This is a genomic window from Pedobacter sp., from assembly GCF_965249885.1.
Classification (GTDB): Bacteria; Bacteroidota; Bacteroidia; order Sphingobacteriales; family Sphingobacteriaceae; genus Pedobacter.
This window is the reverse complement of sequence record NZ_OZ252254.1, coordinates 980,414-1,095,756: the sequence shown is the minus strand read 5'-3', so window position 1 is coordinate 1,095,756 and position 115,343 is coordinate 980,414. Positions and strand designations below refer to the sequence as shown.

Below are 115,343 nucleotides of genomic sequence, written 5' to 3'. Positions count from 1 at the left end.
TAGAAGCCTGGCTTATGTGGAAAATAAATTAAAGGCAGAAAACAGACAGCAGGCTGTAACGCAAATTAATAAGGTGGCGTCCAAGAAAAGTCCTAACGTACAGAGTGCCCTGATCCTAAAGGATGATTATGTAGATCGAAAAATTCAAAACTTAGCGATAGATCAGCAGGTGAAGTACAGCACCATTACATTGAGTTTCTATCAGGATAACACCGTAAAATCAATGATTGTGGCTAACGATAACATCTATGATTATAAACCAAGTTTCTTTAGAAGACTAGGATTAAATTTAACTGATGGGTGGTCCTATTTTAAAGAGCTCGTTTTATTTGTCGCAAGATTTTGGATGTTTTTTTTAATAGGATTGACAGCCTTTTTTACCATCAGGTATTATACAAAAAAGCAACAAGCTAAGGCAATCATTCCGCCATCAGCGAACTAACAGTTAGGTAACAATAGCTAATGTTAGGTGCGCCACACCACTTCTTTTTGTATAAGTCCAATTGTAAAATTTAAACGATACGTGGTGCATCTTCTGGCAAATTGCTAACTTCAACCTAGCTAAACTATATCAATTAATGAAGAAACTTATTTTTTCAGTTGCAATTGCTTCCCTGACGTGGAATGCAAAGGCTCAAGACAATTTCTCTCCCGTTTTTAAACAGATTAATACTGAAGTTCAAACCAACTCACAGGCTTATCAAAATTTAAAAGATGCTACCGAAAAAATCGGCCATCGTTTAACTGGTTCTGCTAACGGAGCAAAAGCGGAGGAGTATGCTTACAACTTATTTAAGTCTTACGGTTTAGAGGTTCGTTATCAGCCATTCGAGGTCGAAAGTTGGGACCGTAAAACACTGTCAGTTAAAATAGGTGCTTCACAAAGTGATTTAGCTAATGTTAAAGCGGTAACTTTGGCACATTCGCCGGTTAAGGCAAATGTAACTGGCGAAATTGTAGACGCAGGCAACGGTCTAGAAGCCGATTACCAGTCGATTAAGGACAGAGTTAAAGGTAAAATCGCATTGATTTATATTGGTGTGCTTCCTGGCTCTCCTGCTGGTACTACGTCCTTACACCGATCAGAAAAAACTGCTATTGCAACCAAATATGGCGCCATTGGTGTCATCATCATTAATCAAGTGAAAGGTGGAGTGCTTTTAACTGGAACAGCTTCTGTGACTGGAAAATTAATTCCTATTCCTGCAGTTTGTATCGGTTTGGAAGATGGAATGGCATTAAAAGAAAAACTAAGAGCGTCGCCGCAATATGCTCAAATTGATATGACAAATTTTTCGGGTTTGATCAAAGCTCGGAATGTAATTGCTACGATTAAAGGAAGTACGTTACCAAATGAGAAAATTGTGGTTGGTGGGCATTTGGATAGCTGGGATTTAGCTACGGGAGCCATTGACAACGGCATTGGTTCTTTTTCTGTGATCGATATGGCAAGAACTTTTAAGAAACTCAATTTGCAACCTAAACGTACTGTTGAATTTGTGATGTTTATGGGCGAGGAGCAAGGCTTGTTAGGCTCAAAGGCTTACGTAGCGCAGAGTTTAAAAGATAAAACATTAGATCAGGTTCGGTTTATGTTGAACTATGATATGACCAACGATCCAAAAGGATTTGCGACCAGTAGAAAGGAAATGGAAAGCTTGTTTAAAACGTGGGGCGAGCAGGTAGTTAAAATTGATACAGGATTTAAAAATATGTTCCAGGCAGGTGCTGGTTTGCATTCAGATCACCAACCATTCATGCTAGAAGGTGTGCCAACTGGCGGAGGTGCGGGTGGGAAACTACCAAATAATGCTGGTCCATTTTATCATTCGGATGGAGATGGTTTTCATTTGGTTGATCAGCAAGGGATGAAAAATACAGTGCGTTACGCAGCCATGCTTACCTATGCTTTGGCAAGCACACCAACAATCCCTGTGAAAAGATTTTCGGATGCTGAATTGAAAGCTTTTTTGGAAAGTCAGAAATTAAAAGAGCCACTTAAAATAGCTGGTGAATGGAAATGGGAAGATTAAGCATCTTCCCGTTTTTTAATTTTTAATTCTTGCTAAAGCATAAGCATCTTCATCAAAGTCTTCGTCAATTTTAATCCTACTGATTTTCCATTGCGAATTAGCTTCAAAGACATATAGCTTAAATCTTAGGGGACGCTCGCTGTAAATAATAGCATAGCTATAGATGAAAAATTTGTCAGCTAATTTTAGTTTGTTGATTAGCTGTGCTCCGCTATATTTTCCGATCATGTCAAGAGAGATGTCTACAATCTCTTTATTATAGTTCCTAAGAAGTAGCGGCTTAGCCCAATCAAAATTATTTTTAATCTGTTGAATGGAGCTAACTGGTTGGTTTGCCTCTTTCGCAAATTCTTTAAAAAACAAATTTACAAGCTCGTCAGCATTTGATTGTGCCATTGATTTATTGCTGATCATAATGACCGACAATAAGAGTGTTAATAGAAATTTCATAATATAGGGGTTATTTGTGTACAGTTAAGTTAGCAAATAAAAATCACTTATCGTTGTAATAATATTGAGGTAATCCCTTAATAGGCATCATCACTTTCCATGGTGAAATTCAATCTCAAATCACTTCTAACTGGAAAGTGATCGGATAGTTTTTCTTTAGAAATGTGGTGATTGATGATATCGAAATTTTTGGTGGTAGCGATGTAGTCGATTTGGAAATTAGGGAAGTCACCATTGTAAGTTTTGCCGAAACCGCTGCCTTTTTCCTTAAAAGCATTTTTAAGGGAACCGGTAATTTGAGTAACACAAAAAGAAGCTGGGGTGTCATTAAAATCACCGGCAATGATATAAGGGAGTTTGCATTGCTGCATTTCCGATTTCATTAATTTCACTTGCTCACTTCTTCTTAAAAAGGCAGATTTCAACATGCTGGCAATTCTTCTCGATGATTTGTACTCAGGATCCATTTTCGCCACTTTTCCAATGTAATCATAGTCTTCTTTTTGAAATGAGATGGACTGGAAGTGCACGTTATAAATTCTGAATTCCTGTCCTTCAATTTTCAGGTCAACGTAGATACTGCTATTTCCGGCAAACTCACCAAAAGAAATTTCACCTTTATTTTGAATAGGAAAGCGGGAAAATATAGCCAAGCCTGCCGCTTCGTAATTATTATCTACCGACGGGACGAAATAATAGTGCTTTAATTTCAAACGTTTTTTTACACTGTCAACCAAATCAAATTCGCCTTTTTTCCGGCTGAAAAATTCTTGAAAACATACCACGTCTGGATGCTGTTCTTCAATTAGGTTAATAATTTGATCTTTGGTAGAAACGTCGTTATTCTCTCCGTATTTCTTAAATTGATGTACATTATACGTCATTAAACGTAGGTAATGTTCACTGTCTTTCTTGCTAGAACCCTCTTCTCCACTAAATTGATAAGTTGCTGTAAGTGTTTTCCAACCGAGAAGAATGATGGCCAAAGTAACCAAAGCAAACAGTAATTGACGCCTAAACAGCCAAAAGATGACGAAAATCACATTAGCGATTAAAGCGAAGGTATAACCCAATCCGGCAAAAGCAATCCAGATATTACTTTTAGGATCAGTTTGTCCGGCCAACATGCCCATGGCTAAAAATATCAGCAGAATTACCGCCAACACTAGCATTAATTTATCAAATAAAGGAAGCTTTGCTTTTTGGCTCATTAGTTTTTGCTTGCGTCGAATAAGGTTTGTTTTTCTTTGGCTGTTAGGTTTTCGTAGCCACTCTTTGAAATTTTATCTAAAATGGCGTCAATTTCAGCTTGGTTTGTGGCAGCACTTTTTTGCTTAGGTTTTTCATTTTTTATAACTTTTAGCTTAGGTTTTTTAACAAGAAAGCTGCTAAGATCGGTTCCTTTTTGAAGTAATTTAATGTAGAAGAAGCCAAATAATGCACCACCTAAATGGGCTAAATTGCCACCAATATTCATCGATTTTGGAGCCACACCCACTACATCAATGAGTACGTACACTAACAATAGATATTTTAGTCTCACATCGCCAAACAGCAATAAGCGAACGCTGTAATTTGGAACTAGCGTTGCAATTGCGCTAAAAATAGCCATTACAGCGGCCGAAGCTCCAATAAGTGTCGCGTTTTTACTGTCTAACTGCGGACTTAAGTTGAATATCAACGCAAATGCCAAGGCACCTACAATTGCACCGCCCCAATACACTACCTGAAATTGACGAGGCTTTAAAAAATCTAAAAATAAGTTGCCCATCCAATACAACCAAAGTAGGTTGAAGAAAATGTGTAATAATCCGCCATGTAAAAACGCATAGCTAATTATGGTGTAAAATCGAAAAGGCCATTGCGCAATATCTGCTGGAAAAGCCAGATATTCATTAACGTAGTACTCTCCCAAGTTTGCTGGTAAGAACAAACTACCCACTCCAACTACTATAAATACAATAACATTAATTGCAATGTATAGCATAGCAGGGTTGCCCGATTTAAAAAATCGATACCGAAAATCTCCAAAGTTGTTATTCATAGTAATTGTAAAATCTGTCTTTATCCTTCCAAATTTTAGCTAAAATAAATCCTATTAGTGCACCGCCTAAATGGGCGAAATGCGCAATAGAATCTCCTGGAATGCGGGCTACACCTAAAAACAATTCTATAACGATGTAAATGGGAATAAAATATTTTGCTTTAACTGGGAATGGAATAAACAAAAGCATCAGCTCCATGTTTGGGTACATTACCGCAAAGGCAGTCATTACGCCAAAAACAGCGCCCGAAGCGCCAACCATTGGGCCAAAATATACAGAACGTAATGTTTCTAAATCCTTTGGTGAGCTTACAGTTAGTGTCTGAAGATCATTAGTGAAACTTCCAGTGACTTGATAAGCTTCAAAACCTTGTACCAACCACTGCAATGCCAACGCCCCGAGTCCGGTAATTAGATAAAAGTTGAGGAATTTTTTCGGTCCCCACTTATGCTCAAGTATGCCGCCAAACATGAACAAACCAAACATATTGAAAAACAAGTGAGAGATATCAGCATGCATGAACATATAAGTGATTGGCTGCCAAATGCTAAAAAATGGAGAGTCAAAATAAAATGCAGCTAAATATTTCTCTAATGTAATGCCTTGCTGTTCAAAAACCCATGAAGCCAGCAACATGATGCCGTTGATGATCAAAAGGTTTTTTACTACTGGAGGTATTTGTATGTTATTCATTTTGTAATGCTACTTCTATTTTTCAAATTTTTGTGCCAGCTCCGCCAAAGTAATGGTTTGTATAGCGGGCTTTCCACTAATGCTAAAGTTAGGTGTTTTGCAGGCAAAAAGTTCATCAATTAAGTTGTTCATCTCTTGCTGACTTAATGCTGTGCCGGCTTTTATTGCGCTGTTTTTGGCCATGCTTCTTGCCAGTGCATCGCGTTTATTTAACTTCAATTCTTGCTGAGAGTTTTTGAATCCCTCAATTAAATCTTCAAAAAGTTGCGTTTCGTTAATATTAATGCTACCTAAATCAACCGGAATACCATCGATAATTAACGTGTTTTTGCCAAATTCTCGTACATCAAAACCTAAACTTTTGATGTCATCTAACAAGCTTTTCGCCAGTTCAAAATCGCTAGCGCTTAAGTTTACAGTTTGTGGAAAAAGGCTTTGCTGTGAAGCGCCTTTCCGATCTTCCAAATGCAGTAAAAAACGTTCGTACAAAATCCGCTCATGAGCCGCCTGTTGATCAATTACCATCACCCCCGATTTAATTTGCGACACAATATAACGGTTGTGAATTTGCATGTACTGCTTGTTGGTAGTAGCAATAAGCTCATCATTTTTATCGTCGTTCAGTGCAATAGTGGTCTGCTCAGGTTGGCTGTAACTGGTTATCTCGTATAACGAACTCCAGTTTTGGCTCACCTCTTTTGGTTGATATTGTTCTTTAAAATACGTAGTTTTTGGACTAGCAGTTTTCGGTGTTCCAAAAGGGTTAAAGTCGGGATTGAATGAAATGCTAGGCGGAACAATATCTTCTGGCGCTTTTGGCGTAATCATATTGCTAAAGGCCGTTTCCTGATTAAAATCTAATGTTGGACTAATGTTGAACCTGCCAAGCGAGCGTTTTATGGCAGAATGTATAATGGCGTAAATAGATTTTTCATCTAAATACTTAATTTCAGTTTTAGTAGGGTGAACGTTGACATCAATTTTCGCAGGATCGATATCAATAAACAACACGTACAGAGGAAAATTATCATCTGGTAGCAATTCCTGATAAGCTTTATTTACGGCATGGTTCAGGTAATTATCCTTGATAAATCTGTCATTAACAAAGAAAAACTGCTCTCCACGAGTTTTCTTAGCAAATTCCGGCTTGCCAATGTAGCCTTTCAAATTTATAATTGTGGTTTCTTCTTCAACAGGAATTAAACGTTCGTTATAATTATTGCCAAACAAATGTACAATGCGCTGCTTGATGGTAGCGGCTGGCAAGCGGTAAATTTCGTTACCATCATGGTGTAAACTAAAAGCGATGTGTGGCTTTGCCAATGCTACCCGCTGAAACTCATCAATAATGTAGCGCATTTCAGTTGGGTTGCTTTTAAGGAAATTACGACGGGCAGGCGTATTGTAAAATAAGTTTTTAACACAAATGCTGGTTCCGTTAGCTGTTGCTATGGGTTCTTGCTTGGTAATCGAAGAACCTTCAATTTCAACCAATGTTCCTACTTCATCTTCGTGGCGCTTGGTTTTCATCTCCACTTGCGCAATTGCAGCAATAGAAGCCATGGCCTCGCCTCTAAAACCCATGGTGCGGATCGCAAATAAATCATCCGCTTTTCGCACTTTAGAGGTGGCGTGGCGTTCAAAGCACATACGGGCATCGGTAACGCTCATGCCGCAACCGTTATCAATAACTTGGATTAAAGCTTTTCCCGCATCTTTGATGATTAACTGTATTTTATCTGCACCGGCATCAAGAGCGTTTTCAAGCAATTCTTTTACTGCCGAGGCAGGCCTTTGCACTACTTCTCCTGCTGCTATCTGATTGGCTACACTATCGGGTAAAAGTTGAATGATATCGGACATTTATTTCGCTTTCTAAATGCCGCTAATTTACAAAAATAAGCCTTAACCAAGAGTCATGTTTTCATGTGGTTGATACTAAAGGAGATGAGTGGGGTGTAATGGTTAATAGTTAATGGTTAATGGTTAATGATCAATGAACCAATAATCAATCCTACTAATGACAAATGAACTAATGACCAATGAACCAATGACCAATGACCAATGACCAATGAACCAATAACCAATAATCAATAACCACGGAGTTGATAATAGCGATAAACCGCAGTTAACTAAAAAACCAAACAAACCAACCAACCAACCAACCAACCAACAACCAACCAAACACAAAATTGTAAAATCTTAACATAGGTCAATACGAAGTGAATGGAAATTAAATACATTTGCTTCCATTAAACTATTCATCAATATGAAACTAAAAATCACTTCTATTTTAATGTTAGCTGTAGTGGCTAGCTTTTCTTTTTTGGCATTTGCGCCAAAGGCTGATGTTTACACTGTAGATGCGGCTAAATCAACTGTTACTTGGGAAGGTAAAAAATTCTCAGGATCACACAACGGTACTGTAGCATTAACTTCAGGTACTTTACAATTTGCAGGTAAAAAATTAGTTGGCGGTGGCTTTGTAGCTAACATGACTACCATTAAAGATGCTGACGGAAGTGCTGGCTTAGAAAAACACTTGAAAAATGACGATTTTTTCGGCGTTGAAAAATTTCCTGCTGCAAACTTCGTAATTAAAAAAGTAGAAGGATCAGGTGCTGATGTTAAAATCACTGGTGATTTAACCATTAAAGGTAAAACTAACTCGGTGAGTTTCCCAGCTAAAGTTACTTGGAATGCAGACAAATCGGTGAGTGCTGTTGCTGAAAAAATTGTAGTTGATAGAACTAAATATGGTATCGAATACAAATCGAAATCTATCTTCAGCAGCATTGGCGATAACTTTATTTACGATGATTTCACTATTAGTGTAAACCTAGTTGCAAAAAAATAATCTCCTATTAAATAGGTGTTTAGAAAATCCGAGTTTTGCTCGGATTTTTTTTTGAAATAAATAATGTATCTTTATTGAAATCCAATTATGAAATAACATACCTTAGTATAAAACAGCCGTATTTCATAAACTAAGATGCAACCTATACACTCTTCGCAAATTAACCTTCTCGTTATCGATGATGACGACATCAACATTTTCATCATCAGTAAAATTGTGGAGAAAACAGGGTATAACGTGCAAATCTGTGCTAAGCATAACGGTCAACTTGCTATAGATTATATTAAAGAACTTGTTGCAACCAACCAAGCATTACCCCATTTAGTTTTGATAGATATCAATATGCCAATACTTAATGGATGGGAATTTATTGAAGCTTATGAGGCGCTTAACTTGAACGTTGATAATGATATGTACATGCTATCATCATCGGTTTATGAAAATGACATCGAAAAGGCCAAAAGTTACAAATCTGTAAAAGGCTTTATTTCTAAGCCTTTATCTATCGATAGATTAAAAGAACTGTTAGGAGCTATACATTAAACGATATTAAATTTATCGTCGTTCAATTCAACAAAGGCCTGCGTTTTAGATTTGGAATGATAAAATAAACATTTCCATTTTTCCGCTGCTGCTCTGTGGCCAAATTTGTCCCTAAGCTCCATCGCTTTGCGACCATCGTAATCGTACTTAGCTACAAATTTTCTGATCAATTCTTCCGGTTCTGGAAGCACATCGCCGCCAAAAAATACTTTATCCTCCCCATCTTCAATTAAAAAAACCTGATGGTATGGACAATGTGCTCCTGTGAATTCATAACTGATTTCGTTAGTTAGCTTGCCGCTATCTTCAATTAAATGTATCTGAGCATTGCGCTGTATGAAATCAAAAATTTCGGTGTGATAGGAAGATGATTTGCTTGAAAACGCAGTTTCCCATTCGCCACGTTGCATTACGTAGGTAGCATTTGGAAAGCTCAGCTCCATTTTGCCATCGTAGTGATGCACCATACCGCCCGAGTGATCAAAGTGTAAGTGCGACATTAATACCAGCTCTACATCATCTGGGTCGAACCCGGCCTTACGGATGTTTTCATGCAGATGTAATTTCCCTTCGGCGTTGCTGTAGCCTAATCCAGTATCTAAAAGGACCAAGCTGTTTTCCAGTTTCACTAAAAATGGCTGTACATGGATAAACAAAGATGCAGGTCGGTCTTTAGGATTATCTTTCTGAGGATCAAAAGGAATAAATTTCTTACTTGCATCAACCGAATATGAACCTTCTGATAGGGTGAAAACTTGTATAGCCATCTTTTTTTACGAAAGAAAATTAATGATATATTTACAGGTTGCAAATATACGTACAGCCTTTGACAATAGGCCCACAACGAAAAAAAATGCCATAACTATGAATAAACGATGGGTAATTAGCGAATGTAAAGATGAAGTGAGCGTAGATGAACTAGCCCAGCAATTGAATATTGACCGTAGTTTGGCTTCTATTTTAGTACAACGTGGGATCTGTTCGTTCGAGGATGCCCGCCATTTTTTTAGGCCTCAGTTAGCCCATTTACATGATCCTTTTTTAATGAAGGATATGGAAGTAGCTATTTTACGAATACAAAGTGCCATTGCTAGCAGCGAAAAAATATTAGTGTATGGTGATTATGATGTAGACGGTACAACTGCAGTCGCCCTATGTTATCAGTTTTTCAGTCAATTCACTGCCAATATTGAATTTTACATTCCAGATAGGCACGCTGAAGGTTACGGCATATCCACGCAGGGGATAGATTTTGCGAAGGCTAACGGTTTTTCTTTAATTATTGCATTGGATTGCGGCATACGTTCCGTTGATAAAATAGCCTATGCCAATGGCTTGGGTATCGATTTTATCATTTGTGACCACCATTTGCCGGGCGAAGAGCTGCCCAATGCTGTGGCTGTGCTGGATCCAAAACGTAACGATTGTGACTATCCTTTTAAGGAACTTGCTGGATGCGGCATTGGTTTGAAGTTGGCACAAGCTTATTGCATGGCCAATGATTTGCCCGACGAACTTTACGAACAATACCTCGATTTGTGCATGGTGAGTATTGCTGCGGATATTGTTCCAATTGTGGATGAAAATAGGGTAATGGCCTATTATGGTTTGCTAAAGTTGAACCATCAGCCATCAATGGGACTAAAGGCATTAATGCAAATAGCGGGTAAAACCGAAAATTATAGCATTTCGGATGTGGTGTTTATGCTAGCGCCCCGCATTAACGCTGCAGGTAGAATGGGACATGCCAGTGAGGCTGTAAAAATGTTATTAAGTAATGAAGCTTTTATCGCTGACGAGCAAAGCGCATTGATTAATCTGCAAAACTCGGAAAGAAAGAGTTTTGATCAGGATATTACCGCAGAAGCGTTGGCTATTATTGAACAGGATGAAGTATTAATTAACAGAAAAACAACGGTTGTTTTCCAAGACAGTTGGAATAAGGGGGTAATCGGAATTGTAGCATCAAGATTAACGGAGAAATACTACAGGCCTACCATTGTATTAACGCATTCCAACGGAAATTATACGGGTTCGGCAAGGTCGGTAGTGGGTTACGATTTGTACGAAGCCTTGGTAGAATGTAGCGATTTGCTCATCCAGTTTGGAGGGCACAAATATGCCGCTGGATTAACCATTGCAGCAGAAAACTTGCCATTGTTTGCTGAACGTTTTGAACAGGTGGTAGCTAACAGCATCCATCCATCTTTATTAATTCCAGAAATTAACATCGACGCATGTATCGAGCTGCAACAAATTGATGGTAAGTTCTTCAGGATTTTATCTCAAATGGCGCCGTTTGGCCCACAAAATTTAGCACCTGTGTTTATCAGCCATCAGGTAAGCTTGGTAGGATTTCCACAAGTAGTAGGTGCAAAACATTTAAAAATAAGTATAAAACAACAAAATTCAGCTATTTTTGACGCTATTGGTTTTAACTTGGGCGAATTTGAGAATTTGTTAAAACCAAACCAGCTTTTTTCCATTTGTTATACGATAGAAGAAAACATTTGGAAAGATAAAAGGCGTTTACAACTGAATATAAAAGGAATTAAAATTTAGGTGGGAAGTATACATTTTAAGTTAGTAAAGACTAGAGAGCCATACGTCAACCATCTAAACAATCAAAATTAAATGATTTTAAGAGCAGAACATCTCATTAAAAAATATAAGCAACGTACCGTTGTTAACGATGTATCTTTTGAAGTAAGTCAGGGTGAAATTGTAGGTTTGTTGGGCCCTAATGGCGCTGGTAAAACTACATCGTTCTACATGATTGTAGGCTTGATTAAGCCAAATGAGGGAAATATTTTTTTGGAAGGAGAAGATATTACCAAAGATCCAATGTACCGTAGAGCGCAAAAAGGAATTGGTTATTTGGCACAAGAAGCCAGTGTTTTCCGTAAGCTATCGGTGGAGGATAATATCATGGCAATTTTGGAGATGACGAAGCTGAATAAGGAAGAGCGTAAAGATAAATTGGAGGAATTGCTCACGGAGTTCAGTTTACACAAAGTACGCAAAAACCGCGGCGATTTGCTTTCTGGGGGTGAACGCCGCCGAACTGAAATTGCTAGGGCATTGGCAGCCAACCCGAACTTTATTTTGTTGGATGAACCTTTTGCTGGTGTGGATCCCATTGCTGTGGAAGAAATTCAAAGCATTGTAGCTAAACTAAAGCAAAAAAATATAGGTATTTTAATTACCGACCATAACGTACAGGAAACGCTTTCCATTACGGATAGGGCTTACTTACTTTTTGAGGGGAAAATCCTTGAATCGGGTACGCCGGAAGTACTTGCCTCCAATGAAATGGTGCGTAAAGTATATTTAGGATCTAACTTCGTTCTTCGTAAAAAAAACCTATAATTACACATGGCAATAGTAAATTCTATTTTTACGTGGTACATGAAAAAGCGCATTCATCAAATTGAGCTTTTTATGAAGTACCCGTTAGATGTACAGGATGAATGGTTGCACACCTTAATTGCCAGTGCCGAAAATACCGAATGGGGAAAGTTGTACGACTATAAATCGATTTTAACTTTACAACAGTTTAAAGAACGAGTTCCCATCCAAAATTATGATACGCTGAAGCCTTACATCGAACGAATGTTGCAAGGCGAACAAAACATACTTTGGCCTTCTGAAATCAAATGGTTTGCTAAATCATCGGGAACTACAAGCGATCGTAGCAAGTTTATTCCGGTATCTGAAGAAGCTTTAGAAGAGTGCCATTTCCGCGGTGGAAAAGACATGCTTTCTATTTATTGCAACAACCGGCCTAATGCGCAAATTTTTACTGGTAAAGGTTTGGTTTTAGGCGGCAGCCATCAAATAAACGAGCTGTGTGAGGATATTCATTACGGGGATTTATCTGCTGTGCTGATTAAAAATTTGCCAGTTTGGGCAGAGTATTACCGCACTCCGGACATGTCCATAGCGCTGATGGATAACTATGAGCAAAAGATGGATAAGATGGCAGAAGCAACCATCAAAGAAAACGTAACCAGTATTTCTGGTGTTCCAACTTGGACCATCGTTTTGGCTAAAAAAGCCATGGAAATAACTGGTGCTAAAAACTTGCTGGAAATTTGGCCTAATTTGGAGGCTTATTTTCATGGGGCAGTTAACTTTACGCCCTACCGAGAGCAATTCAAAGAGCTGATTCCTACTTCGGAAATGTATTATCTGGAAACTTACAATGCTTCCGAAGGTTTTTTTGGAATTCAAGACCAGGCTAACTCCGAGGAATTATTGCTAATGTTAGACTATGGCATTTACTATGAATTTTTGCCGTTAGAAAACATTGATGATGAAAACCCCAAAACGCTTTCGCTTGATCAGGTAGAGTTACATAAAAATTATGCAATCATTATAAGTACTAATGGCGGTTTATGGCGCTATATGATCGGCGATACGGTGAGTTTTACTTCCCTTTATCCTTTCCGCATTAAAATAACTGGCCGTACCAAGCATTTTATTAACGCTTTTGGTGAAGAAGTGATTATCGATAATGCAGAAAATGCGTTGACTAAAGCTTGTTCTACCACTCAAGCGAAGGTGAAAGATTATACGGCCTGTCCGATTTATTTTAGTGGCGAGCAAGCTGGAGGGCACGAGTGGATCATTGAATTTGAAAAACAACCTGACGACTTTGAACAGTTTGTTGATGTATTAGATCAAACGCTTCGTGAAGTGAATTCTGATTATGATGCCAAGCGCTTTAAAGATATGGCTTTGCGCAGACCAAAAGTGCATAACGCACCTCCAGACACGTTCTACAATTGGATGAAAAACAGAGGGAAGTTGGGAGGACAGCACAAAGTTCCACGTTTAGCCAACAATAGGGATTACGTGGACGATATCCTAAAGTTGTTGTAAGTCCCATGGCTTTTTTGCGCAAATTAACAAGCAATTATTGGTACTTAGCTTGGCTATTGTTGTTCCTCTTCTTGTTTTTTTTAATGCTGCGAATCACCTTAAAGTACTTTCCTTTCAATAGTGATGTCGCATTTTTACAAATCAAGCAAACCGAAGTTAACAATGTTTCATTTTACCTGCCAACTTTTTACGTTCATGTGTACAGTTCTATCTTGGTACTTGTTGCGGGTTTTACACAATTCAATAATTCCCTCCTAAAAAGCTACCGAAATTTACATCGGGTGATAGGTTATCTATATGTAATCGTAGTGCTGTTTTTCTCGGCGCCATCGGGACTGGTAATAGGTTTATTTGCTAACGGAGGATTAAGCTCAAAAGTTGCTTTTGTTATCCTCGCTATTTTATGGTTTATTTTTACCCTAAATGCTACGTTGAGCGCAAAAGGCAGGGATTTTAAACGACATCAAGAATTTATGCTTCGCAGTTTTGCGCTAGCTTTTTCGGCAGTAACATTGCGCTTATGGAAAGTAATTCTTGTATATTTATTTCAACCCGCACCTATGGATGTTTATCAAATTATTGCATGGTTGGGCTGGGTGCCTAATTTACTTTTTGTTGAATGGCTGATTAAAAATAATACTAATAAAAAAATACAAACCTTATGAAAAAACTATTGATCACTATCGTCGCTATAGTGGCATTTTACGCTTGCACAAGCAAGCCCGTTGAAAAAAATACAGAAAAAGTTGTTGAAGATACGATAGCTGTTTCGGGCTTAAGCCGAGATAGCTTACTCGGTTCATGGGTGGGGAATTTCACTGCATCGGAATCAAAAGATAACATTGAAAGCTCCAACAAAATCACGCTGATAATAAAAAATATTCAAAAGGACGTAGTTACCGGTCGCAGTATAGTTGCTGGCAACGACAGGCCTTTTTATGGAAAATTGATTGAAAAGGATGGGGAGTTCCATTTGACGTTAGAAGAACCTGGTGATGATAAATACGACGGAAAATTTGATGTTATTTTCAAAGGTGAATTATTTGAAGGTAGTTGGGAAACCTTCAATAAGAATATCAATGTTACGAAGAGGAATTTTAAGCTGACGAAAAAAGCTTTTGTTTATGATGCTACAGCTATGTTGACCGATAAAGATGATTTGACAGATTGGCACAATGAAAAGTTAAAGAAAGATACTGCTACGGTGGACGGTAAAGTAGAAATTTATGAAAATCAATACTATCGGAGTGCTTCTGATGCTGTATATAAAATCAACTCGTCAACACAGGAGCTTAAAGAAAGTGATTTGAAGAATTTACGCAAGTTAGATCTTCAAATCTTAAGAAACACCATTTTCGCAAGACATGGCTACTCCTTTAAGAAAGAAACTTATCGACAGTTTTTTGATTATGTAGATTGGTACGTGCCAATTAGCAATAATGTAGAAAAGGAACTTACTTCCTTGGAGAAAAAGAATATCAAATTATTGGAAAAATTTGAGAAATATGCCGAAGATAACTATGATACATTTGGTAGATAGCTTTTTAAATTTAGACAAAAGGTTAACATCTTTTCAGCGGTAAAAATTTTACATTTGCAGCTATGATACAGAAGTTACAGTTATACAACACACTTACCCGTAAAAAGGAAGTTTTTGAGCCCATCAATGCGCCACATGTAGGCATGTATGTGTGCGGTCCAACCGTTTACAGCGATGTGCACTTGGGTAACTGTCGTACTTTTATTTCGTTTGATCTTATTTTTCGTTACTTAAAATACAGTGGTTATAAAGTGCGTTATGTGCGTAATATTACCGATGCGGGCCATTTAGAGGGCGATAGGGATGAGGGAGACGATAAATTCGCAAAGCGTGCTAAGCTAGAGCAATTGGAGCCGATGGAGATTGTACAAAAGTACACCCTGGGTTTCCATGAGGTTTTAGCCATGTTCAACACGTTGCCGCCTAGCATTGAGCCTACCGCTACCGGACACATTATCGAGCAAATTGAGATGGTAAAGAAAATCATTGCCAACGGATTTGCTTACGAAATTGATGGTACGATTTATTTCGATGTAGAAAAGTATAGCAAAGAATATAATTATACCATATTAACCAACAGAAAGTTAGAAGACTTGTTGGAAAACACCCGTGAACTTAGCGGTCAGGATGATAAAAAAGGCCGTTTAGATTTTGCCCTTTGGATCAAAGCCAAACCAGAAACACTGATGCAATGGCAATCTCCATGGGGCATGGGATTTCCGGGTTGGCATATCGAGTGCTCGGCGATGAGTGCTAAATATTTAGGTGCCGAGTTTGATATTCACGGTGGGGGAATGGATTTAGCGGCTACGCACCACACCAATGAAATTGCACAGTCGGAAGCTTGCTCCAACCATCAGCCTGCTAAATACTGGATGCACACCAATATGCTTACAGTTAACGGTACCCGTATGTCAAAATCTGCTGGTAACGGATTTTTGCCGCATGAACTTTTTACGGGCAGTCATCCACTATTGCGAAAAGGATATAGCCCAATGACGGTGAAGTTTTTTATGCTTCAGGCGCATTACCGTAGCACCTTGGATTTCAGTAATGATGCCTTGGATGCTTCAGAAAAAGGCTTTAGAAGATTGATGAATGCAGTAGCATTGTTGCCTAAATTATCGCCTTCGGCAGATGGAAATATTGATATTGCCCCAATTAGAGAAAAGTGTGTAAATGCCATGAACGACGATTTTAACAGTCCGGTAGCTATTGCCGAACTATTTGAAGCGGCTCGTATCATCAACTCTGTTTATGATGGCAGTGCAAAAATTAACGTTGAACAATTGGAGGGCCTAAAACAATTAATCAATGATTTTGTAGTTGATATTTTTGGGTTGAAGGACGAAGAAAGTGGCAGCGGTGATTTAAACGAAGTGCTGGGAATGATCATCGCTTTGCGTAGAGAAGCCAAAGAAAATAAAGATTATGCCACTTCTGATTCGATTAGGATTGGGCTACAAAAAATCGGAATTCAATTAAAAGATAGCAAAGAGGGGACCACTTGGAGTAAAATCTAAGTGCGCTATTTGCTACGTAAAAGATATTTCAATGAATAGAAAATACATTTTTATAGGCCTGTTGGCTGCTGCGGTTTTTCAATCTTGTCAGCAAAACAAACCTGCAGATGATGAAACGGCAGCAGAAGTTAAGCTACAATCGCCAAGTTTTGATGCCGATAGTGCTTTTGCCTATACCAAAGCGCAGGTGGATTTTGGTCCGAGAATTCCGTCGACAACAGCTCATGCAAAATGTGCCGCCTATTTGGAATCTAAGTTAAAGTCGTTTGGTGGTGAGGTTTTTATTCAGCAAACCACTGCCAAAACTTACGATGGCAAATCACATCAGCTAAAAAATATCATAGCCGCATTTTATCCAGAGAAAAAACAGCGTGTTTTAATTACTGCACATTGGGACGCTCGCCCATTTTCAGACGAAGATCCAAACATGGGCATGAGGGATAAACCATTTGATGCTGCTAACGATGGCGCAAGTGGTGTAGCTGTAATTTTGGAAATGGCCCGTCAAATTAAGGAGAAGCAGCCTGAGGTCGGTGTGGATTTTATTTTATGGGATATTGAAGATTATGGCAGTGCCAATGACGAAACCCCGCATGAAACTACTTGGTGCCTAGGTTCGCAGTATTGGTATAAAAATCCGCCAGTAAAAGGTTATAAGCCTATTTATGCTATCAATTTAGATATGGTTGGCGGCAGTAATGCACAATTTACGCAAGATGAAGTTTCCAGAAAATATGCCCCAACTGTTGTAAGCAAAGTATGGAGTATTGCTGCTGAAATTGGATATGGCAACTACTTCATCAACGTGGCTTCGGGCAATTTGATAGATGATCATTACTGGATTAACCAAGCTGGTATCCCTGCAATAGATGTGATTCATTATTCGGATGCAAGTGGTTTTTACAGCAATTGGCACACACAATTGGATAATTTAAATAACATTGATCGCAATACCTTGAAAGCAGTGGGTCAAACCATGCTGGAAACCATTTACAGGGAAAAATCGGCGTTGTAATAAGTGAAAGAACTTGTCTTGAGGTTGCGTTTAAATTGGCGTAATGTTCAATTGTTGATTACTTTTTTGGCGCTCGCCTAGCTAAAACACTAAATTCGTAAACACATTAAAGAAAAATGAATAAATTATATCTATCAGTACTTGCCTTGGCCCTTTCGTCAAGTATTTATGCTCAAAAATCAGATGGTACAGTAAAGTCATTAGTTGCAGCTGAGAAGGCATTTGCTCAAAAGGCGGCTAAAGATGGTGTAAACGCAGCATTCATTGAGTTTTCAGCACCTGATGGTATTGTATTCCGTCCTAACGCTGTAAATGCGAAAAAATATTTTGCTACTGCTGCTGATACCAAGGAATTAACTTGGCAACCAAATTATGCTCGCTTATCTAGAAGCAGAGATTGGGGAGTTACTTCTGGTTCTTATGTTGCAGGCAGTGATAAAAAATCGTTTGGTCATTACCTTTCGGTATGGAGAGGAAAGGATGGCGAATGGCAGTTGGTAATTGACTTAGGCGCCGAAGCAGTGAAACCAATCAAAGGCAAAGAGCCAAAAGATATGTTTGTAGAACCTAGCGGTACCTATAGTCCAAAGTTTGCTTCTGCTAAAGACATCAAAGCTGCTACCGAAATTATTTATGGTACAGAAAAAACATTGAATACAATGCTTAAAACTCATGGCGTAAATGCTTTTTCTGGGTTTTTAAATCCTGATGCTCGTTTAATGTTCCCGGGTACTGAAACTATTTTAGGAAAAGATGCTATCTTAGCATTCAACAATCGGATGATTGATAAAATTAATCTTAAAACAACACAGGCGGATAAGGCTTTAGGAGGAGACTTAGCTTATACTTATGGCTTAGCTACGATTGATTATAAAGCCGATTTGCGTGAGAGCTTTAATTACGTTTTCATTTGGGAACGCCAAAATGACGGCAATTGGAATATCATTTCACAGATATTTACTTTGGCTGAACGCTAAACAACGCTTAAACCAACATCAATATAAACTAGGATTTTGACCGGGTGTCAAGGTCCTTTTTTGTTTTATACGTGCCAAATTATTTTATTATTTTGCCAATATTTGATACTTCTGACGTTATCATTAAAATTGATAGATATGAGATTTACCTTTGCCGTTGCTTTATTATTTTGCGTTACTCATCACCTTTTTGCGCAAAAAAAGGTGCCTTTTGAAGTTCAGGGAAACCGCGGTGCAAGAGGCTTAATGCCTGAAAACACCATTCCGGGTATGATAAAAGCATTGGAAGTTGGTGCAACTACGCTAAAGATGGAAGTGGTAATATCAAAAGATAAACAAGTAGTGGTTTCTCAGGAACCGTATTTCAATCACGTTATTAGCATAGCGCCAACGGGTGAAGAAATTACCTTAAAGAACGAAAAGAAGTTCAATATCTATCAAATGAACTATCAGGAAGTTAAACAGTTTGATGTAGGTTCTAAGCCTAATCCGAGGTTTCCACAACAAGAAAAATTTAGAGTAGAAAAACCTTTGTTAAGTGATTTGATTGATAAAGTGGAGTTCTTTGTGGCCAAGAAAAAGAAAACAAAGCCACATTATAACATCGAAACTAAGTTGATCCGTAAAGGCGATGGCGAATTTCAGCCCAGTCCCGAAGAATATGTCGAGCTGATAATGGCCGTGATTAAAGCCAAGAAGTTAGAAAAAAGAGTAACAATTCATTCTTTTGATATCCGAAGTCTACAATATTTGCATCAGAAATATCCTGAAATACCTACTTCTTTGGGTATCGATGAAAAAGAAGATTTCGAAAATAATATTAAAGCGTTAGGTTTTACGCCAACTATTTATAGTCCTTACATGCCGCTAGTAGGTAAGGGTTTGGTAGATAAATGCCACGCTGCGGGCATCAAAATTATACCTTGGACGGTAAACACGGTGAAGGATATCATTTACCTTAAAAACTTGGGTGTTGACGGTATCGTTACGGATTATCCCAATTTAATGGCAGAGGTCAAATAAAGCTGACTGCCATTCGAATTTACGAGGAATCCATGTCGACTAGATTCCTCGACACTGTCAGATAACAGCGTATTCCTAAATCTTTTCAGCTTTATAGCCAATTCTCGATAAAGATTGTACCAATTCCGCCTCGTCAATATTTTCTCCTTCAACGGTTAATATCTTCTGAGGATTTGCGGTATCTACCGACCAGTTCTTTACGCTCTCTTGTTCGTTAAGTATCGGTGTTACTTTGGCGACACATGCGCCACAGTTTATTGTTGTTTTAAATTTTAATGTATCCATTTGTTAAGTAAAGTTTAAAGTGAAAATTATAATGATTATTAATTTAAAATGATAGCCTTGCTAGCTTAAGATATTTTAGTGAGAGTTTGAACCAGGGAAATGGGCTATTTGCTAGCGATAGCCTCTCAAATCTCCGTTCTGCCAATTTCGGTCTTCTATTTTTCGGGTCGCACCGATAAGCCAATGCACTTCCTTTGAAAGAAAAATAGGCAACCTAGAGTTTTTGCTACTTTTTGCGGTCAAAAAGTAGGAGCCCAGCGGCGATTAGCTAAGAAAGCGATATAAATGTGAAATACACAAAGTTATCGCTTAGTCCAAATTCAAGCTGGCGCTATTCCAAGCTTACCATTAACCATTAATCATTAACAAGTTAAGTCCCATATTTCAACCTCAAGCTATTGCTCACTACGCTAACCGAGCTTAGCGCCATCGCAGCGCCAGCCCACATCGGATCAAGCAGAAATCCGTTAATTGGATAAAGTAAACCAGCTGCTATGGGAATACCAATTACATTATAAACGAAAGCCCAAAATAAGTTTTGCTTTATTGTACTCACCGTTTTTTTTGATAACGCTATAGCCTCAGGAATTTTCAATAAATCTGATGAAATGATCGTCATCTTAGCGACATCTATAGCAATGTCGCTCCCTTTTCCCATAGCAATGCCCACATCCGCTTGTGCTAAAGCGGCGCTGTCGTTAATGCCATCACCTACCATCGCTACCACTTTATTTTGTAGCTGTAAACTTTGTATAAATGCGGCTTTGTCAGCAGGTAATACATTCGCTTTATAATTGCTAATTCCTATTTCATCAGCCACAGCTTTGGCAGTTTGTTCGTTATCGCCAGTTAGCATGTAAACAGCAATGTTGCTTTTTTGAAGTTCATGGATCGCTTTTTTGCTACTCACCTTAATCTGATCTGCAATGGCGATTGCCGCCAATAACGAAGTGCTGCTGCAAAATAATACTACAGTTTGAGCGGCTTCAAGTTGTTCGTTAATCCAGCTTTTTGCAGTTTCATTGAACTCTATATGGTTTTCCTTAGCCAGCAGTTCATTGCCAATGATAAAAGTTTCGTTATCATATGTGCCTTTTATGCCCTGTCCGCTGATATTCTCAATGTCAATGCCTTGTATAAATTGCACATTTGGAGCTAAAAATTCGGTAATGGCATCTGCCAATGGATGCTCCGACGACTTCTCAATGCTATAGAGAATATTTGTTAACTGCTGGTTTTGAGCAACAAACCACTCCAAGCCTTTAACTTTAGGCTTGCCTTCGGTAATGGTGCCGGTTTTGTCCAATACAACTGCATTAATTTTTTTAGCTAGCTCCAAGCTTTCCGCATCTTTAATAAGAATCCCTTTTTCCGCACCCTTTCCCACGCCAACCATAATTGCGGTAGGCGTTGCCAACCCCAAAGCACAGGGACAAGCGATAACCAATACGGTAACAAATGCCACAATGCCTTGACTTAATCCGTTCTCTCCGCCTAAAATTACCCAAAGCAGCAAGCTTAAAACTGCAATGCCCATCACAATAGGTACAAAAACTGCGGCTATCTTGTCCACTAATTTCTGCACCGGAGCTTTACTTCCCTGGGCGTTTTCTACCATTTTTATAATTTGAGCTAACAGGGTATCGCTCCCAACTTTTTGGGCCTTAAACTGTAAGCTTCCCTTTTGATTAATGGTGCCTGCAAATACATCGGAGCCTTCCGTTTTAGGAATAGGAATCGGTTCTCCGCTAATTATACTTTCATCGACATAGGAACTGCCGCTGACTACCGAGCCATCAACGGCGATGCGTTCGCCAGGTTTTACTAAAAGCGTGTCGCCCACTTTTACGTTTTGAATAGGCACTTGCTTTTGGTGGCCATCTGAATGCACCAAAGTAACATCTTTGGGCTGCAAACCAATCAATTTTTTTATGGCTGATGAGGTGTTATCTTTAGCCTTTTCTTCCAAAAGCTTTCCTAAAAGGATAAAAGCGATTACAATTCCAGCCGCTTCAAAATAAACATGCGAATGAATTCCCAATCGATGCATGGTATCTGGAAAAAGCGTAATCAGTGCGCTGTAAATGTATGCTGTTCCTGTACTTATAGCAACCAAGGTGTCCATGTTCGCAGAGCGATGTTTGGCCTGTTTCCAAGCGCCAACAAAAAAACGTTTACCAAAAATGAAAACCAACGGCGTAGCCAATGCCCACATGATATAGTTGGCAAATGGCATCTCCATAAAGAACATTCCTATAATGAATAAGGGTAGCGCTATAATTGTAGCGCTAGCGGTGCTTTTTCTTAAAGTTTCATACTGCTCATTTTTTATTTCCTCAACAGTAGATTTTGCCTTTTCGTTGATCAGCAAATCGTAACCTGAAGCTTGTACCGCTTGCTTCAAAGTTTCAGAGCTAACCAAACTTGGAATGTATTCTACTTTTGCGGACGTATTGGCATAGTTAACCTCAGCGTTGATCACTCCAGCTTGGTGATTTAAAATGGCTTCAGTATTAGCGGCACAAGAGGCACAAGAAAGATTCACTACTGGAAATATCTGTTTTACCGTTGGTACATCGTAGCCTAAGCTTCGTATCTGTTTTACTGCAGCCTGTATCGCATCTTCAGGTAATTTTTTTGCGCTAATTACCGCCCTAGTGTTATTCAATTCAACCTTGTGATTTTCAATTTCCACAACTTCGTTCAATCCTTTATCCACAATGAGTGCGCAATGTTCGCTATCAACATCTATTAAGGGAATATATATAGGTTGTTCTATTTTCATTTTGATTTTTTGATCATACAAAGTTAGCTCCCGGTACCCTTATTGTTTTACATCATTCTTTCAATTGTTTATATGTTTTCTTTAAAGATGATGAAACCTTAACATAAAAATAACACTATACCAATTTGGTATTTGGTTCATAATGTTTAGATTTGTGCTTATAGTGTTATAACCATGAGTCAAGAAGTATTAGAAATTTCAGTAATGGTTGATGAGCAATTCGACGTCAAGTTTAACTTGCCTGATAATGTTTTTGGTCTAATCTTAAGCATTTTTGAGGATTAGTCGATATAGCTGATCGCATTCGTTCGCAGGCCTTGAGTTGTCTGTATGTTATGCTAGTGTCTAAATTTTCTTGCAATTCATCATTTACTCATTTCATCATTTCATCATTTACTCATTTACTCCTTCACTCATTTACTCCTTCACTCATTTACTCCTTAACTCCTTCTATCATTCACTCATTCAAAACTTAATCATTAAATAATCGTCGTATATTTGCGGCAATGAGCAGAAAAAGAAAAAATACTGAGCCAATTAGAATTTCAGGCTTAAGTATTATAGACATTGCCGAGGAAGGCAAAGGCGTGGGCAAGGCCGATGAATTGGTGGTGTTTGTGGATAAAGCCGTGCCTGGCGATGTGGTAGATGTACGTGTAGTAAAAAAGAAAAAGAATTTTGCTGAGGCAGTAATTGAAACATTGCATACCCCGTCTGAGTTAAGACAGCAGCCATTTTGTATCCATTTTGGAACGTGCGGTGGCTGCAAATGGCAGCACATGCAGTACAGTGCACAGCTTACCTACAAACAAAAAAGTGTAGAATCTGCATTGCAGCGTTTAGGTAAAATCGATACCACTGGCATTGAGCCAATTTTGGGTTCGGCACAAAATCAGTATTATCGTAATAAATTAGAATTTACATTTTCGAACAAGCGCTGGCTCGACAATTTAGATATGGCCGATGATGCCGAAGGAAGGCAAATGAATGCACTTGGTTTTCATGTTCCAGGCAGGTTCGATAAAATTTTAGGGATTGAGCATTGCTATTTACAAGCTGATCCAAGTAACCAAATTCGATTAAAGGTTCGTGATTATGCCTTGGAAAATCAATTTAGTTTTTATGACTTGCGTAACCACGAAGGTGAACTGCGTAATTTGATTATCCGTACCTCAAGTACTGGCGAAATTATGGTCGGTGTTGTTTTTGCCTATGCTGCTCAGGAAAAAATCGACGGATTAATGGCGTATTTGAAAACTGTATTTCCGAACATTACTTCCTTGCAATACATCATTAACCACAAAAAAAACGATACTATTTTTGATCAAGAAGTGATAACCTACGCTGGTAGAGATCACATTTTTGAAGAGATGCCATTAGGAAACGGCAAAACCGTTAAATACAAAATCGGCATTAAATCTTTTTATCAAACCAACTCTGAGCAAGCTTATGAATTGTATCGCATTACAAAAGAGTTTGCTGATTTAAAAGGTGATGAGCTGGTGTATGATTTGTATACCGGGGCGGGAACAATTGCCAACTTTGTGGCACACAGCGCTAAGCAAGTGGTTGGTGTGGAGTATGTCCCTTCCGCTATTGAAGATGCGAAATTCAACTCTCAACTGAACGGGATTGAAAATACCATTTTTTACGCAGGCGATATGAAAGACATCCTTACCAAAGAATTCATTGCCTCACATGGGAAACCTGATGTGGTAATTACCGATCCGCCAAGGGCAGGCATGCATCCTGATGTAGTGGAGCGTTTATTGGAGATGGAGGCTGAAAAAATTGTTTACGTTAGTTGTAATGCCGCCACTCAGGCAAGAGACTTGGCCATGTTAAATGAAAAATATGAGGTAACTCGCATCAAACCAGTAGACATGTTCCCTCATACGCAGCATGTAGAAAACGTAGTGTTACTAAAATTGAAATAAGTGAATAGACTTTGTTTGTTGATCTTGATCGCAATTGCAACTATCAGTTGCCGTAACAAAAGTGTTAGCGAGGTTTCAGTAACGGCTAAAACTTTTGTAGTTGATGCAAATAAGCACACCGTTGACACGCTTATAATCAATAACAATGACACTGCTTTTGTAGTCAAAAACAAAGTGAGCGACAAAGACAAGGGGACAGAGAGTGAAGTGTATGAAATTCATGTCATGTTCAGCAATAAAAAATGGCCAGTACTTCACTTTAAAAATGCAATCGGTGCTGATTTATATGTAGTTGAAGATTTGGACGGCGATGATGAACCTGAACTATTACTTCGCCCTGAATGGTTCAATAGCTGCTGGTCCAGCATTAATCTGTTTAGCTTAAAAGAAGGCGGCTGGCATTTGGTGAAATCTGGCGGAATGTATTTTTGTGCTGATCAGCATCCTTTACCGGCTCGAATTGAAAAACAAAACGAAAAATATTATTTGATAACAGATACGATAATTAACGAAAAGTTTGTTGTTGATGGCAAAGAAATTGAGTTTTAGATATGGAATCAGAAGAATTATTAGGAGGTGCTAACCTTAATGGGGGTGAGCAAAAGCAAGAGAAAAAACAAAGTCCGCTGGTAAGCTTGGAGAAAGACTTAGCATTCTATGCAGAATCAATTAAAGAAGTTGCTGTAGAAATAATGGTGGAAGGAATATCTGCTACACCAATTTTTGTGGCACACCAGCACGAGGTAAAGCTAGGGGAAATGATCCTAAATAGAGAAGAGCTTAATACCAATTGGACTATTCAAGCGTCCACGTTGGAAGAATTTGTGGAGAAAGGAATCATTAAGCCTGAAAAAAAGGAGCATTTTGTTAAAAACTACAAAAAGCCAGAGGAATACATGTGTGTGTTTGTAATTGTTCCAGAGGGCGCTAACTTTATTTTTTATCCTTATCCTAAAAAATAAAAAAGGCCAATACTGCATCCGTAGTATTGGCACTTGGTATTAACTAAAACTAAACTCTTTCTTTTTTTTAATTCACGTGGGTAACGTCTCCACTTTTGGAGTTCGATACTTTCTTTAATGCTGCGCTACCTTTGTAAGTTATATCACTTCCGCCGGTTGCGTTGGCCGTTAATCCTTTCATTACATAAAGATGTGCATCTGCTCCGCCGCTCGTATTCGCTTGTGCATAGTTCACTTTAAAATCATAAGCGTCTAAATCGCTGCCGCCACTAGCATTTAGCATCATGTTTTCTGCTGATCCTTTTAGTGACATATCTGCTCCGCCACTAATGCTGATGGTTACATCTTTACAAGTGAGGTTCAAGTTCATATCCGAACCGCCGCTAGCTTGTAAAACAATATTTGCAGCTTTAATTGGTCCTTGTGTTTCTACATCGCTGCCACCACTTGCCGAAATCGCCGTTAAGTTCTTGAAGCTCACATATGCTTCAATTTTTCTGCCCTTAAACATTTTCGACCAGCTAATTCCTTGTTTATATTTAATGTAAATACTGCCATTCTTTTGTTCAACCACCACATCTTTCATCACATCTTCATCTCCTTTAATTACCACACTTTCTTTTCCGCTTTGGGTTAAGTAAAGATCGATGCCGCTACTTACGCCAATTCCGCTGAAGCTGTCTACAGTCACGGTTTTACTTGATTGCGCAAACAAAGGCGTGTATACTAAATTTAATATCGGAAAAAGGATGATGGCCAGAAATTTGCCAATTGTCGAGATTTGTTTCATTTGATCAATATTTACTCATTAGACGTCGCAATGTGGGCAAACGTTGCATCTCAACTAAAAAAAAATCGCTGTTTGATATTGAGCCTTAAAATCGTTCTTTTGTAAACTTAAAATCTTACTACGATGCCCCAAAATCAAGTACTTATTTTAGATCAGAAGCAAATCCAACAAAAAATCAATAGAATCGCCTATCAGATATTAGAGGATAATATCGAGGAGAAAGAATTGGTTATTGCAGGGATTTGGGATAGAGGCTATAAATTGGCAGTTAGATTAGAACAAACATTAAAAGAAATTTCTGAATTTAAAATCACCTTGTTGCGAATAGATTTAGAAAAACAAAGTAGTAAACTAGTAGCAAAAACGGATTTACCGGAAAGCAACTGGAAAAACAAGGTGATCATCTTAGTAGATGATGTGCTTAACAGCGGAAAAACATTGGCCTATGGTTTAGGTGTTTTTCTTAACACTCCGCATAAAAAAATCAGGACGGTTGTTTTGGTAGATAGAAGCCATAAGATTTTCCCAATCGCTACCGATTTCGTCGGCCTGGAGTTGGCTACCGTATTGAAGGAGCATGTAGATGTAATTATGGATGTGGAAGGTGAAGAAGATAGGGTATATTTGAGCTAAACCCTACCTTTTCCGTTTTCTATTTACTACGTACTTTTCTATTGCTTCCTTTGTAGTAAGCCAGTTTTTACCTTCTTTGTAAGCATCTATTTTGCCCTGCCTTGCCAGTAAACTGATGTATTCTTGCCCGTAAGGAAAATTTGGCTCAGCAACAATGGTCGAGATTGGCTCATAATCATCGTAACTATTACCCGGCATAGCGTTGATATACATGTTTAGCGAACGCTCTGTGGCCTGTAGCATGATCAAGCATAACTTTTGATAATTTCCGTTGTTGGCTTGGTTGAGTGCATCGTAATATTTTTTTCTGTCATTTTTGAGGATAATAGCTGGAGGGAAGCCGTTTCTCATCAACAACAAATTCATCGCCAAACGAACAGTGCGCCCATTGCCATCAAAGAACGGGTGAATCCATACTAACTTGTGGTGAAAAAGTGTAGCTAAAGTTAAATCATCAAGGCCCAATGGGTTTTGGTTGATGAAATCTACTAACTCATCAAATAAATGTGGAACTTTTTTGGCACTAGGTGGCGTGAAATTAGCGCCAACAATACGTACGCCACCGTTTCGCAAGCGGCCAGCATATTCATCTTCAATATTTTTTAATACAAAGCCATGTAAATTTAAAATATCAATGCTCCTCAAAGTATAGTCAGGATTTATCAAGCCGTAAAGGTAGGCGATAGCCTTTTCATGATTTACCACCTCAAAATGCTCTCTTAAAGATTTTCCCCCTACGGTAATGCCTTCTTCTAGAATGAGTTGAGTTTCCCTGATATTAAGCGTATTTCCTTCTATACTATTAGAGTTGTATGTCCACTCTAGGCTGAGCTGCTCTTTGATTTTGTACAATACAGCATTGGGCAATGGCCTTGATTGGCTGATCATCGCTTTTTTCTCGTATAGCCTATCTATCTGTGGCTGTAGCTCTGCTAAATTTTCAAGATCAAAATCCCACATTTCTTTAATATCGTTAACAAAAATAATTATTATACCCGATATTAGTAACTTTCTTTCAAATTTTTTAACTTCTTCTGCGTACCTTTGTTATACATTGGTATTATGAGCTACAATTTAAACGTTACTATTGATAAATCATCGGGCTTTTGTTTTGGCGTTGTTTACGCCATTGATATGGCCGAGGATATTCTGGATCAAGAAGAATATTTGTATTGCTTAGGCGATATTGTACATAACGATGAAGAAGTAGAACGGCTAAAAGCAAAAGGTTTACGCATCATTGATCATGATCAATTAAAAGAACTTTCCAATGAAAAAGTACTAATTAGAGCGCATGGCGAAGCACCTTCCACTTACGAGCTAGCGCTGAACAATAATTTAACTTTAATTGACGCTTCATGTCCGGTGGTGTTAAAGCTGCAAAACCGCATTAAAAACTCACATGACGACGGCGAGCAGATCCTTATTTTTGGTAAACATGGCCATGCCGAAGTAATTGGATTGCAAGGTCAAACGGATGGTAAGGCTAAAGTATTTATGGACATTGCTGAGCTCGATAATGTAGAACTTCCGAATAAATTTACGTTATACAGTCAAACTACCAAAAGTGTAGATAAGTTCTATCAAATTAAAGAAGAACTGATCAACAGAGGTTATGAGGTAAAAGCTAACGATACCATTTGCAGACAAGTATCTAACAGATATGAAGAGTTGGAAAAATTCGTAAGTGATTTTGATAGGATTGTGTTCGTTTCTGGTAAAAAATCATCAAACGGGAAAGTGCTTTACGATGTTTGCAAAAAATACAACGATAATTCCTATTTCATTTCTAATGTAGAGGAACTTGATCAAAGCTGGTTCCAACCTAATGATAAAGTGGGTATTTGTGGAGCTACCTCTACGCCAATGTGGCTAATGGAGCAAGTGAAAACAGCGTTGGAACATTTATAATAGCCCCATTGTTCTGCGACTGTAAACTGTAAACTGACTCTGGTTCTGTCTGCTTTCTGTCTAAAATCTAAAATCGTACTTCTAAAACGGTAAATCGGCGTATATTTGCGGCAAATAAGAAATTAATGGCTAAGAAAGGTATATTGCTAGTCAATCTGGGCACGCCAGATAGTCCTGAGGTTAAAGATGTAAGAAAATATCTTGATCAATTTTTGATGGACGAACGGGTGATAGATATCCCTAAATTAAATAGAACCCTATTGGTAAAAGGCATTATCGTGCCGTTCCGTAGTCCAAAAACTTCCAAACTCTATAAAGAAATTTGGAACGAAAATGGATCGCCATTACTTTATTATAGCGAACTGCAGGCTAAAATGTTGCAAGAAAAACTTGGCAACGAGTATCAAGTGGAGTTGGCTATGCGTTACCAAAATCCATCCATAGAGCAAGCATTAGATAAGCTTAAAAAAGGCTTGGTAAATAGCATCAAAGTAATTCCATTATTTCCGCAATATGCTTCCGCAAGTACAGGCTCGGTTCTCCAGTTAGTAATGGAGTTATTGAGCAAATGGCCAACTATTCCGCCAGTTTCTTTTGTTAACTCTTTTCATGATAACGAATTGATGCTGGAGATTTTTGCTGATAATGCAAAAAAACACGGTGTTGAAAATTACGATCACGTGCTTTTCAGTTTCCATGGTTTGCCGCAAAGGCAAATGACCAAATCTGATCATACCGGAAAATATTGCTTAAAAGTTAACAACTGTTGCGATAACTATAACGATGCTAATAAATTTTGCTATTCGGCACAGTGTCATCATACGGCTAAGCTCTTAGCTCAAAAACTGGGTTTGGCAAGAGAAAATTATTCGGTATGCTACCAATCTCGTTTAGGTAAAGAACCTTGGATACAGCCTTATACCACAGATGTGCTTAAAAAACTAGCTGAAGAAGGTAAAAAACGCTTGTTAGTATTCAGCCCGGCTTTTGTGGCTGATTGCTTAGAAACCCTTTACGAAATTACAGTTGAATATAACGAGGAGTTTAAAGAACTTGGTGGCGAGCATGTACAGTTAGTGGAAAGTTTAAATGACGACCCTAGATTTATTGAGGCGTTAGTAGAAATGTCGAAATAATAATGGACGATAAACATTTAGAAAAACTAGAATACCTTACCAGCAGAACAGCCGATAAATACGACGCTTTTCTCTACGATTGCGATGGCACTTTGGCTGATAATATGTTGGCGCACAAATTAGCCTACGAAGAAGTGGCGGCACGTTATGGTGTTGCTTTAGACCATGAAATGGTAGATGAATTTGCGGGAGTGCCAACTGCTTTATTTGCTAAGGAGATTACAAAGAGATACGGTGTTGATTTGCCCGATAGTTTTGCTGCCGAAAAATCACAAATATTTATTGATAAGTATATTGAACAAACGCAGCCTATTTCTTACGTTGCCGAACACTTGAAAAATCATGTAGGTAAAGTCAAAATTGCTGTGGTTTCGGGAGGCAGTAGAAAAACAGTGACAAAAACGCTAACTGTGTTGGGATTAATAGATTTGATTGATGTGATGGTTTGCGCTGGAGAAACTGAAAAAGGTAAACCAGCACCGGACCCTTTCTTAGCCGCCGCAGAAGCTTTAGGCGTTAATCCCAAAAAATGTATTGTTTTTGAAGATGCAGCACTTGGTGTGCAAGGAGCCATTGCTGCTGGCATGGATTGGGTGAGGGTGGATAAAATCTAAGCCAGTATCTTAGCAATAATCATCTCAGTAGCTCCTTTTTTATTGGCAACATACGCTCCAGCAATTTTACCGGATTCGCTTTGCTTAAAAAGTTCAAAGGCAGCAGTCAATTCATTCGCATTAGCTATGCTTTGCGCAGCACCTAGTTGGATCAGGTCTTTTGCTTCCTGAAATTTTTGATAATTCGGCCCAAAGATAACTGGCAATGAAAAAGCGGCTGCTTCCAACGTGTTGTGTATTCCTGCGCCAAATCCTCCGCCAATATAAGCTACTTTTCCATATTGATATAGGGAAGATAGCATGCCAATATTGTCAATTATCAATGTTTTAGGTTGTTTATTTGTACTAGACATTTCTAATGTCGAAAACTTTACGCTTTCGGGGAAAAGACGTTCTATTTCAGCAATATGCGAAGGATGTACTTCATGTGGCGCTATTACCAACTTCCATTCGGGATTTTCAGCGGCCAGTTCTACTAATATTTTTTCATCTGCAGGCCAGGTGCTGCCCGCTATAAGTACAGGTTGATGTTCACAAAATGCAGCTATTGTAGGAAGCTGCTTGGGCGCTTGAGCATTCTCGTACACCCTGTCAAATCGGGTATCACCGCTTATATCAACATTGGTTAATGAAATGGTTTTCAGCAATTGGGCACTCTCTTCGTTTTGCACAAAAAAATGGCTCACAGATTTTAAAACCTTGCGGTAAAATCCACCGTACCACTTAAAAAAAACTTGGGTTGGCCTAAAAATACCTGAAACTATGTATAACGGAATTTGCTTAGATGATAGTGCCTTAAAATAATTTGGCCAAAACTCATATTTAGTAAAAATGGCCATTTTAGGATGCACCAAGTCGAGAAATTTTTTTGCATTGGCGGGCGTGTCAAGAGGGAGGTAGAAGATTCCATCGGCCAAAGCAAAGTTTTTCCTAATCTCGTAACCAGAAGGGGAGAAAAAAGTAATAACGATTTTTTCTTCGGGAGATAATTGTTTGATTTTCTCTAAAATAGGTCGGCCTTGTTCAAACTCCCCTAAGCTTGCAAAGTGAAACCAAATCGGTTGGCTATGAGCATCAACTTTTGATGAAATGAGCTCAAAAATACCGTTCCTACCTTTTACAAACAGCTTAGCCTTCGCATTAAATAGAGCTACTAATCTGATTAATAGGCCATAAATTAATATACTAATATTGTAAAGCCAATGCATTTTGCTTGATAATTTATTATCTTCGCTCGAAGATAGATATTAATGTTAAAAACACGCTAAAAATATATGAAGATAGCAGTAATTGGCACGGGTTACGTAGGTTTGGTAACTGGAACTTGCTTGGCAGAAACCGGAAATAACGTAATTTGTGTAGATATAGTTGAGGAGAAAGTGAACAAAATGAAGGCAGGGCAATTGCCTATTTATGAGCCTGGTCTTGACGTACTTTTTCACCGTAACATCGCACAGGGCCGTTTGTCATTTACTACTAACTTAGCTGAGGGTATAAAAGAAGCACAGATTATTTTTATGGCACTTCCTACTCCTCCAGGTGGTGACGGCGCAGCAGATCTTTCGTATATCCTTGGCGCTGCTAAAGATATCTCTAAACTCATCACCGAATACAAGGTGATTGTAAACAAATCAACTGTGCCAGTAGGTACTGCTGATAAAGTTGCGGCAGTTTTCAAAGAACACACTAGCGTAGAAGTAGATGTGGTTTCTAACCCTGAATTTTTACGTGAAGGCGTTGCGGTTGATGACTTCATGAAGCCTGATCGCGTAGTGATTGGCACTAGAAGTGAAAAAGCAATGAAGCTAATGGGCGAATTGTATGCACCTTACGTGCGCCAAGGTAATCCAATTTATTTTATGGATGAGCGTTCTTCGGAATTAACTAAATATGCTGCAAATTCTTTCTTGGCAACAAAAATCACTTTTATGAACGAGATCGCTAATTTGTGCGAAATCGTAGGTGCCGATGTAGATATGGTGCGTAAAGGAATTGGCTCAGATGATAGGATAGGTAAAAGATTTTTATTTCCAGGCATTGGTTATGGTGGTAGCTGTTTTCCTAAAGATGTACAAGCATTAGAGAAAGCTGCAGTTGAGCATGATTACGATTTTAAGATTCTAAAGTCGGTAATGGAAGTGAACGAAAAACAAAAGACAGTACTAACCGATAAGGTTTTAAAATACTACAAAGGCGATATCAAAGGCAAAAAATTTGCGCTTTGGGGATTAGCATTTAAACCTGAAACCGATGACATTAGAGAAGCACCAGCTTTATACATCATCAAGGATTTAATTGAAGCTGGAGCTGAAGTTGTGGCATTTGATCCAGAGGCGATTGAAAATGTAAGAGTGTTACTTGGTGATAAAATTAAATATGCAAGCGATCAATATGAAGCTTTGGAAGGTGCGGACGCCTTGTTGATCGCAACGGAGTGGTCGGTGTTCCGTAATCCTGATTTCGAGAAAATGGAGGAAGTGCTGAAGAATAAAGTAGTGTTTGACGGCCGTAACCTCTTCGATCTGCAAAAGATGGTCGATTTAGGGTATTATTATAACAGTATTGGCCGTAAAATTATTAGCTAAATGGAGCGTAAGAGAGTTTTAATTACAGGAGCCGCCGGATTTTTGGGCTCACACCTGTGCGATAGATTTATTAAAGAAGATTGCCATGTAATTGGCATGGATAACCTAATTACAGGTGATTTAGCTAATATCGAACATCTATTTAAGCTCGAGAACTTTGAGTTTTATAATCATGATGTTTCTAAGTTTGTGCATGTTCCGGGTAAATTAGATTACATTTTACACTTTGCATCGCCAGCCAGCCCTATCGATTATTTAAAGATTCCTATTCAGACCTTAAAAGTAGGCTCTTTAGGTACGCATAATTTGCTGGGTTTAGCAAAAGCTAAAGGAGCGAGGATGCTAATTGCTTCCACCTCGGAAGTATATGGTGATCCTAATGTGAATCCTCAGCCTGAAGAATATTGGGGCAACGTAAATCCGGTTGGTCCTCGTGGGGTGTATGATGAAGCAAAACGTTTTCAAGAAGCAATTACGATGGCTTATCACACTTTTCATGGAGTTGAAACACGAATTGTGCGTATATTTAACACCTATGGTCCGCGTATGCGACTGAATGACGGAAGAGTATTGCCGGCATTTATTGGTCAAGCTTTACGAGGAGAAGATCTGACGGTTTTTGGTGATGGTAGCCAAACGCGATCGTTTTGCTATGTAGATGATTTGATAGAGGGAATTTATCGCTTATTGCACTCAGAATATGCGTCGCCAGTTAACATCGGTAATCCGGACGAAATTACCATTAAACAGTTTTGTGAAGAGATTATTAAACTAACAGGTACTGATCAAAAAATCGTTTATAAACCGCTACCTCAAGATGATCCTAAGCAACGCAGGCCTGATATCACTAAAGCTAAAGAGTTGTTGAAGTGGGAGCCTAAAGTAAATAGGGCAGAGGGTTTAAAGATTACTTACGACTATTTTAGGTCGTTGTCGCCAGAAGCATTGGCTAAAATAGAGCATAAAGATTTCACTACGTACAATAAATAAATGTCAAAAATATTAGTTACCGGAGGAACTGGATATATCGGTTCGCATACCGTGGTAGAGCTTCACGAGGCTGGCTACGAAGTAATTATCGTGGACAACCTTTCCAATTCTAATATCAAAATATTAGATCAGTTGGAGCAAATTACCGGCAAAAGGCATGAGTTTGTGGAGTTAGATTTACAGGATAGCTCTGCCGTAGATTTGTTTGCTGAAAAAAACCAGGATATCTCAGGAATTATCCATTTTGCTGCTTACAAAGCGGTTGGAGAATCAGTGGAGCAACCCCTGAAATATTACAGGAACAACTTCTATAGTTTGATCAACCTGTTAACTGCGTACCCTAAAACGAACTTTGTTTTTTCATCATCCTGTACGGTTTACGGACAACCAGATCAGCTGCCAGTAACAGAAGACAGTCCAGTAAAAAAAGCAGAATCTCCGTATGGTAATACTAAACAAATAGCGGAAGAAATATTGGTAGAAACTGCTAAGGCAACCTCAGGCTTAAATGTAATCGCCTTGCGTTATTTTAATCCGGTAGGGGCACATCATACTGCATTAATTGGAGAGCTGCCAAACGGTGTTCCACAAAATTTAGTGCCATTTATTACGCAGTCAGCTATTGGTAAACGAGGACCAATTCAAGTTTTTGGAGACGATTATGATACTGCTGATGGTTCAGCAATACGTGATTACATTCATGTAGTTGATTTGGCAAAAGCTCATGTTGCGGCAATCAAAAGACTAGAGGAAGGTAAGGTTGATGGTTATGATGTATTTAATCTTGGTACTGGAAAAGGTTCATCTGTATTAGAGATTATCAATGCTTTTGAAGAATCTACGGGCGAAAAATTGAATTATAAAATTGCGCCACGAAGAGAAGGCGATATCGAAAAAATTTATGGCGACGTAACTAAATCTAAAAATGTTTTGGGATGGCAAACGGAGCTTGATTTAAATGAAATGATGCGTTCGGCTTGGGAGTGGGAAAAATATATAAAAGATAATCCATTTTAATGAAGCTTAGTGAGCATAAGGACTTAAAGAAAGAGATTTTAGCACTGCCGGTAAAGGAAAAAGATAAGTTACTTTTACGCTTGGTTGCTAAGGATAAAGTGCTCACCGAACATTTACATTTTTTATTATTGGAAGATGAAAGCAACCTTAGGGATAGGGTTGCTTTTATTAAAAATGAGATCAGCGAAACCTTAACAGAGCTAAACGCCACTCCTAAAACTAGCGCTAAAGATGCCATGTTGGTGTTGAGGAAGCTGACTAAGCAAATCAATCATTTTTACAAAGTAACTAAAGCCGATGTAGAAGAGCTGGAATTGAAGTTGATGCTCTTTAAAATGTCGCCCATGACGTTTAGGTATAAAGTATATTCCTTAACCAAAAATCACGAGCAGTTGTTGGCTAATTATGTTGTGAAATCCCTGCAAGTGTTACTACGTAAATTTGAAAAGCTGCATGAGGATTTGCAATTCGATTTGAGAGAAGAAATGAACCAAGCTCTTTCGAAAATCTACGATAGCTATATTTCGAAAACCGCATTGAGCTTAGGATTGCCTAAGCAGGTAGGCTGATTTGTTGAATAATTTAACTTTTACTTTTTAACTTCACTTTGTGTTTGGATTATTTAAAAGCCGTACTAAAAAGCCTAGCATTGATTTTTCGTCAATAAGAACAGATATGCACTCTCATATCATTCCGGGAATTGACGATGGTGCGCCAAATGTGGAAGCTTCCCTTGCAATGGCGAGAAAATATGTGGAGTTAGGATTTAAGAAGGTAATTGCTACTCCGCATGTAATGGCTGATTATTATCGGAATACTCCAGATAGCATTCGAGCTGGTTTGGCTGTTTTGGAAGAAGCGTTGCATCAACATCAAATTGATTTAAAAGTTGAAGCGGCAGCAGAGTATTATCTCGATGAAACTTTTATCAATAAGCTCGAAAAGAAACAAGTTTTAGGTTTTGGCGATCATTACCTTTTGTTTGAACTCTCGTACATCAATCAGCCCCCTAACTTACTTGATGTGCTTTTTAGAATTCAAGATGCTGGTTTTTATCCCGTATTGGCCCATCCTGAACGATATCCATATTATCACGGTAGTATAGAAAACTATTTGCAAATAAAGGAGTATGGCTGTTTTCTACAACTTAACACAATCTCTTTAACAGGTTATTATGGTAAAGGAGTGAAAAGTGCCGCGGAAAGTTTAGTGGATCATCACTGTGTTTCATTTTTAGGGAGTGATATGCACCATATGCGCCACGCAAGAGCGCTAAATGATAGCTTGCTTACCAGTAGGGTAGAAAAGTTGATCAATCAAGGTCAATTAAACAACCTGTTGCTATAACTGCTACAAAATAACATGTGCCAATCTAAGGTTAGTCAGCTGAAACGCCCAAGTGGCTTATTCGTAGCGTAAAGCTTCTACCGGATCTAATTTTGATGCTTTTTGCGCAGGATAATAACCCGCAAGGATGCCCACGGTAATACATAGCGCTAAGCCCAACATAATAAACAACCAGGGGATAATGAACCCTCCTCCCATAAACATGGAAACAATGTTGCCTATGGCAATACCAAGTAAGATTCCGAGGATGCCTCCGAGCAAGCAAATAACTATTGCTTCAATCAAAAATTGCTTTCTAATTACCGAGGGATTAGCTCCTATGGCTTTCCTTATGCCAATTTCGCGGGTACGCTCAGTTACTGATACCAACATGATGTTCATTAAAGCGATAGAAGCGCCAAGAAGCGTAATAATGCCAATTGCCATGCCGCCAATAGTAACTACTTCTAAGTTTTTAATCAAAGTTTGGGCAACAGCATCGCTTTTGGTGATTTCAAAATTATCGCCTTGTCCAATTTTTAATTTTCGGATGGCTCTGAAAGTTGAGGTTGATTCTCCAATAACGTTGTCAACCAAATCGGCGCTAGGTACCATTACCGTAATAGTGTAGGAAGGGTTACTGTTGGCGTTAATCACTTTAGCTTTAAACAGAGGGACATAAACCGCCCTGTCAATACTGGCGCCCATGCTTGAGCCTTTAGCTGCAAGTACGCCAATTACCCTTAATCTGTTATTGCCGGCAGTGATGATTTTATCCAGTGCAACGTTATCTTTAAACAAGGTTTTTGCAATTTCAGAGCCAATTACGCAAATATTTGGTCCGTTAAGCGATTCAGCTTCGTTAAAACTACGGCCTTGCGCTAGTTCTAAACCTTGTGCAGCCAATCCGTTTTCATCTATGCCTCTAATATTAATGTTAGGGTTAGTTTTTTCTTGCTCATATTTTACCGTAGCGCCGTTACTCGCAAATACACTGATAGAAACTCCGCCGGGAGTGTTGGATCTTTCTTTGAATTTCAACGCATCTTCATATCTAATTGGCTTGTAACTTTTCGGTCGTTCACCTGATCCACCAATCCGGATGCCAGTTCCCCTATTTCTAATGGTAAAAGAATTGGCGCCCATGCTTGAGAAAGCATCGGTCATTTTCCTTTCAATAGCTTTAATGGTAGTTAATATGCCTACTAGCGCAGATATACCTATAGCAATAATCAACGCAGTTAAAAAAGTACGCAAACGGTTACTTTTAATGGATTGCATTGCTAATCGTACGTTTTCCGTGTAGGTCATACCTAGATATAATAATTGCTTGCTTTGCTAATATAGTAATAAAAGCGTGGCTTATGGTTAAATAAAAAGTCTCGCTGTTAAGACAACGAGACTTCTTTAAATGTTACAAAGTATTTTGTTTTATTGCTGTTACAGCTAAGGCTAATTACACCGAGAAACTAGTGCCGCACCCGCATGTGCTAGCTGCATTTGGATTATTAAAAGTAAATCCTCTAGAATTTAGGCCATCTTGCCAGTCAATTTGCATGCCCAATAGATACATTTGATGAGCTTTGTGCATAAACACCTTAATGCCATCAATCACAAATTCCTGATCACCTTCTTTTTTCTGGTCGAAGCCCAAAACGTAGTTCATTCCTGAACACCCGCCGCCTTCTACACCAACGCGTAATCCAAAATCATCTGCAATTTCCTGTTGGTCTTTAAGCTTTGTAAGCTCTTTCACTGCGCCTTCTGTAAAGGATACTGGTGCAAAACTTGTTTCAACTGTGCTACTCATCTTATTTAAAATTATGACAAACAAATATAAATATTTATGTACATTTTTGCCTGTAGTTAGGGCTAATATTACGGTGCATAAACAAAACTAAAATGGATTTAAGTAAATATTTTCTTTACGCTTCAAGTTTGACTACCGCTGGCGTGATCGTCGCAATTGTAGTGTATTATATGTTTGGTAAGCAATTACAAACGGTTAAACAAAGTGATAGTGAAAGGCCAATGCTCGATGATAACACTCCTCTGCTGCAACTTCGCCTTCAGGCGCATGAGCGTATGATCATTTTCGTAGACAGAATTAATCCCGCTAATTTGTTGCTACGCTTGCACCAGCAAGGAATTGAAATTGGCGCACTGCAGTTAATGGCTGTTAACGAAATTAAAACAGAGTTTCAGCATAACATTACGCAACAATTGTATTTAGAAGCTGCTACTTGGAATGTAATCAGGAAATTAAAAGATGATACGATTGCTATGGTAAATAATGCGGTTAAAAACTTGCCAACGGATGCTTCTGGAGTAGAACTGAGTAAAAAAGTGCTGCATTATATGAGCGAAATTGATGAAAATCCATACGAACTGACAATGGGTTTAATTAAACAGGATATACAAAAGCTGTTTTAGCCGATTTGTTTGTCTGATGCTACCTCATTTGTGAAACGACAATTACTAACCAAAAATAACCAAATAATGAGCGATAAAAGATATACGACTTCGGGTATAGAAATTAAAGATGTTTATAGCTCTGCACCTGAAAATAACGAACAGCCAGGAAGTTTTCCTTTCACCAGAGGTATCCAAAAAGACATGTACAGAGGGCGTTTGTGGACCATGCGCCAGTACGCGGGCTTTTCTACAGCAGAGGAGTCAAATAAACGATACCATTACCTTTTAGCGCAAGGTACAATGGGTTTGTCAGTTGCTTTTGATTTGCCTACACAAATTGGCTACGATTCTGATGACGACATGGCCGAAGGTGAGGTAGGGAAGGTTGGTGTCGCAATTGATTCATTAAAGGATATGGAAATTTTGTTCGATGGGATTGAGTTGCAAAAAATCACCACTTCAATGACCATTAATGCCACGGCATCTATTCTACTAGCCATGTACATTGCCTTGGCTAAAAAGCAGGGGGCTGATCTGAAGCAAATTTCGGGAACAATACAGAACGATATTTTAAAGGAATATGCTGCAAGAGGCACCTATATCTATCCTCCGAAGCCTTCCATGCGGATCATCACCGATATTTTTGAGTATTGTAGCAAGGAGCTTCCCAAGTGGAATACCATTTCTATTTCCGGATATCACATTCGTGAAGCTGGTTCAACGGCGGTTCAGGAGTTGGCATTTACTTTGGCAAACGGTAAAGCATATCTTAATGCTGCCCTACAAAAAGGACTTGATATTAACGTCTTCGCAAAGCGATTGTCTTTTTTCTTCAATTGCCACAACAACTTTTTTGAAGAGATAGCCAAGTTTAGAGCGGCAAGAAGAATGTGGGCTAAAATTGTGAAAGATTTGGGTGCTACCGATGAAAAAGCGATGATGTTGCGTTTCCATACGCAAACAGGCGGCTCAACGCTTACGGCGCAGCAGCCACTTAACAATGTAATCAGGGTTTCTAACCAAGCTTTGGCTGCGGTTTTAGGAGGTACACAATCGTTACATACCAATGGCTACGATGAAGCGTTATCATTACCTACCGAAGCTGCTGCAAAAATTGCTTTGCGCACACAACAGGTAATTGCATTTGAAAGTGGCGTTACCGATACGGTAGATCCATTGGCAGGATCGTACTTTGTAGAAACGTTAACAGATGAGGTTGAGGCGGCAGCACATATTTATCTGGACAAGATTGACGCCATTGGTGGATCAGTTAATGCCATAGAGAACGGTTACATACAGCAGGAGATAGCGAACGCATCTTATCAATACCAAAAGGAAATTGAAAGTGGCGAACGCGTTATTGTTGGTGTAAATAAGTTCACGCAAAAGGAAGATGCCTTTGACGATGTTTTTAGGGTTGATGAAACGATAAGAAACATACAAACAGCAAAACTTCAGGAATTGAAGGAGCAACGTAATAATACCGCAGTAACTAAGGCCTTAAACGAATTAAAAAATGCAGCAAAAGGGACAGAAAATTTAATGCCTTTTATATTGATTGCTGTAGAAGAATATGCTACCTTAGGAGAAATAGCAAATTGCTTAAGAGAAGTGTTTGGAGAGTACTAAAATTGATGTGGAAAAATAGTTATTAACATTAATTATTGAGGTAGGCTTGTATATGCTATTGCAGTTTAAGCAGTTACAAAATAATTCAAAAAAATATTCTGAATGTTGATAATTTTTTGAATATTCGAAGTCTCGAAAGTGCACTATCATATGGCACTTAATAGGACTGTAAACCAATAAATTATAGAAACGATATGGAAAAAACTTGTACCGAAGTGTGGAATAGCTGTCTCCAAATTATTAAGGATAATATTCCGAATCAAAGTTTCAAAACTTGGTTCGAGCCAATATCTGCCCTTAAGTTAGAAGGCAAGGTTTTAACCATACAGGTACCTAGTTTATTTTTCTACGAATGGCTTGAGGAACACTATGTTGGTTTACTTAGAAAAACCGTAAAAAAGCAACTCGGAGACGAGGGTAGATTGGAGTACAATATCGTAGTCGACAAGTCGTCGAACACGGGGTCGCCATACACTACTAATATGCCTTCCAATGGTAATGGAGCTGAAGCTAAATCGCAGTCGATGCCTATTCCTGTTGCTATTAATAAAGACATCAAAAACCCGTTTATTATTCCGGGTTTAAAGAAGCTTAATGTAGACCCTCAGTTAAACCCAAATTATACTTTTGACAACTACATTGAAGGAGATTGCAACCGTTTAGCTCGTTCGGCAGGTTATGCTGTGGCAGCAAAACCAGGCGGTACTTCATTTAATCCTTTAATGATATATGGAGGTGTTGGTTTAGGTAAAACTCACTTGGCTCAAGCTATTGGTAACGAAATTAAACGTAACCTGCCTGATAAATTAGTAATTTATGTTTCATGCGAAAAATTCTGTCAGCAATTTGTTGACTCGCTAAAAAACAATACCATTAATGACTTTGTAAACTTCTATCAAGCAATGGATGTAATCATTATGGATGATGTACACAATTTTGCTGGAAAAGAGAAAACGCAAGATATTTTCTTCCACATTTTCAACCATTTGCACCAGTCAGGAAAGCAAATTATCTTAACTTCTGATAAAGCACCTAAAGATTTGGCTGGTTTGGAAGAAAGGTTGTTAAGCCGTTTCAAATGGGGATTATCTGCTGATTTGCAGGTGCCCGATTTGGAAACTCGTGTAGCTATCCTTAAAAAGAAAATGTATGCCGATGGTATTGAATTGCCTGGCGAAGTAGTTGAGTATGTTGCGCATAACATTGACAATAACGTACGTGAGCTAGAAGGAGCAATGGTTTCTTTGTTGGCACAATCTACATTGAATAAGAAAGACATCGATTTAGCGTTAGCTAAACAGATGTTGAAGAACTTTATAAAAAATACATCGAAGGAAATTTCGATGGAATATATACAAAAGTTAGTTTGTGAATATTTTGAGGTGCCGGTTGAGATGGTAAAATCACAAACTCGTAAACGTGAAATTGTACAGGCTCGTCAAATCTCGATGTATTTGTCTAAAAGCCATACCAAATCTTCATTGAAAACCATCGGTGCATTTTTTGGCGGAAGAGACCATTCTACAGTAATTTATGCTTGCCAAACGGTAGAAGATTTAATAGAGACAGATAAGAAGTTTAAGGCTTATGTGAATGACATTCAGAAAAAATTGAAAATGAGCTAATCTTCAATAAAATGATACAAATAAGCCCCGGTGAAATTTCATCGGGGCTTATTCGTTTTTGGGTATGTTATTTTCCTATCGCTTTTCGCACCTGCGGGGCAATTTTCTCTCCGTAGATTTCTATAGATTTCATCATGTGATCATGAGATGGTGCGCCTACATCCATATGAGCTGAAAAACGGGTTAAGCCGAATAGCTCATGCATCATAATGATTTTTTCTGCAGCTTCGTTGGCATCGCCAATAATTAAGTGCCCATGTTTAGATCGGCCAAAGTCATATTGTCCACGTTGGAACGGAGGCCATCCTCTCGATTTTCCAATCCTATCCATTTGTGCCGAGTAAACAGGATAGTAATAATCAGCTGTTGCTTGGCTTTCTTCCCCAAAAAAAGCATGCATGTGTACACCAACTTGAAACTTGTTCATATCATGTCCTGCATCTTCGTAAGCTTGTTTATAATACTCAAACAATGGTTGAAACTGCGCTGGATTGCCACCGATAATTGCAAACATTACTGGTAAGCCTAATTTTCCGGCACGTACTACAGATGCAGGTGTTCCTCCAACGGCAACCCACATTTTCAAGTTATTGTCTACCGCTCTCGGTAATATTTGTTGATCTTTCAGCTCAGGTCTAAACTTGCCTTTCCAAGAGATGGTTTCTTCCTGGTTGATCTTTACCAAAAGGTTGAGCTTCTCATCAAACAAAGCATCATAATCGCCTAAATTGTAACCGTACAACGGGAATGATTCAATAAAGCTTCCTCTTCCCGCCATCAATTCAGCACGGCCGTTTGAAATTAAATCAACAGTAGCAAAACTCTGGTAAAGCCTTACTGGGTCAGATGAGCTTAGCACCGACACCGCACTGCCCAGTTTGATGTTTTTAGTAACTGTTGCCGCTGCAGCCAATATAATTTCAGGAGTTGATACGGCATAGTCAGGTCTATGGTGTTCGCCAATGCCGTAAAAATCCAGACCAACTTGGTCCATCAACTTAATTTCTTCTATTATTTCTTGTAAACGTTGTTGCGCCGATTGTACTTTGCCGTTAGCATCAATTTGTAAATCGCCGAACATTCCAATACCTAATTCCATGTATTTCCTTTCTTTGTTACAAAGATAAAACATGCCAGGTTTAAAGTTTTTGATGTATGTTAAGAAATTTGCTGAGCCAAGAATTGGATGACTTCTTCGTTTTTCCCTGATTCAAACCAAACAGTATCCAAATCTTTTTTAAACCAGGTTAATTGGCGCTTGGCAAATCTGCGGGTATTTTGTTTTATTTTGTCGATAGCGGTGGTTAAATCAGTTGCGCCATCTAAGTAATCGAAAATTTCCGAATAGCCAACGGTTTTTAAAGCATTGAGTTCCCGATAAGGCAGTAGCGATTTTACTTCGTCAATCAATCCTAAATCAACCATTTTGTCGACACGGTGATTGATTTGAGCATAGAGTTGAGCTCTATCCGTATTTAAGCCAATCTTTACGATGTTAAAAGGACGTTGTTTTTTATTGGAAGTTAAAAAGGAACTTAACTTTTGCCCGGTAGATAGCACCACTTCCAACCCACGAATCATGCGCTGCGGATTGCTCTGATCAACTTTTTCGAAATATGCAGGATCCAGCTCTGCAAGCTGTTTTCTAATGGAATCAATACCTTCAGTTGCAAATTGTTGGTTAAGCTGCTCACGAATGTTCAAGTCAATTTCCGGCATGTCATCTAATCCGTTGCACACCGCATTAATGTACAACCCAGAGCCGCCAACCATGATCAAAACATTGTGCTGGTGGAATAGCTGCTCCATTAATGCAAGCGCTTGAACTTCAAAATCGCCGGTGCTAAAAAACTGATTAACGCTATGGGAACCTATAAAATGATGAGGTGCGGCGGCAAGTTCTTCCACTGAAGGCTTTGCCGTACCAATGCTCATTTCCTTAAAAAACTGTCGGGAGTCCGCAGAAATAATCTCAGTTTGGTAATGTTGGGCAAGTTCAATAGCCAATGCTGTTTTGCCAATTGCTGTTGGCCCTACTACCACAATGAGAGTTTTCATGAATCGTAACTTTGAGTTTCGAAATGAATTAGGCGCAATTGACTAATCAGTTGGCTTGATAATTTACGGGTTGATTAGTAGTCTTCTTTATCGTTGCCGTAATCGTCGTTCCCATAATCTTCCTCGCCATCGCCAAATTCATCTTCCTGTTCTTCCTCTTCGTCGCTTTCTTGGGTTTCTTCGGCATTAATTCCTCGTCCGCCCATGGCTTCTAATTCATCTGTATCTTCAGGAACAAAATCCATTTCATTAAGGAAATCGAAATCGTCATTGGCAGTAGTGCTTGCCGCAAAGCTTCCAATATTGCTTTTATCAATAATTTTTGGCGCTTCACCCACGCTTTTTACCAAATATGGATAATCAATTTTCGGATCAGCGTCTAAAATAATTTTGATGAGTTCTACATGAAAATCATAAGGTCTGTCAAAATTATAGATGTAGTAAAATTTCTGATGTGGATCATCAATAAAACTGCTCAATTTAGACTTTTCCATTAACGTTACGCCGTTGTCAATTTTGCGTTGGTTAGGATGGATGGCAATTTCTTCACCTTTAATCCAGTTATCTGTACTTACATAAAATGAAGAAGACTTATCCGCATCATATCCAGTGCTGCGGTGTATGGCCCTATGCAAATCTTCGAAAGTTTGATTGCTCTTAATATCTATCTCGCGGCTAATGTCGTCGTAATCTTCAAAGGAAATCCTAAATCTATAAATTGCCATTTGCTATGAACTGCTTTATTGTGCTGTAAAAATATGAAAAAAATATAATTTTTGAACTCCGTAGCTTTGCAAAGTTGTTTATTGCAAGGCTACCCACATAACTAAAAAACGCAAAAAATGTTCGAAAATTTTTCGTTTTGAGTATGTTGCAACAATTTTGTTAATCGTTTTGCTTAACTGCTTTTAGGCCTAGCTCTTCTGCTTTTTTAAGCATAAAACCAAAAGCTTCATCGTAGCTGTTTTGGATATCTCCTTCTAAAATTGCTTCTCTAATTGCGTTCTTTAGTAATCCCACTTCCTTGCCGGCCGTTAGTCCAAAAGTTTGCATAATATCGTTGCCGCTAATTGGTGGTTGCCAGTTACGTAATTGGTCGCGTTCCTCAACATCTTTTAGTTTTTGCTTAACCAATTCAAAGTTGTTGCGGTACTTTTTGATTTTGTATTCGTTCTTGGTGGTCACATCGGCGTTGCAAAGTAACATCAACGCCTCAATGTCTTCTCCAGCTTCAAATAACAGCCTTCTTACCGCCGAGTCGGTGATCTTATCTTGCGCCAGTACAATAGGCCTTAAATGCAGTAGTACCAACTTTTGCACAAATTTCATCTTCTCATTTAAAGGCAGCTTAAGTTGTGAGAAAATTTGTGGCACCATACGTGCACCTTTATCCTCATGTCCGTGAAAAGTCCACCCGTGGCCCTCCTCAAAGCGTTTGGTTACAGGTTTGGCGATATCATGCAAAATGGCAGCCCAGCGTAACCATAAATCATCGGTGGTTTCGCAAATATTATCCAGCACTTGTAAGGTGTGGTAAAAATTATCTTTATGCGCTCTTCCTTTAACAATGTCTACCCCATACAATTTCGCCATTTGAGGGAAAATCAGTTCAAGTAAACCCGTATCAAAAAGATAATTGAAACCTATAGAAGGTTTCTTAGCTAAGATGATTTTGTTAAGCTCATCGCTGATGCGCTCCTTTGATACAATTTTAATTCGCTCCTTTTGAGATTTGATGGCCTCAATAGCTGCTTCATCAATCTTAAAATCAAGCTGCGTAGCAAAGCGGATGGCACGCATCATGCGCAATGGGTCATCCGAAAAAGTAACAACTGGATCCAACGGCGTTCTGATCAGCTTGTTTTCTAAATCCTCCAAGCCGTTAAATGGATCTACTACATCACCACAGTTATCCTTGTTTAAAGAGATCGCCAAAGCATTGATGGTAAAATCTCTCCTCAGCTGGTCATCTTCCAAAGTGCCGTTTTCCACTATTGGCTTACGAGAATCAGCACGGTAGCTTTCTTTACGAGCTCCTACAAATTCAACTTCTAAATCTGCATGTTTTAACATGGCAGTGCCGAAATTTTTAAAAACCGCTACGTTAGTTTTTAACTTTTGGCCAACTTTTTCTGCAAAAGCAATTCCGTTGCCTAGTACCACTACGTCAATATCTTTAGAAGGCCTTTCCAAATAAATATCTCTTACAAACCCACCTATAACATAAATTTCGGTGTTAGTTTGCTGTGCGGTATCGGCTAAAATTTTAAAAATAGGCGCACTGATTTTTTGTAATAGAGATTTAGTATCGTGAGCCTGTGGATTGGTTTGCATGTGGACAAAGTTAACAAAAAACCCATAATATGCTTTTGCTGCAATGCTTAAAGTAAATTTGGGAAATAGTTAAATACTGTTGCTTGAAGCTATTTCCTAATGAATTCGAATTGTCCGCCTGAGCCCAGTTTAACAATGGTTGATGGCTGTTTAGGCGTATGGTTTTCCTGCTCTAATTCTACGATGTAATCAACTGCAGCCTTAACTTCTTCACTAATTTCATCGAAAAATTTCGGAGTGGGTTGTCCGCTAATATTGGCAGAGGTGGACACAATTGGTTTGCGGAAACGTTGAATCAGTTGCTGGCAGAAATCGTGTTTAGGAATTCTGATGCCCACGCTTCCATCAGCATTAATTACGTTGGAAGCTAAATTTTTAGCATTCGAAAAAACAACGGTTAGTGGCTTTTCGGCGTACTCAATTAAATCGTAGGCCACTTCTGGAATATTGTTAACGTAGCTTTGGAGTTTATTGTCGGTATCAAGCAGTACAATTAAGCTTTTGTCGGCAGCACGGCCCTTAATTTCATTTACTTTTGCGACAGCTTCTGCATTGGTAGCATCGCAACCTAAACCCCATACTGTATCGGTAGGATAAAGAATTACACCACCCGCTTTTAATATCTCTAAAGTTTTGTTGATTTCTTCTTTCATTGCCATGAGACAAAATTAATCATTGATACGTTAGCTCTTAAATCTAATTTATTTTAACACTTTCTGGCGTAACAATTTGACTTTTAGATGTGTTTTGATTGGGTGAGGTCGAAAATATTTATCAGTAAATTTACGTTGATAATTTTGTTGACATACCACATAAAAATACGAACGTTATGAATATGATGAAGAGATTGGGCAGTGTGTTGGTAGTGGTTCTACTACTTGCTGCATGTACTACTACTTTACGTGTTGCTTCTGATTTTGATAAGGAAGGCAATTTTAAAAGTTATAAAACCTACAATTTTTACGATAAAGGCTTAGAAAAGCTTGCAGTTAATGGATTAGACAAGAAGCGAATGATGGCGGCCGTTGATGCTGAAATGCAAGCGAAAGGCTTTACAAAAGCTGATAAGCCAGATTTGTTTGTGAATTTGATTGTAGTTAAACGCGAAAGAACAGATGTTTACGCTAATGGTTTCGGTGGTCCTTGGGGATGGCGTGGCGGCTGGGGTTGGGGCTGGGGACCTGGTTGGGGAGGTGGTATGTATAATGTAGACCGATATGAAGAAGGTACCTTTATCATCGATTTTTTAGATCCTAAAACGAAAATGCATGTTTGGCATGGTAGGGGCAGCGGCTTTAATTTAGATAATTTCAAAAATCGCGAAGAAAGAATTGCCATCGGGGTGAAAGAAATTTTAGCGCAATATCCACCTCAGTCTAACTAGTGTTTTTATAGCCACTTTACTTTTTGATTGGCAATAGCATTGCTGATAGTTGAGATGACGTAATCGAGATCGTATTGCCTATTTAATTGCTGCTGCAGGTTGCGCATGTTTATTTTGGATTGCTCAATCGCTTTCCGCCGTGACATAAATTGCTGAATGCTTTTGAGTATCCAAAATTCACCTTTAAATAGATGACCTATTAGCGTTAAAGTAAATAACTGCGCTAACCAAAAGCTCCTTCTGAAACCTTTAAGATGAATGCTTTGCAGAGTAAAACTGTTGCGGTTGTACGTAATTTTAACGGAGTTACCTTTATTTACCTTTTTGGTGGAAGAACTCACTTGATGGTAGCAATAGGATTGGTGGTCGTAATAGCAAATCCAGCCAGCTTCCCATGCCCGTAGTCCTAAGTCAAAATCTTCAAAATAAAAAGGAGAGTAGATTTCATCAAAGCCGTTTAATAGCTGTAATTTTTTTCTATCGATTAATGCGTTAGCACCTGATAAATAGGTAGTAGACACTTTATTGTTGCCTTCGATATAAAAAAACTTATTGGCCTTAAATTTTCCACCTTTGTAGTAAGGTAGTCGGGCGGTATCTTCCATCTTTTTTCCATCGAAATTCATGATGCGTCCCATCACTCCAAAAGTTTCCACATTTTCAAAATACTGGAATTGATTTTCAAAGTAGTTCGGTGTAAGCTGTACATCAGAATTAAGCAAGAATATCAAGTCTTTTGTAGCTTGTTGGATACCTTTGTTGCAGGTTTTTGAAAATCCGCTATTGACATCATTTTTTAATATAATGAAGTTTGGATAGTTATTTTCAATGAAGCTGATCGAATCGTCTTTCGAGCAATCGTCTATTACTATAAACTCAAAATCAACGTTGCTAAATTCAAGTGCTTCCAAAGTTGATGGAATAAATTGCTCCATCAAATGCTTGCCGTTGTAGTTTGGTAGTATAACCGATATGCTTTTCTTGCTTCCCATACTAGGCAATTTTATCGTAGTTTTTGTACTCAAATAACCTAGCGCCGGTTACCTTTTCTATCCAAGCTAATATTTTCCTTCTCAATGGAAGCTTATTTTTTGATAAGGTTGGATCGAAATTGAACTTCCAATTGCTTCTTTCTACCCGTGATTGGAATACTTTAGGATGTGACTCATTGAAGTGAAAAAGTTCATCTGCATTTTTGTAGTCAAATGCCGACTGCTCTGGATATGTTTCTTCAATCCACTCGTCGTTGGTAGTGTAAAACTTATTGAAGTTGCGCACCTTGTTGGTTAAGCCTTCTGGCGGTTTTACCCATCCGTAATGATAAATGTAGGCATCGATATGCTTTACCTTTATTTTTCTATCATTGTACCTGAAGCCTTGTGCATCTTTGTAGGAGTGTATGCCGGGCAAATTACGAATTACACGAACTTCACGTCTGTACCATCTTCGCGAGTGCGCAACAAAATCATAAGAGCCGTAAAAATGCTTGTAATTAAATAGTAGCCCTTCTATTTTTTTATTGTGCAGGCAAAGCTCCATTTCCTTTTTGATGATCGGCAGATATTTTTCATGCACACATTCATCACCTTGGATATAAAATGCCCAATCTACATCCTTGCTAATGGCTGCGAAAGCTTTGTCGGTTTCCAATGCAAAAGTTCTTCCGCCTTCCCTTAAGGTATCGTCCCAAGTGGTTTCAATAATTCGGATTTTTTCAGAATCGATACTTCTTAGCAACTCCAATGTACTGTCTTCAGAATTGCCATGAGCCACCACAAATTCGTCGCAAATAGGGAGGATAGAAGTGATGGCTTCTACAATGGAATAGTCGTTTTTAACTGCATTTCTGATGAAGGTGAAGCCGGCAACTTTCATTGGTTTTTTATTTATTGAAGAGCGAAATTAAGCAAATGCCAGCTCAATGTGATGATGTATAACAGATAAGTTTTTAACTGAATGCTTTTTTGTAGCATTCCATTACTTGTTCGGCCACTAAATCGTTGTTGAATTTTTGAACGTAAGCCAATGATTTACTTACCATCATTTGGCGGAAATTTTCATCGCTCAACACATTGTCTATTGCTTTCGCTAATTCGTTAGGTTGAGTAGGAGAAACGTAAATGGAATCAGGGCCTCCAGCTTCCTCTAAACAAGAGCCAGTAGCTGCAATCACAGGTAAGTTGCTATTGATGGCTTCAATAATTGGAATACCAAAACCTTCATAAAATGACGGGTAAACAAATAAGCTTGCCGATTGATAAACCGCCGGCAAATCCTCAAAAGTAACGTTGTGCAAAAATAGCACACGGCTTTGTAGTTGATACTTAGCAATGGTATATTTCACCTTTTCGAGGTAAGGTGTAGGTTTGCCTACTACTACTAGCGGGACAGAAGTTTGAGCCTGGGCAAGTGCTTCAATTACTAAGTTGAGATTTTTTCTCTCTTCAATTGTGCCAACACTTAATATAAATGTATCAGGTAATTGGTAACGATTTTTAACCTCATCTAACTTTGTGAAGGTTGCTTTTATTTTGAAAGCCTCATCACAACCCTGATAAACTACATCTATTTTCTCTGGAGCAATTCTGTATAATTCGATGATATCTAGTTTGGTTTTTTCACTAATGGCAATAATTCGATCAGCATTTTGGCAGGCGTATCTGCTTTTCCACTCGTAAATTTTTCTATCAATGAATTTATAGTAATGCGGCTTCCTTAAAAAGATCAAATCGTGTATAGTTACTACTGATTTGATGCTGGTTTGCTGTAGGCCAAATGGAATTTCATGACTCAAACCATGATAAATATCGATTTGATCTGCCAATAACTGCTTCTTTATCCCTAAACCTCTCCACAAAAACTTGGAAGATTTTGGAAGTTCGAGCCTTACATCTGATAAAGACAGTAAAGGTAAGGTACGGAGTTTTTCGGCAACCTTCGGGCTGTAAATAAAGTATTGCTGTGAGGGAAATTTTTTCGCTAAACTTTCGATGATGAACCTGCTGTAATTTCCAAGTCCAGTAAGGTTATTCACCGCTCTTTTTCCATCGAAACCTATTTTAAGCTGAAAGTCTAAAGCCGAAAGCTTAGATCTCGATTGCTCAAGTCCATCACTTTCGGCTTTATTAAATTGATTTTTGCTTTCTGCTTTCACATTAAAGCTTTATACAGCTACATTATTTTCTCTCAATGCATCATTTAGAGAAGTCTTTTTGTCTGTAGATTCTTTACGTTTGCCAATAATCAGAGCGCAAGGCACTTGATATTCACCCGAAGGGAATTGTTTTGTATAAGATCCAGGGATTACCACCGAGCGAGCTGGAACAATACCTTTATACTCCACTGGTGTTTCGCCAGTTACATCAATAATTTTGGTAGATGCAGTTAATACTACATTTGCGCCTAACACGGCTTCTTTTTCTACACGTACACCTTCAACAACAATAGCTCTCGATCCTAAGAAACAATCATCTTCAATAATTACAGGAGCTGCTTGTACTGGTTCCAAAACGCCGCCAATACCTACACCACCACTTAAATGTACACGCTTTCCAATTTGAGCACATGAACCTACAGTAGCCCAAGTATCTACCATTGTACCTTCATCTACATAGGCGCCAATATTTACGTACGAAGGCATCATGATTACACCAGGCGCTAAAAACGCACCGTAACGAGCACTAGCCATAGGTACTACACGTACACCTTTCTCCTTGTAATCCGTTTTTAAATCCATTTTATCGTGGAAAACAAAAGGGCCAGCCTTAGTTTCGCCCATCTGTTTAATAGGGAAATAAAGAATTACCGCTTTTTTTACCCATTCATTGATTCCCCATCCGTTTAGTATGGGTTCTGCAACTCTTAACTCGCCGCAGTTTAACTGTTGGATCACCGTTTCAATGGCTTCAGAATATTCTTTGTATTGTAATAAGCTTCTGTCTTCCCAAGCTTCTTCTATTTGTTTTTTAAGTTCAGCAATCATTGTTGTTTAAAATTTATGCAAAATAAGGCTTTATAAGTTAAAAGTTAAAGAGTTAAATCGTAAAGTTATCGCTTATGTTTTATAACCCTAGCTCAATTATGGCGCTTACTGATGTAAAAATGAACACTCAAGTGCTAAATTTGTTTAATTTTGCACTATGGCAGAGGCAGAAAAATTACGTATTGATAAATATCTCTGGGCTATTCGAATGTTTAAAACTCGAAGCCTTGCTACCGATGCATGTAAAGCGGGACGGGTAAAGCTGAACGGGCAAAACATCAAGCCATCAGCTATTGTAAAAATTGGGGACGTTTATCAAATTAGCAAAGGCATAGAAAAGAAGATAATTGAGGTGATTGATTTTTCTTATAACCGCACCGATGCAAAAATTGCGGTAACTAAGTATAAAGATTTAACTCCTGTTGAAGAAACACATGCCTTCAAATCGGTATTTCATGCGCCAACCTTGAAAAGGGATCGAGGTGCCGGAAGGCCAACTAAGAAAGATCGCCGCGAAACCGATGACCTGCTGGATAGCTTTTTTGAAGAAGACTGATGTACTCTTAATGGTTGTATTGTAGTTTTAAGCAACTATCCAAAACTTTTAAAAGCTTCACACAATAAAAAGTGTTAAAATATGTTAATTATACATAAGATGCTTGATATGAAAGTTTTTAAAATAGCTTTAATCACTAACGAAATCCTTCGCAAAATAGGCTTAGCTAAATTGTACTATTGGTTTAATAAGTAACAATTTAATTATCGTAGCCTAAGCATTAACTTTTTTGTTTAATTTTCATCTCTCTAACTTATTTTTTAGAACAAAGATGAATATCAATCAATTTAAATCGTTTTTTGCGGCATTAGGGGTAGTTACCGTTGGTGTTGCAAGTGCTCAAACGCCTATTAAAAAGTTTATTGATCCTGCAAACATGGATCTTACTGTTAAACCAGGCGATGATTTCTATACTTATGCTAGTGGTACTTGGGTACGTAAAAACCCAGTTCCTGCTAAAGAAACTCGCTGGGGTTCTTTTAACGAACTCCGTGATTTCAATGTAAATGCTGTTAGAAGTTTAGTAGAAGGTGCGGCTGCAGATAAAAGTGCTCCAGCTGGTTCGGTAACTAAACGCGTCGGCGATTTTTACGCTGCTGCAATGGATAGCTTAACCATCGAAAAACTTGGTTATACGCCAATCAAAGCTGATCTGGAAAAAGTAAAACAAATTAACAACCTACAAGGTGTGCTTGATTTTACTACCTACATGCGTACTAATGGTTTAGGTGGCGCTTTGTATGGTTTTGGCGTAGGTCAGGACAGAAAAAATGTAAACAAATACATGGTAAATATCTCGCAAGGCGGAACCTCACTTGGCGATAGAGATTATTACTTGAAAGATGATAGCCGTAGCGTAAAAATCAGAGAAGCTTATGATACCTACATGACTACTTTGTTTAAGCTAATAGGTTATACTGATGCAGTAGCGCAACAAAAAGCAAAAACAGTTTTCACTATTGAGAAAGCTTTGGCTGAAGCTCAAATGAGTCGTTTGGAGATGCGTGATCCTTATAAAACTTACAACAAACTAACTGTTGCTGATTTTAATAAGCTTACACCTGCCATCAACTGGAAAAATACCATGGCGCAATTAAAGGTAAATGGTCAGGATACGGTTTTAATCAATTCGCCTGCTTTCTTTAAATCGTTAAATACGGTATTAACTTCAACTTCGGTTGAAGATTGGAAAACTTATTTAGAGTGGAACGTATTAAAAGGTTCGGCAAGTAATTTAAGTTCGCCATTTGTAAAAGCAAACTTTGCATTTACGCAAGCTCAAACTGGTCAGAAAGTACAAACCCCACGCTGGCAACGTATGTCGTCGTTAACTGATGGCGTACTTGGAGATTTACTGGGCCAGCTTTATGTAGCTAAATATTTCAAACCAGCTGCTAAGGCACGTATGGACGAAATGATTGCCAATCTTCGCAAAGCTTTTGAAATTAGAATTAAAGGTTTGGATTGGATGAGCGATGCCACGAAAGAAAAAGCATTAGCTAAACTTCATGCTTTCAGACCAAAAGTGGGCTACACTACAAAATGGAGAAATTACGATGGTTTAGTGATCAACCGTGCGACTTACTTCCAAAATCTACGTAATGCTGGTAAATGGGCATATAACGAAAACATCGGTCAACTAGGTAAACCTGTTGATAGAGAGCGTTTCGGGATGACTCCTCCAACGGTAAATGCTTATTACAGCCCAACTTTGAACGAAATTGTATTCCCGGCAGGTATTTTACAATTCCCTTTCTTCCACCCGGATGCTGATGATGCCATCAACTATGGTGGAATTGGTGCGGTGATTGGACACGAAATGAGCCATGGTTTTGATGATACTGGTAGCCAGTACGATAAAGATGGTAACTTGAAAAACTGGTGGACTGACGAGGACAGAGCGAAATTTAACGCAAAAACTAAATTATTGGGCGAGCAGTTTGATAAATATGCAGTGCTAGATACAGTTCATGTAAATGGTAAATTTACCATGGGCGAAAACATTGGCGATTTAGGTGGTTTGAACGCTGCTTATACTGCTTTTAAAATGACTAAACAAGGTCAAAGCAATGAGAAAATTGACGGATTTACTCCTGATCAACGTTTCTTCCTTTCTTGGGCACAAGTATGGAGAGGTAATGTATTGCCTGAAACTGCAGCTCAGTTAATTAAAACTGATACACACTCGCCAGGTGAATTTAGAACTATTGGCGCACCTGTAAATATGGATGCTTGGTACCAAGCTTTTGACGTTAAGCCGGGCGATAAGCTTTACAAAAAACCAGAAGATAGAATCAAACTTTGGTAAGTAAAAGTAACCTTAATAAAAAAGCTAATCTGTTAATTCAGATTAGCTTTTTTTATATCCCATCCCATCATCTCATTATCAAATCATCCCATCATCTCATTATCAAATCATCCCATCATCTCATTATCAAATCATCTCATTATCAAATTAGCTCATCATCAAATTATCCCATCATCAAATTAGCTAATTATATTTCGCTTGCGTTTTCTTAGGTAGTTTGCTTAACACCAATTCCCTTGAATGCTCTACACGTTGTTTAAGCTCAGCAATACCAAAAACTTCTAAATTATCTACAAAAATCCATTGTTTTCTGGCGAAATGCGGCGCTTGCTTTACACCATCTCTTGCGGCAAGTTCCTCAAACTCTTCAGGAGTGCATTTTATACAAAAGCCCTGAGTATCTAAGTCAACCAAAACAAAAATTTTCTCCTCAATCATAAAACAGAGGTGCTCCCATTTCATTCCTTCTGTGGTTCCTGCCAAGCTTAGGCAATAAGTTCTGAAAGTTTCAATATCCATTTGGTAAATATACCGATAGTTGATTGGAGAAAAAACTCTTAAAACATTCGCACTGATTAACAGATAAAGAATAAACAATGCAACAATTAGCTTAATTTTGCGCTATGAATATCCTTACTCCAACTGCCGATGGTTCCAATACTTTGTTTAATGAGGAAATAGGAGAGCATTACCACTCGGCTCACGGTGCCTTGCAGGAAAGCAAACATGTTTTTATTGAGGCAGGCCTTAAACATGCCTTGCAACAGTTGCAACAGCCTTCGATAGCAGTGTTGGAAGTAGGTTTTGGTACCGGTTTAAACTTTTTGCTGAGCTTGGCGCATTGCGAAGAGGCAGATATAAAGTTGCATTACCACGCTATCGAAGCTTTTCCGTTAGATCAGCAAACTTTAGTAGCCACAAATTTTGATCAGTATGTGCCAGCGCCAGTTTGGGATGGTTTTTTAAACGCTTATCCTTTGGCAATCAATGCTGAGGTGGAGGTTTCTAGCAATTGCCAATTGCAGGTTAGCCACACTACATTTCAAAACTTCGAAACAGAAAAGCGTTATGATTTATTGTATTACGATGCTTTTTCAGTACGTCACCAACCCGAGCTTTGGACAAACGAAGTGATTGCCCATGCCTGTAAATTTTTAAAGCCCGGTGGCATATTTGTAACCTACGCCATTACTGGAAATCTAAAAAGGGCAGTTAAAAGTTGTGGTTTTGACATCCAAAAATTACCGGGAGCTCCTGGTAAAAGAGAAATGTTGCGTGCGTCTAAAACCATTTAAAGAAATAACTGTCTAAAGTGTATATTTTTTAGTAACTTTTGCAGTAATAGTGCTTATGCAGATACAATTACCTTTTATTGTTAGGCTCACGCTTACACTTTTGGCCATCTTGATGTTAGGTTACCTTGCCATCCTTGGTAAAAGCCTTTTATCGCCGCTCTTGTTTTCCCTGCTTTTGGCTTTTTTGATGCTGCCGTTAGCTAATTTTTTAGAAATAAAATTCCGACTGAACAGAAGCATTGCTACTGTGCTCACGGTATTGATTATGCTAGGCGCATTGTACGGCATAGGACATTTTTTTGCTATTCAACTTTCTGATTTATGGAGAGATTGGCCCCTGCTCGAAAAACAGGTCAGCAACTCTTTCCACGAGTTGCAGTATTGGGTTTCTAAAACTTTTCACGTCAACATCAGCAAGCAAAAAACTTATTTGGCGGATAGTGCCGAAAAAGCCTTGGCAACAAGTGCAACAGTAATTGGAACGACGTTAATTACCTTATCTTCTAGTTTACTGTTTATCGCCTTTACTTTATTGTTCACTTTCTTTATTTTAAATTACAGGCGTTTATTATATAGTTTTCTAACTGCCGTTTTCATTGAAGAACATCGTATAAAAGTAAGCGAAACGGTCATGGAAATTCAGTACATGACGAAGAAATACATCACTGGTTTATTTATACAGATGTTAATTGTAAGTACATTAATGGTGCTTACGCTATCCTTACTAGGCGTTAAATATGCCATTTTGCTCGGTTTGGTGGCTGGGATCTTCAACATCATTCCGTACTTGGGCATTTCTTTAGCCTTAATTATAAGTGTGCTCATTACTTTTGCTACTGCTGGCGCTACAAAAGCTTTTTTTGTATTGTTAACCTACATCGGTGTACATGCCATTGATGGAAATATCCTGATGCCTTTAATTGTTGGTTCAAAGGTCAAAATCAATGCTTTGATTGCTTTTATTGGAATTGTAATTGGAGAAATGTTATGGGGAATATCAGGTATGTTTTTGTGCATGCCTTATCTTGCTATTATGAAAATAGTATTCCAAAAGGTTGATGGACTACACGCTTGGGCCATATTACTTGGTGAAGAGCAGAAAGTGCCAACTGAAAGAAAGAGAAGGTCGTTATTTAAAAAACGGCGCCAACTTGTAGAAAACAAACTATCTGATGAATCACAATAAGTCTACGCATATTCTTGGCACCTCGGCTAATTTGCTAGGTTTTTGCTTCGTAGTGCTTACTTCAAGTAAAATTACTAAAATGAGCGAGGCTTCTTATATTGATGAAGGAGCAACGCTAGCCGTTGTTTGTTTCATGAGCAGCTGCCTATTTTCGTTTCTGGCGATCAGAAGCCAAGTTGAACAAAGGGGACAGAAATTGGAAAAATTAGCAGATGTTTTATTTCTTTGTGGGCTGGTTATATTGTTTTTAACCACCATTTTAATTGCCTTTAATATCATATAATATGCCTGCTAATATTCCTCCCGTAAGTATGCCCACACCTGATGGTGCTTTTTTGAGACTATTGAATGTACTGGATACGTTGCGTACGCAGTGTCCGTGGGACAAAAAGCAAACCATGGAAACGCTAAGGCATTTGACGATTGAAGAAACCTACGAACTTTCTGATGCGATTTTAGAGGGCGATATGCAGGAGATTAAGAAGGAGCTAGGCGATGTAATGATGCACTTAGTGTTTTACGCCCGCATTGCTAAAGAACAGCAGAAATTTGATATTACTGACGTACTTAATGGTGTTTGTGACAAGCTGATTAGTAGACATCCGCATATTTATGGCGATGTTGAGGCTGATACAGAGGAGAAAGTAAAGCAAAATTGGGAAAAGCTCAAGCTAAAAGAAGGAAATAAATCCGTGCTAGGTGGCGTACCAACTTCATTGCCAGCTTTGGTTAAAGCAAGTAGGATACAGGAAAAAGCAAGAGGAGTAGGATTTGATTGGGAAGAAAAGCAACAGGTTTGGGAAAAGGTGGAGGAAGAGCTTCAAGAATTTAAAGCAGAATTTAACATTGCTTCAGATCAGCAAATTGATGCTGAAAAAGCGGAGGCAGAATTTGGAGACTTACTTTTCTCACTGGTTAACTATGCTCGTTTCGTTGATATCAATCCGGAAAATGCGCTGGAGAAAACCAATAAAAAATTCATTAAACGTTTTCAGTATCTCGAAACAAAAGCGAAAGAGAACGGTAAGGCATTGCAAGATATGACCCTTGCCGAAATGGATGTGTATTGGAATGAGGCTAAGAAGTTGTAAATTAGACTAGGCTCAACAATAGGCAGTATTTTTTTACCTTAATTAGCTTAGTATAGATATGGAAAAGGTCCAAAGCGTAGATGAATATATCTCGGCATTTCCTGCGGATGTACAACATGTATTGCAGCGGTTACGTGCTCAATTGCTTCAATTGGTGCCCCAGGCAAAAGAAAAAATTGGCTACGGCATTCCAACACTTACTTTGAACGGCAATTTAATTCATTTTGCCGCCTATAAAAATCATATTGGCCTTTATCCCGGTAGCAAAGCAATAGCGTATTTTGAAGAAGAACTGCAGAATTATCATACGTCTAAAGGTACTGTTCAATTTCCGTTACATGAACCGATACCCATGCATCTAGTCGAAAAAATAGTTACGTTTTGCGTAAAACAGAACTTAAGTAAAAAGAAGCGATAAACTTTTACTTCGACTAGGACGATGCTTCATCAAAACTAAAAAGCGCTGTCAGTTGTTGTAGTCAAAATTGCTAGGCATAAATACTGTCAAAACTTCTACTTTAACAATAGATTTTGTATCTTTTGTCAGTTATTATTAAGCAAACAAAGCTTACAAAAAACCGACAATTAGTGCGTTGCCGTATATACTAGTGTAAAAATCTTATTTAAATAGGGTAACAAAAGCCTTAACAACAACATATTTATTGTGTTTCGGTGTTTATATATAAATACAAAAGTGCTTTATTCCACCAATATGGCGTAATTGTTGATAAAAATATAAAAATCGAGGCGCCGTATTTATAAAACAAATTTATAGTTTAGTGTCGTCCCGATAACATACATATTATGGAAGCTAAATTTTCACCACAAGTAAAAGATGTGATTTCTTTCAGTAGGGAAGAAGCCCTAAGGTTAGGTCACGATTATATAGGCGCTGAGCACTTGTTGTTGGGCCTTATACGCGAAGGGGATGGTATGGCCATCAAGATTTTAAAGTCTTTGGGGGTTGATACGTTGAAGCTTCGCCGTTCCATTGAGGAAGCCGTTAGGGGAACCTCAAGCGTTACAGTTAACTTGGGTAACATCCCATTAACCAAGCAAGCAGAAAAAGTTTTGAAGATTACCTACTTGGAAGCTAAGATATTTAAAAGTGATTTGATAGGTACTGAGCATTTATTGTTGTCTATTTTAAGAGACGATGATAATATCGCTTCTCAAATTTTGTTGCAGTACGGTATTAATTACGAAATTTTTAAGCAAGAAGTTGAAGTGAACAAAAACGGTTTTAGAGATGAAGCTCAAGGTGGTGGTACTGCCGGCGGCGATGATGATTATCAAGAAGAGGAAAGCTTTACTGCACCTAAAAAAGTTTCGGATATTAAATCGAAAACACCAGTTTTAGATAATTTTGGTAGAGACCTTACCCGTGCTGCGGAGGAAGGTAGGCTTGATCCTATTGTAGGTCGTGAAAAAGAAATCGAGCGTGTTTCTCAAATTTTATCACGTAGGAAGAAAAATAACCCAATTTTAATTGGTGAGCCTGGTGTTGGTAAAAGTGCAGTTGCAGAAGGCTTGGCGCTACGTATTGTACAGCGTAAAGTTTCAAGAGTGCTTTTCGGCAAACGCGTAGTTACTTTAGATTTGGCATCGTTAGTTGCCGGAACTAAATACCGCGGACAATTCGAAGAGCGTATGAAAGCGGTAATGAATGAGTTGGAGAAATCTACCGACGTAATTTTATTCATCGATGAAATTCATACCATTGTTGGTGCGGGTGGCGCTTCAGGTTCTTTGGATGCATCAAACATGTTCAAACCTGCTTTGGCAAGGGGCGAAATACAGTGCATTGGCGCAACTACACTAGATGAGTATCGTCAATACATTGAAAAAGATGGTGCACTTGATCGTCGTTTCCAAAAAGTGATGATTGAACCGGCTACACCTGATGAGACGGTAGAAATCTTAAATCGTATCAAAGAGAAATATGAGGAGCACCACGGTGTAACTTATACTGAAGAAGCGATTAATGCCTGCGTTAACTTAACTTCTAGGTATATCACCGATAGGTTTTTACCAGATAAAGCAATTGATGCATTGGACGAAGCTGGATCGAGGGTGCACTTAACGAACATCCACGTTCCTGACAACATCATCGCTATCGAAAGTAAAATCGAAGACATCAAGTTAGAGAAAAATCGTGTGGTGAAAAGCCAGAAATACGAAGAGGCTGCTAAACTACGTGATACAGAAAAAAATCTGCTTGAAGAATTAGATAAAGCTAAAGCGGAGTGGGAAGCGGAAACTAAAACCAAGCGTTACGAAGTAACAGAAGATAATGTTGCTGAAGTGGTTTCGATGATGACCGGCATTCCATTGCAACGTGTTGGACAAACCGATAGCAATAAGCTGTTAAATATGTACGATACTATTGCAGATAAAATCATTGGTCAGGATGATGCAATTAAGAAATTAACTAAGGCAATTCAACGTACAAGAGCAGGTTTGAAAGATCCGAAAAAACCAATTGGTTCCTTCATTTTTCTAGGTCCTACGGGAGTTGGTAAAACTGAATTGGCTAAAGAGTTGGCTCGTTTCATGTTCGATGCTGAGGATTCGCTAATCCAAATTGATATGAGCGAATACATGGAGAAATTTGCGGTGTCCCGTTTAGTGGGAGCGCCTCCAGGATACGTTGGCTACGAAGAAGGTGGACAATTAACTGAAAAAGTTCGTCGTAAACCATATTCGGTAGTATTGTTGGATGAGATTGAAAAAGCCCATCCAGATGTGTTCAACATTTTATTGCAAGTACTCGACGAAGGTCAATTGACAGATAGTTTAGGTAGGAAAGTTGATTTCAGAAACACGATTATCATTATGACTTCTAATATTGGTGCACGCCAATTGAAAGATTTCGGTGCTGGTGTTGGTTTCTCTACTACTGCTAAAACCAGTCAAACAGAAGCGCACAGCAGAGGTGTGATTGAAAATGCACTTAAACGTGCTTTTGCTCCAGAGTTTTTGAATAGGATTGATGACGTGGTGGTGTTCAACTCTTTAGGTAAAGAAGAAATTTTCAAAATTATCGATATCGAATTAAGAGGATTGTTTGGAAGAGTACTTTCTTTAGGTTATGAAATCAAGTTGACTGATGAAGCTAAAGATTTCATTGCTGAAAAAGGTTTCGATAGTGCATTTGGTGCCCGTCCTTTAAAACGTGCTATCCAAAAATACTTGGAAGATCCAATTGCTGAGGAAATTTTGAAAGGCGAAGTTAATGAAGGCGATACGCTAGAAGTAAACTACGACAAAACAAAAGAAGAGATCGTAATTTCTTCATCGAAAGCAAGCAAAAAGAAAAAGAAAGAAGAAGGAGCTTAAATCCTATAACTTCATAATTGAAGCGAGTGCAGAAATCATAATTGGATTTTAGCACTCGCTTTTTTGTGCCATATCAAACTAAAATAAGCTAATCATAAAAGGTTTGGGCTTAAAATATTTAACAGACCCTGAAATAAATTCAGGGTGACGGTACGTTCGACTTTCATCATGCTTTTAACGCCCACTTTTTCTGCAGCGTATAAACCTAAAACAAGCTAATTTGCGCCTGCGGAATTTTAAACGCTGTTCGGTTTAGTTCAATTGGCTTAAGATTTAGCCCGTTAAGTTTGCAGTGCAACTTAAAAGTATGGTTCATCAGTTGCGCAAAATTTCCTTCGCCTCGCATCCTTGTGCCAAACCTGCTATCGTTTACATTACCATCGTGACAGTCTTGTATTTGATGCCAAACTTTATCAAACCTATCTGGGAAATTCTTTTTCAACCAATCTTCAAATATTTGATTAATTACGCCATTTAACCTTACCACCGTGTAACCAGCAGCAATTGCCCCTGCATTGGCACTTGCTTTCAAAATGTTTGGGATTTCATGATTGTTCAATCCAGGTATCATCGGTGCAGCCATCACGCCCATTTGTACACCCACGGCGCTCAGTTGCTCAATCACTTTCAGTCTTTGTTTAGCAGTAGTGGTTCTTGGTTCCAATTTTTGCCTTAAGCTTTCGTCCAAACTGGTAATAGAAACAAATGCGCAAACCAAGTTATGCTTAGCCATTTCTTGCAGAATATCAAGGTCACGCAAAATCAGTGAATTCTTTGTAATCAGCGAAATAGGTTGCTTGTACTCCAATGCTATCTGAAGTACTTGTCTGGTCAGCTTAAATTTTCTTTCACAAGGTTGGTAACAGTCCGTATTTCCCGAAAGGCTAATTGGATAAGCCTCCCATCCCTTTTTCTCGATGAACTTTTTAAATAACGCAGGTGCATCCTTTTTGATAATGATTTTTTGTTCGAAATCTAAACCAGCACTAAAACCCCAGTATTCATGACTGTTGCGGGCATAGCAATAGATGCATCCATGTTCGCAGCCTTGATAAGGATTTAAAGAATACATCATGCCCACATCTGGACTTTCGACCTTATTTACAATGCTTTTTGAACTACCGATAATATACGCTGTTTTCTCCTTGCTAACTTCCCAATCGTCAATTGCTTCAATATGCTCTTTACTAAGGCTGTTTTTAAGGAATTTATTGACTGTATTTAGCTGTGCGCCTCGTCCATCCAAATACTCCTGTTGCTTTTTCTCGAAATCCATAGCATAAAAATACTAAAAATATTAGTATTTTGATTGATTTTCATTTATTAAAATTTTTAAATTTTGTTCCGAGGTTAATTATTTTTTTTAAATTGCTTAACAATTAGAAACATAATGAAGTCTTTTCGAAATAAAATGAAATTTATATTTTGCTTGTTGGGAACATCGTTGTTTTTAATGTTAGTATCTGGATGTTCAACATCCAAGTTAGATATATTTAAAAGTTATGCGGATCTTAAGGTGTTATCCTATAACATCCATCATGCTAATCCTCCCTCAAAAAAAAACATAATTGACATTGATGCCGTAGCAAAAGTAATTGTTGACAGCAGAGCAGATATCGTTGCGTTACAGGAAGTGGATCAGGTCACTAAGCGCAGTGGTAATGTTAGTCAAATTCAATTAATTGCCGAAAAAGCCGGATTCAAATATTACCAATTTTTTAAAGCAATCAATTACGATGGCGGCGATTATGGCATTGCTATTTTAAGTAGATTTCCATTCGAACAGCCTATTTCTATCCCTTTGCCGCAGAAAAACAAAGCCGAAGAAAGAGTACTTGCCTATGTGAAAGTTACGGTTAACAAAACGCCCTTTATTTTTGCTAATACCCATTTAGACGCTACGGGAAATCCCGCAAATAGGGACGTGCAAATGCAGGAAATACTAAAAAATTTTGAAAAGGAAACCTTACCAGTAATTTTATGTGGCGACTTAAATAGCATTGCTGGTACAACTGCTATTAATTTGCTCGATAGCCAATTTAAACGTACTTGCGTGGAAAATTGCGATGGTACTATCCCAGAAACCAACCCGAACAGAATTATAGACTACATAGCCGTTAAAAATTGGCGTTGGCCGTTGATGAAACATCAGGTGATTGCCGAGAGTTATGCATCTGATCACAGGCCATTGTTGGCTACTTTTAACCTGAAACCATAATCAAAATATAACAAAACAACATGAATCGTAGAAGCCTGATCAAAACCTTGAGCCTTAGTTTAGGCGGCGCTATTATAAGCACCGAAACGCTAGGTAAAATTGCCGACAACACTTACTCCTATAAATTGCCTGCCAATCCAAACCATAAGCCTTTAGCGAAAACCGTAACTGCAATTACCTTGGGAGCTGGTAATAGGGGTAATGTTTACGGTGGGTACGCAGCTAAATTTCCAAACGATTTAAAAATTATAGGCGTGGCAGAGCCGAATGCGTTCAGGAATGACAGGTATGCAAAAATTCATAGCATTGCACAGGAAAATCGTTTCAATACTTGGGAAGATGTATTTAAACGTCCAAAATTCGCTGATGCTATAATTATATCAACACCAGATGATTTGCACTACGCTCCTTGCATGAAAGCCTTGGAAATGGGCTATGACATTTTATTGGAAAAACCGATAGCGCCAACTGAAAAGGAATGTAGAGATATACTCGCTTTGGCTAAAAAGAATGGTAGAATTGTAGCGGTTTGTCACGTGTTACGTTATGCACCATACTTTGTAAAAATGAAAGAGTTGATTGCTAAAGGTGCTGTTGGAAGAGTACTTAGCGTACAGCATTTGGAGCCAATTGAACATACGCACATGGCTCATTCTTATGTACGTGGTAACTGGCATAACTCCAAAAAAACTACGCCAATTTTGCTAGCTAAATCTTGTCACGATTTAGATATCATAAAGTGGGTGTTGAATAAACCCAGTAAAGAAATTGTAGCCATGGGCGATTTAACTTGGTTTAAGAAAGAAAATGCTCCGGCTGGAAGCACTCCGAGATGTACAGATGGCTGTAAAGTAGAACGCGAATGCCCTTATTCTGCAATTAAAGCTTATCACGATAAATTATCAAGGATAAGTGTTCTTGATGTTCCACTGGAGCTGAAAGATAAAGCGGATAAACAAAAGTACGTACTAGAGAAATTGAAAACTTCTGATTACGGTCGTTGTGTTTACCGCATGGATAATGATCAACCAGACCATTACATTACCAACATTCAATTTGCTGACGGGATCACCGCAAGTTTTTCGATGGAAGCATTTACAGCTTATCATGGCAGGCGCACCCGTATTTTTGGCGCCATGGGCGATATGGTTGGTGACATGGAAGAATTGGTAGTTACTGATTTTAAAACCGGCGAACAAGTAAAATTTAAGCCTAAAGCAGAAGATGTAGAAGGTTATACCAACTCAGGTCATGGGGGCGGCGACTGGTTTTTGGTTAGAGATTTTGTACAGGCTGTGGCCCATCAGGATCCTAAAATGCTAACTTCTACTATAGATGATTCTATCGAAAGTCACATTATGGGCTTTATGGCAGAGAAAAGCAGAAAAACTAAAAAACTGGAAGAAATTAAGTTGTAAAAGCATTTCAACAGGCTGAAGAAGAACGCATCATTTGTTCTTCTTCAGCTTTTATTTTATTGGCAAAGGTGTAAATTCTATAGGAACGACATCTGCCATTTTTTCGTAGGCCCAAAATCCTTTATAAAGAAAACTAGTGATATTGGCCACATTGCCGTTCTTATAAAAGTAGATAGGTGGTTCCCTCAAAAAGATAAGAGAAGTTTGATAATTGCCCATATCTGGCGCCCTGCTGACATGGAATCCTAAATTCATATATTCTTCCGTTTCTTTTTCTCTAGTATACATTATAAAAAGTTCGTCGCTAAAATTGATGTACTTTAAATCGCTATTATAAGTTTTTACCAAAGTGTCAGTTTGTACGTGTGCTCTGTTTAAAACCGCCATGTTTTTTGGTTTTTTACGTTCTTTGAGCCAGTAATTTAACGAATCATCTTTGTTGAAGGTGAGTGCGTTGATCGCATTTTTACCAGTAGATAATAACCTGATTTTTTTTGAAATGATACTGTCAGGCTTTCTATCCTTATTTTGTATGGTAGCTAATTTATGAATCACGAAACCCTCACTTTGTGTGGTGCCTTCGTAAAGAGACCTAAAAAAATGGATTGATGAACCTAAGTAGGCGATGTTCCTTTTTTTGTTCCATCGGTTAATTTTTGCTTTTGAGCCTTTCATCTCTTCGAAATAGGGAAAGCCTGCAAAAAATACAATCTGAGTTTTATAGTCGTATTCGAAGTTTTGTAGAAGATACTTGATACGGTAACCAAGCGCTTTGTTTTCGATGATTAAAAACTCATTACTAGTTACGGTCAATACCTTACTTCTTTTGTCATAATCAATAAGCAATACTTCGCTGTTTAAAATCTTGCAATCTTTAGCATTTGGCGTTCGACCAATAAAGTAATCCTTAAATAAATTGAGGTATGCCAGCCGGTTAGGATCCGGTTTAATTACTACTTCGTTTAATGTGACTGTATTTGCTTTTAGCGTTGCATCAACCTGAACACTTTTATCAGCTATTAAAATACTTTTAGCGTAGGGAAGGTAGCCCACCACTTGAATCAGTAAATCGTAATTTCCAGCTGGCAAATTACCTATGCTAAATTTACCTTCATTATTGCTAATGGTAGAAATTTTCGTTCCACTGAGGTAAATTGCAGCTCCAGGTATCGTTTCTTTATCATCACGTACGGTGCCATTAATAGAGAAAGTCGCCTGACCAAAGGAAAGTTTTATTGTCGTTAGCAGTAGTGCAATAAGCAATCTTGATTTTAAACTCATTCCCTAAGGTAACTAATATTTTAGTTTTTACGAAAATTTCGTAGATGTTTTTTGCCGAGAAATGGTGTTGTTTAGTCTTGGATAAAAGTTTATCAATTGAAATGCTGACCTTTATACTCCGAGTAGCTCCTTCGCATTTTGCAAGGCAGATGCTCCAGGGTTCTTTCCGCTTAACATCTCAGCTATCGCACTTACACGTTCTTCTGCCGTTAATTTTTTAAGTCCAGTAGTAGTTTTATCAGCTATTTCATTTTTGTAAACAAAATAGTGCGACTGGCCTTTGGCTGCAATTTGAGGCAAATGCGTAATGGCCATCACCTGCATATCTTTTGCCAAATCATCAATTACTTCGCCAACACGTAGCGCAGTTTCTCCAGAAATACCCGTATCAATTTCATCAAAAATTAACGTAGGTAGTGAAGTATGTTTAGCTAGTAAAGCTTTTACCGCCAACATTAACCTCGAAAGCTCGCCGCCTGATGCTACTTTTCCCACTGGCGCTGCTTGCTGCCCTGCGTTGGCAGTAAAAAGAAGTTGCACTTCATTAAATCCGTTAGCGTTTAGCTGTGATAGCTGTACCAATTGAAAATTAATGTGTGCATTGGGCATACTCATTTTAATTAGTGCACTATCTATTTCTTTTTCAGCAACAGCAACGGCTTTTTTTCTGTTGTTATTTAATTGCTCAGCCTCCGAATATAAACGTTGTTGAAGTTGCTCAATTTCCTGTTTCAGCTTTTCCAATTGTTCATCGCTGTTTAGTAAGGCATTTAAATTGGCAGAAAGCTGCTCTTGTATAGCGAGCAATTCAGCATTGCTATTTACCCTGTGCTTCTGTTGAAGACCGTAAAATAAATCTAGTCTTTCTTGTATAATTTCTAAGCGCTGCGGATTATAGTCGGTATTGGCTTCAATCGTTGCAATTTCACTGGCAATATCCTTAAGTTCAATTAAGGTAGATTTAACTCTATCGTTTAAATTGGCGATTTCGGCATCAAATTTTTCAATACCATTTAGCTGCGTACCAGCTTCTTTCAATAAAATGGTTGCTGCGGTTTCGCTGTCATTAATAAGATTGGAACTGGCTAACAAGGCACGTTTAATAGATTCAGCGTGGGTTAACTTTTCCAGTTCATGTTCCAGTTGTTCCTGTTCCCCTTCTTTTAATGCAGCCTGCTCTAGTTCATTAAACAAAAACTGCTCATAATCCTGCTTGTTTTTTGCTTCGCTAGTTTCACGTTGCAACTCTTTTAGCTTTTGCTCTGCTGTTTTGAGTTGTTTATATCCTAGTCTGTAATTTTTTAATAAAGATGGATGGTCTGCCAATGAATCCAAAATCAACAACTGAAAATCTGCACTGCTGATCTCTTGAGTTGCATGTTGCGAGTGAATGGCAATTAGCTGTTCTCCAACTAATTTTAGCGTGCTTAAATTAACGGGTGTATCGTTAACAAATGCTCTCGATTTCCCGTCGATAGAAATTTCTCGACGCAATAAAGTTTCTTGTTGAAAATCTAGGTCCTGCTCATCAAATAACGATTTTAATGCGTCATCTGTTAAAGAAAAACTGCCTTCAATTACACACTTTTTATCTTGATTAAAAAAGTATCTGCTTTCGGCACGTTGACCCAAAATCAAAGATAAGGCACCCAAGATAATTGATTTTCCAGCGCCAGTTTCACCTGTGATGATATTTAGCCCCTTATTGAAGTCTATTTCTAGCGTATCAATCAAGGCGTAGTTCCGTATCGAAAGTTTTTGTAGCATATCTTCCGCTAAATTAACAAAACGAAGAGCTTAAAAAAACTAAAGCCATCAACATAAATTATAGTTTTCATTTTTAGGGTCTTATGTTTTTATTTAGCTTACGGTGCAACGTTCCTAAAAAAACTGCGTCTGTTAGTTGGTGATGTAAAAAAACATCATTGTCTAAACTAACTACTTAAAATGAATAAAATTTTCCTTTTTTCTTGTATTCTGATACTTCTCAGTGTAAAGTTAACTAGCCTGCAAGCACAAGAAAAGACGCACCAAATGAAAGGCACAGTGATTGATAGCTTAAGCCAAAAGCCGGGCGAATATTTTACCATCGCTCTAAAAAAAGATTCAACAGTTATTAAAAGTGTCATTTCCGACGAGCAGGGCAAATTTTCATTTGCTGCCGTAAAAGAGGGACAGTACACCGTAATTATTGGATCTTTAGGCTACAAGTCGAAGCAAATTCCAGTTAAGCTCAATGCCGATATTGATTTGGGAAAAATCCAAATGAAAACCCAGGGCAATGACTTGAACGAGGTAGCCATTGTGGGCAGCAAGCCAATTATAAAGCAAGAGCCAGATCGAATTGTATACGATACCCAGGCAGATCCAGAAAGCAAGGTGCTTACAGTTTTAGATATGATGCGTAAAGTTCCACTGCTATCTGTGGATGCTGATGATAACGTAAAGTTGAAGGGAACTGGCAACTACAGGATTTTAATTAATGGTAAACCTTCGGGCATTTTAACTAGAGATCCGAAAGAGTTTTTACGCAACATGCCTGCTAACGGCGTTCAAAAAATAGAAGTAATAACCACGCCGCCTTCAAAATATGAAAGTGAAGGTTTATCAGGCATCATTAACATTGTTACTTCTAGGAAAGTAGACAACGGATACAACGGTAATGTCAATACACGCTATCAAATACCAGGCGGCCCTAACGGAAATGCTAATTTAACCATTAAGCAGGGTAATTTTGGTGCCAATTTGTATGGTGGTACTGGAGTTTGGAAAGTAAACGGAATTAGAAATATCGATACTCGAATTGCGCAAACCAATGGTGTTAAATCTACGCTGTACTCTGAAGGACTGCAAAATATAAATAATCGTTGGGCATGGGGCGGCGGCGAGTTGAGCTATGAAATTGATTCGCTCAATTTGATCACTGCTGAAATCAATCCTTATGGAGGATACAATGATCAGAACCTCAACCAAAGCTTTGATATCAAAGATGGTGCTACCGCTACCGCTTACAACATGGCTTCACGTACGCGTTATGAATGGCAGGGAACTGATTATACATTGAATTACCAAAAAGGTTTCAAAGATAAAAAAGAACATTTGTTGACCTTTTCTTACAAGTTTTTTGATAATAAAGAGCCGCAATTTAACGATATACGTTTTTCATCGGCTCAACCAAGCTTTTCTATAAGTGACTACATACAGGATAACAACAACAAATCGAAAGAACAAACTGCACAAGTTGATTATGTAAATCCTTTCAAGGTAATTACCGTTGAAGCAGGGGTGAAGGCAATCTTAAGAACAGGCGAAGCTAACTTCCAATCTTCAGTGTTTAATAGTACCACAAATAGTTACGTACTTGATCCTAGTCAAAGCAACGTTTACAGTAACGATCAAAATATCTACAGCGTTTATAATACTTATGTACTTAAATTAAAGGATTGGACTTTTAAAGCGGGCGCTCGTTTGGAAGGAACCTACGTTACAGGTTTGTTCGAGAGCACCAATAGCGAAGTTAAAACCAAGTATTTTAATTTAATCCCGGCTTTGTCCTTTAATCGTACATTAAAGAACAGTCAAAGTGTTAGTTTAGGTTTCACCCAGCGCATTCAACGTCCTGGTATTTGGGATTTAAATCCATTTGTGGATAGGTCAAGGCCAAATTTTGAATACGTTGGTAACCCCGATTTGGAGGCCGTATTAAGCAATAATTTCGAAGTAACTTACAGTAATTTCAAAAAAGGTTCACTTAACCTAAGTCTGAGCTATAATTTCGCAAACAACACACAGCAGCGGGTTTTCCAGTATATAGCGGCTGAAAATTTAACGCGTATCACCTCTTTAAATATTGGAAAGGATAGGCTATTGGGTTTAAATGCTAATTTCAATTATCCCATTACTTCAAAATGGAATCTTAATGCCAGTGCCAATTTAAACATGATATGGATTGAAGGTATGGTGAACGGCGTGTCTGAAGAAAATAGCGGAGTTACAGGTTACAGCAGCTTAAACACTAGCTATAAGTTTGAAAACACTTGGAAAGCTAGCTTATCTTTAAGCTATAGTGCGCCAAATATCATGCTTCAAGGTAAATCTAACGACTACTATTTTATAGGATTTAGTGGCAGTAAGGATATCATTAAAGATAAACTGACTCTTTCCGCAATGGTGGCCAACCCTTTCCAAAAATTCAGAGCTTATAGAAACATTACCGAAGGACCTGACTTTACACAGGAACGTATTCGTGAAAATTTCTTTCGCAGAATCAATGTCGGCCTTAACTGGAAATTTGGAAAGCTGGAAAGTTCCATCAAGAAAAGTGAGCGCAGTATCAGTAACGACGATACCAAAAAATCGAGTAATTAATAATTGATATACCGTAGGCCGAGTTACATTTGTAGCTCGGCTTTTTTATTTATAGGAAGTGATTAGTACTACTGCTTGGCAACTGTAGCCGGGCTATTCGCTTCAAGTCCGCTCCCTAATCAGGCCCTTTGCTGCGGGCTTTCCACTACTATCCCGCTTAATTTACAACCAGCAGTATTTCATCGGTTTGCTGGCAATAGCCTCTAAAATCTCAGTAGTTAGCGTTTTTGCAAGGAGGCACGAAAGCAACCTCTGGTATGCAGTTGTTTCTTGATCAGATCTAACTTAACAAGAGTTCGGGATAAGAGAAAATAAGCTATTTGATGCCGATAGCTCTGAAGTCGTTAGCGTCTTTGCGAGGAGGCAAGACGAAGCAATCTCTAGTATGCAGTTGTTTCTGGATCAAACCTAACATAAGTCCGGAATAAGAGAAATTATGCTATTTGTTAGCGATAGCATCTAAAATCTCAACCCTTAGCGCCTTTGCAAGGAGGCACTACGAAGCAATCTCCGGTATGCAATTATTTCTGATCAAATCTAACATAAATTCGAGAGAAGGAATTATGCTATTTGCCAACGGTAGCTTTTTAAATCTCAGTCCTTAGCATCTTTGCAAGGAGGCACGGACGAAGCAATCCCTGGCAAGCAATTATTTCTGAATCAAATCTACCTTAACACCATAAAAGCTTACAAAACAAAAAAAGGGCAGAAGTAAAAACTCCCACCCCTAACGGTATTCATTTGTTTGGTTTATTTATCTTTAGCTTTAAACAACTGTAAGTTGATGGTTTTATCCAAATCAATCGAAGGGTTAATGTTGAGTGTTGTGGTTGGAGCGGCAACAAAAACCTTCTGAACAGGTGCTAGCGCAACCATAGGTAAATTGGTGATTTGTATCGGCAGGGCACTGTCCAGTAACAAGAATGCTTTATCACTTGAAATGCCTTTTTTCTTTTTCAGCTGCTCTAGATCTTTTTCGTATTTCTCCTGAAGCTCTTTGTATTCTGGCGAATTTCTAAGCTCTTCAATCTCTTTCATTTTTTTCTTCCATTCTGGCGAGTTTAGCTTTTGCTCCATTTTTTTGGCATCAAGCTCAATTTTTCTAATTTTCTCTTTCCATTCTGGCGAGTTGAATTTTTTATCTAGTTCCCTGCCTTGAAGCTCAATTTTGTCCATTTGTGCTTTCCACTCTGGCGAGTTAAACTTTTTCTCCATATCTTTTGCATTCAACTCAATCTTGGCAATCTGCTCTTTCCATTCTGGCGAATTGAATTTTTTATCTAGCTCTTTTCCCATCAGTTCAATCTTTGCCATTTGTGCTTTCCATTCAGGCGAATTAAACTTCTTTTCCATTTCCTCTGCATTCAGTTCCATTTTAGCCATCTTTTCTTTCCACTCCGGCGAATTGAACTTTTTTTCCATTTTTTTGGCATTAAGTTCGATTTTAGCCATCTTCTCTTTCCATTCCGGCGAGTTAAATTGTTTATCTAATTCCTTTCCTCGAAGTTCAATCTTAGCCATATGCTCTTTCCACTCTGGCGAATTGAATTTCTTATCTAATGCTAAAACTCGTTCTCTAACACTATCTGGCATCTCGTCAAGCGATCGGTAAACAGTTCTCTTGCCATCCTTGTTTTTGATGACAATTTCTCTAACAATTTTATTTTTTACGGTATCGGTATCTGCTAAGCAAACCAACCTACTAGGTTTATCATCGGAAGTCAGCAATTTTCGAAGATTAGCTTTTGTAGTTTTAACACTGGCTATCTCATTTTTTGTTGGGTTGATCCAAGCTAGTGAAACAACGGTAGCTAAGGTTAAGCAAAGCGCAAGTATTTTCTGCTTTGCATTCATGTAATTGGTTTTCATATTAGTAATTCTTTTAATACGTTGATAAAGGTGTTGGTTTTTGCCCGTTGCCGCTAAACAAAGGGCCGGTTGCATTTTGTCTTTAATGAGCTCTAATTTCAAAAGTGCATGAGCATAGGTAACGGGTTCTCCAGTAAAAGTTACTACCATATCATCGCAAGCATGTTCGCGTTCAATGTGTATGAATCTGGAGATGAGCCACACAAACGGATTAAAAAATAACACTGTTTCAATTCCAGTTTTGATCAGATTTAAAACATAGTCGTTTCTTCGAATGTGCGAAAGTTCATGAATCAGTATAGCCTCAACCTGCTTAATATCAAGCTGTGCAACCAATGCTACAGGGAAAAGAACCACTGGTTTCAAAAAGCCTAATGCTACTGGAACATTTACTCGGTCCGATAAATAAAACTGGATTTTTTTGGAGATTCCTAATTTGGCAACCGTTTGCGCAGCTACGGTTAACCATTCGCCAGGGATAGCTGCAGTATGTGATTTTTTCAGTTTTTTCAACTTCACATAGCCTGATATCAGTACTGTTAGTTGAAATCCAATGCCAAGTACATAAAGCGCCACAATAATTGGGAAATAGCGTTCAGTCTTAAAGCTCCAGTTGTTACTTAAGGTATAAAACTGTACAACCATGTCGTTCGTTAGTAGCGTATCCGAAGAGCCAGCTGTTTGCTTAGGTAAATTAAATAGCGAAGCAAAAGTGAAACAAAAGCTTGTGAAAGTAGCGAACAAAGCAACGATGGAAAAATTATGCCTTAACTTGGAACTTACTTTTGTTTTAACAGAAAGAAGGATGAAAAGAATAGCAAAAATGATTGCCCCTTGCCATAAGGAGTGTAGAATGCTCCAGCCAATGGCTTTGATAAGGTTGTTAACGATGGCTTCCATAATTATTTGTTTTCAAGTTTATTCAAGTATTCTTTGATTAAATCTATCTCCTCCTGGCTTGCACTTTTATTGCCTAAAGCTTGCATTACTAACCTTGCTGCAGATCCGTTAAATACATTGTCAATCATTTTCTTTACCAAATGTTGTTGTGTAATTTCCCTGCTCGCAATGGCTTCATAAACGTGTGTTTTTGAACTCGTGTCTCTACCAACCAATCCCTTCTCATGCATAATCTGCATCAGCTTTAAAGTAGTGGTATAGCCTGAGTCTTTTTTATTTAACGCTTCATGCACTTCTCTAACGGTACAATTGCCCTTTTCCCAAAGCACTTGTAAAATCTCCATTTCTCCGTCGGTAGGTTTAATATTATTATTGCTCATTTTTGTACTACGAATTTTTTCGTATTCAAATATACGAACATTTTCGTATAAACAAATTTTTTCCTAAATTTTTGAATATTTCTTTCTATAAGTAGCGATTCCTATCGTTATGTTGCACGAACGAGCTAATTTTTTATGAAAAGCTAAGGATGTAAAATTCCAAACCACGTTGTAGGGTGGCTGAAGTGCACTTGGAAAAGTGATGATTGAATTAAGACTTTGGTTAGAATTGAGCGTTAGATCGTTTAGTTACGTTTTTTTAAACCGTCGTATTTTGCAGTGTTAGGCGGATCAATATCCACTAACAGGTTATACGCTTTATTTCTATCCTGAAAATCAGCCATCGATAGTACGTTGGTAATTTCATCAGCTTTTGTAGCAAAATAAACATTTGGAAAAATTGAACCTAGTTTCTGTTTGTCGAATTGTCTTAAGTCTGACAGGGAAGAAATGATACTTTTCAATCCGTTATTACCATTATCTTGAAGCTTATCCAACCCCTCTAAGTGGTATTGATAGATAAATGTCCTTAAGCCTTTGAACGAGTTGTTGAGTAAATTCTCATTTAACCAATACCTATTTCTTAAGCCGTCTGCTGGTCGCCAGCCTTTACCACCGGCGGTTTGGGCAATGTTTACCAAGTTTTGAGCCTTTTGATAATATGGAGTACCGCCTAATTTGCTGAAGCTATCTTTATCTAAACCTATAATGGTATAGGCATAAAAACCTAATAGCGAACTTAAATTGCTGATGAAATTCTGATCAGAAAAATCTAGCGATTGTCCTTCGCTAAAAGCGAAACTGAAATCTTTATCACTCATATTTAGCAAAGTAGTAGAGTAGGAGCTGCCATAAACAGGCCGGCTCGATTGGATTTGAGCTTCACCAGTATAATTGGCATTACCATCCCAGGCAGTAATATTAATCACTAAATTACAGTCTATTTTCTCTTGTGGCAAATAGGTTTCGTTAGTCCATTTGTTGTTGTTCATGAAATCGCGAATGATATTTTGCAAAACATCCAAGTTTCTCCTGTTGGCATTTGTAATTGTAGGCGCCAAAATTTGAACACGAGTATTTAGCTCTTGTGCGTTTACAGCAAAAAAAGCAAATACCATCAATAAGAATCCAAGCGTTTTTTTCATTCGGTTTTTCAGTTTAGATATTAACTAGTTTTCACAAGCTTTAGTATTTCATTACAAATATCTTTGGCAACTTCTGTTTTAGTTTTTGTTTCGAAAGTGATTTTTTCCAACTTTTTGTTGAATATACTTATTTTGTTGGTATCCACTTTAAAACCTGCCCCTTTATCGTTTAATGAATTCAATACAATTAGATCCAAGTTTTTCTTGCGAAGCTTTTCTTTGGCATAGTTGTCCTCATCTGTTGTTTCAAGTGCAAAGCCAACTAGTAGCTGCGTTTCAGATTTCTTGCTGCCCAATGTAGCTAGCACATCAGTTGTTTTCTTCAATTCAATATTAAACTGGTCTTCTTTCTTCTTAATTTTTTGTTGTGCTACTTCAACTGGAGTATAATCTGCAACTGCCGCACTCATTACGATAATGTCACTACCAATGAAGTTCGCTTGGCAGACTTGCAGCATTTCTTCGGCGCTAACAACATCAATTCGCGTAATTCCAGCACTTGCAGTTAACGTAGTTGGGCCAGCAACTAAAATAACTTCGGCACCCATAGCATATAACTGTTCAGCGATAGCAAAGCCCATTTTTCCAGAAGAGTGATTCCCGATGAATCTTACCGGGTCAATAGCTTCGTACGTTGGACCGGCGGTAACCATTACCTTTTTATTCAGTAGTGGTAAATGTTTCACTATTTCAATCTCTAAAAAGGCAATAATTTCTTCAGGTTCTGCCATTCTTCCTTGTCCATGTAAACCACTGGCCAGCTCGCCTGTTCCTGGCTCAATCATAATGTTACCAAACTGCTGTAGTCTGCTAATGTTCTCTTGCGTGCTTTCATGCTGCCACATATCTAAATCCATCGCAGGAGCAAATAACACTGGGCATTTCGCAGATAAGTAAGCTGCCGTGAGAAGGTTATCGCAAAGCCCATTAGCCATTTTTCCAATAGTGTTGGCACTTGCCGGAGCAATTAACATATAGTCAGCCCATAAGCCAAGTTCAACATGATTACTCCACACGCCAGTTTCAGCTTCAAAGTACTGAGTGTAAACCGGGTTTTTTGAAAGGGTAGCTAAAGTTAACGGCGTGATAAAGTTTGCGGCGTCAGCTGTTAAAATTACTTTTACATTGGCACCAGCTTTCACAAGTAACCTCACCAACAATGCCGATTTATAGGCCGCAATACTGCCGCAAACACCTAATAGAATATTTTTACGATTTAACATCTGCAAGCAAATATAAACTAAAAATGATATGCATAAAAGCATTTAAGCCACAGGCACACAATATTAATTTGTGCAGCTGTGGCTTTTACGCATATAGTCTTAGTACACACATTAACGTGTGACGCCTAACAAATTACTTTTGTTCTTTACTAGGATTTCTGTGGTAAACCTTGTCGTTAAGGAATTCGTCCATGGCAATAAGCGTTGGTTTTGGCAAACGCTCATAGTGCTTACTAATTTCAATTTGTTCTCTATTTTCGAAAACTTCTTCCAAGTTGTCGTTAGATGAAGCAAACTCCGCTAGTTTACCGTGTAGCTCCTCTTTCATGTTGTTCGAAATCTGGTTAGCTCTTTTAGCAATAATCACTAACGACTCGTAAATGTTATCAGTGGATCTATCCAAATCATGAACATTTCTAGTAACCGTAGTATTCGGAATAGCTGGTTTTGGAGTACTCATTTTATTTTTGTGTTTTAATATCTAAATTATTATTAGTCGTATCTTTTTTCTTTTTGCTGCCCTTATCACTTTCTTCTAGCGCTTTGTATTTGGCAATCATAGCAGCCTCTTCAGCCAATATTCTTTTAGCATTGGCGATGCCAAGTTCGCTATCATCTTTTAGCTGTTTTGCTTCTTTTGCATACTTACTGCTGGGATAAGCTTCTATAAATTCGTTATAGTAGTCAATTGCTTCGTTAAAACGGTCTTCTTGTCTGGCCGGGAAACTATTTTTTGCATACATAAACTGCGCCTTAACAATTAATAGATTCATTTCTTCAGCATATTTAATATCCGGAAACTCTACTTGCGCAGTTTTTAAAGCAACAACCGCCGCTTTATAGTTAGTTACATCATAACCTCCTAAATCGTAATATAGTTTGGCATTGTCAAAGGCTTTCTTTTCTAGTTTATCCCTTAAGTTAGCAATGTACTGCGCCGCTTGCGTTGCCCTATCACTTTTAGGATACAGGTTAATAAAAAGCTGCAATGCGTCAATTGCTTTGTAAGTATTCTCTTGGTCTAACGAAGATTTTGGAGAGTCCAGATAAAAGCAATAAGCCCCCATATATCTACACTCTTCAGCATTTTTACTCGCAGGGTATGTATCAGCAAATTCTTTAAACTTATATCTCGCAGTTGTGTAATCCTTTAAACGATATAACGTATATGCATAATAATAGTTCAAATCCTCAGCTTCTGCCGTTCCCCTATACTTTTGTACTAAGCCTTCAAATAAAATTAAGGCCTTCGAGTAGTCCTTCTTATTGTATAGCCTAATTCCCTCTTGATATTTTTTAGCCACATCATTGCTCAAACGCAATTTTTCGAAACGACTTTTACAAGCACCAAGCGCCAAAATAGCTACGGCAATACAAGAAATAATAAGGTGTTTAATTTTAAACATTTTGCAAAGATAAGGTAATAATACGATAACGTCAATTAAATAATAAAGGCTAAGCTAGTTAAACCCTTTTCAGCTTTAAAATACTTAACAAATTTTAACAAAGAACAACATATATATAATAAGATATGGAAATATGCTTAGCTGCTCCTATCTACTTTAGCCCCGCTGTACATTACAAGTCCGTTCCCGATTTAAATCGGGATCCGGGCTTTCCATTTCCATCGGGTTTATTTTGCAATACCAATGCTGCTATAAACGTTGTCAATCCAAAGCGTCTAAAAAACTGTTCTTGTATCGCATATCGCAATGCATTATATATATACTAATAGCTACTATTCTGTATGATGGCAATGCCAAGTTATAAAACAGTTGCTCGCTGTGTGTGCTATTCCTTATGTGATACGTGATATGTTAACTCATATAATGTATATATCGTCTCCAATCTATTTGATATATATAAACAGTAGGCGCAACATTTTAATCAAGCTAATAAACATGAATAATATTATACTAGCCATTTTTATAGAGTCAACTGATGCTATGCAGTATACGGTTGATGTTCGTAATCTTATAATTTTGGGCGTAAACAACGTTTTCGGGATTTTGTTTATATAACTTTTAAATTTTTTGAGCTGTATTCCAGAGTGTTGTGTTTATTTACTGAAAAAATAGCTGCTACAGTATTGCAGGGGTTTTAATTTTTGCTACCTTTGCACTCCGCTTCGGAGGAAGAGGGGAATTTGAAAGAAGAGGGAAATGGGGGGAGATGAGGTGAAGAAAGGCAAATAAAAAATAAATTATTTTTTATTTGCGGAATAGAAAAAGTTTCCTACCTTTGCAGTCCCAAACGAAACGGGAGTTACCAGACGGAGTTTGATAACGATAAAGAAAAGACTGGAACAACGATGTGCAGAACTGACGCGGAGCATTAAGGCCGCCGAAACACGGCACGGGTTTGCAACATATACAGGCCGCAGTGATGCGTGCCGGGAAGTTCATTAAAGAGATATCATTTTTAAAAGCGCAGCGGGGCGAAGATGCTACTGTAAAGTACATACAGCCAGCTGTTTTCTTAGGTCGGTTCTTACAGACAACATAATAAAGAACAGACAAATCAATTTTAGTTAATAGATGTGTCAGCGTTCGAATTCACATTTTACAATGGAGAGTTTGATCCTGGCTCAGGATGAACGCTAGCGGCAGGCCTAATACATGCAAGTCGAGGGGTATGGGAAGCTTGCTTCCCTGAGACCGGCGCACGGGTGCGTAACGCGTATGCAACCTACCCTTTTCTGGGGGATAGCCCGGAGAAATCCGGATTAATACCGCATAAGACCACACGATGGCATCATCGAGGGGTCAAACATTTATGGGAGAAGGATGGGCATGCGTGCCATTAGCTAGTTGGCGGGGTAACGGCCCACCAAGGCGACGATGGCTAGGGGATCTGAGAGGATGGCCCCCCACACTGGTACTGAGACACGGACCAGACTCCTACGGGAGGCAGCAGTAAGGAATATTGGTCAATGGGCGCAAGCCTGAACCAGCCATGCCGCGTGCAGGAAGACGGCCCTCCGGGTTGTAAACTGCTTTTGTACGGGAATAAACCTCGCTACGTGTAGCGAGCTGAATGTACCGTAAGAATAAGGATCGGCTAACTCCGTGCCAGCAGCCGCGGTAATACGGAGGATCCAAGCGTTATCCGGATTTATTGGGTTTAAAGGGTGCGTAGGCGGCCTGTTAAGTCAGGGGTGAAAGACGGTGGCTCAACCATCGCAGTGCCCTTGATACTGATGGGCTTGAATGGACTAGAGGTAGGCGGAATGTGACAAGTAGCGGTGAAATGCATAGATATGTCACAGAACACCGATTGCGAAGGCAGCTTACTATGGTTTTATTGACGCTGAGGCACGAAAGCGTGGGGATCGAACAGGATTAGATACCCTGGTAGTCCACGCCCTAAACGATGAACACTCGCTGTTGGCGATAAACGGTCAGCGGCTAAGCGAAAGCGTTAAGTGTTCCACCTGGGGAGTACGCCCGCAAGGGTGAAACTCAAAGGAATTGACGGGGGCCCGCACAAGCGGAGGAGCATGTGGTTTAATTCGATGATACGCGAGGAACCTTACCCGGGCTTGAAAGTTAGTGAAGTATCCAGAGATGGATGCGCCCTTCGGGGCACGAAACTAGGTGCTGCATGGCTGTCGTCAGCTCGTGCCGTGAGGTGTTGGGTTAAGTCCCGCAACGAGCGCAACCCCTATGAATAGTTGCCAGCATGTAATGGTGGGGACTCTATTCAGACTGCCTGTGCAAACAGAGAGGAAGGAGGGGACGACGTCAAGTCATCATGGCCCTTACGTCCGGGGCTACACACGTGCTACAATGGACGGTACAGAGGGCAGCTATACAGCAATGTAATGCCAATCTCAAAAAGCCGTTCACAGTTCGGATCGGGGTCTGCAACTCGACCCCGTGAAGTTGGATTCGCTAGTAATCGCGTATCAGCAATGACGCGGTGAATACGTTCCCGGGCCTTGTACACACCGCCCGTCAAGCCATGGAAGCTGGGGGTACCTAAAGTCCGTAACCGCAAGGAGCGGCCTAGGGTAAAACCGGTAACTGGGGCTAAGTCGTAACAAGGTAGCCGTACCGGAAGGTGCGGCTGGAATACCTCCTTTCTGGAGTGGTCCCGGCCACCCGCTGCGCACAAAATGATAATGTATATCTCGAAAAAGGAAAAAAGAAACACCAAGAAGATGAAAGCCGCAGGTCTTACCGGCCACTGGGCAGGGAAGTAAAGATGGCACATCGATATAGTCCCGTAGCTCAGCCTGGTTAGAGCACTACACTGATAATGTAGGGGTCTCCAGTTCAAATCTGGACGGGACTACGGACAAGTTTTTTTGGGGGATTAGCTCAGCTGGCTAGAGCGCCTGCCTTGCACGCAGGAGGTCAACGGTTCGACTCCGTTATTCTCCACTTGGAAGTGAAAAGTCAAAGGTCAAAGGTAAAAGGTAGCAATACTTTCAACTTTCAGCTTTTAACCCTATACTTCAGGAAGTTCTTTGACATATTGGAAGAAGTTAAAAAAGAAGAGCAAACAACAATAGGCGACTGTTGTGTTTGTGCTCTCCCGGTCTTGCATCGGGGATGAGACATCATGACAAGAGCAAAAAAGCACACCGTGCGGCGCAAAAGGCGCACGAGTGGAAGAAAGTAAGAAAGAGTACACGGGGGATGCCTTGGCTCTCGGAGGCGATGAAGGACGTGATAAGCTGCGATAAGCGCCGGGGATCTGCAAATGAGACTCGATCCGGCGATTTCCGAATGGGGAAACCCGCCATGTTGAAGACATGGCACAATAAGAGCGAACCTGCCGAACTGAAACATCTAAGTAAGCAGAGGAAGAGAAAATAACAATGATTTCCTGAGTAGTGGCGAGCGAAAGGGAAAGAGCCCAAACCATCCATGTTACGGCATGGGTGGGGTTGTAGGACTGTGACGTGGTTATAATGCAGCGAAGTGGAACAGGATGGGAAGCCTGGCAAGATAGGGTGATAGCCCCGTACACGTAAGCACCATTAGCCTAACAGCATCCTGAGTACCGCGAGGTCGGAGACGCCTTGTGGGAATCTGCCGGCACCATCCGGTAAGGCTAAATACTCCCGAGAGACCGATAGTGGACCAGTACCGTGAGGGAAAGGTGAAAAGAACCCCGAACAGGGGAGTGAAATAGAACCTGAAACCGTGTACTTACAAGCGGTCGGAGCCCTGTATGGGGTGACGGCGTGCCTTTTGCATAATGAGCCTACGAGTTACTCTTCACTGGCAAGGTTAAGTGCTTCAGGCACGGATCCGAAGCGAAAGCGAGTCTGAACAGGGCGCACAGTCAGTGGAGGTAGACGCGAAACCTTGTGATCTACCCTTGGGCAGGTTGAAGTTGCGGTAACACGTAATGGAGGACCGAACCGATAAACGTTGAAAAGTTTCCGGATGACCTGAGGGTAGGGGTGAAAGGCTAATCAAACTGGGAAATAGCTCGTACTCCCCGAAATGTTTTTAGGAACAGCGTCGGCATCGAGTTATACAGAGGTAGAGCTACTGATTGGGTGCGGGGGAGTCAAATCCTACCAAATCCAGACAAACTCCGAATGCTGTATAATATGGCCGGCAGTGAGGCTATGGGTGCTAAGGTCCATGGCCGAGAGGGAAAGAACCCAGACCATCAGCTAAGGTCCCCAAGTTACGGTTAAGTTGAACTAACGAGGTGCGATTGCATAGACAGCTAGGATGTTGGCTTGGAAGCAGCCATTCATTTAAAGAGTGCGTAACAGCTCACTAGTCGAGCGATCGTGCATGGATAATAAACGGGCATCAAACTGTACACCGAAGCTATGGGATTGAAATATATCGGTAGGGGAGCATTCCGGCGGCGGCGAAGCTGTAGCGCGAGCTGTGGTGGAGCTTCCGGAAAAGCAAATGTAGGCATAAGTAACGATAAGGCGGGAGAGAAACCCGCCCACCGAAAGGATAAGGTTTCCTGATCAACGCTAATCGGATCAGGGTTAGTCGAGGCCTAAGGCGAACCCGAAGGGGGTAGTCGATGGACAACGGGTTAATATTCCCGTACCTTTTATAATTGCGATGTGGGGACGGAGTAGTGGAACTGCCGCGGCCTGACGGAATAGGCCGTTGAAGACGGTAGGTATACGCACGGTAGGCAAATCCGCCGTGAGTGCCGAAAGTCGATAGTACCGCGAGCCTTCGGGCAAGTGGATAGCGCAGGTAATCAGACTTCCAAGAAAAACCGCTAAGCTCCAGGTTATAAAAGCTCGTACCGCAAACCGACACAGGTATCCGGGATGAGAATTCTAAGGTGCTCGAGTGAATCATGGCTAAGGAACTCGGCAAAATGGCCCTGTAACTTCGGGAGAAGGGGCGCTGGCAGCAATGTCAGCCGCAGTGAAAAGGCCCAGGCGACTGTTTAACAAAAACACATGGCTTTGCAAAATCGAAAGATGAGGTATAAGGCCTGACACCTGCCCGGTGCTGGAAGGTTAAGAGGGGATGTCATCAGCAATGAGAAGCATTGAATCGAAGCCCCAGTAAACGGCGGCCGTAACTATAACGGTCCTAAGGTAGCGAAATTCCTTGTCGGGTAAGTTCCGACCTGCACGAATGGTGTAACGATCTGGGCGCTGTCTCAGCCATGAGCTCGGTGAAATTGTGGTCCCGGTGAAGACGCCGGGTACCCGCAACGGGACGGAAAGACCCCATGCACCTTCACTACAGTTTAACATTGACATTGGGTACAGGATGTGTAGGATAGGTGGGAGGCTTTGAAGCGGCGTCGCCAGGCGTCGTGGAGCCAACGTTGAAATACCACCCTTTCTGTATTCGGTGTCTAACCCCGGAAATCCGGGGGACATTGTTTGATGGGTAGTTTGACTGGGGTGGTCGCCTCCAAAAAGGTAACGGAGGCTTTCAAAGGTAAGCTCAGTACGCTTGGTAACCGTACGGGGAGTGCAATAGCATAAGCTTGCTTGACTGTGAGGCATACAGGCCGATCAGGGTCGAAAGACGGATATAGTGATCCGGTGGTTCTGCATGGAAGGGCCATCGCTCAAAGGATAAAAGGTACGCTGGGGATAACAGGCTGATCTCCCCCAAGAGCTCATATCGACGGGGAGGTTTGGCACCTCGATGTCGGCTCGTCACATCCTGGGGCTGGAGAAGGTCCCAAGGGTTCGGCTGTTCGCCGATTAAAGTGGCACGCGAGCTGGGTTCAGAACGTCGCGAGACAGTTCGGTCCCTATCTGTTGTGGGCGTAGGAATCTTGAGTGGGGCTGACCTTAGTACGAGAGGACCGGGTTGGACCAGCCTCTAGTGAATCTGTTGTTCCGCCAGGGGCATTGCAGAGTAGCTACGCTGGGAATAGATAAGCGCTGAAAGCATCTAAGTGCGAAACTAGCCACGAGATGAGGATTCCATACAGGGCCGTAGCAGACTACTACGTCGATAGGATACAGATGTAAAGGTGGCGACACCACAGTCGAGTATTACTAATAGCCCGAAGCTTTCAAGGCTGCACACACGTTGTTTGTTCTTCCCATTGACTTCTTTCAATAATATGTCATTATTATCAACTGATAATCATAAAGATATTCAGGTGCCTATATCGATGGTGTCCACCTCTTCCCATTCCGAACAGAGAAGTTAAGCCCATCCGAGCCGATGGTACTGCGGTAACACGTGGGAGAGTAGGTCGGTGCCTATCCTTACAGCCCCCCTTCAGCAATGATCGGGGGCTTTTTTGTGGCCAAAAAACAGCAACCCCACGGGCCACAAGCCCAAATATCCAGCGCACGCACAGCAGCGCAGAGCGAACAAGCTAAACCATCTTTAAATAATATAAATAGACAACAACTTGATATTGAATTGTAAGTGTACATCTTTATTTGGCAATAGATTCACTTCCGACATCACTAAATAGACGTCAATATTTTTATAAACTCATTAGTTCTTCGTTAATTTTTGTTAAAGTTTTCTTATTGTTACAAAGGCTATTTTTTTAAATGGTTATTTTCGTATATTGAAATTTAGCATTGTGTGTATGAATATCTTCAAGAAAATAATTCCCATAATTCTTTTTACTTTTTCAATGAGTGTTGCATACGCTCAAGACAAAAATGTAAAACTTCCCCCTAACTGGTTTAACCTTGATTTAGCTGTTGACGGTTATTTTGGTATCAGTACTGAGAAAGCTTACAAGGAGTTATTAAGTACTAAGAAGCCAAAGGAAAAAATTATTGTTGCTGTAATAGACGGCGGTACAGATCTCAAACATGAAGATTTAAAAGATGTACTTTGGACAAATAAGAAGGAAATTCCAAATAATGGTATTGATGATGACGGTAACGGATACATTGATGATGTACATGGCTGGAATTTCATTGGTTCGAAGGGTAAGAATTTGGAGTATGATAATTTGGAATTAGTTAGAATCAAGAGAAAATTTGAACCAAAATATAGGTCTGTCATTAGAACTACTGTCCTGGATAGCGCTGAGAAAGCGGAATATGCTTTATACAAACGTGTGGTATCCGATTTCGGCAAGCGATACGATGAAGCAAGTTCTGCATTCCCCATTTACATTGCTATTAAGAAGATGATGGATTCTGTAGCTTCAGTAAATGGCAAGAAAATCCCGTCCCTAGAAGATATTGATAAATATAACGCTGATGACGAGATGGAAGGTTATATTAAAAAGATAGTAAGAAAAGGTTCCAAAGACGAAGGCAGTATCGAGAAGTTTTATAAGTCGATAGAAAAGGGATATAAGGAATTAGATCAGATGTTGCGTTATAATTTAAACGAGAGTTATGATGCTAGAGCTGAACTGGTAGGCGATAATTATGAAAATTCGAATGAGCGAATTTATGGTAATAACGATGTGATTGGTCCTGATGCTGAGCATGGTAGTCACGTATCAGGAATTATAGGCGCTAATAGGCAAAATGATGTCGGCGTTAAAGGAGTGGCCAACAGTGTCAGTATTATGACTATCAGGGTGGTACCACAGGGTGATGAACGAGATAAGGATGTTGCAAACGGTATTAGATATGCGGTTGATAATGGAGCGAGAGTAGTGAACATGAGCTTTGGAAAGGGCTATAAATGGGACAAAAAGGTAGTAGATGAGGCGATCAAGTACGCTGAATCAAAGGGTGTACTGCTAGTTCATGCAGCAGGTAATGACAATCAAAATGTAGATTTAACTGAAAACTATCCGACAAAATACTATGATAGTCCAGAGGCCGACGAATACGAAAGGAAACATAAGAAGCCCGAAGTGAAGCCATTCACACCACCTCCAGCAAACTCTATGAATGGTGGTACAAGTGGTGCACCAAGACGTGATCCTTTCGCTAAGCCGGCGCCATTAGATAGTGCAAAATATCAACTTCCACATGCGAAGAATTGGATTACCGTAGGAGCAAGTGCGTATAAAGATGATGACAATTTAAAGGCCTCTTTCTCCAATTATGGGAAATATAATGTAGATGTTTTTGCTCCAGGTTTTATGATCAATTCAACAACGCCGAACAATAACTACGAAGAATTTGATGGAACTAGTATGGCAGCTCCGGTGGTTTCTGGCTTAGCAGCATTGATATTAAGTTATCATCCAGAGTTAACCGCTACAGATGTTAAAGACATCATCATGAAATCGGTAACTAAAGTGAACAGAAAAGTTAAATATGTGAACGATAAAGAAGAAACCGTGCGAGTTAATTTCTCTGAATTGTGTGCGAGCGGCGGTATAGTTAATGCCTATAATGCGCTTAAGTTAGCTGAAACTTATAAGTCAACATCCACTAAATAATAGAAACATTCAAATCCTCAGTTTTAGCTGGGGATTTTTTTTGTGTTTATTTTTTTAATCCTTTTGAGTTTTTTTATGTCTATGCCTATTACACAACAAATGTAAACCAACACAATATGAAACTATTTTACGCTTTTTTTCTAATAATGCTATTAGGAAATCTCTGTAGTTCTGCGCAAAAACTACCAGACATTCAAAATGGAAGTATTTCAGCTCCAAAAACATTAAGAATTGATGGTCGTAATCTTGAATGGAATGATTTTTCTGCGGATAACAAACGAACTGGCATTTTTTACACCATTGCAAACGACGAAAAAAATTTATACATCGCAGTAAGAGCTGCTAGTAGTGAAACCATCACGAAAATATTTGCGGGAGGTATTTCTTTCAGTATTAATACAAAAGGTAAAAAAAGAGAAGAAGAAGCTTTTACAATTACGTACCCTTTAATCGTCAGGAATAATGCAAATAGACAAGGCGCCGGTATGGGTAATAATAGGCAAGGCCAGCAGGGTATGCGTATGAATAGAAGTGATCAAACTGAAGCTCAGCGTGATTCGTTAGCTTATGAACAACGTAAGGCACAGTTGGCGGCGATCAAAGAGATTAAGATTAAAGGCTTTGCTCAAATTCCAGACTCATTAATTTCAATTTATAATGAATACGGAATTAAAGCTGTGGCAAAAATGGATGAGCAAAAAGCATATTTCTGCGAAATTGCAGTCCCTTTGTCTGTGTTAGCGATAAATATTGACGACAAAAAGGAAATCGCATACCAAATCAAATTAAATGGAAGACAAGGCGGTAATTTCGCCGTTCGTCCAAATGCCGGAGGTTTTAGTGGCGGTAACAATAGAGGTGGCTTTGGTGGTAATGGAAACATGGCACAACAAGACTTAATGGTAGCAACAGATTTCTGGGGTAAATATATTGTGCAGAAGTGATGATAGATAAGAATAACCAAGCAAAACAGCTACCGTCATTTTTAGCATTTTCTTTCGCAATACTATTGTTAAGCTGCTGTCAGTTAGCTTATGCCCAAGTTCCAGCTCGAGGTAAAAATGTTCCACCGCCAGTTGCCGTAAGAGAAATAAGCGGCATTGTAAAAGATTCGACAGATTTAGGTGTGCCAGGGGTAACCGTTAGACTTACTTCGGAAAAAGACACGTTAATTACCAGTACTAATCCGGATGGTATATTTGTATTTAAAAATGTAAAACAAGCTACTTACACCATGAGCCTTACGATGATGGGCTATAAGCAGCAAGTTAATAAATATAAGCAGAATGACGCTGTGCCAAGAATTGTAATGGATCCCATTATCTTACAACCAATGGCTAATACGCTAAATGAGGTGGTAGTTAACGGCACGCCTTCGATTACGTATAAAACGGATACCGTTGAGTATAAAGCGAGTGATTATATTGTAAGAGAAAATGCTACGGTTGATGAGCTGTTAAAGAAGATGGAAGGCATGGAAGTTGGCAATGATGGGACGCTTATCCATCAAGGCAATAACATCACTAAGGCAAAAATTAACGGAAAAACCTACGCTGGTGGCGACGTAGCTGCTGCGATCCAAAATTTACCTGCAGAAATTGTAGATAAGATACAAATTGTTGATGATTACGGTGACCAGGCGGCCAGAACGGGAATCAAAGATGGAGATCCTGAGAAAATATTAAACATTGTAACCAGAACAGACAAATCAGTTGGTAATTCTGCGAATATAAATGCTGGCGCTGGCAGTAACGAACGTTATGAAACCTCACTTTTTGGTACTCGATTGAATGGAAATCAAAGTCTATCATTAAACTTACGCTTAAATAATACTGTAAATGGTGTAGCAAATGCTGGCGCCTTTACCGGCGATAGTGGTGGTAACGTTAACGGCGGCGGTGGAAACAGAGGGAACGGCGGCAATAATGGTGGTGGTGGCGCTGGCAGAGGCGGAGCAGGTGCTGGCGGAGGTAACAACGGGAACTCTAGCAGCGGTAGTGGCGGCACAACCAACAATGGTGTATCAGCATTTTCCTATAGAGATCAAATCGGTAAGAAAATACGAATCAATACCAATTATCGCTACAATTATAGTAATGTGAATTCTTTGAATAGTAGCTTATCGGAGTTCTATACTACCAATGGAACAATCTTTTCCACCAATGAAAGCGAAAGAGATAACAAAACTAAAAGCCATAATTTTAATTTCGAGTTAGAAGCAGACATTGATAGCAATAATTTTTTAAGAATCACTCCTGAAATTACGCTTTCCTCAAGCAATAGCAGTAGCAGCTCAAGCATTGGGCAGTCTGGAGCTTTAATTACCCAAAATCAATTAGGTAGTAATATTGGTAAAAATACACGCCCAAATATTGGAGCAACAGTTTTTTATCAGCATATTTTCAATAAACCACGTAGAAATTTTTCCCTTCAGTTCAGTTTTAACACATCTAATCAGGAGTCTGATCAGGAACGTAATACCAAGTTTTATAAGGATGACATTAATTCGTTAGACTCCTTAGTACATCGGTTAATTGAACGTAGGAATCTGACTTCTAATTATCGAGGCAGTTTTACCTATGTAGAACCTATTGCCGCTAACAGTCAGTTTGAGCTAAATGCGCAGCTCAATTACAACGGTTATGATAATAAAGCTATAACGAGTAACATAGATGCTTCTGAAAATCGGAGCGTAGTTGATTCCTTGAGCAATATTTACGATTATTCGTTCACTCAAGCTCGTATTGCACTAAATTATCGATACGGTTTGTCAAATACCTCCAAGGTGAAGTTCTCTTTAGGGATTACTGGAGTGCCCGCCGTTTTAAGTGGCACAAAAGTGAGCTTGGGAACTACTACCAACCGAAATAGTTTTAATTTAATTCCGATAGCGAGGTTTCAATATCAGTTTTCTAAAACCCATAGTTTGCAGGCCAATTATTCGGGTAACGCAAAGGAACCTACCTTTGATCAGATTCAGCCAGTGAGAGATGTTTCAAATCCTCAGAATACCATAGTTGGTAATCCCGATTTGAAAGTTACCTTTAATCATACCTTAAACCTTAGCTATAACAATTACATTGCTAACCATAAGTTAAATTATTCGGTAAATGCCAATGGAACACTAATTGACAATGCTGTTGTGAGTAACATTGTTCAAATATTTAACAGTAATAATCAACTGTTACGCAACGAAACTCGCTATACCAACATGAATGGAGGTTATCGGATTGGGGGCAACTATTCCGTTAGTAAGCAACTAAATGATCGAAAATATAACCTGTCTTTGAGTGGTAATGTGAACTATAACCATGGTGTATCCATGAGTAATAATATTGAAAGCATTACACGTACTTGGAATATTACGGAACGTTTTGGTCCACGCATTACGCCAAACGAGTGGTTGGAGGTTAATCCAAATGTTTCGTATAATATCACAAAAAGCCAAAATACTATTAGTCCAAATGTGATTAACACCAAAACGCTGGCATTTAATATCGATGGTCGTTTCTACTTGTGGCAATCGTTGATTATAGGTTACAGTGGCAGCAAGAATTTTGTAAGTGGAATTAATTCAAATATTACTAGTAATCCTTTGGTAATCAACGCTTATTTGCAAAAAGAATTTTTGAAACGTAGGGCGTCTATCACTTTCCAAGCCTTCGATATTTTGAAGCAAAACAATTTTGTTAACCTCAACGTCACTGATTTGGTGAAGACCGAAACCCGTACCAATGCATTGAGCAGGTATTTTATGCTAAGAGCAAATATCCGTTTGCAGAAATGGAGCGGCGCAAAAGGGCGCAATGGCAGACAGATTATGCGTAGGGGCGACGGAAGCTTTTATTAGCAGTTGCCCGTATTTCGAAATGATATTGGATGAAATTATTTGAAGAGCAGGAACTGTAGCATTACACTTCGGAAAGTCCTGCTTTCACTTCAAGTCCGCACTCGTTGCACTCGCTTACGGGCTTTTCGTTCAATCAGGTCTATTTGGCAAATTGAGGGGGGCTTTTGTTGGTTTTCTGGCAGAAGCCTAAGTAAACTAAACCCGATTGGAGCGGAAATACTTTTTGTTGCACATTTTTTCAACTTCGTAAGTTTTTAAAACTTACGAAGTTTGAGTACTATAAACCGCAAAAAGATTTTAGCGAAAAGCGGGGCTGGCTAGTATAGTAGCTGTGATTTGCTTTTCTAAAATAAATTGAAAAGAAAAAATCTGCAAGTTCATAGCTTTTACTACTACATTGCAGATTTCTCCTATCGTCGAAATGACATTGTATGTTATTTAAACTCTCTAAAATCCTGTCCGTTTTTAATGGCCAATAAGCTTTCGTAAATTAAGCTGATTACATTGTCCACATCTTCTTTGTGTACCATTTCTACGGTGGTGTGCATGTAGCGCAACGGCAGCGAAATCAATGCCGAAGGTACGCCGCCATTTGAATAGGCAAAAGCATCGGTATCAGTTCCTGTTGAACGCGATGAAGCCTGACGTTGGAATGGAATACCTGCTTTTTCTGCAGTTTTAATCAGTAGTTTATTAAGGTTGGTTTGTACGGCTGGGGCGTATGAAACCACTGGTCCTTTACCTGCTGACAGATCGCCTTGCGTAATTTTATTGATCATTGGCGTCGTCGTGTCGTGGGTTACATCGGTTACGATAGCTACATTAGGTTTAATGCGATGCGCAATCATTTCGGCACCACGTAAGCCAATTTCTTCCTGTACAGAGTTTACAATGTATAAGCCGAAAGGTAGTTTTTTCTTGTTCTCTTTTAGTAAACGAGCTACTTCAGCAATCATAAATCCACCGGCACGGTTGTCTAAAGCACGGCCAACGTAATAGCGATCATTCAATACCATAAACTCATCTTCGTAAGTAATTACACAACCTACATGAATGCCTAGGGCTTCAACTTCTTCTTTACTGGTGCATCCGCAGTCTAAGAAAATGTTTTTCAATTCAGGAGCTTGTTCTTTTTCGCCATGACGAGTGTGTATAGCAGGCCAACCAAAAACAGCCTTCACAAAACCATTCTCGGTGTGTATATTTACTCTTTTTGAAGGTGCAATTTGATGATCGGAACCACCGTTACGAATTACATAAATCAATCCATCATTAGTGATGTAATTTACATACCAAGAAATTTCATCGGCATGTGCTTCAATAACCACCTTATAATCTGCTTTAGGGTTAATTACACCAACAGCAGTGCCATAGTTGTCAACGAAAGTTTCGTCTACGTAAGGCTTAAGGTAATCTAACCAAAGTTTTTGTCCTTCCCATTCGTAGCCAGTAGGAGCTGCATTATTGATATATTTCTCGAAAAACTGTAGTGATTTTTTGGTAACTACAGGCACGTGTTTTTTATTTTCGTCTTTCTTTTTTGCCATAGTTTTATTTATGTATGATGGTAAATGTACAATTTAACGGCATCATTTGAAACCCATTTATAGAATTTTGACAGGAAATCAGTATATTCCAAAAAACTGTAAAAAATATCATTTATGAACGCAATTAAAATTTTCATTCCTGCAGCACTTTTTGTGCTGATTGTAATTATTGCATTGATGTGGGGTTTGCCACGCTATAATGTATGGCAACAGGAAATGGCAGGTAAGGCCGAGATGGCAAAGGCAGAACAAAACCGAAGAATTTTGGTAGAAGAAGCAAAAGCAAGACTAGAAGCAGAAAAGTTAAATGCCGCTGCAGAAATTGAACGAGCAAAGGGAATGGCCGAAGCGATGAGGGTAGAAAACGGAACTCTATCGCCTACGTATAACCAATATTTGTTTATCAGAACGCTGGAAAAATTGGCAGATAAAGGTAGCTTACCCCAGATTATTTATATACCATCCGAAGGGTTAACACCTGTAATGGATTTAAACAGAGCACTGCCTAAAAAGTAAGCTCCATTTTGATATAAGCAATTTGGTTTCGTAAATAAGGCTCACCAATGGCAGCGAAACCAAATTTTTTATAAAACTCTACTGCATCAACACGGGCATTGCACCATAACAATTGTATACCTTGATCTTTGCAGTAATTGATTACATAGCTGAGCAATTGGAAACCAAACCCCTTGCGTTGGTCGCTTGGTAAAACGGCCATTTTTCTGAACTGGGCTGTTGTGCCATCGATAAATAAGGACACTACCGCAGTAAGTTCGTGCTCGTAGTAAAGCCCAAAGTGCATCCCGTCCCAATCTTCTGTGAGTTCCATATCGGTAATCTCCTTTTCAGGATACATGGCCAACTGCCTGATGCGCCAGGTGAGCGCAGGAAAAATTTGCTCTACTACTACGGCATTCATGATGTTAGAAGCGAAATGAAAAGCCAGCCTTTAAACCAATTCCAATCAATGTTTCGTATGGATTTATCACGAGTGAAGGCCCAATTGCAAATTCTCCATTTACCGTTAAAGAAGCATTGCGTTGTACTCCCCAATTTGGAGTAATCATTATTTGATAGTCATATTGGTTCTTTTGGTCTATTAAGGTAGGAAATATTGAGGCTACATCTAAACCTATATAATTTGCAGAATTGTTAGCGATATTTTTGTTTTTAGCAACCCTTTTATCTAGGTTATAATAATAGCGATAGTTGAGATTTGCACCTGGTACAGCTTTCAATTTGCTGTTGGACGCCATCTTGTAATTACTGGTTTGAACATAACCTCCAGAAAAATAGTAGTCATAAGATAAATAATAGCTTCGTAAAAACGTAAAATGATAATTTATGCCTAGCGATAAAGTTGACGATCTGCTAATTTTCTGCTCTCGCTCTAGTGCCACACCTGGTAGATAGATGCTAATTTTATTTAAAGAAGTTACTTCGTTTAATTGCTCAGTTTTTTTTGATGTGTCTTGCTGAGCGTAGCCCATCAGGGGTAAAATTGAACATAATAGGGCAAATGAGAGCTTGAGAAGCGTTTTAGATGGTTTCATAGTTTAATTTTTCTTCGAATATAATTGATAAATCAGCATATTTAAAATGATGATGGCCGTAATTCCTGCACAAAATATTGTCCAACCACCAGCAGCCCATAACCATAAACCTAATGCAGAACCACAGGCCGCTCCTACAAAACTTACTGACATGAAAATGGTGTTAAGGCGGTTGCGAGCTTCTGGAACTAGCGTGTAAATTCTGGTTTGATTAGTCACATGAATGGCCTGTTGGCCGATGTCTATCAAGATAATTCCAACTACAAATAGAAAAACATTATGGCTAGTAAAGTAGAAAAGTGCTACGCTGATCAGTTCTAAAATAAATCCAATCATTAAGTTTTTACGTGGATTGGTACCGCCACTTAACTTTCCAACTAAAGGTGCTGCTAATGCACCTGCTGCTCCAGCAATGCCAAATAACCCAATTTGATAAGTGCTAAATTGATGAGGTGGATTTGCCAGATAAAGTACCATGGTAGTCCAAAATCCCATAATTACAATAAAGGCGAAGAAGTTGATCAAGGATGCTTCCCTGAGTACAGGTTGCGTTTTGATATAACCAAACATCGAGCTCATCAATTCCCTATAGCTTCCTTTGAACGTTGGTAGGTTTTTTGGAAAGCGAATGGCCATTAAAAAAATAAGTAAGGTGCATATTGCAGCTGCAATTAGGAAAACGGCACGCCAGCCTAGCAAATCTCCTATTACGCCGCTTACCGCCCTGGAAGCTAAAATTCCAACCAATAAGCCGCTCATCACTATTCCAATATTTGCACCGCGGTTTTCATCATTACTTAAAGACGCGGTTAATGGTAAAATCAACTGTGGTACGATGGAACAGGCGCCAATGAGCACACTGGCCAATTCTAATAAAAAGAAGCTTTTGGAAAAACCAGCGATAATCAGCGCAACTATTGCTAAGGCAGTAGTAAAGAGAATCTGCTTTTTCTTTTCAAACATATCGCCCAATGGCACCAATAGGAACAAGCCAATGGCATAACCAGCTTGTGTTAAAAAGGTAATACTGCCTGCGTCGCTTTCACTTAATTTGAAATCTTTCGCAATTAATATAACCAGTGGTTGGCAATAGTAAATATTTGCTACGATTAGACCTGTACAAAAGGCCATCAAAATCACATCGCTTTTTTTGAGTATGTTTTGCATTTTAATATCCTAAAGCGGAATGTTGCCATGTTTTTTCCTAGGCATATTCACAACTTTGTTTTCGAGCATTTTAAAAGCTCTAATTAGTTTTTCTCTGGTTTTAGATGGCTCAATTACTTCATCCACAAAACCACGTTCAGCTGCTCGGTATGGGTTTGCAAAGATATCTGAGTAGAGCTTTTCTTTCTCCAACCATTTCTCTTCGGGGTTTTCAGCATTGCTGATTTCTCTTTTAAAGATGATTTCTGCTGCCCCCTTAGCGCCCATTACCGCAATTTCAGCGCTTGGCCAAGCGTAATTCATATCGGCACCAATATGTTTGGAATTCATTACATCATAAGCGCCTCCGTAAGCTTTTCTGGTAATTACGGTGATACGAGGTACCGTTGCCTCGCTAAACGCATACAGTAATTTTGCTCCGTTGGTAATGATGCCGTTCCACTCTTGATCAGTGCCTGGTAAAAATCCCGGTACATCTTCAAAAACCAACAATGGAATATTGAAACAGTCGCAAAAACGTACAAAACGAGCAGCTTTTACCGAAGCATTATTATCTAAAACACCGGCTAAATAAGCAGGTTGGTTGGCTATCACGCCAATGCTACGGCCTGCCAAACGGGCAAATCCAACAACGATATTTTCAGCGTAAGCAGCGTGTACTTCTAGAAACGACTCTTCGTCGGCAACTTGGGCAATCACCTCTCTAATGTCATAAGGCTGATTTGCATTAGAAGGAAGAATATCGTTTAAAGACAGTCTTTCTTCATTTCTGATTTCGTAAGGTTGGGCAGGGGCATTGTCTTCACAATTTTGAGGTACGTAGCTTAAAATCTTTTTCAGCTGGTTAATGGCTTCAATTTCGTTGGCACAGGCAAAATGCGTTACACCCGATTTGGTTGCATGAGTACTTGCACCGCCCAATTCCTCTGAACTTACCTCTTCGTGGGTAACGGTTTTAACCACGTTCGGTCCCGTTACGAACATATAGGAGGTGTTTTCTACCATCAAAATAAAATCGGTGATTGCAGGAGAATACACTGCACCACCGGCACAAGGACCCATAATAGCAGATAATTGTGGGATTACGCCCGAGGCTTGTACGTTGCGATAAAAAATATCAGCATAACCACCTAAGGATACTACGCCCTCCTGAATACGAGCACCACCACTGTCATTTAAGCCAATAATTGGTGCTCCGTTTTTCATGGCCATATCCATGATTTTACATATTTTTTCGGCATGAGTTTCAGACAGCGAACCACCAAAAACGGTAAAGTCTTGAGAGAAAACATAAGTGAGACGTCCATTAACGGTGCCATAACCAGTCACCACACCATCGCCTAAATATTTTTCATTTTCCATACCGAAATCGGTACTTCGATGGGTAACCATCATTCCAATTTCTTCGAAACTACCTTCATCAAGTAAAAAATGAATACGCTCACGAGCGGTCAGCTTTCCTTTTTTATGCTGACTATCAATACGTGCTTGTCCGCCGCCTAAATGAGCTTTTTGAATCTTTTCTTTTAATATCTCGATTTTGTTGTTCATATCTTTGGTTTTATTGGTTCAATGTTTAGTCCGAAAGTCCGAAAAAAATTGGATAAACAAGTTAGCAACAATAGCACAATTCAGCAATTAAAGAATTAATTTTCGATTTTATGACAAATCGTAATTCCAGATTACCATCTGTATTGTAAACGAGTGGTGAAAACGTTGTCTTTTACGTCTCCTTGGTAATTACTCAATTGAGTGCCGTTGTTTTTTACATGTTCATTGTAAACGGTTAGCTTTAAACGAGTATTGAGGTTGTAAGTAAATCCGTAACCTAGTGTGCTGAATTTAATATCTCCAGCAGTAGTGTTTGTTCCAGCTTTTCCAATTTCCGCTTCATCAATATCAGTATTAGGATCATAAACATCATATCCAACAATAGCTGTTAATTTGGTATCTGCTATTTGTTGTGTCAGCCAAAAGAAGTAACCGTTAAAATTACGTAGGTACAAATTTCCAGTAGGCTGCGTGGCGAAACTTGTACTAGCCGCTAAACCAGAAATACTTGACGATGCCGCTACGCCAGGTTGAGAGCCTTGGATGTATTCTGTTTTAAACGATGTAGCTCCAAAGGTATTTTTGTAATCTACTTGGAGGTTGGCTCCGTAATAATCTCTTCTGAAATTATAGTTTTCATTGTTTGGATCTAAAATTATGGCGAAACCATTGACTGTTGGCTTAAAAACGGTATTGGTATTGCTCCTGACCGTTCCCTTGTAAATTGAACCGCCAAATCCTAGATGAAGCTTTTTACTTGCCAAGCTATCGAAATTGAAGCTGAGGTTGCCTATGATATCTTTGTTCGAATCGTAATCTCGGGCGCTTAATCCGCTGCCATTAACTACGGCTAACTCGGCGGTAATGAATGAAAATTTTTTAGTGGGTTTGTAAGAAATCATTGCCCCTAAATCTCGCTCACGTGGCATAAGAGTTTGAAATACCCTGGCTCGTTCAGGAAAATCCCGATAGCCGGAAGAATAAACAATGGAATAACCGAACGGACGGTTAAACAAACCTGCCGTAAATTTCAACGATTTATTTTCAGGGCTGTGAAATTGTATAAAGGCATCCATAATTCTCAAACCATCCTGAGTGCCATCCAACTGAAAAACAACAGATGAAAATTTATCTACCCTATCCACCTTTAAACGTCCCCGACGTAGCATAAATCGACTGCTTGAATGTTCGCTGAAATCGCCACCAGACCATGAATAAATACCTGGCGACTGCGCAACCTGAAATTGCGTCTGCAGATATCCAGTTATTTTAATGTCGTGTGGATCGTAAGAGGAGGGAGCGTTGTTGTTCTGTGCCGCTGCAACCAGCGAAATTGAAACAAGTATAACAACTAGTAAAGTTCTCATTGATGCTAAAAAGTACAGCAAAAATAAACCTTAAAACAAATAAACCTTCAAATTATAGATTTATTTTATTGCCTTAAGAAAGTTTAGCGGGAAAAAAAAGACTAGTTACTATTGCAAACATATTACGTAATTAAATTTGATATTCAATTTTTGAACGTTACTTTTGGTAACAACAAAATAACATTTCGTTGATATGGTGTTAAGGAAATATAGGTTTTTATTAGCGATAGCTTTCTTGGGCATTTTTGCCAGCAAGATGGTTATTTCTGCTGCGCCTTTATTTTTAAAACACTTAGACGATGATTTTATGGTTTCGGTAATCATGCAACTGGAAAATGAAAACAGTGCAGATGAAAGCGGAAAATCGACAGTAAAGTATTTGGACTATAAGTTGATGTTTCATAAATATGAGCTCACTTATGTACATCTAGATTTGGACTGCGGCGTGCCAAGTAGTTTTATAGAACACTCTAGGCGCTATGTAGATCCGTATCATCCCTCTGTTCCAACGCCCCCTCCTAATTTTTCTTAAGTTTTTTTCGCAATTGTGGCCCACTAGAACCACAATTTTTAACAACATCAAAACTTTAGAAATTAATTTATTATGAAAAATTCAAATTCGGCCTCAGTAGGAGGTGGAATAGGTAGATATTTTCAGGCGAAGAATCTTAAAGCTGATTTGCCTTCAAGTATCGTGGTGTTCCTTGTAGCGCTTCCCTTATGTTTGGGTATTGCGCTAGCTTCGGGAGCGCCATTGTTCGCCGGTTTATTAACTGGTATTATTGGCGGAGTGGTGGTTGGTGCCATTAGTGGTTCGCAACTTAGCGTAAGCGGTCCGGCCGCGGGTTTAACTACCATTGTATTAGCATCAATTACAAGCTTAGGCGATTATCAAACTTTTTTAATGGCGGTGGTGCTAGCTGGTGTTTTCCAGTTATTACTTGGCGTTATCAAAGCTGGTACCATAGGCAATTATTTTCCTTCTAGTGTAATTGAAGGGATGCTTGCCGGGATTGGTATTTTGTTGATTATGAAGCAACTTCCTCACGCACTAGGTGTCGATAGTGACTTTTTTGGCGATGAGAGTTTCTTCCAAAAAGATGGAGAAAATACTTTTTCGGCGCTTGGAAATGCTATGCAGCACTTTACTCTCGGCGCTATTGCTATCAGTGTATTGTCCGTTTTAATTTTAGTCTTTTGGCCTAAATTTAAAAAGTTGGCGGTAGTTCCAGCTCCTCTTGTCGTAGTGATTTTAGGCATTTTTGGCGCCATTTTATTTAATGGATCTGCTGGTGCACTGAAGGAAAGCCAGATGGTGAAAATTCCAGTGGTTAACAGTGCTTCCGAGTTTTTTGGCTTGTTTATGTTGCCTAATTTCTCTGCTATCTTTGATCCCAAAGTATTAACGGTAGCGTTAACCATTGGCGTTGTAGCAAGTTTGGAAACTTTGTTAAGCTTGGAAGCTGTAGATAAGATAGATCCTTTAAAGCGTGTATCACCTACTAACAGAGAATTGTTGGCTCAAGGTGTGGGAAACATTACCAGTGGAATGCTTGGTGGTTTACCTATGACAGCGGTAATCGTAAGAAGCTCTGCGAATGTAAATGCTGGAGGAAGAACAAAAATTTCTGCGATTACGCATGGTATGTTATTACTGTTATCCCTGCTTTTTATTCCTTCGCTAATCAATATGATTCCGCTTTCTTGTTTAGCAGCCATTTTATTGGTAACAGGATATAAATTAGCAAGAATATCATTGTTTAAGCACATGTACCGCAAAGGTTGGGATCAATTTATCCCATTTGTGGTAACTGTTGCTGGTGTAGTTGGTATTGATTTATTGAAAGGTGTGGGTATTGGTATGGCTGTTTCTATCTTTTACTTGCTAAGAACAAACATGCGTAATCCATTCTTTTATAGGGTTCAGGAAGAGGGGAATAAGAAAAATATCAGGATTAAACTGGCCGAGGAAGTATCGTTCTTAAACAAAGCTTCTATTCAAGTGTTGTTATCCAAAATTCCGGATGAAACCAATGTAATCATTGATGGAGCCAACTCTAGATATATTGATCCTGATGTACTGGAAGCAATCTATAATTATAAGCATAATGCTTACACTAAAGGGATAATTGTAACTTTGGAAAATATCAAGAAAAGTTATTCAATTCCCAAACTAAACACAAAAATTATTGATCAACATTAAAAATTAGAATAATGAAGGCACATACATTAGAAACTCAGGCTACCATCACTCCTGAGAAAGCGCTACAAATATTAAAAGAAGGTAATGATAGATTTGTGCAAAACTTGAAGGCCAACAGAGATTTACTGGCACAAGTAAATGACACAAGGGCGGGGCAATGGCCGTTTGCCGTTATATTAAGCTGTATCGATAGCCGCACTTCTGCAGAATTGATTTTTGATCAGGGATTAGGAGATATCTTCAGCGTAAGAATTGCTGGAAATTTTGCAAACCAAGATATTTTGGGTTCTATGGAGTTTGGCTGTAACGTAGCGGGGTCTAAACTAATCGTAGTTTTAGGACACTCTAAGTGCGGTGCTTTAAAAGGAGGCTTAGATGCAGATGCGATTCGTGGCATGGGAATGGATAATCTTACACATTTGGTTGATCATTTTAGTCCAATTATTGACGAGGTTATTAATGAGGGAGAAGAGCGATCTTCTAAAAATGATGATTTGTTGGAAAGGTTAAATGTACAGAATGTGAAGCAAACGATAGCAGATATTCGTAAACAGAGCAGCACTTTGAACCAAATGGAACAAGATGGGAAAATCAAGATAGTTGGCGCCAATTATAATGTAGAAACTGGTGTTGTAAGCTGGTTGTAGTAAATTTATAATAGCATATGTCATCAAATCAAGATAAAATTACTTACGAAAGTTTATTGGAAGGCAACAAAACTTGGGTAGCCGAAACACTGCGAGTGGACCCCAATTTTTTCGATGAGCTAGCGGCAGGTCAAAACCCACCAATTTTATGGATTGGCTGTTCCGACAGTCGTGTGCCAGCTAACCAGATTACCAATACGATGCCTGGCGATATCTTCGTACACCGTAATATTGCCAATGTGGTAACACATAACGATATGAGCTTGTTAAGTGTGCTAGATTATTCGGTAAATGTATTGAAGGTGAAACACATTATTGTGTGCGGCCATTATGGTTGTGGGGGAGTAAATGCGGCGATGGGCAACAAACAAGTTGGCTTAATTGATAACTGGCTGAGGAATATCAAAGATATTTATCATGCCAATGAACAAGAAGTCGCAAAAATCCAAGATCCTCTGCAAAAATTTGATAGAATGGTAGAATTAAATGCTATTCATGGGGCTAAAAACGTAATGAGTACATCAATTGTACAAAATGCTTGGGCTGCGGGACAAGAGCTTGGCGTTCATGCTTGGGTTTACAGTCTGAAAACTGGCTTAATCAAAGATTTGAACACTAGTGCCTCTAGTGCGTCCGATGTTTCTCCTCTATTTAAAATGGATATATCTTAGGTATAGGTGTAGAAGCGCATGTAATGTAGAAAGAGGTGCCTAGCGTTTAGGCACCTCTTTTTTATGAAGAAAAAGACGCCTTTATGGGGCGTCTTCTTTTTATCCGGCTATTGATTAATCATTTGCCAAAAATGGATATCTGTAATCCTTTGGTGGATCAAAAGTTTCTTTAATGGTACGTGGGGATACCCAACGCAATAAGTTGATCATTGATCCTGCTTTGTCGTTAGTGCCACTTCCTCTAGCGCCGCCAAAAGGCTGTTGACCAACTACGGCTCCGGTACATTTATCATTGATATAAAAATTACCTGCTGCGTTGCGAAGCGCATGAGTTGCTTTTTCAATTGCATATCTATCTTGTGCAATAACAGCTCCCGTTAATGCGTAGATAGAAGTGCTATCTATCAATTTTAAAGTAGCGTCAAAATCAGCATCTTCATAAACATACACTGTTAGTACTGGTCCGAAAAGTTCCTCGCACATGGTAGCATATTTAGGATCCTCAGCTACAATAACTGTTGGTTCAATGAAGTAACCAGTGCTTTTATCATAGTTTCCGCCTGCAATAATTTCTACACCTTTATCATTTTTAGCGGCATCGATATAACTAGCCAATTTATCGAATGATTTCTCATCGATAACTGCATTAATGAAATTACCGAAATCTTCTGTAGGGCCCATTTTCAAAGTCGCTAAATCTCTCAAAAGAAATTCTTTAATTGCTGGCCATTTGCTTTTAGCAATATAAACTCTTGAAGCAGCGGAACATTTTTGACCTTGGTATTCGAAAGCACCACGTAAAATGGCTGTGCTGGAAACTTCAGCATCTGCTGAGCCGTGGATAAGAATGAAATCTTTACCACCAGTTTCGCCAACAATGCGAGGATAAGTTTTGTACTTGTGGATGTTGTTGCCAATAGTTTTCCAGATATCTTGAAAAACGCCAGTTGAGCCAGTAAAGTGAATACCAGCAAAATCAGGATGTGCAAAAATTACATCACCTGCATCAGGTCCAGAGGCATAAACCAAATTAATTACGCCAGCAGGTAAGCCTGCTTCACGGAACACTTCCATAATTACATTAGCCGCATAAATTTGCGTGTTTGCAGGTTTCCAAACCACCACATTGCCCATCATCGCCACACACGAAGGTAAGTTTCCTGCAATTGCGGTAAAGTTGAAAGGCGTTAATGCAAAAACAAATCCTTCTAATGGACGTTGCTCCACTCGGTTCCAGCTTCCTTTTGGTGATACCGGAGGTTGTTGCTTGTAAATATCTGACATATAGCTTACGTTGAAACGTAAAAAATCGATCAGTTCGCAAGCGGAGTCAATTTCAGCCTGAAATGCATTTTTGCTTTGGCCAAGCATGGTGGCCGCATTAATTTTGTATCTGTATGGTCCAGCAAGTAAGTCGGCTGCCTTAAGGAAGATAGCAGCTCTTTGTTCCCAAGCCAGATTTTCCCAATCGGCCTTTGCGGCTAATGCGGCGTCAATTGCTTGTTGAATATGCGCTTTAGTTCCTTTGCTATAGGTGGCTAAAAGATGTTTGTGGTCATGCGGAGGTGTGATTTTACCTTTTTCTTCGGTGAAAACCTGTTTATCGCCAATGTACATTGGGATATCAATTACTTTAGACCTCCCCTCGGCGAGCGCCGCTTTTAACAGTTTTCGTTCGTTGCTACCCGGTGCATAACCCAAAATGGGCTCGTTTACTGGGCTGGGAACATTAAAAAATCCTTTAAGCATAATAAGTGTAAGTTTTGGCGCAAATATAGGGCTTTAATTTCGCATAGTGCAACCGTTACTTTCTTAAATATCGAGCTGAATTTGAATCACATATACCCAGATTCTGGTATTTTATTTGAGCGATGTCACCCGTAAATTGCACAAGGCTCACCGTTAGGTAACGTGCAGATTAATAGTGGTGTTTCGTAAACCAGAACTCCACTTTCATCAATTTTATCAAAAAAATAAAACAGTTCTGAACGAAATTTGTTCGACCTACTCAAGACAAAAGCGCACATAAACGTAAAAAATATTTTTTTATTATAAATGTTGCTATATTTATACTCCTTTTAGGAATAAAGTTCTTTAAATCAAATCAATATGAGAAAAATTCTACTCAAAGCATTGCCTATGTTGTTTGTAGCATTAATATTTGCGGTTCAATCTGCAAATGCGCAAACCTATTATGTTGACGTATCTTCCGGTAATGATTCAAATACCGGTTCGTCGCAAGCAAATGCATTTAAAACCATACAAGCGGCTGTAAATGCGGCGGTAGGAACTTCGGTAATTAATATAGCCGCAGGTACTTATCCAGAAAATGTAGTGATTAGCAAAAGTAACATTACATTAATGGGTGCCGGCTCTGGTGCAAACGGAAATGCTGCTCCAGCGGCTCCAAACTCTACAGTGCATACCATTATTACTGGTGGTGTAGATCCATCTGGAATTGGAGTTGCATTATCGGGTACTCAAACCAACGTTACTGTTAGAGACTTGATCATTTCGGGCTATAGCAACAATGGTTTTTTTGCTCCTGCTAACTCCAATAATCTATCGCTAATTAACTTACAAATTAATGCCAACTGTACAGTGGATGGCCGCGGCGGTGTGTTTATTTCTGGCGGTATCAACAATGTACTCATCCAAGGTTGTGCTGTGCAAAACAACGGTCCTGGCGTTTCAGCTCGTGGAATTGCCATTTGGGATAATCTGAAGTCAAATGTATCTATCACTAACAACTATGTTGTATTTACTAGTTGCTGCGGTATCGATTTAAATGACGGTACATCATCTGGTGTTAACATTTCAAACAACACTTTAATTGCAGGTTCAGCTTCAAGTGATAGCGCTATTGGCGTTTTAGGTATGATGGCGGGAAGTGGTGCTAACATTATTGCTAACAATAGCATTACTGTAGCAAAAAGGTATGGTATCGAGATTAAAAATCCAGCTGGATCAGGTCTAGATGATGAATTGGCTGATGGTGCCATCATCGTGAAAAATAACACCATTACGCGTACTGATGCAGGTGCTGCTGTAATTGGTGCAGAAGGTAGGGATATTGCCGGTATTGCGGTTTTCAGAAGATCTTTTACCCCAAGCAATCCGTCTGGGTATATTGATGTGCCGAGCGGTGTAGTGATTAAAGACAACACTATCACGGGTTTTCAGCAGCCTAATGCAATTGGCGAGGGCTATGGAATTGTGGTTGAAGGGGTAAGAATGACAGTAAAAAATAACACGGTTAGCAACTGCGATATCGGTATTCAACGTCAATCTGGAAATGCATCTAATTATGTAAAAAATAATAGCGGTGATGCTGATCAGGCTGCTTCAGGTAGTACTTACTTCAATAGAGGTAACGCTCCTTTTTCAGCTAGTATTTTACTAAGTAGTAACAACCTAGGTACTGGCAATAGCGTACAAACCCGTGACGAGTTTGCTAGTGGTACCTATTTGGGAGATAACCAATTCGTGTTTAACGCTACCAAGAAAAATAACTATGCAACTATTAATTTAGCAGTTGAATATGCAGCTGCAGGAAATACATTAGAACTTTCTCAAAATACGTTCGATGAGTTGGTGGTGGTTGATAAATCATTAACTATAGATGGTATCAACAAAAGTAATAGAACGGTTAAATATACTGGTGCTGCTATTACTTCAGGCGTTATCACACCAGCGATTTTTAAAGTTTCAGCTCCTAATGTTACGATCAAAAATGTAACTATGGAGGTTGACTTAGCCAAAATTTGGTCGGCAATAGTTAGTAATGGTGATGTTGCTGGCTTAAGCATCGTTAACAATAACATCAATGCTGTACGATCAGCAACAAGTAATGCTGCAGCATATACTGATCGTAATGCAGTGGGTATCAACATCTCTGGTAGAGCTATCCCTGGAGTAACCAATGCTTCAAATCCTTCGGGTTTAATTACGTTCCAAGGAAATACAGTTAATTACACAAATGATCCAACACCTGCAAACGTAGCTGCATTTAGGGCGGCAGTAGCAGTGGATAATTACAATGTATTGGTTGAAAATAATATCACTACGGCAGTAAATCACGATGTAACTAACCGTTTCCAAACTACTCCAGGACAAAGTATTTTAAGAGACAATGTTTTTAACGGTGGTGGTATCGAATTTTCTGAGCCTAATGCTCCATACGGAGGTACATTAGTTGAAAATAATGATTTTAACTATTTGCTGGGTGGTTTCCCAACCTTTGCTTTGGTTAGATTTAAAAACAACAACGCCAATAAGCCAGTGTCGTTCACTAACAATCAGGTTAGGAATCACTATTGGTTGATGAGTTTGGAAAATTTCCAAAATATTAATGTTGAAGGAAATACATTTACGCCAATTAAAAATGCAAGCGATTATTTCCAAATCATTTCTGTAAATACAAAAACGATTTCTTCATCGGCCAATACAAAACTTCCAATTTCGGCTAACATTGTAGGTAACACTTTCAATGGCGTAGCGGGTTCGGTGGGTTCGAGAGGTATCGCTTTTTATAACCACGATAATGCCACTCCACAGTTTGGAACTTTAACGGTTGGTGCGGTTGGAAAACTAAATGTGTTTAACAACAACATCAGTACGTACCTTTATTTAGATAACAATAATGGTAATGCTACTAAGGATGGTGGTAATGTTGGTTTAGCTGGATATCCAGAATATGGAGGCAGCATTTCATCTACAACTACTGGTTATTGGTCAACTGATGTCCGTGCTGATCAAAATAGCTTTTATGTTGACGGCCAATTGAGAACAGTAGCTTCATTAACACAAGCGCAAAGAACATTGCTAGATGCTTTGATTTTCGATAAATTGGATAATGTAAATATTGGCAAGGTTAATTATTACTTCCCTATTAGAAATATTACTACTACGGAAAACTTTGCAACTATTCAGGATGCCATTAACGATTCAGACACTCAAAACGGTGACATTATCAATGTGGAGAATGGAACTTATACATTAACGGATGCAGTAACAATCAGCAAAAGTGTTACGATTAGAGGTAATGGCGGTGCACCTGCTACAAAACCTGTAATTAATGGTGTTGGTAATGCAACAAATAAAACTTTATTTGAAGTAGATGCTGCTAACGTTAAAGTACAAAACTTTGAATTCCAGATAGCTCAAACCGGCAACGCAATGATTGGCGTTGGAACTACGTCGACTGATAATTTCAACAATTTGGAAGTATCTGACAACATTTTCAGAGGAATGAAAACCTTCGCAACTGGATTAGCTTTTGACAGTTATGCCTTAAAGTTGGGAAGATTATCTGGAGGTTCTTCACCTAAAAACCAAATTAGTGTAGTGCGTAATGAGGTAACTTATAGTACCTTAACTCCTGATTTATTCGGAAGGGCATTTTATGCTTACAACGTTTATGGTAAAATTGGTGGTTCGGCATTAGATGCGAATACTGCTGGTGCATTTTACGTATTGCAAGCTGGCCAAATTGGTTCAGGTGCTTCTGGTCTAGAGTTTTCACATAATAATGTACTGGGCGGAGTTGTATCAGTAATTGGTGCTGATGCTGGTGCGCATAAAATTGCAAATAACACTATTGGTTCTGGTATCACTACTATGACGCAGGCTAACTCATTAGCCACTTATTTAGAAGTACGTGGAACTAGAAATGCAGCTGCTACTATCGAAGTGAGCGGAAATACTATCCAAAACTACTCGAACATTGGTGCTTTTATCCAAAGATCAGACAATGTAACTTTATCTGGCAATACTTTCACGCCGTTTCAAGATGCGTCTAACACTAATTTCGCTTCAATTGTATTCTCAAGTAAGGAAGGTACAAGTGGAGCTCAATCTGCAGTAGAATCTAAAAACTTGACCATTGCTGCTAATACATTTAATGGCAGTGGAGTTAATGGTGGTACCGGAATTTTGTTCTATAACCACAATGCAAGTCCATCTATTAAGGCTTTAACTAACGCTAAAATTGGTGGTTCAGATGCAAATAAAAATACATTTAATGCAAGCTTAGCCAACTATATCACATTAGATGCTACGGCATCGGGTACTAGTGCTGCTTTAACTGCACTTTATGGTGCTCAAGATGGAACTAACACCACCAATGTTTTGCCTTTTGATGCTGATATAGATGCTTCATACAATGTGTTTGGTGCGGTTAATACAGGTACATCAACAAATTTCGATGATTTGGTAGCTGTTAAAGCTAAAATTTCCGACGGTGTAGATAATGGCTTAACTGGTTATGTGAACATCCAGCCTCAGAAAGCATTTATTGGTTTAACTACCAATAAAGCCAATGCTTTAAGCAAAGTGCCGGATAACTTCAATATCGTTTTAAAGAATGATGACGCAGTTTATTTCAACATGGGCAACAGCACCATTACTAAAGCGTTTACTTTTAGCATCGATAACAATACTACCGATGAAATCATGTTCGGTGATTTAACTTTAAATGCGCTTGCTAAAGAAGTAACTTTTTCAAACAAGGTAAAAGTTAATGAAAACTTTACTGTAACTGAAGGTAAACTAACCGCTAGTCAAGGTCTTACTTTAGACGGAGCTAAGGCAATTTCTTTCAACTTAACTAAGCCAGCTAACTATGTTAATGGTAAAGTCACCTTGTTAAATGCTAGTACTTCAAGTGCTACTAACTTGATTATCGGTAATGCTTCGGCTTCGGCTTTAGTTGGTATTGCCGAGTTAACTTCTACATCAGACTTTGATTTCCAATACTTCCCATCAAGCTATAGCAACACTACAAGCTTTAACAATGGGGTGTTGGGTTACATCAGCAACAAAGAGTATTGGGTAATCAATAGAATTTCTGGAGCTGGTAGTGCTAAGGTAAACTTGGGTACTTATGATTTCGCAACTTCTGGCTTCAGTAGCTTTGCTTTGGCTGATGCTAAAATAGCTAGGTTTGACACAGGTTCTACTTCATGGGTTGATGCTGGAAACAGCTCAAATAACGTCACTGCTAATGTTGGTGCAATGCTTTCTGGCGCTAATACCAACTTCGGTGTATTTACGTTTGCAAAAACTCCTTTAAATGTTCTTCCAGTAAAACTGATTGCATTTAAAGCGCAGGCTACTAATGGCGGTGCTTTGGTAAAATGGACAACCACTGAAGAAAAAGATGTGGCAAAATTTGAAATAGAAAAAAGCTTTAATGGTAAAGATTACTTTGTGATCCACACCCGTTCAGGCCAAAACAATTTTGCTGCGGTAGTTAACTACGAGTTTTTAGACAAGAGCTTTTCGCAGTCGGCTTACTATCGTTTAGCACAAACTGATCATAACGGTGATAGAAAAGTTTTTGATCAGTACACGGAGTTTGTTAAAGGTTTAGCGAATTTATCGGTAATGGCTTATCCAAATCCAGTGGCAAACAAATTGTTTGTCAGCGTGGGTTCAGATAACAAAGAAACTGTTAAAGTATTGCTTACTGATTTGACAGGTAAAACGCTGAAAACTAAAACTGCTGATAATTCGCAGCCAATTGAACTTGATGTTGCAGGAGTAGCTGCAGGATCATATATCCTCCAAGTGGTTAAAGACAGCGGAAACGTAGCTAAGAAAATCGTAAAACTGTAACAATTTTTACAACTATAATTAGGGAGGGGAAGCGAAAGCTTTCCCTCTTTTTTTTGTCAAAAATTTTATTTTTTTAAAAATATTAACACTGTTAATTATATTTGTTTCGTAATGGAAGAAACGAAAATTAAAAATAAGCGCTTAGAGAGGAAGGAAGAAACTCGTCGCCGTATATTAGAGGTAGCGAAGGAATTGTTTTTAAAGCACGGTTACGATGAGGTTTCAATCAGAAAAATTGCGGATAAACTGGCAATTAGTCCCACAACTATTTATCTGTATTATAAGGATAAAGGTGATGTGATTTATGCGTTGCATCAGGAAGGTTTTAAGTCGTTGGCAATGCAGTTTGATGTACTCAGAAACGTAGATGAGCCTTTTGAGCGCTTAAAGGCTATGGGACGAATTTATATCAAATTTGCTTTGGATAATCCTGATTTTTATGAGCTTATGTTCATCATGAAAGAACCTATAGATTTTGTGAACAGAAGTTGTGCTAGTGAATGGGAGGAAGGCGGAGCCGCTTTTGGAGCTTTAGTAAATACGGTTGCTGATTGCCAAACTAAAGGTTATTTCAACGGGATTGAGCTGCATGCCATGGCGCTTTATATTTGGTCTACTATACACGGCATTTGTAGTTTGAAGCTCCAGGGGCATTTGGATCATGTAGTAAAAGAACATTTGCCTAGCCAAGGAAATACATCTGCATTGGAAGCGGCATTTAACACTTTAGTATCTGTTATCAAAGGAATAAAATAATGAAATTAACACCGTTAATAAATAGGTTATCTTTTTGCTTGTTCATCTTTGTATTTATTGACTGCGTATCTATTGCAAATGCGCAAAATGTTCTGGACAATTACGTGAGTGAAGGGTTGAAAAGTAATATTGTGCTTCAGCAAAAAAATATCTCGTTAGAAAAATCACAGTATGCGCTAAAAAATGCTAAAGGCTTGTTTTTGCCATCTGTTAGTTTGCAGGCTGCGTACCAAACTGCTGATGGTGGGCGTAATATTCCTTTGCCATTGGGCGATTTGATGAATCCCGTTTATCAAACCTTAAACCAAATTACTGGAACTAATCGGTTTCCAATGTTGGAAAATCAAACCATCAACTTTTTGCCTAAAAATTTCCATGATGCTAAATTGAGAACTACAGTACCAATCATTAATACGGATATCATCTACAGCAATAAAATTGCGAAGCAGCAAACTGTGCTAAAAGAATACGAAGTACAGATTTATAAACGGGATTTGATTAAAGAAATTAAAACGGCTTATTACAATTATTTGAGTGCTTTGGCTGCGGTAGATATTTACCAGTCTGGCGTACAATTGGCCAAAGAAGGACTTCGCGTGAACCAAAAGTTATTGGAGAATGGCAAAGGTTTACCTGCATACGTTTTGCGCTCACAAAGCGAAGTTGAGAATGCAAATGCCACTCTGCTTGATGCGGAGCAAAAAGTAAATAACGCCCGATTGTATTTCAATTTTTTACTGAATAGGGATGCCAACGATGCGGTTGAAGTTGAAATTCAAGATCAAGCAGATTTAGCGAAGGTAGAAGGTTTGCTAGCTGGTTTAAACACTGGGGGCGAAAGAGAAGAGCTTAAGGCTTTGCAGCAGGTAGAGGGAATTAACAGGAGTGTGCAGAAAATGAATGGGCAATTTGCCGTTCCAAAATTAGGCGCTTTTTTAGATGTAGGTACGCAATCGGAGGGATTCAAATTTAACTCGAATACGCGTTACTACATGGTGGGTTTACAATTGGAAGTGCCAATTTTTTCAGGAAATCGCAATAGCAATAAATTGAAGGAGAGTGGCCTGGATTTAAAGAATGCGGAACTCAATTCTAATTTGGTTGCTCAACAGCTTAATTTAGCGGCAAAAACTGCTCAAAATAGTTTACGTTCAGCGTATCAAACTTACCAGTCGTCGTTAAAACAATTGGAAGCCGCCTCCACCTATTTAAGATTAATTGATAGAGGTTATTTGGCTGGCGCCAACTCTTTCGTTGAAACCGTGGATGCCCGAAATCAATACACTTCAGCAAAAATTTTAGTGAACGTCAATTTATATAAAACGCTAATTGCTCTCGCCAATTTAGAGCGTGAAACGGCATCTTTCTCAATTAACTAATTATTACCATTTAAGATTAAACAACTCAATATGATCAACGCAAAAATCAAAAGCTTTGTACTTATTGTACCGATAACAGCAATATCGATTTTATCTGCCTGTAAGGGAGGTAAGGAAAGAGAAAAAGTGATGATTCAGCAAGATACAATACCTGTTAAAGTGATCAGTTTAACCGCTGAAAATACTGATGCGCAAATTGTTACTTCTGGTTATTTTACCACTAACGATGAAACTCTACTTTCTTTTAAGAATGGTGGTGTAATTAACCGCATTTACGTAAAAGAGGGCGATCAAATCACTAAAGGACAATTACTTGCTACGGTAAATCCAACGGAGATAGGTTCGCAAGTGGAGCAGGTGCAGCTATCTCTACAAAAGGCACAACGGGATTACGAAAGGGCAAACAAACTTTTTAAAGACAGCGTAGCTACTTTGGAGCAGTTACAAAATGCAAAAACGGCTTTTGAAGTGGCTAAACAACAGCTACAATCGGCTAAGTTTAACGAAGGTTACACCGCCATACGAGCTAGCAAAAATGGCTATGTTTTACGCAAGTTAGCGAGCGATGGTCAAATTGTTGGCCCTGGTACGCCAGTTTTGCAAATCAATGGTGCTAACGAAGGAAAGTGGATCTTGAAAGTGGGTTTAAGCGATAGCCAATGGTCGGCATTAAAAATTGGCGACAAAGCAAGCATTACTTCAGAGGCGCTACAAGGAAAAATATTGCAGGCAAAAGTGAGTAGGAAAGCAGAAAGCATTGATCCGCAAAGCGGCACTTTCGGCGTGGAATTGTCTTTGGAAAGCGGTGATTTAAAAGGTTTGGCTGCAGGTCTGTTTGGTAGGGCAACCATTTATCCATCTACCAAACAAACGGCTTACAGCCTGCCTTATGATGCTTTGCTTGATGGTGGTGAAAATGAAGGCTACATATTTGTAACCAATGATAATCAAACAGCAAAGAAGGTAAAGGTGCAATTGGGTGCGGTGCAAAAAGATAAAATTATTGTGTTAGGCGGTTTGGAAAATGTGGGTTCGGTTATTGTGTCGGGCAGTGCTTATCTCACAGATGGTTCGAAAATCAAAGTAGTAAAGTAACTAAGCCATAATTAGCAATGAAGATTTCAGATTACGCAGTAAAAAATTATCAGTTCACCTTAATTATGGTGTTAATGGTAATGGCTTTGGGAATTACTACGGTTTTAAATATGCCGAGGGCCGAGGATCCTGATATGAACCCGCCCAACTTTCCGGTAATTGTGGTGTATCCGGGAGCGAGCCCTAAAGACATGGAAGAGCTAGTGGTGAAGCCGCTGGAAAAACGTATTTACGAGCTTGATGATATCAAAACCATTAAAACTACCATTAGAGATGGCTTGGCCGTATTTGTGGTGGAGTATAAATATGGCGTAAATGTTGACGATAAATATCAGGAACTGGTCAGGGAAACCAATAGCGAACGTGCCAATTTGCCTCAAGAAATTTATGCCATGGAGGTGCAAAAAATTTCTCCTTCGGACGTGAATATTTTACAAGTTGCACTGGTGTCGGAAAATGCTTCTCGTGACCAATTAAAAGCTGCCGCTGAAGATTTACAAGATCAGTTGGAGAAAATTCCTACACTTAAAAATGTAAATGTGTATGGCATTTCTGATCAGCTGGTTAAGGTAGATTTAGACCTGGAGAAACTAGCTTTATTGCGTATCCCCGTTACGCAAGTGAGCAATGCCATCCAAAGTGAAGTGGCAAATATTCCTGGAGGTAGCATTGATGTTGGTACCAAATCGGTTAACATTAAAACAAGTGGAAATTACCAAAGTATTGATGAGATAAAAAATACCATAGTTGCCAGTAACGGTGGTAAAAACACTACTTTGAATGACGTTGCAAAGGTGTATTTCGATTATTCACAAGAAAAGCATATTACGAGGTTAAACGGTTTCAGGTGTGTATTTGTAACCGCGGCACAAAAGGTAGGCAACAACATTACGCAAACACAAAAAGCTTATTTACCAGTATTAGATCAATTCAAAAAAACTTTACCCGGCAATATTGATCAGCATGTAATGTTCGATCAAGCTGATAATGTAAATACCCGCTTGGGAGGCTTGGGGATAGATTTTTTAATCGCCATTGGCTTAGTGCTTATTACGCTATTGCCTTTGGGAACAAGGGCGTCTTTGGTGGTAATGGTTTCTATACCTTTATCCTTAGCTATCGGAATCATTTTGATTAACCTGCTTGGCTTCAGTTTAAACCAATTAAGTATTGTGGGTTTGGTGGTGTCCTTAGGTTTATTGGTTGATGATAGCATTGTAGTTGTTGAAAATATTGAACGATGGATGCGTGATGGTCATAGCCGGTTACAAGCATCTTTGCTGGCCACCAAACAAATTGGAGTTGCTGTGGTGGGGTGCACCGCTACTTTGGTTATTGCCTTTATGCCATTGATGTTTATGCCAGAGGCTTCAGGTGAATTTATCAGAAGTTTGCCAGTGGCTGTAATTTGTTCGGTAATTGCGTCAATGTTAGTAGCGCTTACCGTAGTGCCATTTTTATCAAGTAAGTTATTGAAGCCGCATGCCGATGTACATGGTAATATCTTTTTGCGTACGTTACAAAAAATTATTCATGGTTCTTATGCAAAATTGCTCGACAAAGCTTTGCAAAAACCTCTTGTTACTATTGGTATTGGTGTGTTGATTTTTATTGGCTCGGTAGCACTAATCCCAGTAATTGGATTTAGCTTGTTTCCGGCATCGGAAAAGCCACAGTTTATTGTTGCAGTTTCAACGCCTTTACAATCTAATTTAAAGTACACCGATTCAATCACCAAGCAAATTGAGAAAGAACTGAAGGAAATTCCAGAGGTGAAGTACTTCGCTTCCAATGTAGGCAAGGGAAATCCGCGTATTTACTATAATCTGCTGCAAACCAATGAACGTACCGATTTTTCTGAAATTTTTGTGCTACTGCATCCAGATGTGCGTGCCGATCAAAAAGTAGCGTTAATTGAAAAGCTAAGAGCAAAATGGTCGCCTTATCTAGGAGCAAAAGTGGAAGTGAAAGATTTTGAACAAGGGCAGCCAATTATTTCGCCAGTGGAGGTAAGGATCTTTGGAGATAATTTAGATACGCTACGCCGGTTGGCCGCTAAAACCGAAAATCTGTTGCTGAAAACTGAGGGCACTATTTACGTTAATAATCCGCTGAAGAATTTAAAATCAGACATTAAGGTAGATATCAATAAAGAAAAGGCTTTAGCGCTAGGTGTTCCTATGATTAACATTGATCGAACAGTACGAATGGCTATTGCAGGCTTCGAAGTTGGTAAGTTCCTCAATCCAAAATCAAGTGGCGATGATTATAATATTTTACTCACTACAAAATATGCCTCAAATCCCAGCTTAAACGTTTTCGACAACTTGTACGTAAACAACGTAATGGGAACGTCAATTCCCTTAACTCAGGTGGCCAACTTAAAATTGGAAACTTCGGCCTTGAGTATCAATCACCATAATAAGATACGTACGGTTTCCGTGAACTCATTTGTGCAAAAGGGTTACTTAAATGATAAGGTAATTAAAGACGTAGAAGCGCAAATGAAAAAAATGCAACTGCCAGCGGGTTATCATTTTGAGATGGGTGGCGAAGTGGAGAGTAGAAATCAATCATTCGGCGGTTTTGGTAGCATTATTTTAGTAACGCTATTCATGTTCGTGGCGGTGCTGGTCCTTGAATTTAAAACCTTCAAAAGTACGTTAATTGTGCTGTCTGTAATTCCTTTAGGTATTGTTGGTGCGGTATTGGCACTAATGGTTACTGGAAATTCGCTATCGTTTGTAGCTACTATTGGTATTGTAGCTTTAGCAGGTATCGAAGTTAAAAACACCATCCTTTTAGTGGATTTTACCAACCAACTGCGTGCCGAAGGGAAAGAACTGAATGAAGCTATTGAAGAAGCGGGTGAAGTGCGTTTCTTGCCAATTATTCTAACCTCACTAACTGCAATTGGTGGTCTGTTGCCCATCGCAATGTCAAGTAACCCACTGATATCGCCGCTGGCTATTGTAATGATTGGGGGATTAATTAGTTCCACTTTGCTATCGCGAATCATTACGCCGGTGGTTTACAAGTTGATGCCGCCTAAAATCAATCAAGCCCAATAAAAAATCATACCGACGGTGTAAAAGCCGTCGGTATCATCACTTATTTAAAAATGCTCAATTGCTCGTTGTAAACAGGACTTTTAATATCAAGGAGATTCAGTACACTATGGAATACGTGGTGTTGAGAAGCTGTATTGATAGGCTTAAGTTGCTTCGAATCTTTGGAAGTCCAAACAATAAAAGGAATATCGAATTGTTCGTTAGGCGCAATACTCATCGGAAGTCCATGCATGTAGAGGTTTTTTTCTCCTAAAGATTCGCCATGGTCCGAAACAAAAATCATCGCACTTTTATAGTCTTTAAGTTGCTGTAAATCCTCAATAATACGGTGTAAAATGTAATCAGTGTAAACAATAGTATTGTCGTATGCATTTACAAGTTCCGTTTGCGAACAGTTGCCTAGCTCTACACTGTTGCAAACTGGTTTAAAGGTTTCAAAGTTAGCAGGGTATTTTTTGCTGTAAGTTGGTCCATGGCTGGTAGATGTGTGCAGCACAATTAAAATCTTACTTTTGGTGC

At 39.0% G+C, this 115,343-nt stretch carries 93 protein-coding genes, 2 tRNA genes and 3 rRNA genes (2 of these 98 running past the window's edge); 58 read left to right on the top strand and 40 right to left on the bottom strand.

Translation table 11 applies throughout. The features are described 5' to 3' along the window. Positions 1-442 carry the 3' portion of a DUF4349 domain-containing protein gene (locus ACY2A0_RS04655; RefSeq protein ID WP_461788397.1) on the top strand. 437 nt of this gene lie to the left of the window's left edge, so the window shows 442 of its 879 coding nt (coding positions 438-879); its start codon lies beyond the left edge, outside the window; it ends in the stop codon at positions 440-442. A gap of 136 nt (positions 443-578) precedes the next feature. Next, positions 579-2,033, top strand: coding sequence for a M28 family peptidase (locus ACY2A0_RS04650; protein WP_461788396.1), 1,455 nt, complete (start codon positions 579-581; stop codon positions 2,031-2,033). 15 nt (positions 2,034-2,048) lie between these two features. Here ACY2A0_RS04650 and ACY2A0_RS04645 read toward each other — a convergent pair whose 3' ends face one another. The 5 genes from ACY2A0_RS04645 to mutL all read right to left on the bottom strand — a co-directional run bounded on the left by ACY2A0_RS04645 (position 2,049) and on the right by mutL (position 7,084). After that, on the bottom strand, positions 2,049-2,483 hold the full coding sequence (locus ACY2A0_RS04645; RefSeq protein WP_461788395.1) for a hypothetical protein: 435 nt from the start codon (positions 2,481-2,483) through the stop codon (positions 2,049-2,051). Positions 2,484-2,560: 77 nt separating this feature from the next. After that, a complete protein-coding gene (locus ACY2A0_RS04640; protein ID WP_461788394.1) occupies positions 2,561-3,694 on the bottom strand; it encodes an endonuclease/exonuclease/phosphatase family protein in 1,134 nt (377 codons plus the stop codon). Continuing rightward, positions 3,694-4,527, bottom strand: coding sequence for a rhomboid family intramembrane serine protease (locus tag ACY2A0_RS04635; protein WP_461788393.1), 834 nt, complete (start codon positions 4,525-4,527; stop codon positions 3,694-3,696). The genes ACY2A0_RS04640 and ACY2A0_RS04635 overlap by 1 nt, the downstream gene beginning before the upstream one ends. Next, entirely contained in the window at positions 4,520-5,221 is a 702-nt protein-coding gene (locus ACY2A0_RS04630; RefSeq protein WP_461788392.1) for a rhomboid family intramembrane serine protease, read from the bottom strand. The genes ACY2A0_RS04635 and ACY2A0_RS04630 overlap by 8 nt, the downstream gene beginning before the upstream one ends. 15 nt (positions 5,222-5,236) lie before the next feature. Further along, entirely contained in the window at positions 5,237-7,084 is a 1,848-nt protein-coding gene (mutL, locus tag ACY2A0_RS04625; RefSeq protein ID WP_461788391.1) for a DNA mismatch repair endonuclease MutL, read from the bottom strand. Positions 7,085-7,490: 406 nt separating this feature from the next. Between mutL and ACY2A0_RS04620 the strand changes: the two genes are divergently transcribed. Beyond that, positions 7,491-8,078 (top strand): YceI family protein, encoded by a 588-nt coding sequence (locus ACY2A0_RS04620; RefSeq protein ID WP_461788390.1) that lies wholly within the window; start codon positions 7,491-7,493, stop codon positions 8,076-8,078. 135 nt (positions 8,079-8,213) lie between these two features. Further along, positions 8,214-8,621 (top strand): response regulator, encoded by a 408-nt coding sequence (locus tag ACY2A0_RS04615; protein WP_461788389.1) that lies wholly within the window; start codon positions 8,214-8,216, stop codon positions 8,619-8,621. On the opposite strand, the gene ACY2A0_RS04610 is transcribed toward ACY2A0_RS04615, so the two are convergent. Continuing rightward, on the bottom strand, positions 8,618-9,388 hold the full coding sequence (locus tag ACY2A0_RS04610; RefSeq protein ID WP_461788388.1) for an MBL fold metallo-hydrolase: 771 nt from the start codon (positions 9,386-9,388) through the stop codon (positions 8,618-8,620). The genes ACY2A0_RS04615 and ACY2A0_RS04610 overlap by 4 nt on opposite strands. A gap of 97 nt (positions 9,389-9,485) precedes the next feature. On the opposite strand from ACY2A0_RS04610, the gene recJ reads away from it, so the two are divergent. From recJ to ACY2A0_RS04565, 9 genes are all read left to right on the top strand, one after another. Further along, positions 9,486-11,183, top strand: coding sequence for a single-stranded-DNA-specific exonuclease RecJ (recJ, locus tag ACY2A0_RS04605; protein ID WP_461788387.1), 1,698 nt, complete (start codon positions 9,486-9,488; stop codon positions 11,181-11,183). Between the two features lie 72 nt (positions 11,184-11,255). Beyond that, positions 11,256-11,990, top strand: a complete 735-nt coding sequence (gene lptB, locus ACY2A0_RS04600; protein ID WP_461788386.1) for an LPS export ABC transporter ATP-binding protein — start codon at positions 11,256-11,258, stop codon at positions 11,988-11,990. A gap of 6 nt (positions 11,991-11,996) precedes the next feature. Beyond that, complete coding sequence (locus ACY2A0_RS04595) at positions 11,997-13,505, top strand: GH3 auxin-responsive promoter family protein (protein ID WP_461788385.1); 1,509 nt, start codon at positions 11,997-11,999, stop codon at positions 13,503-13,505. 83 nt (positions 13,506-13,588) lie between these two features. Next, positions 13,589-14,170: a DUF2306 domain-containing protein gene (locus ACY2A0_RS04590; RefSeq protein ID WP_461788384.1), complete on the top strand. Its 582-nt coding sequence runs from the start codon at positions 13,589-13,591 to the stop codon at positions 14,168-14,170. Further along, on the top strand, positions 14,167-15,045 hold the full coding sequence (locus ACY2A0_RS04585; protein WP_461788383.1) for a YARHG domain-containing protein: 879 nt from the start codon (positions 14,167-14,169) through the stop codon (positions 15,043-15,045). The genes ACY2A0_RS04590 and ACY2A0_RS04585 overlap by 4 nt, the downstream gene beginning before the upstream one ends. A gap of 62 nt (positions 15,046-15,107) precedes the next feature. Next, the gene (gene cysS / locus ACY2A0_RS04580) at positions 15,108-16,568 is read left to right on the top strand and encodes a cysteine--tRNA ligase (RefSeq protein ID WP_461788382.1); all 1,461 of its coding nucleotides are present in this window, start codon (positions 15,108-15,110) and stop codon (positions 16,566-16,568) included. Between the two features lie 31 nt (positions 16,569-16,599). Next, positions 16,600-17,583 (top strand): M28 family peptidase, encoded by a 984-nt coding sequence (locus ACY2A0_RS04575; RefSeq protein WP_461791275.1) that lies wholly within the window; start codon positions 16,600-16,602, stop codon positions 17,581-17,583. A 116-nt stretch (positions 17,584-17,699) separates the two neighbouring features. Next, positions 17,700-18,560: a YybH family protein gene (locus ACY2A0_RS04570; RefSeq protein WP_461791274.1), complete on the top strand. Its 861-nt coding sequence runs from the start codon at positions 17,700-17,702 to the stop codon at positions 18,558-18,560. A 138-nt stretch (positions 18,561-18,698) separates the two neighbouring features. Further along, positions 18,699-19,583 carry a glycerophosphodiester phosphodiesterase family protein gene (locus tag ACY2A0_RS04565; RefSeq protein WP_461788379.1) on the top strand — a complete coding sequence of 295 codons (885 nt, stop codon included), beginning with the start codon at positions 18,699-18,701 and terminating at the stop codon, positions 19,581-19,583. A gap of 75 nt (positions 19,584-19,658) precedes the next feature. Here the strand turns inward: ACY2A0_RS04565 and ACY2A0_RS04560 are convergent, their stop codons facing one another. Both ACY2A0_RS04560 and ACY2A0_RS04555 read right to left on the bottom strand, forming a co-directional pair. Further along, positions 19,659-19,868 carry a heavy-metal-associated domain-containing protein gene (locus tag ACY2A0_RS04560; RefSeq protein WP_461788378.1) on the bottom strand — a complete coding sequence of 70 codons (210 nt, stop codon included), beginning with the start codon at positions 19,866-19,868 and terminating at the stop codon, positions 19,659-19,661. A gap of 370 nt (positions 19,869-20,238) precedes the next feature. Continuing rightward, the gene (locus ACY2A0_RS04555) at positions 20,239-22,653 is read right to left on the bottom strand and encodes a heavy metal translocating P-type ATPase (protein ID WP_461788377.1); all 2,415 of its coding nucleotides are present in this window, start codon (positions 22,651-22,653) and stop codon (positions 20,239-20,241) included. Positions 22,654-23,159: 506 nt separating this feature from the next. Between ACY2A0_RS04555 and rlmD the strand changes: the two genes are divergently transcribed. From rlmD to ACY2A0_RS04540, 3 genes are read left to right on the top strand one after another with little or no spacing between them, the layout of a single operon-like run. Beyond that, entirely contained in the window at positions 23,160-24,590 is a 1,431-nt protein-coding gene (gene rlmD / locus ACY2A0_RS04550) for a 23S rRNA (uracil(1939)-C(5))-methyltransferase RlmD (protein WP_461788375.1), read from the top strand. Then, positions 24,591-25,139 (top strand): hypothetical protein, encoded by a 549-nt coding sequence (locus ACY2A0_RS04545; RefSeq protein WP_461788374.1) that lies wholly within the window; start codon positions 24,591-24,593, stop codon positions 25,137-25,139. A gap of 2 nt (positions 25,140-25,141) precedes the next feature. After that, on the top strand, positions 25,142-25,552 hold the full coding sequence (locus ACY2A0_RS04540) for a hypothetical protein (protein ID WP_461788373.1): 411 nt from the start codon (positions 25,142-25,144) through the stop codon (positions 25,550-25,552). Between the two features lie 67 nt (positions 25,553-25,619). Here ACY2A0_RS04540 and ACY2A0_RS04535 read toward each other — a convergent pair whose 3' ends face one another. Then, positions 25,620-26,342 (bottom strand): head GIN domain-containing protein, encoded by a 723-nt coding sequence (locus ACY2A0_RS04535; RefSeq protein ID WP_461788372.1) that lies wholly within the window; start codon positions 26,340-26,342, stop codon positions 25,620-25,622. Positions 26,343-26,465: 123 nt separating this feature from the next. On the opposite strand from ACY2A0_RS04535, the gene ACY2A0_RS04530 reads away from it, so the two are divergent. Continuing rightward, complete coding sequence (locus ACY2A0_RS04530; protein ID WP_461788371.1) at positions 26,466-26,975, top strand: phosphoribosyltransferase family protein; 510 nt, start codon at positions 26,466-26,468, stop codon at positions 26,973-26,975. A 3-nt stretch (positions 26,976-26,978) separates the two neighbouring features. On the opposite strand, the gene ACY2A0_RS04525 is transcribed toward ACY2A0_RS04530, so the two are convergent. Then, positions 26,979-27,935, bottom strand: a complete 957-nt coding sequence (locus ACY2A0_RS04525; RefSeq protein WP_461788370.1) for a Fic family protein — start codon at positions 27,933-27,935, stop codon at positions 26,979-26,981. A gap of 102 nt (positions 27,936-28,037) precedes the next feature. Here ACY2A0_RS04525 and ACY2A0_RS04520 point away from each other — a divergent pair, with 102 nt between their 5' ends. The 3 genes from ACY2A0_RS04520 (at position 28,038) to ACY2A0_RS04510 (ending at position 30,636) form a co-directional block, all read left to right on the top strand. Continuing rightward, positions 28,038-28,886, top strand: a complete 849-nt coding sequence (locus ACY2A0_RS04520) for a 4-hydroxy-3-methylbut-2-enyl diphosphate reductase (RefSeq protein ID WP_461788369.1) — start codon at positions 28,038-28,040, stop codon at positions 28,884-28,886. 125 nt (positions 28,887-29,011) lie between these two features. After that, on the top strand, positions 29,012-30,022 hold the full coding sequence (gene hemH, locus ACY2A0_RS04515; RefSeq protein WP_461788368.1) for a ferrochelatase: 1,011 nt from the start codon (positions 29,012-29,014) through the stop codon (positions 30,020-30,022). A 2-nt stretch (positions 30,023-30,024) separates the two neighbouring features. Continuing rightward, the gene (locus ACY2A0_RS04510) at positions 30,025-30,636 is read left to right on the top strand and encodes an HAD family hydrolase (protein ID WP_461788367.1); all 612 of its coding nucleotides are present in this window, start codon (positions 30,025-30,027) and stop codon (positions 30,634-30,636) included. Here the strand turns inward: ACY2A0_RS04510 and ACY2A0_RS04505 are convergent. Then, complete coding sequence (locus tag ACY2A0_RS04505) at positions 30,633-31,844, bottom strand: 3-deoxy-D-manno-octulosonic acid transferase (RefSeq protein WP_461788366.1); 1,212 nt, start codon at positions 31,842-31,844, stop codon at positions 30,633-30,635. The two genes, ACY2A0_RS04510 and ACY2A0_RS04505, sit on opposite strands and share 4 nt — an antisense overlap. A 66-nt stretch (positions 31,845-31,910) precedes the next feature. Between ACY2A0_RS04505 and ACY2A0_RS04500 the strand changes: the two genes are divergently transcribed. The 5 genes from ACY2A0_RS04500 to ACY2A0_RS04480 are packed head-to-tail and all read left to right on the top strand — an operon-like array spanning position 31,911 to position 36,575. Then, positions 31,911-33,221 (top strand): UDP-glucose dehydrogenase family protein, encoded by a 1,311-nt coding sequence (locus tag ACY2A0_RS04500; RefSeq protein WP_461788365.1) that lies wholly within the window; start codon positions 31,911-31,913, stop codon positions 33,219-33,221. Next, positions 33,222-34,211, top strand: a complete 990-nt coding sequence (locus tag ACY2A0_RS04495; protein WP_461788364.1) for a UDP-glucuronic acid decarboxylase family protein — start codon at positions 33,222-33,224, stop codon at positions 34,209-34,211. Next, positions 34,212-35,228 carry a UDP-glucose 4-epimerase GalE gene (galE, locus tag ACY2A0_RS04490; protein ID WP_461788363.1) on the top strand — a complete coding sequence of 339 codons (1,017 nt, stop codon included), beginning with the start codon at positions 34,212-34,214 and terminating at the stop codon, positions 35,226-35,228. Beyond that, positions 35,228-35,797, top strand: a complete 570-nt coding sequence (locus tag ACY2A0_RS04485) for a hypothetical protein (protein WP_461788362.1) — start codon at positions 35,228-35,230, stop codon at positions 35,795-35,797. The genes galE and ACY2A0_RS04485 overlap by 1 nt, the downstream gene beginning before the upstream one ends. Before the next feature lie 40 nt (positions 35,798-35,837). Then, positions 35,838-36,575 carry a tyrosine-protein phosphatase gene (locus tag ACY2A0_RS04480; RefSeq protein ID WP_461791273.1) on the top strand — a complete coding sequence of 246 codons (738 nt, stop codon included), beginning with the start codon at positions 35,838-35,840 and terminating at the stop codon, positions 36,573-36,575. Positions 36,576-36,632: 57 nt separating this feature from the next. On the opposite strand, the gene ACY2A0_RS04475 is transcribed toward ACY2A0_RS04480, so the two are convergent. Both ACY2A0_RS04475 and ACY2A0_RS04470 read right to left on the bottom strand, forming a co-directional pair. Further along, positions 36,633-37,865, bottom strand: a complete 1,233-nt coding sequence (locus tag ACY2A0_RS04475; protein WP_461788360.1) for an ABC transporter permease — start codon at positions 37,863-37,865, stop codon at positions 36,633-36,635. 145 nt (positions 37,866-38,010) lie between these two features. Next, complete coding sequence (locus ACY2A0_RS04470) at positions 38,011-38,364, bottom strand: HesB/IscA family protein (protein ID WP_461788359.1); 354 nt, start codon at positions 38,362-38,364, stop codon at positions 38,011-38,013. Between the two features lie 92 nt (positions 38,365-38,456). Here ACY2A0_RS04470 and ACY2A0_RS04465 point away from each other — a divergent pair, with 92 nt between their 5' ends. From ACY2A0_RS04465 to dnaA, 3 genes are all read left to right on the top strand, one after another. Next, positions 38,457-38,987 carry a DUF7935 family protein gene (locus ACY2A0_RS04465; RefSeq protein ID WP_461788358.1) on the top strand — a complete coding sequence of 177 codons (531 nt, stop codon included), beginning with the start codon at positions 38,457-38,459 and terminating at the stop codon, positions 38,985-38,987. A gap of 66 nt (positions 38,988-39,053) precedes the next feature. Beyond that, positions 39,054-40,598, top strand: a complete 1,545-nt coding sequence (locus ACY2A0_RS04460; RefSeq protein WP_461788357.1) for an acyl-CoA mutase large subunit family protein — start codon at positions 39,054-39,056, stop codon at positions 40,596-40,598. A gap of 194 nt (positions 40,599-40,792) precedes the next feature. Then, positions 40,793-42,223 carry a chromosomal replication initiator protein DnaA gene (dnaA, locus tag ACY2A0_RS04455; RefSeq protein ID WP_113636394.1) on the top strand — a complete coding sequence of 477 codons (1,431 nt, stop codon included), beginning with the start codon at positions 40,793-40,795 and terminating at the stop codon, positions 42,221-42,223. 67 nt (positions 42,224-42,290) lie between these two features. Here the strand turns inward: dnaA and ACY2A0_RS04450 are convergent, their stop codons facing one another. The 5 genes from ACY2A0_RS04450 to ACY2A0_RS04430 all read right to left on the bottom strand — a co-directional run bounded on the left by ACY2A0_RS04450 (position 42,291) and on the right by ACY2A0_RS04430 (position 47,268). Continuing rightward, positions 42,291-43,355, bottom strand: a complete 1,065-nt coding sequence (locus tag ACY2A0_RS04450; RefSeq protein ID WP_461788356.1) for an LLM class flavin-dependent oxidoreductase — start codon at positions 43,353-43,355, stop codon at positions 42,291-42,293. Positions 43,356-43,381: 26 nt separating this feature from the next. After that, positions 43,382-44,281: a tRNA (adenosine(37)-N6)-dimethylallyltransferase MiaA gene (gene miaA / locus ACY2A0_RS04445; RefSeq protein ID WP_461788355.1), complete on the bottom strand. Its 900-nt coding sequence runs from the start codon at positions 44,279-44,281 to the stop codon at positions 43,382-43,384. A gap of 74 nt (positions 44,282-44,355) precedes the next feature. After that, positions 44,356-45,006: an IS1096 element passenger TnpR family protein gene (locus ACY2A0_RS04440; RefSeq protein ID WP_461788354.1), complete on the bottom strand. Its 651-nt coding sequence runs from the start codon at positions 45,004-45,006 to the stop codon at positions 44,356-44,358. Positions 45,007-45,166: 160 nt separating this feature from the next. Further along, positions 45,167-46,615: a CCA tRNA nucleotidyltransferase gene (locus ACY2A0_RS04435; protein ID WP_461788353.1), complete on the bottom strand. Its 1,449-nt coding sequence runs from the start codon at positions 46,613-46,615 to the stop codon at positions 45,167-45,169. Positions 46,616-46,704: 89 nt separating this feature from the next. Further along, complete coding sequence (locus ACY2A0_RS04430; protein ID WP_461791034.1) at positions 46,705-47,268, bottom strand: L-threonylcarbamoyladenylate synthase; 564 nt, start codon at positions 47,266-47,268, stop codon at positions 46,705-46,707. A gap of 176 nt (positions 47,269-47,444) precedes the next feature. On the opposite strand from ACY2A0_RS04430, the gene ACY2A0_RS04425 reads away from it, so the two are divergent. Further along, a complete protein-coding gene (locus ACY2A0_RS04425) occupies positions 47,445-47,999 on the top strand; it encodes a DUF4136 domain-containing protein (RefSeq protein WP_461788352.1) in 555 nt (184 codons plus the stop codon). A 5-nt stretch (positions 48,000-48,004) separates the two neighbouring features. On the opposite strand, the gene ACY2A0_RS04420 is transcribed toward ACY2A0_RS04425, so the two are convergent. From ACY2A0_RS04420 to ACY2A0_RS04405, 4 genes are all read right to left on the bottom strand, one after another. After that, the gene (locus ACY2A0_RS04420) at positions 48,005-48,991 is read right to left on the bottom strand and encodes a glycosyltransferase family 2 protein (RefSeq protein WP_461788351.1); all 987 of its coding nucleotides are present in this window, start codon (positions 48,989-48,991) and stop codon (positions 48,005-48,007) included. Between the two features lies 1 nt (position 48,992). Next, positions 48,993-49,874, bottom strand: coding sequence for a glycosyltransferase family 2 protein (locus ACY2A0_RS04415; protein WP_461788350.1), 882 nt, complete (start codon positions 49,872-49,874; stop codon positions 48,993-48,995). Positions 49,875-49,947: 73 nt separating this feature from the next. Further along, positions 49,948-51,153 (bottom strand): glycosyltransferase family 4 protein, encoded by a 1,206-nt coding sequence (locus tag ACY2A0_RS04410; protein WP_461788349.1) that lies wholly within the window; start codon positions 51,151-51,153, stop codon positions 49,948-49,950. Positions 51,154-51,162: 9 nt separating this feature from the next. Beyond that, entirely contained in the window at positions 51,163-51,981 is an 819-nt protein-coding gene (locus tag ACY2A0_RS04405; protein WP_461788348.1) for a 2,3,4,5-tetrahydropyridine-2,6-dicarboxylate N-succinyltransferase, read from the bottom strand. A gap of 157 nt (positions 51,982-52,138) precedes the next feature. Between ACY2A0_RS04405 and ACY2A0_RS04400 the strand changes: the two genes are divergently transcribed. After that, positions 52,139-52,537 (top strand): RNA-binding S4 domain-containing protein, encoded by a 399-nt coding sequence (locus tag ACY2A0_RS04400; RefSeq protein WP_461788347.1) that lies wholly within the window; start codon positions 52,139-52,141, stop codon positions 52,535-52,537. Between the two features lie 271 nt (positions 52,538-52,808). After that, positions 52,809-54,845, top strand: coding sequence for a M13 family metallopeptidase (locus ACY2A0_RS04395; protein WP_461788346.1), 2,037 nt, complete (start codon positions 52,809-52,811; stop codon positions 54,843-54,845). A 183-nt stretch (positions 54,846-55,028) separates the two neighbouring features. Here ACY2A0_RS04395 and ACY2A0_RS04390 read toward each other — a convergent pair whose 3' ends face one another. Beyond that, positions 55,029-55,364, bottom strand: coding sequence for an MmcQ/YjbR family DNA-binding protein (locus tag ACY2A0_RS04390; protein ID WP_461788345.1), 336 nt, complete (start codon positions 55,362-55,364; stop codon positions 55,029-55,031). Positions 55,365-55,468: 104 nt separating this feature from the next. On the opposite strand from ACY2A0_RS04390, the gene mnmC2 reads away from it, so the two are divergent. From mnmC2 to ACY2A0_RS04360, 6 genes are all read left to right on the top strand, one after another. Next, positions 55,469-56,140: a tRNA (5-methylaminomethyl-2-thiouridine)(34)-methyltransferase MnmC2 gene (gene mnmC2, locus ACY2A0_RS04385; protein ID WP_461788344.1), complete on the top strand. Its 672-nt coding sequence runs from the start codon at positions 55,469-55,471 to the stop codon at positions 56,138-56,140. 55 nt (positions 56,141-56,195) lie between these two features. Beyond that, the gene (locus tag ACY2A0_RS04380) at positions 56,196-57,326 is read left to right on the top strand and encodes an AI-2E family transporter (RefSeq protein WP_461788343.1); all 1,131 of its coding nucleotides are present in this window, start codon (positions 56,196-56,198) and stop codon (positions 57,324-57,326) included. Continuing rightward, positions 57,313-57,609: a hypothetical protein gene (locus ACY2A0_RS04375; RefSeq protein WP_461788342.1), complete on the top strand. Its 297-nt coding sequence runs from the start codon at positions 57,313-57,315 to the stop codon at positions 57,607-57,609. The genes ACY2A0_RS04380 and ACY2A0_RS04375 overlap by 14 nt, the downstream gene beginning before the upstream one ends. Position 57,610: 1 nt before the next feature. Continuing rightward, complete coding sequence (gene mazG, locus ACY2A0_RS04370; RefSeq protein ID WP_461788341.1) at positions 57,611-58,417, top strand: nucleoside triphosphate pyrophosphohydrolase; 807 nt, start codon at positions 57,611-57,613, stop codon at positions 58,415-58,417. Between the two features lie 58 nt (positions 58,418-58,475). Further along, positions 58,476-58,835 (top strand): iron chaperone, encoded by a 360-nt coding sequence (locus ACY2A0_RS04365; RefSeq protein WP_461788340.1) that lies wholly within the window; start codon positions 58,476-58,478, stop codon positions 58,833-58,835. 386 nt (positions 58,836-59,221) lie between these two features. Further along, positions 59,222-61,756, top strand: coding sequence for an ATP-dependent Clp protease ATP-binding subunit (locus ACY2A0_RS04360; RefSeq protein ID WP_461788339.1), 2,535 nt, complete (start codon positions 59,222-59,224; stop codon positions 61,754-61,756). A 205-nt stretch (positions 61,757-61,961) separates the two neighbouring features. Here the strand turns inward: ACY2A0_RS04360 and ACY2A0_RS04355 are convergent, their stop codons facing one another. Continuing rightward, positions 61,962-63,032 (bottom strand): PA0069 family radical SAM protein, encoded by a 1,071-nt coding sequence (locus ACY2A0_RS04355; RefSeq protein WP_461791272.1) that lies wholly within the window; start codon positions 63,030-63,032, stop codon positions 61,962-61,964. Positions 63,033-63,167: 135 nt separating this feature from the next. Here ACY2A0_RS04355 and ACY2A0_RS04350 point away from each other — a divergent pair, with 135 nt between their 5' ends. Both ACY2A0_RS04350 and ACY2A0_RS04345 read left to right on the top strand, forming a co-directional pair. Then, on the top strand, positions 63,168-63,974 hold the full coding sequence (locus ACY2A0_RS04350; RefSeq protein ID WP_461788337.1) for an endonuclease/exonuclease/phosphatase family protein: 807 nt from the start codon (positions 63,168-63,170) through the stop codon (positions 63,972-63,974). A gap of 20 nt (positions 63,975-63,994) precedes the next feature. After that, positions 63,995-65,392 (top strand): Gfo/Idh/MocA family protein, encoded by a 1,398-nt coding sequence (locus ACY2A0_RS04345; protein ID WP_461788336.1) that lies wholly within the window; start codon positions 63,995-63,997, stop codon positions 65,390-65,392. Positions 65,393-65,443: 51 nt separating this feature from the next. Here ACY2A0_RS04345 and ACY2A0_RS04340 read toward each other — a convergent pair whose 3' ends face one another. Then, positions 65,444-66,673: a carboxypeptidase-like regulatory domain-containing protein gene (locus ACY2A0_RS04340; RefSeq protein ID WP_461788335.1), complete on the bottom strand. Its 1,230-nt coding sequence runs from the start codon at positions 66,671-66,673 to the stop codon at positions 65,444-65,446. A 111-nt stretch (positions 66,674-66,784) separates the two neighbouring features. After that, positions 66,785-68,440 carry a DNA repair protein RecN gene (gene recN / locus ACY2A0_RS04335; RefSeq protein WP_461788334.1) on the bottom strand — a complete coding sequence of 552 codons (1,656 nt, stop codon included), beginning with the start codon at positions 68,438-68,440 and terminating at the stop codon, positions 66,785-66,787. Positions 68,441-68,620: 180 nt separating this feature from the next. On the opposite strand from recN, the gene ACY2A0_RS04330 reads away from it, so the two are divergent. Then, on the top strand, positions 68,621-71,041 hold the full coding sequence (locus ACY2A0_RS04330) for a TonB-dependent receptor (protein ID WP_461788333.1): 2,421 nt from the start codon (positions 68,621-68,623) through the stop codon (positions 71,039-71,041). A gap of 750 nt (positions 71,042-71,791) precedes the next feature. Here the strand turns inward: ACY2A0_RS04330 and ACY2A0_RS04325 are convergent. From ACY2A0_RS04325 to ACY2A0_RS04300, 6 genes are all read right to left on the bottom strand, one after another. Then, the gene (locus ACY2A0_RS04325; RefSeq protein ID WP_461788332.1) at positions 71,792-73,810 is read right to left on the bottom strand and encodes a M56 family metallopeptidase; all 2,019 of its coding nucleotides are present in this window, start codon (positions 73,808-73,810) and stop codon (positions 71,792-71,794) included. 2 nt (positions 73,811-73,812) lie between these two features. After that, complete coding sequence (locus ACY2A0_RS04320) at positions 73,813-74,190, bottom strand: BlaI/MecI/CopY family transcriptional regulator (RefSeq protein WP_461788331.1); 378 nt, start codon at positions 74,188-74,190, stop codon at positions 73,813-73,815. Between the two features lie 245 nt (positions 74,191-74,435). Next, positions 74,436-75,335 carry a type IX secretion system protein PorD gene (porD, locus tag ACY2A0_RS04315; RefSeq protein WP_461788330.1) on the bottom strand — a complete coding sequence of 300 codons (900 nt, stop codon included), beginning with the start codon at positions 75,333-75,335 and terminating at the stop codon, positions 74,436-74,438. A gap of 20 nt (positions 75,336-75,355) precedes the next feature. Then, on the bottom strand, positions 75,356-76,558 hold the full coding sequence (coaBC, locus tag ACY2A0_RS04310; protein WP_461788329.1) for a bifunctional phosphopantothenoylcysteine decarboxylase/phosphopantothenate--cysteine ligase CoaBC: 1,203 nt from the start codon (positions 76,556-76,558) through the stop codon (positions 75,356-75,358). 133 nt (positions 76,559-76,691) lie between these two features. Further along, on the bottom strand, positions 76,692-77,018 hold the full coding sequence (locus ACY2A0_RS04305; RefSeq protein ID WP_461788328.1) for a DNA-directed RNA polymerase subunit omega: 327 nt from the start codon (positions 77,016-77,018) through the stop codon (positions 76,692-76,694). A 1-nt stretch (position 77,019) separates the two neighbouring features. After that, positions 77,020-77,964 carry an outer membrane protein assembly factor BamD gene (locus tag ACY2A0_RS04300; RefSeq protein WP_461788327.1) on the bottom strand — a complete coding sequence of 315 codons (945 nt, stop codon included), beginning with the start codon at positions 77,962-77,964 and terminating at the stop codon, positions 77,020-77,022. Positions 77,965-79,122: 1,158 nt separating this feature from the next. Here ACY2A0_RS04300 and ACY2A0_RS04295 point away from each other — a divergent pair. From ACY2A0_RS04295 to ACY2A0_RS04260, 8 genes are all read left to right on the top strand, one after another. Then, positions 79,123-80,642 (top strand): 16S ribosomal RNA (locus ACY2A0_RS04295). Between the two features lie 137 nt (positions 80,643-80,779). After that, positions 80,780-80,854, top strand: a tRNA-Ile gene (locus ACY2A0_RS04290). 15 nt (positions 80,855-80,869) lie between these two features. Then, a tRNA-Ala gene (locus ACY2A0_RS04285) sits at positions 80,870-80,943 on the top strand. A 231-nt stretch (positions 80,944-81,174) separates the two neighbouring features. Further along, positions 81,175-84,049 (top strand): 23S ribosomal RNA (locus ACY2A0_RS04280). Positions 84,050-84,129: 80 nt separating this feature from the next. Further along, a 5S ribosomal RNA gene (gene rrf / locus ACY2A0_RS04275) occupies positions 84,130-84,241 on the top strand. Together the 16S, 23S and 5S rRNA genes with 2 tRNA genes alongside form the textbook arrangement of a ribosomal RNA operon. 384 nt (positions 84,242-84,625) lie before the next feature. Then, positions 84,626-86,350 carry a S8 family peptidase gene (locus ACY2A0_RS04270; protein ID WP_461788326.1) on the top strand — a complete coding sequence of 575 codons (1,725 nt, stop codon included), beginning with the start codon at positions 84,626-84,628 and terminating at the stop codon, positions 86,348-86,350. A 116-nt stretch (positions 86,351-86,466) separates the two neighbouring features. Further along, positions 86,467-87,294, top strand: a complete 828-nt coding sequence (locus ACY2A0_RS04265) for a hypothetical protein (RefSeq protein WP_461788325.1) — start codon at positions 86,467-86,469, stop codon at positions 87,292-87,294. Next, positions 87,294-90,200: an outer membrane beta-barrel protein gene (locus tag ACY2A0_RS04260; protein WP_461788324.1), complete on the top strand. Its 2,907-nt coding sequence runs from the start codon at positions 87,294-87,296 to the stop codon at positions 90,198-90,200. Before ACY2A0_RS04265 ends, ACY2A0_RS04260 begins: the two co-directional genes overlap by 1 nt. 434 nt (positions 90,201-90,634) lie before the next feature. Here ACY2A0_RS04260 and ACY2A0_RS04255 read toward each other — a convergent pair whose 3' ends face one another. Next, complete coding sequence (locus ACY2A0_RS04255; RefSeq protein ID WP_113639655.1) at positions 90,635-91,747, bottom strand: M42 family metallopeptidase; 1,113 nt, start codon at positions 91,745-91,747, stop codon at positions 90,635-90,637. A 114-nt stretch (positions 91,748-91,861) separates the two neighbouring features. On the opposite strand from ACY2A0_RS04255, the gene ACY2A0_RS04250 reads away from it, so the two are divergent. Continuing rightward, positions 91,862-92,263, top strand: a complete 402-nt coding sequence (locus ACY2A0_RS04250) for a hypothetical protein (RefSeq protein ID WP_461788323.1) — start codon at positions 91,862-91,864, stop codon at positions 92,261-92,263. Here the strand turns inward: ACY2A0_RS04250 and ACY2A0_RS04245 are convergent. The 5 genes from ACY2A0_RS04245 to ACY2A0_RS04225 all read right to left on the bottom strand — a co-directional run bounded on the left by ACY2A0_RS04245 (position 92,253) and on the right by ACY2A0_RS04225 (position 97,385). After that, positions 92,253-92,666, bottom strand: a complete 414-nt coding sequence (locus ACY2A0_RS04245) for a GNAT family N-acetyltransferase (RefSeq protein ID WP_461788322.1) — start codon at positions 92,664-92,666, stop codon at positions 92,253-92,255. The genes ACY2A0_RS04250 and ACY2A0_RS04245 overlap by 11 nt on opposite strands. A gap of 4 nt (positions 92,667-92,670) precedes the next feature. After that, positions 92,671-93,300 carry a hypothetical protein gene (locus ACY2A0_RS04240; protein WP_461791271.1) on the bottom strand — a complete coding sequence of 210 codons (630 nt, stop codon included), beginning with the start codon at positions 93,298-93,300 and terminating at the stop codon, positions 92,671-92,673. A gap of 3 nt (positions 93,301-93,303) precedes the next feature. Beyond that, entirely contained in the window at positions 93,304-94,467 is a 1,164-nt protein-coding gene (locus ACY2A0_RS04235; protein ID WP_461788320.1) for an MFS transporter, read from the bottom strand. Positions 94,468-94,476: 9 nt separating this feature from the next. Next, positions 94,477-96,018 carry an acyl-CoA carboxylase subunit beta gene (locus ACY2A0_RS04230; protein ID WP_461788319.1) on the bottom strand — a complete coding sequence of 514 codons (1,542 nt, stop codon included), beginning with the start codon at positions 96,016-96,018 and terminating at the stop codon, positions 94,477-94,479. Positions 96,019-96,149: 131 nt separating this feature from the next. Further along, positions 96,150-97,385 (bottom strand): porin, encoded by a 1,236-nt coding sequence (locus ACY2A0_RS04225; protein ID WP_461788318.1) that lies wholly within the window; start codon positions 97,383-97,385, stop codon positions 96,150-96,152. A 193-nt stretch (positions 97,386-97,578) separates the two neighbouring features. Between ACY2A0_RS04225 and ACY2A0_RS04220 the strand changes: the two genes are divergently transcribed. From ACY2A0_RS04220 to ACY2A0_RS04205, 4 genes are all read left to right on the top strand, one after another. Beyond that, positions 97,579-97,917, top strand: coding sequence for a hypothetical protein (locus ACY2A0_RS04220; protein WP_113639660.1), 339 nt, complete (start codon positions 97,579-97,581; stop codon positions 97,915-97,917). Between the two features lie 72 nt (positions 97,918-97,989). Beyond that, complete coding sequence (locus tag ACY2A0_RS04215) at positions 97,990-99,588, top strand: SulP family inorganic anion transporter (RefSeq protein WP_461788317.1); 1,599 nt, start codon at positions 97,990-97,992, stop codon at positions 99,586-99,588. Between the two features lie 11 nt (positions 99,589-99,599). Continuing rightward, the gene (locus ACY2A0_RS04210; RefSeq protein WP_461788316.1) at positions 99,600-100,235 is read left to right on the top strand and encodes a carbonic anhydrase family protein; all 636 of its coding nucleotides are present in this window, start codon (positions 99,600-99,602) and stop codon (positions 100,233-100,235) included. 17 nt (positions 100,236-100,252) lie between these two features. Beyond that, complete coding sequence (locus ACY2A0_RS04205) at positions 100,253-100,906, top strand: carbonic anhydrase (protein WP_461788315.1); 654 nt, start codon at positions 100,253-100,255, stop codon at positions 100,904-100,906. Between the two features lie 114 nt (positions 100,907-101,020). Here ACY2A0_RS04205 and pruA read toward each other — a convergent pair whose 3' ends face one another. Continuing rightward, entirely contained in the window at positions 101,021-102,655 is a 1,635-nt protein-coding gene (gene pruA / locus ACY2A0_RS04200) for an L-glutamate gamma-semialdehyde dehydrogenase (protein WP_461788314.1), read from the bottom strand. Between the two features lie 360 nt (positions 102,656-103,015). On the opposite strand from pruA, the gene ACY2A0_RS04195 reads away from it, so the two are divergent. The 5 genes from ACY2A0_RS04195 to ACY2A0_RS04175 all read left to right on the top strand — a co-directional run bounded on the left by ACY2A0_RS04195 (position 103,016) and on the right by ACY2A0_RS04175 (position 114,824). After that, positions 103,016-108,523, top strand: a complete 5,508-nt coding sequence (locus ACY2A0_RS04195) for a T9SS type A sorting domain-containing protein (RefSeq protein ID WP_461788313.1) — start codon at positions 103,016-103,018, stop codon at positions 108,521-108,523. Between the two features lie 111 nt (positions 108,524-108,634). Continuing rightward, entirely contained in the window at positions 108,635-109,279 is a 645-nt protein-coding gene (locus ACY2A0_RS04190) for a TetR/AcrR family transcriptional regulator (protein ID WP_461788312.1), read from the top strand. Beyond that, on the top strand, positions 109,279-110,658 hold the full coding sequence (locus ACY2A0_RS04185; protein WP_461788311.1) for a TolC family protein: 1,380 nt from the start codon (positions 109,279-109,281) through the stop codon (positions 110,656-110,658). The genes ACY2A0_RS04190 and ACY2A0_RS04185 overlap by 1 nt, the downstream gene beginning before the upstream one ends. 30 nt (positions 110,659-110,688) lie before the next feature. Further along, complete coding sequence (locus tag ACY2A0_RS04180) at positions 110,689-111,753, top strand: efflux RND transporter periplasmic adaptor subunit (protein WP_461788310.1); 1,065 nt, start codon at positions 110,689-110,691, stop codon at positions 111,751-111,753. Positions 111,754-111,770: 17 nt separating this feature from the next. Next, positions 111,771-114,824 carry an efflux RND transporter permease subunit gene (locus ACY2A0_RS04175; RefSeq protein ID WP_461788309.1) on the top strand — a complete coding sequence of 1,018 codons (3,054 nt, stop codon included), beginning with the start codon at positions 111,771-111,773 and terminating at the stop codon, positions 114,822-114,824. Positions 114,825-114,864: 40 nt separating this feature from the next. Here the strand turns inward: ACY2A0_RS04175 and eptA are convergent, their stop codons facing one another. Next, a protein-coding gene (gene eptA, locus ACY2A0_RS04170; RefSeq protein ID WP_461791270.1) for a phosphoethanolamine--lipid A transferase EptA crosses the window boundary here: on the bottom strand, positions 114,865-115,343 show its end. It continues 1,060 nt past the right edge of the window; 479 of the gene's 1,539 nt are visible here — the last part of the coding sequence; its start codon lies off the right edge, out of view; its stop codon occupies positions 114,865-114,867.

Excerpts from the sequence above, each read along its gene's own strand:
- lptB (WP_461788386.1), top strand. The coding sequence starts at position 11,256 with ATGATTTTAAGAGCAGAACATCTCATTAAAAAATATAAGCAACGTACC.
- ACY2A0_RS04220 (WP_113639660.1), top strand. The coding sequence starts at position 97,579 with ATGGTGTTAAGGAAATATAGGTTTTTATTAGCGATAGCTTTCTTGGGC.
- ACY2A0_RS04360 (WP_461788339.1), top strand. The coding sequence starts at position 59,222 with ATGGAAGCTAAATTTTCACCACAAGTAAAAGATGTGATTTCTTTCAGT.
- ACY2A0_RS04430 (WP_461791034.1), bottom strand. The coding sequence starts at position 47,268 with ATGAAAGAAGAAATCAACAAAACTTTAGAGATATTAAAAGCGGGTGGT.
- ACY2A0_RS04500 (WP_461788365.1), top strand. The coding sequence starts at position 31,911 with ATGAAGATAGCAGTAATTGGCACGGGTTACGTAGGTTTGGTAACTGGA.
- ACY2A0_RS04645 (WP_461788395.1), bottom strand. The coding sequence starts at position 2,483 with ATGAAATTTCTATTAACACTCTTATTGTCGGTCATTATGATCAGCAAT.
- ACY2A0_RS04390 (WP_461788345.1), bottom strand. The coding sequence starts at position 55,364 with ATGGATATTGAAACTTTCAGAACTTATTGCCTAAGCTTGGCAGGAACC.
- ACY2A0_RS04190 (WP_461788312.1), top strand. The coding sequence starts at position 108,635 with ATGGAAGAAACGAAAATTAAAAATAAGCGCTTAGAGAGGAAGGAAGAA.
- ACY2A0_RS04350 (WP_461788337.1), top strand. The coding sequence starts at position 63,168 with ATGAAATTTATATTTTGCTTGTTGGGAACATCGTTGTTTTTAATGTTA.
- recJ (WP_461788387.1), top strand. The coding sequence starts at position 9,486 with ATGAATAAACGATGGGTAATTAGCGAATGTAAAGATGAAGTGAGCGTA.
- ACY2A0_RS04230 (WP_461788319.1), bottom strand. The coding sequence starts at position 96,018 with ATGAACAACAAAATCGAGATATTAAAAGAAAAGATTCAAAAAGCTCAT.
- miaA (WP_461788355.1), bottom strand. The coding sequence starts at position 44,281 with ATGAAAACTCTCATTGTGGTAGTAGGGCCAACAGCAATTGGCAAAACA.
- ACY2A0_RS04400 (WP_461788347.1), top strand. The coding sequence starts at position 52,139 with ATGGCAGAGGCAGAAAAATTACGTATTGATAAATATCTCTGGGCTATT.
- ACY2A0_RS04475 (WP_461788360.1), bottom strand. The coding sequence starts at position 37,865 with ATGACCTACACGGAAAACGTACGATTAGCAATGCAATCCATTAAAAGT.
- ACY2A0_RS04300 (WP_461788327.1), bottom strand. The coding sequence starts at position 77,964 with ATGTTTAAAATTAAACACCTTATTATTTCTTGTATTGCCGTAGCTATT.
- ACY2A0_RS04565 (WP_461788379.1), top strand. The coding sequence starts at position 18,699 with ATGAGATTTACCTTTGCCGTTGCTTTATTATTTTGCGTTACTCATCAC.
- ACY2A0_RS04320 (WP_461788331.1), bottom strand. The coding sequence starts at position 74,190 with ATGAGCAATAATAATATTAAACCTACCGACGGAGAAATGGAGATTTTA.
- ACY2A0_RS04630 (WP_461788392.1), bottom strand. The coding sequence starts at position 5,221 with ATGAATAACATACAAATACCTCCAGTAGTAAAAAACCTTTTGATCATC.
- recN (WP_461788334.1), bottom strand. The coding sequence starts at position 68,440 with ATGCTACAAAAACTTTCGATACGGAACTACGCCTTGATTGATACGCTA.
- ACY2A0_RS04345 (WP_461788336.1), top strand. The coding sequence starts at position 63,995 with ATGAATCGTAGAAGCCTGATCAAAACCTTGAGCCTTAGTTTAGGCGGC.
- pruA (WP_461788314.1), bottom strand. The coding sequence starts at position 102,655 with ATGCTTAAAGGATTTTTTAATGTTCCCAGCCCAGTAAACGAGCCCATT.
- ACY2A0_RS04185 (WP_461788311.1), top strand. The coding sequence starts at position 109,279 with ATGAAATTAACACCGTTAATAAATAGGTTATCTTTTTGCTTGTTCATC.
- mutL (WP_461788391.1), bottom strand. The coding sequence starts at position 7,084 with ATGTCCGATATCATTCAACTTTTACCCGATAGTGTAGCCAATCAGATA.
- ACY2A0_RS04435 (WP_461788353.1), bottom strand. The coding sequence starts at position 46,615 with ATGCAAACCAATCCACAGGCTCACGATACTAAATCTCTATTACAAAAA.
- ACY2A0_RS04640 (WP_461788394.1), bottom strand. The coding sequence starts at position 3,694 with ATGAGCCAAAAAGCAAAGCTTCCTTTATTTGATAAATTAATGCTAGTG.
- ACY2A0_RS04420 (WP_461788351.1), bottom strand. The coding sequence starts at position 48,991 with ATGGGAAGCAAGAAAAGCATATCGGTTATACTACCAAACTACAACGGC.
- ACY2A0_RS04270 (WP_461788326.1), top strand. The coding sequence starts at position 84,626 with ATGAGTGTTGCATACGCTCAAGACAAAAATGTAAAACTTCCCCCTAAC.
- ACY2A0_RS04560 (WP_461788378.1), bottom strand. The coding sequence starts at position 19,868 with ATGGATACATTAAAATTTAAAACAACAATAAACTGTGGCGCATGTGTC.
- ACY2A0_RS04395 (WP_461788346.1), top strand. The coding sequence starts at position 52,809 with ATGAATATCAATCAATTTAAATCGTTTTTTGCGGCATTAGGGGTAGTT.
- ACY2A0_RS04620 (WP_461788390.1), top strand. The coding sequence starts at position 7,491 with ATGAAACTAAAAATCACTTCTATTTTAATGTTAGCTGTAGTGGCTAGC.
- ACY2A0_RS04530 (WP_461788371.1), top strand. The coding sequence starts at position 26,466 with ATGCCCCAAAATCAAGTACTTATTTTAGATCAGAAGCAAATCCAACAA.
- ACY2A0_RS04305 (WP_461788328.1), bottom strand. The coding sequence starts at position 77,018 with ATGAGTACTCCAAAACCAGCTATTCCGAATACTACGGTTACTAGAAAT.
- ACY2A0_RS04520 (WP_461788369.1), top strand. The coding sequence starts at position 28,038 with ATGAGCTACAATTTAAACGTTACTATTGATAAATCATCGGGCTTTTGT.
- ACY2A0_RS04250 (WP_461788323.1), top strand. The coding sequence starts at position 91,862 with ATGAACGCAATTAAAATTTTCATTCCTGCAGCACTTTTTGTGCTGATT.
- ACY2A0_RS04485 (WP_461788362.1), top strand. The coding sequence starts at position 35,228 with ATGAAGCTTAGTGAGCATAAGGACTTAAAGAAAGAGATTTTAGCACTG.
- ACY2A0_RS04510 (WP_461788367.1), top strand. The coding sequence starts at position 30,025 with ATGGACGATAAACATTTAGAAAAACTAGAATACCTTACCAGCAGAACA.
- ACY2A0_RS04540 (WP_461788373.1), top strand. The coding sequence starts at position 25,142 with ATGGAATCAGAAGAATTATTAGGAGGTGCTAACCTTAATGGGGGTGAG.
- ACY2A0_RS04505 (WP_461788366.1), bottom strand. The coding sequence starts at position 31,844 with ATGCATTGGCTTTACAATATTAGTATATTAATTTATGGCCTATTAATC.
- ACY2A0_RS04610 (WP_461788388.1), bottom strand. The coding sequence starts at position 9,388 with ATGGCTATACAAGTTTTCACCCTATCAGAAGGTTCATATTCGGTTGAT.
- ACY2A0_RS04535 (WP_461788372.1), bottom strand. The coding sequence starts at position 26,342 with ATGAAACAAATCTCGACAATTGGCAAATTTCTGGCCATCATCCTTTTT.
- ACY2A0_RS04615 (WP_461788389.1), top strand. The coding sequence starts at position 8,214 with ATGCAACCTATACACTCTTCGCAAATTAACCTTCTCGTTATCGATGAT.
- ACY2A0_RS04340 (WP_461788335.1), bottom strand. The coding sequence starts at position 66,673 with ATGAGTTTAAAATCAAGATTGCTTATTGCACTACTGCTAACGACAATA.
- ACY2A0_RS04205 (WP_461788315.1), top strand. The coding sequence starts at position 100,253 with ATGTCATCAAATCAAGATAAAATTACTTACGAAAGTTTATTGGAAGGC.
- ACY2A0_RS04235 (WP_461788320.1), bottom strand. The coding sequence starts at position 94,467 with ATGCAAAACATACTCAAAAAAAGCGATGTGATTTTGATGGCCTTTTGT.
- ACY2A0_RS04470 (WP_461788359.1), bottom strand. The coding sequence starts at position 38,364 with ATGAGTAGCACAGTTGAAACAAGTTTTGCACCAGTATCCTTTACAGAA.
- ACY2A0_RS04575 (WP_461791275.1), top strand. The coding sequence starts at position 16,600 with ATGAATAGAAAATACATTTTTATAGGCCTGTTGGCTGCTGCGGTTTTT.
- ACY2A0_RS04210 (WP_461788316.1), top strand. The coding sequence starts at position 99,600 with ATGAAGGCACATACATTAGAAACTCAGGCTACCATCACTCCTGAGAAA.
- rlmD (WP_461788375.1), top strand. The coding sequence starts at position 23,160 with ATGAGCAGAAAAAGAAAAAATACTGAGCCAATTAGAATTTCAGGCTTA.
- ACY2A0_RS04355 (WP_461791272.1), bottom strand. The coding sequence starts at position 63,032 with ATGGATTTCGAGAAAAAGCAACAGGAGTATTTGGATGGACGAGGCGCA.
- ACY2A0_RS04525 (WP_461788370.1), bottom strand. The coding sequence starts at position 27,935 with ATGTGGGATTTTGATCTTGAAAATTTAGCAGAGCTACAGCCACAGATA.
- ACY2A0_RS04585 (WP_461788383.1), top strand. The coding sequence starts at position 14,167 with ATGAAAAAACTATTGATCACTATCGTCGCTATAGTGGCATTTTACGCT.
- ACY2A0_RS04225 (WP_461788318.1), bottom strand. The coding sequence starts at position 97,385 with ATGAGAACTTTACTAGTTGTTATACTTGTTTCAATTTCGCTGGTTGCA.
- ACY2A0_RS04245 (WP_461788322.1), bottom strand. The coding sequence starts at position 92,666 with ATGAATGCCGTAGTAGTAGAGCAAATTTTTCCTGCGCTCACCTGGCGC.
- ACY2A0_RS04555 (WP_461788377.1), bottom strand. The coding sequence starts at position 22,653 with ATGAAAATAGAACAACCTATATATATTCCCTTAATAGATGTTGATAGC.
- ACY2A0_RS04180 (WP_461788310.1), top strand. The coding sequence starts at position 110,689 with ATGATCAACGCAAAAATCAAAAGCTTTGTACTTATTGTACCGATAACA.
- ACY2A0_RS04590 (WP_461788384.1), top strand. The coding sequence starts at position 13,589 with ATGCTGCGAATCACCTTAAAGTACTTTCCTTTCAATAGTGATGTCGCA.
- ACY2A0_RS04440 (WP_461788354.1), bottom strand. The coding sequence starts at position 45,006 with ATGGCAATTTATAGATTTAGGATTTCCTTTGAAGATTACGACGACATT.
- ACY2A0_RS04215 (WP_461788317.1), top strand. The coding sequence starts at position 97,990 with ATGAAAAATTCAAATTCGGCCTCAGTAGGAGGTGGAATAGGTAGATAT.
- mazG (WP_461788341.1), top strand. The coding sequence starts at position 57,611 with ATGCCTGCTAATATTCCTCCCGTAAGTATGCCCACACCTGATGGTGCT.
- ACY2A0_RS04255 (WP_113639655.1), bottom strand. The coding sequence starts at position 91,747 with ATGGCAAAAAAGAAAGACGAAAATAAAAAACACGTGCCTGTAGTTACC.
- ACY2A0_RS04175 (WP_461788309.1), top strand. The coding sequence starts at position 111,771 with ATGAAGATTTCAGATTACGCAGTAAAAAATTATCAGTTCACCTTAATT.
- galE (WP_461788363.1), top strand. The coding sequence starts at position 34,212 with ATGTCAAAAATATTAGTTACCGGAGGAACTGGATATATCGGTTCGCAT.
- ACY2A0_RS04495 (WP_461788364.1), top strand. The coding sequence starts at position 33,222 with ATGGAGCGTAAGAGAGTTTTAATTACAGGAGCCGCCGGATTTTTGGGC.
- ACY2A0_RS04265 (WP_461788325.1), top strand. The coding sequence starts at position 86,467 with ATGAAACTATTTTACGCTTTTTTTCTAATAATGCTATTAGGAAATCTC.
- hemH (WP_461788368.1), top strand. The coding sequence starts at position 29,012 with ATGGCTAAGAAAGGTATATTGCTAGTCAATCTGGGCACGCCAGATAGT.
- ACY2A0_RS04325 (WP_461788332.1), bottom strand. The coding sequence starts at position 73,810 with ATGGAAGCCATCGTTAACAACCTTATCAAAGCCATTGGCTGGAGCATT.
- ACY2A0_RS04570 (WP_461791274.1), top strand. The coding sequence starts at position 17,700 with ATGAATAAATTATATCTATCAGTACTTGCCTTGGCCCTTTCGTCAAGT.
- ACY2A0_RS04260 (WP_461788324.1), top strand. The coding sequence starts at position 87,294 with ATGATAGATAAGAATAACCAAGCAAAACAGCTACCGTCATTTTTAGCA.
- dnaA (WP_113636394.1), top strand. The coding sequence starts at position 40,793 with ATGGAAAAAACTTGTACCGAAGTGTGGAATAGCTGTCTCCAAATTATT.
- ACY2A0_RS04380 (WP_461788343.1), top strand. The coding sequence starts at position 56,196 with ATGCAGATACAATTACCTTTTATTGTTAGGCTCACGCTTACACTTTTG.
- ACY2A0_RS04450 (WP_461788356.1), bottom strand. The coding sequence starts at position 43,355 with ATGTTTTATCTTTGTAACAAAGAAAGGAAATACATGGAATTAGGTATT.
- ACY2A0_RS04635 (WP_461788393.1), bottom strand. The coding sequence starts at position 4,527 with ATGAATAACAACTTTGGAGATTTTCGGTATCGATTTTTTAAATCGGGC.
- ACY2A0_RS04425 (WP_461788352.1), top strand. The coding sequence starts at position 47,445 with ATGAATATGATGAAGAGATTGGGCAGTGTGTTGGTAGTGGTTCTACTA.
- ACY2A0_RS04465 (WP_461788358.1), top strand. The coding sequence starts at position 38,457 with ATGGATTTAAGTAAATATTTTCTTTACGCTTCAAGTTTGACTACCGCT.
- ACY2A0_RS04405 (WP_461788348.1), bottom strand. The coding sequence starts at position 51,981 with ATGATTGCTGAACTTAAAAAACAAATAGAAGAAGCTTGGGAAGACAGA.
- cysS (WP_461788382.1), top strand. The coding sequence starts at position 15,108 with ATGATACAGAAGTTACAGTTATACAACACACTTACCCGTAAAAAGGAA.
- ACY2A0_RS04240 (WP_461791271.1), bottom strand. The coding sequence starts at position 93,300 with ATGAAACCATCTAAAACGCTTCTCAAGCTCTCATTTGCCCTATTATGT.
- ACY2A0_RS04460 (WP_461788357.1), top strand. The coding sequence starts at position 39,054 with ATGAGCGATAAAAGATATACGACTTCGGGTATAGAAATTAAAGATGTT.
- mnmC2 (WP_461788344.1), top strand. The coding sequence starts at position 55,469 with ATGAATATCCTTACTCCAACTGCCGATGGTTCCAATACTTTGTTTAAT.
- ACY2A0_RS04595 (WP_461788385.1), top strand. The coding sequence starts at position 11,997 with ATGGCAATAGTAAATTCTATTTTTACGTGGTACATGAAAAAGCGCATT.
- ACY2A0_RS04365 (WP_461788340.1), top strand. The coding sequence starts at position 58,476 with ATGGAAAAGGTCCAAAGCGTAGATGAATATATCTCGGCATTTCCTGCG.
- ACY2A0_RS04650 (WP_461788396.1), top strand. The coding sequence starts at position 579 with ATGAAGAAACTTATTTTTTCAGTTGCAATTGCTTCCCTGACGTGGAAT.
- ACY2A0_RS04415 (WP_461788350.1), bottom strand. The coding sequence starts at position 49,874 with ATGAAAGTTGCCGGCTTCACCTTCATCAGAAATGCAGTTAAAAACGAC.
- ACY2A0_RS04195 (WP_461788313.1), top strand. The coding sequence starts at position 103,016 with ATGAGAAAAATTCTACTCAAAGCATTGCCTATGTTGTTTGTAGCATTA.
- coaBC (WP_461788329.1), bottom strand. The coding sequence starts at position 76,558 with ATGTTAAATCGTAAAAATATTCTATTAGGTGTTTGCGGCAGTATTGCG.
- porD (WP_461788330.1), bottom strand. The coding sequence starts at position 75,335 with ATGAAAAAAACGCTTGGATTCTTATTGATGGTATTTGCTTTTTTTGCT.
- ACY2A0_RS04375 (WP_461788342.1), top strand. The coding sequence starts at position 57,313 with ATGAATCACAATAAGTCTACGCATATTCTTGGCACCTCGGCTAATTTG.
- ACY2A0_RS04330 (WP_461788333.1), top strand. The coding sequence starts at position 68,621 with ATGAATAAAATTTTCCTTTTTTCTTGTATTCTGATACTTCTCAGTGTA.